Annotated in this window: 66 protein-coding genes, 5 tRNA genes and 7 pseudogenes; 26 read left to right on the top strand and 52 right to left on the bottom strand. The window is 37.4% G+C overall.

Features of this window, described 5'->3' with window-relative positions:
• Positions 1-173: 173 nt before the first annotated feature.
• From L2737_RS16505 to L2737_RS16490, 4 genes are all read right to left on the bottom strand, one after another.
• Complete coding sequence (locus L2737_RS16505) at positions 174-587, bottom strand: hypothetical protein (protein WP_248956437.1); 414 nt, start codon at positions 585-587, stop codon at positions 174-176.
• A 1,130-nt stretch (positions 588-1,717) separates the two neighbouring features.
• The gene (locus L2737_RS16500; RefSeq protein WP_248956436.1) at positions 1,718-4,729 is read right to left on the bottom strand and encodes an AAA family ATPase; all 3,012 of its coding nucleotides are present in this window, start codon (positions 4,727-4,729) and stop codon (positions 1,718-1,720) included.
• Between the two features lie 81 nt (positions 4,730-4,810).
• Positions 4,811-5,188, bottom strand: coding sequence for a hypothetical protein (locus L2737_RS16495; RefSeq protein WP_248956435.1), 378 nt, complete (start codon positions 5,186-5,188; stop codon positions 4,811-4,813).
• A gap of 1,141 nt (positions 5,189-6,329) precedes the next feature.
• Positions 6,330-9,323, bottom strand: a complete 2,994-nt coding sequence (locus L2737_RS16490; RefSeq protein WP_248956434.1) for an endo-1,4-beta-xylanase — start codon at positions 9,321-9,323, stop codon at positions 6,330-6,332.
• 813 nt (positions 9,324-10,136) lie between these two features.
• Here L2737_RS16490 and L2737_RS16485 point away from each other — a divergent pair.
• The 3 genes and pseudogenes from L2737_RS16485 to L2737_RS16475 form a co-directional block, all read left to right on the top strand.
• Positions 10,137-11,570, top strand: coding sequence for a DUF4397 domain-containing protein (locus L2737_RS16485; protein WP_248956433.1), 1,434 nt, complete (start codon positions 10,137-10,139; stop codon positions 11,568-11,570).
• A gap of 162 nt (positions 11,571-11,732) precedes the next feature.
• On the top strand, positions 11,733-12,590 hold the full coding sequence (locus L2737_RS16480) for a DUF1566 domain-containing protein (protein WP_248956432.1): 858 nt from the start codon (positions 11,733-11,735) through the stop codon (positions 12,588-12,590).
• 12 nt (positions 12,591-12,602) lie between these two features.
• A pseudogene (locus L2737_RS16475) lies at positions 12,603-12,947 on the top strand (Lcl C-terminal domain-containing protein); the annotation flags it as partial.
• Positions 12,948-13,117: 170 nt separating this feature from the next.
• On the opposite strand, the gene L2737_RS16470 reads toward L2737_RS16475, so the two are convergent.
• The 3 genes from L2737_RS16470 to L2737_RS16460 form a co-directional block, all read right to left on the bottom strand.
• Positions 13,118-14,920: a protein adenylyltransferase SelO gene (locus tag L2737_RS16470; protein WP_248956430.1), complete on the bottom strand. Its 1,803-nt coding sequence runs from the start codon at positions 14,918-14,920 to the stop codon at positions 13,118-13,120.
• 789 nt (positions 14,921-15,709) lie between these two features.
• Positions 15,710-15,943 carry a hypothetical protein gene (locus tag L2737_RS16465; protein WP_102527321.1) on the bottom strand — a complete coding sequence of 78 codons (234 nt, stop codon included), beginning with the start codon at positions 15,941-15,943 and terminating at the stop codon, positions 15,710-15,712.
• Between the two features lie 101 nt (positions 15,944-16,044).
• The gene (locus tag L2737_RS16460; RefSeq protein WP_248956429.1) at positions 16,045-16,494 is read right to left on the bottom strand and encodes a hypothetical protein; all 450 of its coding nucleotides are present in this window, start codon (positions 16,492-16,494) and stop codon (positions 16,045-16,047) included.
• Positions 16,495-16,765: 271 nt separating this feature from the next.
• Here L2737_RS16460 and ccoN point away from each other — a divergent pair, with 271 nt between their 5' ends.
• The 11 genes from ccoN to ttcA all read left to right on the top strand — a co-directional run bounded on the left by ccoN (position 16,766) and on the right by ttcA (position 26,757).
• Positions 16,766-18,199: a cytochrome-c oxidase, cbb3-type subunit I gene (gene ccoN, locus L2737_RS16455; RefSeq protein WP_102527319.1), complete on the top strand. Its 1,434-nt coding sequence runs from the start codon at positions 16,766-16,768 to the stop codon at positions 18,197-18,199.
• Positions 18,200-18,210: 11 nt separating this feature from the next.
• Positions 18,211-18,825, top strand: a complete 615-nt coding sequence (ccoO, locus tag L2737_RS16450; protein ID WP_229368690.1) for a cytochrome-c oxidase, cbb3-type subunit II — start codon at positions 18,211-18,213, stop codon at positions 18,823-18,825.
• Positions 18,826-18,835: 10 nt separating this feature from the next.
• Positions 18,836-19,012 carry a cbb3-type cytochrome oxidase subunit 3 gene (locus tag L2737_RS16445; protein WP_102527317.1) on the top strand — a complete coding sequence of 59 codons (177 nt, stop codon included), beginning with the start codon at positions 18,836-18,838 and terminating at the stop codon, positions 19,010-19,012.
• A complete protein-coding gene (gene ccoP, locus L2737_RS16440) occupies positions 19,012-19,980 on the top strand; it encodes a cytochrome-c oxidase, cbb3-type subunit III (protein WP_102527316.1) in 969 nt (322 codons plus the stop codon). Before L2737_RS16445 ends, ccoP begins: the two co-directional genes overlap by 1 nt.
• Before the next feature lie 116 nt (positions 19,981-20,096).
• Complete coding sequence (locus L2737_RS16435) at positions 20,097-20,576, top strand: FixH family protein (protein ID WP_102527315.1); 480 nt, start codon at positions 20,097-20,099, stop codon at positions 20,574-20,576.
• Positions 20,577-20,581: 5 nt separating this feature from the next.
• Entirely contained in the window at positions 20,582-22,984 is a 2,403-nt protein-coding gene (locus L2737_RS16430) for a heavy metal translocating P-type ATPase (protein WP_283108378.1), read from the top strand.
• Complete coding sequence (gene ccoS / locus L2737_RS16425; RefSeq protein ID WP_248956428.1) at positions 22,981-23,244, top strand: cbb3-type cytochrome oxidase assembly protein CcoS; 264 nt, start codon at positions 22,981-22,983, stop codon at positions 23,242-23,244. The genes L2737_RS16430 and ccoS overlap by 4 nt, the downstream gene beginning before the upstream one ends.
• Complete coding sequence (locus L2737_RS16420; RefSeq protein WP_248956427.1) at positions 23,237-23,926, top strand: sulfite exporter TauE/SafE family protein; 690 nt, start codon at positions 23,237-23,239, stop codon at positions 23,924-23,926. Before ccoS ends, L2737_RS16420 begins: the two co-directional genes overlap by 8 nt.
• A 55-nt stretch (positions 23,927-23,981) precedes the next feature.
• Positions 23,982-24,734: an electron transport transcriptional regulator EtrA gene (gene etrA / locus L2737_RS16415; RefSeq protein WP_102527312.1), complete on the top strand. Its 753-nt coding sequence runs from the start codon at positions 23,982-23,984 to the stop codon at positions 24,732-24,734.
• Positions 24,735-24,819: 85 nt separating this feature from the next.
• Entirely contained in the window at positions 24,820-25,749 is a 930-nt protein-coding gene (uspE, locus tag L2737_RS16410; RefSeq protein WP_102527311.1) for a universal stress protein UspE, read from the top strand.
• A gap of 69 nt (positions 25,750-25,818) precedes the next feature.
• Complete coding sequence (ttcA, locus tag L2737_RS16405) at positions 25,819-26,757, top strand: tRNA 2-thiocytidine(32) synthetase TtcA (protein ID WP_248956426.1); 939 nt, start codon at positions 25,819-25,821, stop codon at positions 26,755-26,757.
• A 77-nt stretch (positions 26,758-26,834) separates the two neighbouring features.
• Here the strand turns inward: ttcA and L2737_RS16400 are convergent, their stop codons facing one another.
• Complete coding sequence (locus L2737_RS16400) at positions 26,835-27,467, bottom strand: DUF2987 domain-containing protein (protein WP_229368684.1); 633 nt, start codon at positions 27,465-27,467, stop codon at positions 26,835-26,837.
• Positions 27,468-27,470: 3 nt separating this feature from the next.
• Positions 27,471-28,277 carry a glucosaminidase domain-containing protein gene (locus L2737_RS16395; protein ID WP_248956425.1) on the bottom strand — a complete coding sequence of 269 codons (807 nt, stop codon included), beginning with the start codon at positions 28,275-28,277 and terminating at the stop codon, positions 27,471-27,473.
• Positions 28,278-28,457: 180 nt separating this feature from the next.
• Here L2737_RS16395 and yvcK point away from each other — a divergent pair, with 180 nt between their 5' ends.
• A complete protein-coding gene (gene yvcK, locus L2737_RS16390) occupies positions 28,458-29,354 on the top strand; it encodes a uridine diphosphate-N-acetylglucosamine-binding protein YvcK (RefSeq protein WP_248956424.1) in 897 nt (298 codons plus the stop codon).
• Between the two features lie 79 nt (positions 29,355-29,433).
• Here yvcK and L2737_RS16385 read toward each other — a convergent pair whose 3' ends face one another.
• The 5 genes from L2737_RS16385 to L2737_RS16365 all read right to left on the bottom strand — a co-directional run bounded on the left by L2737_RS16385 (position 29,434) and on the right by L2737_RS16365 (position 33,411).
• On the bottom strand, positions 29,434-30,627 hold the full coding sequence (locus L2737_RS16385; protein ID WP_248956423.1) for an amino acid aminotransferase: 1,194 nt from the start codon (positions 30,625-30,627) through the stop codon (positions 29,434-29,436).
• Positions 30,628-31,435: 808 nt separating this feature from the next.
• Positions 31,436-31,521, bottom strand: a tRNA-Leu gene (locus L2737_RS16380).
• A 54-nt stretch (positions 31,522-31,575) separates the two neighbouring features.
• Positions 31,576-31,649: transfer RNA gene (locus L2737_RS16375), tRNA-Cys, on the bottom strand.
• A 10-nt stretch (positions 31,650-31,659) separates the two neighbouring features.
• Positions 31,660-31,735, bottom strand: a tRNA-Gly gene (locus L2737_RS16370).
• Between the two features lie 239 nt (positions 31,736-31,974).
• Entirely contained in the window at positions 31,975-33,411 is a 1,437-nt protein-coding gene (locus L2737_RS16365) for a glyceraldehyde-3-phosphate dehydrogenase (RefSeq protein WP_229368680.1), read from the bottom strand.
• Between the two features lie 201 nt (positions 33,412-33,612).
• On the opposite strand from L2737_RS16365, the gene L2737_RS16360 reads away from it, so the two are divergent.
• Both L2737_RS16360 and gap read left to right on the top strand, forming a co-directional pair.
• On the top strand, positions 33,613-34,443 hold the full coding sequence (locus L2737_RS16360; RefSeq protein ID WP_248956422.1) for a DUF2989 domain-containing protein: 831 nt from the start codon (positions 33,613-33,615) through the stop codon (positions 34,441-34,443).
• A gap of 234 nt (positions 34,444-34,677) precedes the next feature.
• Positions 34,678-35,688 carry a type I glyceraldehyde-3-phosphate dehydrogenase gene (gap, locus tag L2737_RS16355; protein WP_102527304.1) on the top strand — a complete coding sequence of 337 codons (1,011 nt, stop codon included), beginning with the start codon at positions 34,678-34,680 and terminating at the stop codon, positions 35,686-35,688.
• Between the two features lie 77 nt (positions 35,689-35,765).
• Here the strand turns inward: gap and nadA are convergent, their stop codons facing one another.
• The 6 genes and pseudogenes from nadA to astE form a co-directional block, all read right to left on the bottom strand.
• A complete protein-coding gene (gene nadA, locus L2737_RS16350) occupies positions 35,766-36,833 on the bottom strand; it encodes a quinolinate synthase NadA (RefSeq protein WP_248956421.1) in 1,068 nt (355 codons plus the stop codon).
• Between the two features lie 107 nt (positions 36,834-36,940).
• Positions 36,941-38,179: pseudogene (locus tag L2737_RS16345) on the bottom strand (dihydrolipoyllysine-residue acetyltransferase); the annotation flags it as partial.
• A gap of 131 nt (positions 38,180-38,310) precedes the next feature.
• Positions 38,311-38,548: pseudogene (locus tag L2737_RS22525) on the bottom strand (biotin/lipoyl-containing protein); the annotation flags it as partial.
• A 9-nt stretch (positions 38,549-38,557) separates the two neighbouring features.
• Positions 38,558-39,535, bottom strand: coding sequence for an alpha-ketoacid dehydrogenase subunit beta (locus tag L2737_RS16340; RefSeq protein WP_248956419.1), 978 nt, complete (start codon positions 39,533-39,535; stop codon positions 38,558-38,560).
• 2 nt (positions 39,536-39,537) lie between these two features.
• Positions 39,538-40,716, bottom strand: coding sequence for a thiamine pyrophosphate-dependent dehydrogenase E1 component subunit alpha (locus L2737_RS16335; RefSeq protein ID WP_102527300.1), 1,179 nt, complete (start codon positions 40,714-40,716; stop codon positions 39,538-39,540).
• A gap of 150 nt (positions 40,717-40,866) precedes the next feature.
• Positions 40,867-41,898, bottom strand: coding sequence for a succinylglutamate desuccinylase (gene astE, locus L2737_RS16330; protein WP_248956417.1), 1,032 nt, complete (start codon positions 41,896-41,898; stop codon positions 40,867-40,869).
• Positions 41,899-42,072: 174 nt separating this feature from the next.
• On the opposite strand from astE, the gene msrA reads away from it, so the two are divergent.
• Both msrA and trxB read left to right on the top strand, forming a co-directional pair.
• Entirely contained in the window at positions 42,073-42,552 is a 480-nt protein-coding gene (gene msrA, locus L2737_RS16325) for a peptide-methionine (S)-S-oxide reductase MsrA (protein ID WP_248956416.1), read from the top strand.
• Between the two features lie 157 nt (positions 42,553-42,709).
• Positions 42,710-43,660 (top strand): thioredoxin-disulfide reductase, encoded by a 951-nt coding sequence (trxB, locus tag L2737_RS16320; RefSeq protein ID WP_248956415.1) that lies wholly within the window; start codon positions 42,710-42,712, stop codon positions 43,658-43,660.
• A gap of 42 nt (positions 43,661-43,702) precedes the next feature.
• On the opposite strand, the gene L2737_RS16315 is transcribed toward trxB, so the two are convergent.
• The 5 genes from L2737_RS16315 to thrS all read right to left on the bottom strand — a co-directional run bounded on the left by L2737_RS16315 (position 43,703) and on the right by thrS (position 47,489).
• Positions 43,703-44,245 carry a GNAT family N-acetyltransferase gene (locus L2737_RS16315; RefSeq protein ID WP_248956414.1) on the bottom strand — a complete coding sequence of 181 codons (543 nt, stop codon included), beginning with the start codon at positions 44,243-44,245 and terminating at the stop codon, positions 43,703-43,705.
• A 108-nt stretch (positions 44,246-44,353) separates the two neighbouring features.
• Positions 44,354-44,713, bottom strand: coding sequence for a 50S ribosomal protein L20 (gene rplT / locus L2737_RS16310; protein ID WP_012325107.1), 360 nt, complete (start codon positions 44,711-44,713; stop codon positions 44,354-44,356).
• A gap of 18 nt (positions 44,714-44,731) precedes the next feature.
• Positions 44,732-44,926, bottom strand: a complete 195-nt coding sequence (gene rpmI, locus L2737_RS16305; protein ID WP_055023949.1) for a 50S ribosomal protein L35 — start codon at positions 44,924-44,926, stop codon at positions 44,732-44,734.
• Between the two features lie 88 nt (positions 44,927-45,014).
• Positions 45,015-45,557 (bottom strand): translation initiation factor IF-3, encoded by a 543-nt coding sequence (gene infC, locus L2737_RS16300; RefSeq protein WP_102527295.1) that lies wholly within the window; start codon positions 45,555-45,557, stop codon positions 45,015-45,017.
• A gap of 3 nt (positions 45,558-45,560) precedes the next feature.
• Positions 45,561-47,489: a threonine--tRNA ligase gene (gene thrS / locus L2737_RS16295; RefSeq protein WP_248956413.1), complete on the bottom strand. Its 1,929-nt coding sequence runs from the start codon at positions 47,487-47,489 to the stop codon at positions 45,561-45,563.
• Between the two features lie 356 nt (positions 47,490-47,845).
• Here thrS and L2737_RS16290 point away from each other — a divergent pair, with 356 nt between their 5' ends.
• A complete protein-coding gene (locus L2737_RS16290) occupies positions 47,846-48,046 on the top strand; it encodes a CPXCG motif-containing cysteine-rich protein (RefSeq protein ID WP_102527293.1) in 201 nt (66 codons plus the stop codon).
• Positions 48,047-48,077: 31 nt separating this feature from the next.
• Here L2737_RS16290 and L2737_RS16285 read toward each other — a convergent pair whose 3' ends face one another.
• Complete coding sequence (locus L2737_RS16285; RefSeq protein ID WP_248956412.1) at positions 48,078-48,731, bottom strand: riboflavin synthase subunit alpha; 654 nt, start codon at positions 48,729-48,731, stop codon at positions 48,078-48,080.
• A 30-nt stretch (positions 48,732-48,761) separates the two neighbouring features.
• On the opposite strand from L2737_RS16285, the gene L2737_RS16280 reads away from it, so the two are divergent.
• The 4 genes from L2737_RS16280 (at position 48,762) to L2737_RS22470 (ending at position 53,455) form a co-directional block, all read left to right on the top strand.
• Entirely contained in the window at positions 48,762-50,132 is a 1,371-nt protein-coding gene (locus L2737_RS16280) for an MATE family efflux transporter (RefSeq protein ID WP_248956411.1), read from the top strand.
• Positions 50,133-50,336: 204 nt separating this feature from the next.
• A tRNA-Val gene (locus tag L2737_RS16275) sits at positions 50,337-50,413 on the top strand.
• Positions 50,414-50,439: 26 nt separating this feature from the next.
• Positions 50,440-50,516: transfer RNA gene (locus L2737_RS16270), tRNA-Val, on the top strand.
• A gap of 1,592 nt (positions 50,517-52,108) precedes the next feature.
• Complete coding sequence (locus tag L2737_RS22470; protein WP_248956410.1) at positions 52,109-53,455, top strand: tetratricopeptide repeat protein; 1,347 nt, start codon at positions 52,109-52,111, stop codon at positions 53,453-53,455.
• Between the two features lie 294 nt (positions 53,456-53,749).
• Here L2737_RS22470 and L2737_RS16260 read toward each other — a convergent pair whose 3' ends face one another.
• The 11 genes and pseudogenes from L2737_RS16260 to L2737_RS16210 form a co-directional block, all read right to left on the bottom strand.
• Positions 53,750-54,298 (bottom strand): hypothetical protein, encoded by a 549-nt coding sequence (locus L2737_RS16260; protein ID WP_248956409.1) that lies wholly within the window; start codon positions 54,296-54,298, stop codon positions 53,750-53,752.
• Positions 54,299-54,807: 509 nt separating this feature from the next.
• Positions 54,808-58,671, bottom strand: coding sequence for an AAA family ATPase (locus L2737_RS16255; RefSeq protein WP_248956408.1), 3,864 nt, complete (start codon positions 58,669-58,671; stop codon positions 54,808-54,810).
• Between the two features lie 355 nt (positions 58,672-59,026).
• A pseudogene (locus tag L2737_RS22520) lies at positions 59,027-59,342 on the bottom strand (DDE-type integrase/transposase/recombinase); the annotation flags it as partial.
• A gap of 291 nt (positions 59,343-59,633) precedes the next feature.
• Positions 59,634-59,711: pseudogene (locus L2737_RS16245) on the bottom strand (IS6 family transposase); the annotation flags it as partial.
• 41 nt (positions 59,712-59,752) lie between these two features.
• Positions 59,753-60,880 carry a serine/threonine-protein kinase gene (locus L2737_RS16240; RefSeq protein WP_248956406.1) on the bottom strand — a complete coding sequence of 376 codons (1,128 nt, stop codon included), beginning with the start codon at positions 60,878-60,880 and terminating at the stop codon, positions 59,753-59,755.
• Positions 60,877-61,464 carry an ECF-type sigma factor gene (locus L2737_RS16235; RefSeq protein ID WP_248956405.1) on the bottom strand — a complete coding sequence of 196 codons (588 nt, stop codon included), beginning with the start codon at positions 61,462-61,464 and terminating at the stop codon, positions 60,877-60,879. Before L2737_RS16235 ends, L2737_RS16240 begins: the two co-directional genes overlap by 4 nt.
• 83 nt (positions 61,465-61,547) lie before the next feature.
• Positions 61,548-62,240, bottom strand: a complete 693-nt coding sequence (locus L2737_RS16230; RefSeq protein WP_248956404.1) for a metallophosphoesterase — start codon at positions 62,238-62,240, stop codon at positions 61,548-61,550.
• A gap of 65 nt (positions 62,241-62,305) precedes the next feature.
• Positions 62,306-62,878: a hypothetical protein gene (locus L2737_RS16225; RefSeq protein ID WP_248956403.1), complete on the bottom strand. Its 573-nt coding sequence runs from the start codon at positions 62,876-62,878 to the stop codon at positions 62,306-62,308.
• 193 nt (positions 62,879-63,071) lie between these two features.
• Positions 63,072-63,392: a hypothetical protein gene (locus tag L2737_RS16220; RefSeq protein WP_248956402.1), complete on the bottom strand. Its 321-nt coding sequence runs from the start codon at positions 63,390-63,392 to the stop codon at positions 63,072-63,074.
• A 287-nt stretch (positions 63,393-63,679) separates the two neighbouring features.
• Positions 63,680-64,777, bottom strand: coding sequence for a hypothetical protein (locus tag L2737_RS16215; RefSeq protein ID WP_248956401.1), 1,098 nt, complete (start codon positions 64,775-64,777; stop codon positions 63,680-63,682).
• Between the two features lie 133 nt (positions 64,778-64,910).
• Positions 64,911-65,186, bottom strand: coding sequence for a hypothetical protein (locus tag L2737_RS16210; protein WP_248956400.1), 276 nt, complete (start codon positions 65,184-65,186; stop codon positions 64,911-64,913).
• Positions 65,187-65,525: 339 nt separating this feature from the next.
• Here L2737_RS16210 and L2737_RS16205 point away from each other — a divergent pair, with 339 nt between their 5' ends.
• A complete protein-coding gene (locus tag L2737_RS16205) occupies positions 65,526-65,810 on the top strand; it encodes a toll/interleukin-1 receptor domain-containing protein (protein WP_248956399.1) in 285 nt (94 codons plus the stop codon).
• A gap of 132 nt (positions 65,811-65,942) precedes the next feature.
• Here L2737_RS16205 and L2737_RS16200 read toward each other — a convergent pair whose 3' ends face one another.
• From L2737_RS16200 to L2737_RS16170, 6 genes and pseudogenes are all read right to left on the bottom strand, one after another.
• A complete protein-coding gene (locus L2737_RS16200; RefSeq protein ID WP_248956398.1) occupies positions 65,943-67,829 on the bottom strand; it encodes a hypothetical protein in 1,887 nt (628 codons plus the stop codon).
• A gap of 128 nt (positions 67,830-67,957) precedes the next feature.
• Positions 67,958-68,924 (bottom strand): annotated as a pseudogene (locus L2737_RS16195) (ISAs1 family transposase).
• Positions 68,925-69,042: 118 nt separating this feature from the next.
• Complete coding sequence (locus tag L2737_RS16190) at positions 69,043-72,579, bottom strand: DUF4062 domain-containing protein (RefSeq protein WP_248956397.1); 3,537 nt, start codon at positions 72,577-72,579, stop codon at positions 69,043-69,045.
• Between the two features lie 349 nt (positions 72,580-72,928).
• Positions 72,929-73,655: pseudogene (locus L2737_RS22515) on the bottom strand (ISAs1 family transposase); the annotation flags it as partial.
• Between the two features lie 70 nt (positions 73,656-73,725).
• A complete protein-coding gene (locus L2737_RS16175) occupies positions 73,726-74,892 on the bottom strand; it encodes an endo-1,4-beta-xylanase (protein ID WP_248956395.1) in 1,167 nt (388 codons plus the stop codon).
• Positions 74,893-75,450: 558 nt separating this feature from the next.
• On the bottom strand, positions 75,451-76,653 hold the full coding sequence (locus L2737_RS16170; RefSeq protein ID WP_248956394.1) for an endo-1,4-beta-xylanase: 1,203 nt from the start codon (positions 76,651-76,653) through the stop codon (positions 75,451-75,453).
• 185 nt (positions 76,654-76,838) lie between these two features.
• Between L2737_RS16170 and L2737_RS16165 the strand changes: the two genes are divergently transcribed.
• The gene (locus tag L2737_RS16165) at positions 76,839-77,849 is read left to right on the top strand and encodes an SMP-30/gluconolactonase/LRE family protein (protein WP_248956393.1); all 1,011 of its coding nucleotides are present in this window, start codon (positions 76,839-76,841) and stop codon (positions 77,847-77,849) included.
• On the opposite strand, the gene L2737_RS16160 is transcribed toward L2737_RS16165, so the two are convergent.
• The 9 genes from L2737_RS16160 to L2737_RS16120 all read right to left on the bottom strand — a co-directional run bounded on the left by L2737_RS16160 (position 77,846) and on the right by L2737_RS16120 (position 90,057).
• Positions 77,846-78,700 carry a ThuA domain-containing protein gene (locus L2737_RS16160; protein ID WP_248956392.1) on the bottom strand — a complete coding sequence of 285 codons (855 nt, stop codon included), beginning with the start codon at positions 78,698-78,700 and terminating at the stop codon, positions 77,846-77,848. The two genes, L2737_RS16165 and L2737_RS16160, sit on opposite strands and share 4 nt — an antisense overlap.
• A 13-nt stretch (positions 78,701-78,713) precedes the next feature.
• Positions 78,714-79,397 (bottom strand): DUF6445 family protein, encoded by a 684-nt coding sequence (locus tag L2737_RS16155; RefSeq protein ID WP_248956391.1) that lies wholly within the window; start codon positions 79,395-79,397, stop codon positions 78,714-78,716.
• A gap of 6 nt (positions 79,398-79,403) precedes the next feature.
• Positions 79,404-80,891, bottom strand: a complete 1,488-nt coding sequence (locus L2737_RS16150) for a tryptophan halogenase family protein (RefSeq protein ID WP_248956390.1) — start codon at positions 80,889-80,891, stop codon at positions 79,404-79,406.
• A 129-nt stretch (positions 80,892-81,020) separates the two neighbouring features.
• Positions 81,021-81,749 carry a SapC family protein gene (locus tag L2737_RS16145; RefSeq protein ID WP_248956389.1) on the bottom strand — a complete coding sequence of 243 codons (729 nt, stop codon included), beginning with the start codon at positions 81,747-81,749 and terminating at the stop codon, positions 81,021-81,023.
• A gap of 199 nt (positions 81,750-81,948) precedes the next feature.
• Positions 81,949-84,972 carry a TonB-dependent receptor gene (locus L2737_RS16140; RefSeq protein ID WP_428848397.1) on the bottom strand — a complete coding sequence of 1,008 codons (3,024 nt, stop codon included), beginning with the start codon at positions 84,970-84,972 and terminating at the stop codon, positions 81,949-81,951.
• Positions 84,973-85,294: 322 nt separating this feature from the next.
• Positions 85,295-86,362 (bottom strand): glycoside hydrolase family 43 protein, encoded by a 1,068-nt coding sequence (locus L2737_RS16135; protein ID WP_248956388.1) that lies wholly within the window; start codon positions 86,360-86,362, stop codon positions 85,295-85,297.
• Between the two features lie 90 nt (positions 86,363-86,452).
• Positions 86,453-87,808, bottom strand: a complete 1,356-nt coding sequence (locus L2737_RS16130; RefSeq protein ID WP_248956387.1) for a glycoside-pentoside-hexuronide (GPH):cation symporter — start codon at positions 87,806-87,808, stop codon at positions 86,453-86,455.
• Between the two features lie 134 nt (positions 87,809-87,942).
• Complete coding sequence (locus L2737_RS16125) at positions 87,943-88,659, bottom strand: NUDIX hydrolase (RefSeq protein ID WP_102527392.1); 717 nt, start codon at positions 88,657-88,659, stop codon at positions 87,943-87,945.
• A gap of 363 nt (positions 88,660-89,022) precedes the next feature.
• Complete coding sequence (locus L2737_RS16120) at positions 89,023-90,057, bottom strand: LacI family DNA-binding transcriptional regulator (RefSeq protein ID WP_248956386.1); 1,035 nt, start codon at positions 90,055-90,057, stop codon at positions 89,023-89,025.
• Positions 90,058-90,263: the final 206 nt, after the last annotated feature.

The following is a 90,263-nucleotide window of genomic DNA, read 5'->3' as shown; positions in this document are numbered from 1 at the left end:
TTCATCTACTGTGTTAGCTCAATCCCAAATGAGTGAAAGAACAAAAACAGGCTTAAATCTTTAGGCCGAAACAGTTATGTTCTGCTTGACGTGGGGAGTCATACCAACGCCCAAATAACAGGCTAAGTAATGGTTGGCTAAAATTGTGTAGCGAAGCGAAACGTAGCCAACTGTTACGTGTCCTTGTTGATTTGCTTGTTAGGCATACTTTCATTAAGAAGGCCAAATAGGAAACCCACAACAATAAATGCGGAATGTATATTCACTGGAAAGACAAAATACCTATGAAAACTAAATTCAAATTGAGTGAATATACCCATGTATAGAATAACTGTTATAAGACCTGAAAAACCAGTAACAAATTTAGCGTATTTAGTAATACCAAATTTAGAAGAAAGCCAAAGTATAGGGTGACAAATAAAGGCTAAAAACAAACTTATAATAAACAAAGCAAAGAGCCAAACTTGCAATGTATCACTTGCCCAAAACCAACCATGTTTAGCCCAAGCGAAAGATAAAAAAATGAAACAACCAATAGTGCCTAACAATATGACTTGAATGATAAATGATGAGGCTATGGATTTCATGTGTATGCCTAACAGCTTATTAGCGAGAATTCCGATAAACACCCCTAGGCGACTTACCAAAACTCAATCACTTTTAAGCATGATTTATTAATAATTTTAATAACTTAACAGCCATCATAATTTAAATCAATCGACTAAATAGTGGATAAAACCGAGAATTGAGATAACCGAGAATTAACTTGGGTCGTTATGTAAACTTCTTTTAAGCCAAAACGCTAACTTTTCAATGATATAGGATTGTTTGATTGGTAAACCCGAGAATTTTTGCTTTGTACATAACGAGAAGCAAATGCTCTCAATTGCAGCGTTTCAATTATAACTGTATATCCATACAGCTATATGTACAAGGTTAACAAGCTTTGGGGAATAACGTTTTAAAACCACCCATTCTATACTTCATTTATATTGACTCAGTTACAGCAGACCATTACTTCTATCTAACCCATTGCCTGCCGCAGGCTATCGTGCAAGCACGACTGTGACACGCTGCATTCTTTATATAAATCAAAAGGTCCCTGAAAGCTCGGCCATGACAAATAACATCCATGTTAAACAGCCAGTTCGGCATCCATGCCTCTCGCTCAGAGCGTTTCACACAGTGAAACTTCGCCATGTCATGGACGGTCACAGCCGTGCTTACACCGGAATTTTCATCTCTTCGAATTAACTGTATTTGTGTAAATTTAAAGAACTAGAAATATCTAGTTCTAATTAGCTAGAAGATTCAATTTGAATTGAGGACGCAGAGAAAATAGCGTGAGCCTGACAGGACGTCAGGCTAGCTTTCGAGGTGCAGGGATGCACCATAGGAAGCGCTAGCATTTTCGAATAAGTCAGAAGTTAGCATCAAACGAAGTTAAAAGCTGGATGATTCTCCGTTGGAAATTTTGCTGTTTAAATTTCGCCGGAGCTGCGGGGTGTTCTAAGAGGGAGTCGCAGTTCACTCCCTTTTAGTCTGGTGTGGGCGAAGCGCCACAACTTTGATTTTTTCAAATGATAACTTCAAAATTTGAAACAAGCTTTGGGGCAGAAATGTGTTGGCCACGCTAAATTGAAAATGGACATAAACGAGTTACGCCCCTAACCTATTATTGCTTGTTTAAAATGACCTTACCTTGTTTAGTAACCCTCTAAACTCTGACATCATCACAAGTAATGGTTTGTAGATAACTATCATTTACATTACTAAAACAGCTATTTTCATTACACACCCTAGTTTCTTGTTTTTGGAGAACTTCTTCAAATAAATTTCTAACTTCTCTTGCATTAGCGAAGTTATTAACCTTCACCTGTTTTAAATTTTCAAGCCTCTCTATCAACAAACTTGAAAAGTTACTTTCTAAGCTAAAACCATCATCAATACATAATTTCTCAAAAATTTGAAACAGTTCCTGTATAGAATAGTCATCGAAATGAATGGTTCGAGTAAAACGAGACTCCAAGCCAGGATTTGTCTCCATCAGCTCTTGCATCTCATTCGTATAACCAGCTGCAATTACAACTAAATTGTCACGTTCATCTTCCATCCGCTTTAATAGCGCTTCTATTGCTTCTTTTCCATAGTCATTACCATCACCTTTAAGCGAGTATGCTTCGTCTATAAACAAAACGCCTCCCAAGGCCTGGTCTATAATTTCGTTTGTTTTAGGGGCTGTATGACCAATATACTCACCAACTAGCTTTGAACGATCGCACTCAACAAGTTTGTTTTCTTTGGTAATTCCGAGTTCAAATAAAATGTTAGCAACAATCCTCGCTACAATAGTTTTACCCGTTCCAGGGTTACCAGAAAAAACCATGTGATATGACCTGTCTTTCCCTACCGACAAGCCACGTTTACTTCTCTCTTTTCGTAAACGAACTTCATTAATTAATGATTGCACTCTTGTTTTAACGGTATCTAAACCAATAAGCGTCATCAGCTCTTCTTGACCGTCATTACAGATATCGGCAACATCATTGTTGAATTTATCTGCGGTACTATTTGATTTATTATGAAGGTTATTTTCTCGGATAAAGTCTATAGCAGATTCAAAATCTAATTCAGCAGCTGAGTTTATCAACGTGATAGCTTTTTCAGAATCGATGTCCTTGCCATGCCCATAATAATAGTGAACACCCAACATAAACTTAGCCTCAGCACTTTTAGCGACTATTGGCTCAAGAAGGTCAAAAACTTTAATAAGGTTACTTTCTGTTGGACTAGAACTATAGATAAGAGCAAGTTTAACTCTAGCTTCAACATGTCCTTTACTCACAGATAGGCTCAAGAACTTAATTGCTTCTATTTGATTCTTTTTAACACCAATTCCATCACAAAAACAGAGTCCTAACATATACTCAGCTTCAACATGCCCGTTATCTGCTGCATCATAAAAATGGTTGAAAGCAATATTTTCATCTTCAGGAACGGCATCTCCTCTGAAGTAACACAACCCTAGACGATATTGCGCTTCTTGATGTTCATTTCGAGCAGCGTCCTTCAAGAAAGTAACAGCTTGAGCTTTATCCTCAATGACTCCTTCACCATGAAAGTAGCAATTCGCTAGCATAAAGCAGGCATCAGCAGAAAAACGAGACACATCTTTACAAATGGAAACAGCTAACGCTCTATTTATACATACTCCATATCCATAGTAAAAACACTCTGCGACTTTATACTTCGAGTCAGTGTCATTTACATCAGAACCTTTTGTAAAAGATTCAAAAGCAAGGGCATTATTACCTAGTTGTAAATAACAACAACCAAGTTGATAATAAGCCTCACCTTTAAATATAAATTCCACACCATCAACAGCTTCTTTATAATAAGTTAGAGCCTTAGCTCTATCTTCTTGAACACCACGGCCATGATAGTAACACTCAGCCAACTTGAAGGAAGCTTCATGGTTAATAGAATCGGCAGATTTCTTATAAAAGTGAGCAGCTTTTTCTTCATTTTTATCAACACCTTGGCCGCCATAGTAATAACAATCACCGAGTAAGAGGTAGGAATTGTAAATTTCCATTTCTGAAGCCTTTGTTAGATACTCCAGAGCATACTTTAAATTTTGTCCTTCAGTTTTAGCATAATAATAATATTCACCAAGATAGTAATTTACCCTTGTTGGATTATATTGTTCAACCAGTTTAAGTATATTTAAACCTGCAGGTTTCCATTTATACAAAGAGTCTTCTGCTAACTTAATCAAAGCATCACAGTAATCTACCGCAACTTGAGGTTTATAAGAAATACCTTCAGGAGTATCCGGAGCAATCACAATTGAATGGGCTCTAAGAATACTTGTTAGTAGATAACTACTATTTCTGTGGCCATTTAGGCAAGCATAATGGAGCCATTTTAATGATGAGGAAATACATGAAGAAACTCCTTCACCAAAGTGATATATTTTTCCTAAATAGAATTGTGATATAACGTGCCCCGCTTGTGCACTAACGACAAACCATCGAATAGCATCAACGAGCTTTTCGTCTCGGTAATACTGCAGGCCCAACTGGAATTGAGATTCAATATCACCAATTGCTGCACGCTCTAAAACTGACTTCTTTATTATTTTAGATGGAGGTAAATGTTTTACTTCCTTTTCAACAGTAGAGCTATTTTTTAAATGCGCTATTTCTGCAAATATCAGTGCAATTTCGTTCAATTTCTCATCACGACAAAGTGGATTTTTTTCAGCATCATGTAGAGCGTTAGCAAGATAAGATGGCAGGTTATATGCTGCATTGGCTGAGAAATCAAAAGTTTCATAAAAATAATCTGACATAGATTTAATCTTTATCAGTCTTCGCGCAGACAACTCTTTATGTAAAGTTTTTCTAGAAAAATCGCTCAGAAGTATAAATATTGCATCAATAAACTCTATTGTCTCATATTCGGTGAGTGAGCAATCAACTACTTGTGATTTTGCATCACTTTTAGCCAAAAGTATTGAGTATACAAGCACAAGGGTATGTAATTCCCATTTGTCGTTATGCTCTTCAAGTAAAGACTGTTCACTACCATTTTTAAGAATATTTATAGCCATATGTGCTGCAATAAATATATTGGCTACATGAGGAAAACATAATAACTCATCAGCAAGCAATCTCCTTTCTGAGAACCCTTCCCGTGAATAACGTAAAGCTGACAATGTTTGCATACACATTTCCTAAAACTATTGAACAAAAAAGCACTGAATATACTTAGAGTCATTGTAGTGACTTTAAGGCTGGCCACTAGATTATGAGTTACTAGCTGTAGGCATGTTACATAAGGTCTTATTCATCTCATCCTGAGTTACTTGAGTCTTGTAACCTTTTTTCAATCTAGCAAGCACTAAAGTATCTTCAACACCTGTATTTGCTGCTAACGCCTGAGTATCTAGTGATACAGTGTAAGTAAGCTCCCTTCTGAGCCGCATTACTGTTTCGATCTCTTCAAAATAAGATAGCTTTTGAGGAAATGATTCAATTATCTCAGTAGCCATAGCTTTAGCAATCGCAACAACTCCATCTTCATTAACCCATTGTTCAATTTCTTCCTGAGTTAATTCAGCATTTACAGAGCTTGATAAAAGTGACAATACTAATAAAATTTTTTCATTTTTACCTACTACCAAATAATGTTTACTGAGTAAGTCAGCAAGTTATGTAGACAGATAATACGTGAAGTAAGAAGTAAATTTGGAATATCACATATTCCATACAGCTTTTTTAGGGGGAATGTTAAATGCAGTTTCTATTATAGTGGCAAAGTGAATATTAACCTTTGTCCGTTACTGTAGTGGCTAACTAAAACTGGCCACTACATTAGAGCTTACCTAGCTTATTTTTGGACAATTCCGAGTTACGATGAACAAATGCAGCTGAATTTTCTGATAACTTATTCTATGCCAAACACATCAATTGACTTCAAAGTAGTGGCCAGTTTTGCTAAACCACTACATGACGACATAAGTCAAGATTTAGGCGTCCCTACGTGAATTTTAAGTCGATGTTGTTAGTATATATACTTGAAATACAAATGTGAGCACCTACAAAACAGCTTAAATGCTTAAAATAGCTATATAAAGCAATGCCTTAAGTTAAATTTCACTAACCATGTACATTAAATGTATTCTTAGTCACTACACGCTAAATTTACCTTATCAAGTTTTTATTTATTAGTACGTAAATAAATCTGAATATAAAGGCATAATGAGAATCTCAACATAGGTGCCAAAAGCTAAATAAATCTCACTTTAGATGGCCCATAGAATTTAAGCTGATTTTGCAACTAATTGAAAATAGGTAGAAGTATTAGGGCGAGATTCTCGACTTAAAAGTCCGTAGCCAAGTGCTCTATTCGATATGAACTTCGGTTAAAGCCAACTGCTGTTGTAAAAGTGTTTGTGGTTTTTAAATTATCTAAAACCAAATAAGAGATTTTCAATCGCAATATTCAAATGTCATAAATCTATTAGAAGAACTTGTTTGTAGCGATAATCGAGCTGGTTTGTTGTGATATTAACAAACAATCTAATGATGCTAGTATAAAAAAAGAATGTTGATAATTAATTATCAACATTCCTTATAGATAGATTGTTAAATAAACATATAACGATATTGTAGATTAAAAAATATTGTTTAATTTAATTAATCTACAAACAATGCTTGTGTTCAGAACTTGATGTCACGCCCCTCTGTTCGATATAAATCTATGCTTATTTGGGCACTATTTACTAAACGAGCTTACTTATTGAGTAAATAAACAGAGTCTATTTATTCTACAGAAGCCAACTTAACTACTGCGTCGTCTAAATAAATATCAACACCTACTGCGGCATTAGAAAAATACACCGAGAGCTCAGTTAATTCACAATCAGGGGGTGTAAATGTGCCACTCACTAAGGTCCAATCACTGTTTGATACAGTAACGGCTGGGCTTGCCTCGGTGTAAATCGGCTCTGAACCTTCACAGGTTTGCTTGATGTTAATGCTAACGTTTTCACTGTCAGAACCTGCAACTCTTATCCAACCGCTGATATCATAAGGGGTGTTTGCAACTCCTCGACCCAAAAAGTCGTAAACAGGTCCTTGCCAATCATTGGTACGAGAATTAACTAATGCTGATTTTTCACCTGTATGCGCAAAATCAGTACTTTCTTCAATGTTTGCCCCCCAAGTTGCCCAGCCATTTATACCCGATTCAAAGGTTGAATTGGTCAATAAGTTATCAGCGTCCACAGTAATGTCACTGGTAATAGACACGCTATCGATATAAATATCGACACCAATTGCGGGGCCATCAAAATATACAACGGCACTAGTTAGCGCACAATTTGGTAACACTAAACTACCGGTTAACTTTGTCCACTCGCCATTGGTAACCGTTATAGCACCATGTTGAGTGTAAGATGCATCAGCTTCTTCATCACCTTCACATAAGGTTTTTAAGGTAATGTTAAGCAGATCTTCATTAGTATTTTCAATGCGGGCATATGTGGTAATTTCATAGGTCTTACCGGTTTCAGCAAAAGGTTGTAAATTAAATATCGGGCCTTGCCAAGTCCCTGTTCTATCACTATGTAAAGCACTGCTATTACCTGTGTTGGCATAGTTTGTTGAGCTGGCTAATGTGCCGCCCCAAACTGACCAGCCATCAGTGTTTATTTCAAAGTCGCTGTTTGTTACTAAGTTAGGACCTAGATCTTTCTTTTCTTGATGAAAAGTAACGTCATCGACATAGATATCAATACCCACTGCAGGGCCTTCAAAATAAAGAATGGCATCGCTCATCGAACAGGTAGGTAACGTTACCTGCCCCGCAATTAAAGACCAATCAGTTGAGTTAGCCTCCGTAGCACCAGTGCCTAAGTACTTAACACCATCTGAACAGGTTGCACTAATTGTCGCTTTAACTTGAGCTAAACCTTCACTAATTGCCGTTCGAGCAAACAATTGGTAAGTTTGGCCTGACTCAACAAGACTCAAAATATTCGTTGATGGCCCTTGGTATTCTTGGGTACGCGCAGTACCGACTAGACTTTGGCTTCCAGCAAATACTTTGCTTGTGGTGATTGCAACTACTGATGTGTCGTAACCTTCCCACCCTGAAGCATCAATTTCAAAATCACTGTTAGCTAACAGGTTATCGCCAAATCCATCAGTGTTAGGCATTAAAGCTTGTGGTCTAAGGCTTACTGTATCTAAGTAAAAATCTTCACTTACATCAGCGCCTTCAACTGATAAAGTGGCGTTGACAAGCTCACAATTAGGTACGGAAAATGAACCTGATAATTGGCTAAACTCAGTGTTGCTGGCAACGGCTGAATTAACAACGATAGTGTTCGCTTCTTCAGTGACACATTCGAGCATTACATTTACAGAGTTTGCTAATGTTGTTTCGTTAGCATTCATAACCCAAGCTTCAAGGTCATAAACGCTGTTTACCTTAAGTAAGCTGGTGATATCAATGCTAGCTGTCGCTTTAGCATCTTCACTTGCTGAAGATAACAGCGATGTTATTCCATTTTGTTGATATTCAGTGGTTCTTGTCGTTGTTTCGCCTAAGGTTGTCCATCCGTCTGTGCCTATTTCAAAGTTTCCATTGGCAATTAAGTTTGGCATCACACCTGATTCATCAGCTTCAATACGCATAAAGGCATCAGCTATCGCAAAATAAGCCGGTTTTCTTTGGTAGTCAGCAGTGTATAAAAGTGGATCATCGGGTCCAAACTCGCCATCAATCCAACTATATTTGTCTGTGAACCCCCAAACCGTGACAGCGTCACAACGGTCAACATTCATACATGCATTGACTGCACGATGGTATACCTGTTGTTGAATAGCCAGTTTAGTCACTTGGTCCCATGGTAAAGCAGATAAACGCACATCAATTTCACTGATGTTAACGTCTAAGTCTAAATCAGCAAAACGTTGCAGGTTATCGGTCATTTGCTTGGTTGATGGTGCATTTGATGCATCTAAATGCATTTGAAAACCCACCCCGTGAATCGGGACTTCAGCATTGATTAATTCTGTTACCATGGTAAATACAGCATCAGACTTAGCATTGATGTTATCGATACTGTAATCGTTATAAAACAACTTCGTCTCAGGATCAGCAACATGTGCTCTAGTGAACGCATCAGCGATGTATTTTTTATCTAGCTTTTCAAAGAATACAGAGTCACGATAATTAGCATCATCACCCATTACTTCGTTTGCCACATCCCACGCATATATTTGTCCGCTATAACGCGCTGCCGTAGCATCGATATGCGCATTAATTAATATGGTTAAATCTTCAGCTGTTACATCACCATTAACAAAAGATGGTGCTTGGCGATGCCATACTAAAGCGTGGCCTTTAAACGCTATGTCATTTTCTTCGACAAAATCGATCATGCTATCTAAAGCGTCATAATCCCAAACGTCAGAGCTAGTATTTTGAATAGATCCCCATTTACCTATATTTTCAGGAGTCACATAGTTAAATTCTTTTTTTACAATGTCGATATAGTCAGTCTCGTTATTGCTTAAAACACCATGACTTAACGCAGTACCAATGCGTTTATTTGCTTTGTTTGCCGCTTCCACTAAATTAGTTACTAACGGATCGGGATCGACTTCCACGACTGGAGGCACTACTGGTATTGGAGGCTCAACGGGTGTTTTTTTGTCATCATCTGAACATGCCGACAATAATAGTAATAAAGGTGAAACGAGTAAGCTTGTCCTGGATAATTTAAATCTATCGTTTTGTATATTCATTTATATTTCCTGAAGAGTATTGTATTTTTAATTAGTCATTTTATAAAATCGCTTTTTATATTTTTACTATGAGGTAGCTATAAGTCTTTTTGACCATAAGCTTATGGTAAAGTAGACCAATTGAATGTTATTAACAATGAAAATAATCTCAAGTTAAGTTGGTTAATGGTGTTTTTTTGTTGGTTATCTTGGTGGGTTCTGTGACTTTTAGTATCTATTTGGTTGTTTTTCAGGCGTTTATTGGTGTTTGTTGAGGTCTAAACACTTAGAAGGTTTTATTTTAAATAATGTTATTTGAGGTCTTAACTTATTACTTTGACTAGAGCCGTTTGGTTTGTCGTTCGCTTTGACATTGTGAATTTATATAGAAATATTTTAAGGTTTTCCTGGTGATTCCCCCAAAGTTACCGTTTGCAAGTTTGACAATTTAACGAGATGACAAAGCTGCCTTTTATAGATTGAGCAAGGTGTAATTACCCTTTACTCGTTTTAATTACCCTAACCTATTTAGAATAAAACAACTCAACTATTACGGCTTTTTAGTCTTACTATTGTCTTTAAGTAATGATGTTCAACATGACTCCTTATAGATAGCCACATAAAAACCAGTAATAATGGATTTATCTTAAACATTGCAACCCTCTGTGTTGCAACGAGTTAAATACTAACTCTTTATGGGGCAAAATAATTTAGGCATAGGCTTTATTGACTTACTTATACTAAAGCTCCACATTTTTTCCTTAATACTGACGAAACTATACACTTTGCAAAAGTATAATTGATGCATCAAATTCATTTGGGTATACATTGATTATGTTTAAGGGAAAAAAGCAAAAAACAATTATTACAAGTTTAATTGTCGGCATATCGTTAACCTTAACAGCTTGTGAATGGGCTGAGGATCTGCTTGATGAAGTTAGCGATTCTACGAGTTCAACTGGCTATTACCAGTTTGTAAATTTAGTTCCCCAGTCTCCTATCATCGAATTTCTGGTCGATGATCAATCTATCGCTGAATTAGCATTCGGAGATGCTAGCACTATTGAGTCTGTAGCGAAGGACAGCTACGACTTAGGATTTAATCAAATTTTACCTAACTCCTCAAACGACGAATTCACTAGCAATGATGGTGTTAGTGTGTCCAACGATATAATTAGTACATATATAATTTATGGTGATACTGATGTGCCATCTTCGCTTACATTAACGACTGATATTTCAGAATTATTCGATGAAGATTTTGATGAAAACTATGATGCAATAATTCAGTTTATTCATTTATCAAACTCAGCATTTGATATCGATGTTTATTGGTTAAACGAAGGAGAAGATTTATTAAACAAAGTCGCCGATCACACTTTATCATATGAAAATTCGAGTGATGAAGTCGAAATACAATCAGGTATTTATAAATTGGTTTTAACTGAATCTGGTACAGATAATATTATTGCATCGAGTGACAGTATTACAGTATCAACTGGTGATGCTCAAATATTTGCGTTGACTAACTACCTAACTGCAGGTTCAGACGATCCTGTATATAGCATTATAAACATTGAAACAGACAGTGCTCGAGAACTCACAAATGAAGCGCAAGCAGCAAAAATACGTTTCTCACATGGTATCTCTGCTCCTGATTACTCAGACATTTTTCTCGACATTTACTTAACCGATTCAGATATCGATAACGAAGCCAACTTGATAGCTAATACATTAGAATTTGGTGCTTTGTCTAATCTAGTTGATATTGAAATTGAAAATGTAGATACGAGCGATACGCGCAGCTTTTACATAATGGATAGTATTAAAGAAGAAAAAATTGATACATTCAGCGTTGATTTACAGCCTAGTAGTCGCATGCTTATCTTAACATCGGGTGATACATCATCATCCATTACAGTAAATGATTACGAAGAAGAGCTTCGAATTATAGACACTCACGCGAAAGTTTTAATAAGCCACAGTATTGATGATATAAAAAGTGATGCTATTGATGTTTTGATTATAAATGATGGCAGTAACCCAGATACTTATTCTGCACAAATTGAACTCAGTTATATGGGCAATGCTGATTATGAATTAGAAAGTGGTGACTACGATGTTTATATTTATAACGCCTCAACTGGTGAATTAATTATTGAAACATCACTACGTGGTATTGAAAAAGGAGAAGTTGTGAATTTAATTGCAACTGACTACACCTACGGTGGTACACCTTATCAGCTACACACCTATTACAACGAATAAAAGCAATATAGCTCAGAAATCAGAGCGGGGCCATGCGCCCTACTTTGACCTAACATCCTATAAATCAATGACCTATAGTTAAGTAATGAGTATCTTTCTGTGATTACTCTAATATATTCGTTGTCTGCATAATCCCTGTAAGTCACGACAAAGGAGCGCTAAATGTCTATTGTGTTCAACGTATCATTATTTTCAGTATTCATGTTTACCCTGTTGAATCCTGTATATGCCCAAATAGAAACCCAAAAATTACCAGATACCGGCCAAAGTGTTCAATATGATGTAAAGGGAAAGCCTTTATCCATCTCTAATAGTAGCTTGTATACTGGTCAAGACGCTTCAATTGAAGGTAACTCATTGAGTTATAAAGATAATGAAGATGGAACGGTGACAGACTTAAATACCGGGTTAATGTGGCAGAAAAGCCATGATACGACCAAAAGGAATCTAGCTGATTCAATTAAAGTGATAAACAATATGACCTTAGGTGGTTACGATGATTGGCGTTTACCTACAATTAAAGAACTGTATTCACTGGCTAATTGTGATGGGCAACTAATGAAGCCTGAAAGTGGTCAGGAGAGTCGTCCGTACCTTGATACCGCTTATTTTGATTTCAATTATGATAAACGTATTCCATTTGCTGGCGCTTTCTGGTCAAGTACTGTTTACAATAAAAGTGCAGTGCAAAACTTTACTGCACATGGCGGTCTTCAGGGAGGGTTCGGCTTTAACTTTGCTGATGGGCATATTAAATCATATGAAACAGGCTTGTTTTTCGATCAAACTACCATTCAAAAATCTGACCATATGTTTGTACCTGGCAATTTTGTACGTGCAGTTCGCAATACTACAACGCTCTATGATATGGACTATATTGATAACAATAATGGCACTATCACTGACCAATCAACTGGTTTGATGTGGGCTAAAAATGATAGTGGTCAACAAATGGATTGGGTCAAAGCTCTAGCTTTTGCAGATAACGCTTTGCTTGCAGGTTATAGCGATTGGCGATGACCCAATGCCAAAGAGCTTCAATCATTAGTTGATTATGAGAAAAAAGACTTACCAGCAATAAACACTGAGATTTTTAACGTGACCCAGACTGAATTTAAATCACAAAAGGACGCCTATTATGTTTGGACGAGTACGACTCAAGGCGACTTTAAACACACTGCTGTTTATATTTCGTTTGCGCAAGCTTGGAGCAAGAAAGACTCAAATGCTACAGAATATTTTGATTGGCACGGGGCTGGTGCGCAACGAAGCGATCCGAAAAGTGGTAAACCATCGGATTATGAACTTGCTTCTGTAATGGCAAGTGATTACATTTCCATAAATAATTGGGTCCGCTTGGTTCGTGACGCTAAATAATTAGCATTGAAATTTAACCGCCGCATAGGCCAGTTTGTTCTACTGGCCAATTAAAATTATCTTGTTAAGCGGCTAGATACATTTGTTCCTTTCTAATTATCTATTTACTCGTCTTGATACTGTTGATTAAGCTTTGCATATCTACAATGGGCTTATGTATTTTATTATCATCACGATGAACAACTAAGATGTGACAAACCCCCGACTTCAAATAATTGAGTCGGTTTTAATCGATAGTATTTTGCTTCTATATCCTTTGATAATTCCGCATAAGGTTGTGTCATTACGTCCTGCAGTTCGTGCAGCAATTCATAATTTCCTTCAACGGCTTGTTGATAAGCAGGTACAACAAACCACTCACGCAAAATATATTTGGGATTTACAAGTTTCATATGTGCAGATATTTCTTTGGTCGATTGTGGTCCAGAAACATTGTTATTAGTACTGTTAGCAATACTATTATCACCACTGATATCACTAATGCTAATGTTGATTAGTACTTTCCAATCATCAAGCCACACTTTCCAGCGATGATTCAATGTTTGTTCATCTGCCCCGCCTGCTAAATCGGAATAAAAACTTTTTTGCAAAGGGGTTATATCGTCTGGAATAGAGGAGAGCTCTCGGAAGAAAATAGTATAATCAACCTTCGTTTGCTTCATCAGCTTGTCTAGCTCACTGAGCATCGAGTTGTAAAGTTGCTGATGATTATTCATGTTTAAATGTTCAAAGCCGAGCTTTTTTGCCCACATGGTATTCATTTGTGTATGCATGACATTTGAAAAACCTTCTTGAATTTCATCAAATTGTCTTAAAAAATCATGCTCAGCAGATAACAACGGACGTAAAGCTGAACAAAAACTATCAAAGTTTTTTTGTGCTGCGTTAGGTTGGTTCATCAAAGCAAAATGTAGTCCTCCACCTGTCCAAGGCGAGTATTGAGGATCAAAAACATCACAAAAACCAAAGGGGCCATAGTCAAGTGTGTAACCACCTGCTGCACAATTATCACTATTGAAATTACCTTGGCAAAAACCAACTCGGATCCATTGTCCGATGAGCGATGTTAGCCGACTTCTAAACTCTTTTGCCAATAAAATTATTTGTGCAGCTAAAGGAAGCTCCTTATCGATTACATCAGCGTATTCACGCTGTATTAAATGTAACACTATCTTTTCGAGTTCTTGCAATGCATTTGCGTGTTCTTGATGACGGACACGTCGAGCAAAAAGCTCAAGTTGTCCAACACGAATAAAGGACGGTGCGACGCGCGTTGTAATCGCAACAGATTCGGATATTAATATATCAGGATTTTCCGAGCGTGAATCTTCTGAGTACCATGGACGTTGTACTTTATCCGTTGAAACATACAAACTTAAAGAACGCGATGTAGGTACACCTAGAGCGTGCATATGCTCTTGAGCTAAAAACTCACGAATACTTGAGCGTAATACAGCTCGACCGTCAGCACCTCTACAGTATGGTGTTCGCCCGCCTCCTTTTAATTGCATTTCCCAACGCTGGTCGTTGATAACGGCCTCAAATACTGAGATCGCGCGACCATCGCCATAGCCATTACCCGTTTGAAATGGGCATTGCTGAATATATTCAGTACCGTAAATAGAAAGCGCATAACCAGTTGACCACCCTACTTGACGCATAGGCTCAGGAACCTGAGACAAGTCTCCCGAAAATAGACGTACAAAATCAGGGGACGTCGCCAAACTGTCGTCAAAACCAAGTTCTAAAAACAAGTTTTTACTGTGTGCAACGTATTTGGGATTTGTAATTGGAGTCGGTCTAACTGGGACATAATGGCCTGAGAATACTTGTCGAGGTTGGTAATCAATACCGCTACTTGTAGCATCTGGATCTCTATGTAAGCTATCCAAAAGTGAATAACTTGCTGAACTAGCGAGTTGAGTTAATGTTGTTATTTTCACGCTGTTTTGTTGAGACTGACGATTGGACATATATAGTTATACCAAGATTGATAAGAAAATTTTCAATGCATTGTTTATCCTAACGGTTCAGTTGATAAGTTAATAGTTTTAACCAGTAACAAAAAAATAATCATCTTAAAAAATGATGTGCGTTAAGGATGTCTCTTTAGTAGTAATGCTTTAGGATGCGTGACTAAAATCAAGTGACAGTAAAATAATTTCCAATAAACATGTGTAAGTTTGAATAACGATTAACGATTTGAAGCATGCAGTATGACTAAACAATCAATTAAACAAGCAATGAAACAAGCAATAGCAACATTGATAGAACGTAGAATGTTGCTGACTGATAACCTTGTTAAGGTAGAAATCTAAACACTTAATGGGATACCCATTATGTCATTGATGCAGACGATATAATTACAATATGAGATAAAGCATATCGATGACATGATCAAAACTAGAACGACTTATCCAGCTAAATCAGAATCTATATAAGCTTGAGAATAATCTAGAAGTAGAATGTGATATTTGTGGAGAATCGATTCTAAAGCACTTAGCTATTCTAGGTGTATTGAAGCATTAAATTGAATGCTAAAAACAAACACAAACACAAAGCCTACAGAAATGGCTTGGATTTTTATGTAAGTTTAAAATTTAAACAATGTTTGATGAGGCACAAGCGGATGATAGTTGCTTATAAGCTTTAGGTTATATCAAATTGCGTTTTTATAGATTGTGCGAAACGAATTATGAGTATGCTATAAAGAAGCTAACCCTTTTAAGTCTAATCCCTAATATTTTAGTCCTAAATAGTGTCTAATCGTTACGAAACATTGAAATAAGCTGCTCATCTATCAGTTCAGGTGATTGATGGTTAGCTGTCACAGCCTCGTCACAATACACGCGTTTCTTACAAGACATCAAACATAGCTGCCACAGCTGCTTTTTTGTTTCTATATCTAAACTTTTAATATCTGCAACGCAGATGTGTCCACTTTGGATAAGCGAAGCCATTTTATCAAGTGGAATAGAAATATTAAGTTGTGTCATTGTGTTGTCCTCAAAAATTCAATATAGCAATTATATATTAATGAGAATGATTATCAACACGATTTAAGCTGTTAACTAATATTTTTATGTTAATTGCCTTATTATTGGTTATCAGCTAAAAAATCGAACCAGGTAGACTTGCTGACCCCATCTTGTTTATAGCTCACTATTGTTCGCCAAACCATATAATTACTGCTGCAAGATCCATAAATTGCAGTTCCCTTGAATGATTTTTGATCATCGGTTTCTAGTCTGACTGGAATAACGCCCATAAACATATCGCGACCTTCAATTCTAATCTGTACATCGCTCACAGGTACTGAAAACGTAAGTTGGATGTCTAATGGTTTTTCACTTGGTGTGAAAACAGGGTTTATCATGAGAGACACGGTTTGGTTGTTTACACTTTGTTCACAAACTTCTTTAGCAAATTGACATAACGTTTGATCAACAACTTCACTTTTGCTTACTTCGATTGGAGGTTGAGAATCGCATCCTACTAAATTAGCAATAAAAAATAACAAGAAAGCACACTTTGTTAAAAATCGCACAAATAATAACCTCATGATTCAAATTGATAACATTATCTTTAGGAAATTGATCTGGATCAAGTTTCCTCAGGTTCTCTGAGTATCTTTTTTGACGCAGCTCAAGTATCATTGCATTGCCTCATGATAGATACAAAAAACATGAGGTAACACCTTGACAGCGCGTTAAAAAGCAACTTCATTTTAGGTTGTTTTTTCAGCGAATGTCAGCCTAAACAGGTAAAGTTCTTCTTTACTATAATTAAAAGTAAAAGTAATAAGCCGTGGAAGCATTATGATGAATCATTCCCAGCCTACAGGCGCTGATTACAACTACACTATTGTTCGCCAATTCGCATTAACCACAGTTTTGTGGGGAATCGTTGGTATGGCAGTTGGTGTATTGATTGCGGCCCAGTTAATCTGGCCACAACTAAACTTTGAAACATCATGGTTAACGTATAGTCGTCTTAGACCGCTACATACGAATGCTGTGATTTTCGCGTTTGGTACTTCAGCCCTTTTCGCAACATCCTACTATATCGTACAACGCACCTGTCAAACCCGATTATTTGCACCTAAATTAGCTGCATTTACATTCTGGGGTTGGCAAGCCATTATCCTCTCAGCTGCAATCACCTTACCAATGGGTTTCACCTCAGGTAAAGAGTATGCAGAACTAGAGTGGCCTATTGATATCGCAATAACCATTGTCTGGGTTGCTTATGCAGTAGTGTTCTTTGGCACAATCATTAAACGAACTACGTCGCACATTTATGTTGCTAACTGGTTCTTTGGTGCTTTCATTATCACGGTAGCAGTACTGCACATTGTTAACTCAATGGCGGTTCCTGTGAGCTTATTCAAATCATATTCCATGTACTCAGGCGCAGTCGATGCGATGGTACAGTGGTGGTATGGACATAATGCGGTTGGTTTCCTACTAACTGCAGGCTTCTTAGGGATGATGTATTACTTCGTACCTAAACAAGCTGGTCGCCCTGTTTACTCTTACCGTCTTTCTATCGTCCATTTCTGGGCATTGATTGCATTGTATATTTGGGCTGGTCCACATCACCTTCATTATACTGCGTTACCTGACTGGACTCAGACTCTAGGTATGGTGATGTCGTTAATCTTATTTGCTCCATCTTGGGGTGGCATGATTAATGGTATTATGACGTTATCAGGTGCTTGGCATAAGTTACGTACCGACCCAGTTTTACGATTCTTAGTTGTTTCATTATCTTTCTATGGTATGTCTACCTTCGAAGGACCAATGATGGCGATTAAAACAGTAAACGCCCTTTCGCATTACACAGATTGGACTGTTGGTCACGTTCACTCTGGTGCATTAGGTTGGGTTGCGATGGTTTCTATCGGTTCGCTATATCACTTAATACCTGTGTTATTCGGTCACGGCCGTATGTACAGTACTAACCTAGTGAATGTGCATTTCTGGTTAGCGACGATTGGTACCGTATTATACATCGTAGCAATGTGGATTTCTGGTGTGATGCAAGGTCTAATGTGGCGTGCAGTTAACTCTGACGGTACATTAACTTATAGCTTTGTTGAAAGCTTAGAAGCTTCTTACCCATTCTACTTTGTCCGCTTTATTGGTGGTGTGTTCTTCTTAACTGGTATGTTCATTATGGCGTACAACGTCATTCGTACCGTTAATGCACCTAAAGATACTTTGCCAGCATTAGCTGAAGAAAAAGCATAAGGAGCAGAACGATGAAATTTAATCATGAAATTATCGAAAAAAACATCGGTCTGCTAGGTATCTTTACTGTTATTGCCATCAGTTTTGGTGGTTTAGTTCAGATCACTCCGTTGCTATTTTCTAAGGATACAACTGAACCAGTTGAAGGGTTAATTCCGTATACTGCCTTACAGACTGAAGGTCGTGATATTTATGTCCGTGAAGGTTGTTATAACTGTCACAGCCAAATGATCCGCCCTTTACGTGCTGAAACAGAACGTTATGGCCATTACTCTGTAGCTGGTGAGTCAGTTTGGGACCACCCATTCCAGTGGGGTTCTAAGCGAACTGGACCTGACTTAGCTCGAGTTGGCGGTCGTTACAGTGACAAATGGCATGAAGTGCATTTGATTAACCCTCGTGATGTCGTTCCACAGTCTAATATGCCAGCTTACCCTTGGTTAGCTGAAAATAAACTAGACGGAAAACTCACTGGTAAGAAGATGCAAATCTTAAGTAATTTCCATCCGGATCATAACCTGTATACCGAAGAAGAAATTGCTGGCGCTCAAGCGGCTGTTGAAGGCAAAACTGAATTAGAAGCGTTAATCGCTTACCTTCAGTCTTTAGGCCACGCGCTGAAATAAGGAGGCAATTATGGATTACGGAACGTTACAAGGTATTCTTACCATTATTGTTATGGTCGTATTTGCTGGCATCTTTTATTGGGCGTATAGCTCTAAAAGCAAAGCTGGTTTTGATGAAGCCGCTAACCTGATTTTTTCTGACGAAGAAATTAAGAGCCAAACTAATCATTCAGGAGATAATAAGTAATGAGTATCTTTTGGAATGTGTGGATTATTTTTCCGACGCTATTAGTTATTGCTGGTTGTTTCTTTCTTTTACGTGCTTGTTCAAAGAACAAGACCGGAATTGAAGAAGGCGAATCAATGGGTCATACCTTTGACGGTATTGAAGAACTAAACAACCCACTACCAAAGTGGTGGGCATACATGTTCTATCTCAGTATTGTTTTTGGCCTGATTTACCTAGCGTTATACCCAGGTCTTGGTAGTTACCAAGGTTTATTTGGTTGGACGAGTTCTAACCAAAGTGTGGGTTACGAAGAAGGTATTAAAGCTGACTCGAAAGCTGCTGTTGAACTCGCTAAAGCTGAAAATCGTTTATCACAATATGACCGTGAAGTTGCGGCTGCTGATGAAAAATATGGTCCTATCTTTGCTGCATATCTAGCGACGCCGTTAGAAGATTTAGTTAAAGATGAAGAAGCATTAAAAGTTGGTGGACGTTTGTTCCTGCAAAATTGTGCTCAATGCCATGGTTCAACAGGTAGTGGTGGTATTGGTTTCCCTGATTTAACTGATGGTAATTGGTTATACGGTGGTGAACTAGCCACAATTAAGACTTCTATCATGAACGGTCGTAACGGTATGATGCCTCCAAAAGGCGGTTTACCGATTGAAGACAGTGAAATACAAGGCTTAGCTGAATACGTGTTCAAACTATCTGGTCGTGACCATGACGCTACGTTAGCAGCGCAAGGTCAAGGTTCATTTATGAAAGGCTGTTTTGCTTGTCATGGAATGGACGGCACTGGTAATAAGTTTATGGGCGCACCTGATTTGACTGACAATGCTTGGTTATACGGTGGCAGTCGCTTGCAAGTGATGCAATCAATTGCAAACGGTCGTGCTGGTGTTATGCCGGCGTGGAACGACATCTTAGGTGAAGAAAAAGTTCACGTAATATCTGCTTACGTTTATAGCTTATCAAACAAATAGTTACACCTCGGTAACATCAAAGGCTTCGTGAAAACGAAGCCTTTTTTTTAAGTGATTCTTAAGCCTTTTCAAGGTAAAATAACACAATAATAATTCTTAATATTTAGGACCTTTTTATGTCTGATGTTCAACCCTGGTATAAGCATTTTTGGCCTTGGTTTATTGTTGTTCTACTTCTTGTCGTTGTCATTAAAAGTATGGTGGCAATGAGCATTGCAATTGATAATGCAGACTCGCTGGTTTCTGATGATTATTATAAAGAAGGTAAAGCCATCAATATGGATTTACGTAAAATTAAGCAAGCTAAAAACTTAGGTATGCAGTTTTTAATTGAAGTTCATGACCATGAATTAAAAATTTCCCAGCACGGCGGCCCTGAATACCGCGCCGCACTTCAAGTCAGTTTCATTCACCCGACTCTTGAAGACAAAGATTTTAGAATCAATGCGACTGCAGATGGTAACGGTGATTTCAGAATCGGATTATCTGAAGCAATTTCAGGTCCGTGGAATGTAAGATTACAAGGCTTTGATAATAGCTGGCGTATCCAGCAACGTATTGATATACAAGATGATGTAGAATACTGGTTGAATTAATCTTCATGCAAAATTGCTTTCACTGTAATGAACCTGTTTTAACTGGTAGCGAATTTACAACCGTTATTGATAATCAGGCACAACCTATGTGTTGTCCTGGTTGTCAGGCTGTATCGCAAGCCATCATCGACTCTGGGTTAAGTAGCTATTATCAATTTAGAAGTGAACCAGGCAGTAAGCAAACTGCGCTTGTTCCATCTGAGTTGGCTCAATTTTCTGCGTATGATCTTCCTGAAATCCAACAAGACTTAGTCCATTCAAAAGATAACCAAAATACGCTTTCAGTTTCTATCGAAGGGATAACTTGTGCAGCTTGTGCTTGGCTAATTGAACATAAATTAAAACAGCTTCCTGGCATAATTAGCATTGCGGTCAACTCTACTACCCAAAGAGCATTAGTCTGTTGGGATGACTCTCGTGTAAAACTCAGTGAAATACTATCAGAAATCAGCCGTATTGGTTATCAAGCTGCACCCTATCAAATAGATGAACAAGAAAAACTCAGTAAACAAGAATCGCGAAAGTTTCTACTTCGTCTTGGACTAGCTGCATTTGTCACCATGCAAGTGATGATGTTTGCACTGGCTTTATATTCTGACTACTTCATTTTAGAAGATACTGAAATGAGGGATTACTTTCGCTGGGTCAGTATGACGCTTGCCGCTCCTGTGGTCTTTTATTCTGCTCAACCTTTTTACTTCAGTGCCGTTAGAAGTTTGCTCGGCGGTAAGGTCAATATGGATTTGTCCGTTTCTTTAGCTATCGCTGGCGCTTATATAGCCAGTTGTATCGCGACAATAAACGGCACTGGTGAAGTGTATTTTGAGTCTGTCACCATGTTCACTTTCTTTTTGCTATTGGGGCGTTTTTTCGAACAAAAAGCAAAACAAACCGCATCCGTCAGTTCGAGTAATCTACACAAACTCGTACCGTTAACAGCTAATTTAATATCTGATTCAATTAATAACTCCTCTACTAGTGAAGCAACTGAAATTCCAGCTAAACGATTAAAAGTTGGAGATACCATTTTAATCAAGCCTGGTGAAGTCGTTGCTGCTGATGGGATCATATTATCAGGTAAATCAGGCTTAAATGAATCAATGTTAACTGGCGAACAAATGCCATTTATCAAAAGTGAGCGAGATACCGTGTATGCTGGCACTATTAATGTAGACCAACCTATTACTGTTCAAGTAACCGCATTAGGTCAAGATCAATTAGTCGCTGAAATTATCCGTTTACAAGAGGTAGCCTCAAATACGAAACCTAAAATTGCCTTGCTCGTTGATAAATCTGCCAGCTATTTTTCAACGGCCATCATTGCTATAGCGGGGATCACCTATTTTAGTTGGCTATTTATTTCACCAGATGATGCTTTCTGGGTCATGTTATCGGTATTAGTCGCTACCTGCCCTTGTGCACTTGCGTTAGCAACACCAACAGCAATCACATGTTCTACGGCAATATTTACCAAACTGGGGATTATTGTTCAAAAAGCGGGCGTATTTGAGAAACTACCATTAATCGAACATGTCGTATTTGATAAGACCGGCACATTAACGTGCGGAACTGTCTCTATTCAAAAAACAATCATTACAGATGACCTTGTTAATGAGTATTCAGCTCTTAATTATGCTGCAGCGCTTGAAATGGGTTCTATTCATCCAATCGCAAAAGCATTTGCACCATTTGTTAACTCAGAGATTACCGCAACAGAGATTATCCACCATGTTGGGCTAGGAATATCTGCCAAGGTTAATGAACATACCGTCAAATTGGGTAATGCTCAGTTTGTCGGCCTCGATGCGTCACATTGTAAAGGCCAATTACTTTGGTTATCTATTGATGACATAATAGCTTCCTGCTTTATTTTGCAAGATGCTATCCGTATTGATAGTGCACAAGCTGTAACAGAACTTCAGGCGTTAGGTATTCAAGTCAGTATAGCAAGTGGCGACAGCAGTAAACATGTCACTGAAATAGCCCGCCAATTAAATATTCAACAAGCTTATGCAGGCTTAAGCCCACAAGACAAACTTGAATTGATAAATAATTTACAACAAAAACAGCATGTTGCTATGTTTGGTGATGGTATCAATGATGCACCAGTACTCGCTGGTGCCAACTTGTCTGTGGCAATGGGAAGTGGCAGCGCAATAGCTAAAAATAGCGCTGATTTAATTTTACTTGGCGATCATCTTTCTAAATTTATTCAAGCAATAAAACTTGCTAAACTAACCAATAGAATAATAAAACAAAATCTAATTTGGGCGTTTGCTTACAACATCATTATATTGCCGTTAGCCGTAACTGGTCATGTCGTACCGTATATAGCGGCGATTGGTATGTCGATAAGCTCAATCATTGTTGTTTCTAACAGTCTGCGCCTGCTAAGGGTAAAACTATGAGTATCATCTACGTATTAATTCCCATTGCCATGCTTTTCGTCGTGGTCGCTGTAGCCGTATTTTTTTGGGCGGTAAAATCAGAACAATTCGATGATCTTGATAGGCAAAGTGTGTCGATATTATTTGATGAAGATAAGCCTACTGTGACTACAGATAATACTAAGACGCTCAATGATGACGTGGTAACTGCTAACTCTTTTGATGATGAGCTAATTAATTCGGATAAATCTGCAACCCAAAAGACTCCGCAAATTGATTGAATATAATGTATGGGGAGCATTCCTGGTCGGATTAATGGGCGCTGCACATTGTTTTGGAATGTGTGGTGGTTTAATTGGCGCTTTTGCTACTAATTTACCAGCAACATCTTCAAATCGTTTAGCAAACCAATTAAGTTTTTTACTCAGTTATAATTTTGGCCGTATTGCGAGTTACACGATTGCAGGTGCGTTGGCTGGAGCAAGTAGTGCCGCATTAGGCTACATGTTCGATGTTGACAGTTATCTCATTGGTTTAAGAATACTTGCCGGCATTATGATGATAATAACTGGACTTTATATTGCCCAAATATGGTTCGGAGTCGTCCATATTGAAAAACTTGGTAAAGGTTTATGGTCGTTACTCAAACCTATTGCTAATAAATTGTTGCCGATTAAAACCCGGTTTCAAGCAACGATTGCAGGGATGATTTGGGGATGGTTACCCTGTGGTTTAGTTTACAGTACCTTAACCTGGTCAGTTGCATCAGGTGATGCATTGAACGGAGCTTTGGTGATGTTTGCTTTTGGCCTTGGAACACTGCCTGCATTGTTAAGTGCTGGATTAACCGCTAAAAAATTAGCTGGATGGGTTCAAAAAAAGCAAGTACGACTTTTAAGTGGGATCTTGATTGTAGTATTTGGCTTACAAACTATTTATATCGCCATCATGCAGCTAAACTAGCTCAAGCTTTGTTATTAGTTTAACATGGTATTGTAGTAATTAATTGAGAGTATATATGCCTACAGATCAAACTAAACAGCTTCGTGCATCTACTGGTGGTTGTGCAATTCATTGTCATGATTGCAGCATGGAGTCACTTTGCATTCCTTTCACGTTAGATAATAACGAACTAGATAAACTAGACGAAATTATTGAACGTAAAAAACCAGTACAAAAAGGCGACCAGATATTCAAGTCAGGTGATCCTCTCAAATCCTTATTTGCTATTCGCTCTGGTACAATCAAAAGCTTCACTATCACTGAGCAAGGTGATGAACAAATTACCGGATTCCATTTAGCTGGTGACGTTATAGGCTTTGATGGCATTCATTCTCAAATTCACCAAAGTTTTGCGCAAGCTTTAGAAACTGCAATGGTGTGTGAAATCCCATATGACACATTAGATACTCTCTCTGGCACAATGCCAAAGCTTAGACAGCAAATAATGCGTTTAATGAGTAATGAGATCATGGGCGACCAAGAAATGATTTTGTTATTGTCGAAGAAAAATGCAGAAGAACGTCTTGCTGCATTCATCAATAATCTTGCAAATCGTTTCGGCAGTCGAGGCTTCTCACCTCATGAATTCAGGTTAACGATGACCCGTGGTGATATTGGTAACTATCTTGGTTTGACGGTTGAAACAATTAGTCGATTACTGGGCAGGTTTCAAAAAGCAGGTTTGATTGAAGTCAAAGGCAAATACATCACTATTATTGATCATGTTGCACTCAGCCAATTAGCTGGAAACTCAAGAATTGCCACTTAATTGAGTTAATTTTCATTTTATGATCTAACGCAACGACATCACCGCAGTTAAGAGTGATAGTAATATAAAATAGCTTGGAGGTTTTATGAAGGATTATAATAAGATTTTGGTAGTCATTAACCCAATGACTGACCATCAACCTGCTCTGGCTAGAGCCGTTGAACTTGCTTCTAAGTCCAATGCATCTATCACTGCATTTCTCACCATTTTTGATTTTTCTTATGAAATGACTTCAATTCTTTCAAGCCACGAAAGAGAAGCGATGCGTCAGGGTGTTATTGACCAACGCGAAAGCTGGTTAGCTGAAGCTATTTTGCCTTACGCAAAATCAGGCTTAACGATTGATACTAAAGTGGTTTGGCATAACAGACCTTTCGAAAGCGTTATAAAATACGCCATCGAACAAGATGTCGATTTATTAGTAAAAAGCACCCATGAACACGACAAACTAAAGTCTATTATTTTTACTCCAACTGATTGGCATTTATTACGTAAAGCCCCTATTCCAGTATTAATGGTAAAAGATCATGATTGGCCAGTGGCTGGTAAAATCTTATGTGCAGTAAATGTGGCTTCAGAAGATGATGAGCATTCAACACTCAATACCAAAATAATTGAAAATGCGTTGAATCTTGCAGCTAAATTCTCAGCCCAAATCCATTTAGTGAATGGTTACCCTGGTACGCCGGTTAATTTGGCCATTGAGTTACCTGAATTCGATGCAGCAAGTTATAACGATACCGTCAGAATGCAGCATGAACAGCGAATTCAATATTTGGCCAACAGTTTTAATATCCCTTTAGAAAACTGCCATGTAGAAGAAGGTTTACCTGAAGATGTCATTCCTGAGCTTGCCTTAAAACTCGATGCAGAATTAGTCATCTTGGGGACTGTGGGCAGAACTGGTTTTTCAGCAGCTTTAATTGGTAATACCGCTGAACATGTCATCGATAGTATCAATTGTGACTTACTTGCAGTTAAGCCTGAGGGTTATAAATCACCTCTTGAAGACTAAAGTCTTTACCATCGGCTTGAATGCTGGAATAATACGCGCCCTGAAACGATAGTTACTGGGCGCTTTTTAATGTCTGAAATGCAACAACAAGAAAAACACTTGGCAGATCGCCAAGCTAAATTAGAAAAGAAATTACGTCATGATGTTGGTCGTGCGATAGGAGACTATCAAATGATTGAAGATGGTGACGTTATCATGTGTTGCCTTTCTGGCGGTAAGGACAGCTATGCAATGCTCGACATCTTGTTGAACTTGCAAAAGCGTGCACCAATTAAATTTGAAATTGTTGCAGTTAACTTAGATCAAAAGCAGCCTGGATTTCCTGAAGATATTTTGCCTGCGTACTTAGATACGTTAGCAGTGCCATATCATATTCTTGAAAAAGACACTTACTCAATCGTTAAAGATAAAATCCCTGAAGGCAAGACAACATGCTCTTTATGTTCTCGTCTGCGTCGCGGAACTTTATATGGATTTGCACAACGTATTGGTGCGACAAAAATTGCTCTAGGTCATCATAGAGACGACATCATTGAAACATTATTTTTAAATATGTTCTTCGGTGGAAAAATGAAAGCAATGCCACCTAAATTGTTATCAGATGACGGTGCTAACATGGTTATTAGACCTTTAGCCTACAGCAAAGAGAAAGACATTGCAGAGTATGCAGAGCTGAAAAAATTCCCTATCATCCCTTGCAATCTGTGTGGTTCACAAGAGAACTTAAAACGTGGCGCTGTAAAGGATATGTTGAATCAATGGGATCGTGACTTTCCAGGTCGTATTGAAACAATTTTTACTGCGATGCAGAACACGTCACCGTCTCAAGGTGTTGATAGAAACGCTTTTGATTTTATCAGTTTGCAGCGCGATGCAGATGCTCCTTTATCCGGCGATGTAGCCGAATCTGATTTACCTGCTTTTGATTTTCTAGATACCACGAATAATGGTCATATCAATTTAGATGAAGCAGCTAAAATAAATATAGTGACAACTTACAAACCGTAAATGGTTGATCTGTTCTTGCAAAAAAGAAGCCCTCAACTGAGGGCTTTGTTTTTTCTATGCTTTGCTATTTCAACGGTTCAAATGACATAAGGGCTGACAACAAAGGGCATGGCATTAAAACTTAAGGCTTTTAGGTTTGCTAATTGTTCAGAAGTGAGTTGTAACTGGTTTGAAATTGATTGTGCTTTACCATCAATTGTTGCGATAACAGGTAAGTCGGAATCCGAAAAGCTAAATGTAAGTCCAGTAATTGGTTTACGGAAATACTTCATTGGGAAACCTTGCTGACCATCTAACAATGCATCCATATCATCCTTAACTGCCATAAGTTCCGCTTGAACATACTCTTGTTGAGTTGACTTAGCACGTACTTGCATTGCAACACCACAAAGTGAAGAGTCCCCTTCTACTTCAATATTTAACAAACCTCGGTCTGACTTTAATTGTGCATCAAATGGCAAATATAAACGCTGGTGTTTATCGTAAGTCAGTGGGAATTCATCTTTTTCAGTGGTGATGTTACCTGAAAGCATTTTACAGTTATCATTTTTAGGTACGCTAAAAGCAATTTCAACCAACTGATAATTATGTTTATTAACTTGTTTTAGTCTTTCATAAAAACCTGCATATGGAATAGAAACAGAATCAGCGATCGATGTTGGACTTAACAACACGAAAGCGACTAACATTGGTATCTTTACTAACTTCATTTTCTATAATCCTGCTAAATACGCTTTGTTTTGGCGTAACATCTCTAGTAGTTCATCAATATAAGCATCTTTACGTTCTGAGTAATGAATGAGTCCGAAAACTAATTTCTCAGCTGAAGGTTCGATATTTTGTGAACGTAAGTCAGCTCTCATTGATCTTAATAAACGGTATGCTGAATTGGTGTTTAAATTTAACATGTAAGCTGCTATTGAATCTTCAGGTGTATCAAACGACGCTACTTCATGGTTCATTCCTGCTTTTCTGGATAAAGGCACTAAACCGCAACCTTTAGAAAAACACCATTGTCCGAAGTAATTGTTGCCTTCTTTAGCAAACCTAGAGCTGCCCCAGCCTGTTTCGTTTGCTGCTTGTATTAATACCATTCTTGCTGGCACGGTATCGACTCTAATTAACAAGGGCGTTAAGGTTGTGTCGTCAAACTTTTTTACAGAGTAATTATATTTCTGTGTTAATTGTTTTAGTTTAAAGATTTCGGCATCGGTTAATGTTTTTTCATTGGCTAGGTTTGCCAGGATGACTTTTAAAAAATTTCGTTCTTTTAAAATAAGCGCATTTTGATGATTTACAGCTGGCGTCATATAATCAAAAAACACTTGTTTTTTAGTTGGAATATCACTGATCTCAGTAAAATTAGGAATTGTTTCTTGTTCTTTCTCATTTTGCTGAATTTCTGGTGTTGATACTAAAATTTTCTCCAGTGTAGGAACAAGCCAAACACGGATCAAAATAATGCTAATTATAACAACCCCTAACCCAAGGGTGAACTTACCCACTCTACCTGTTCTCAAAAACAATCCTTCCTAAATAATTTTCATTGATTATACCGAGAATCATAACTAAAAGCAGTCTTGTGTTTGTGCTATTATTTTAAGTATGCATTTTTAGCATCAGACGATAGCTAGAAATGTAGAAATGACATTATCCATGGTCGCATTAAAAGTCATCAAGAGTATGAAAGGAATCAAAAAATGATGAACCAACCATTACAGCAATATGATCACGTCATCGCATTGGGCGGAGGTCATGGTTTAGGCAGAGTCCTTGCTGCATTATCCTTTTTAGGACCCAAGTTAACTGGAATTGTAACAACAACTGACAATGGCGGTTCTACTGGTCGTATCCGCCAAGATCAAACAACTATTGCATGGGGGGATTTACGCAACTGTTTATCACAGCTCGCCAATCGTCCTTCTATCGGCACCATGTTATTTGATCATCGATTTAATGGCGATAATGAGCTAAATGGCCATAATCTTGGCAATATTATTTTGTATGCACTAGAACAACTCTGCGTCAGACCTCTTGAAGCGATTAAATTAATCAGAACCATTCTGAAAATTGATACTCGTATTATTCCCATGTCTGAAGAACCCACACATTTAACTGCACTAAATGTCGAAGGTCAGATGATATTTGGTGAAACGAACGTTGATGAAATGAGTGAGGTGCCTAGTTCACTAAATCTCGAACCTCAGGTAACAGCAACTTGTGAAGCCATTCAAGCTATTAATAAAGCAGAGCTGATAATCATTGGCCCAGGAAGCTTTCTCACTAGTGTATTACCTCCTCTTTTACTTCCAGCAATTGCTACTGCCATTTCCAATTCAAATGCTCAAATTATTTTCATCGATAATTTAACAAACGAAGTTTGTGCAGCAAATAAACTGTTGTTAGAAGATAAATTAAACTGGATAAACCAATTGTTGGGAAGAAATGCTGTCAATAATGTCATCAGTCACGCAGAACATATTGATGTTGGTGAATTTGTAAGTTTTTTTCCGCTTGTCAGTGATCACCATGCGGGTTTACATAACAAAGAAGCTTTAGCTACTGCATTATCAACAGTCATGAACAAATCAACTTAAATTAAGCTTATAAAAAAGCCTATAAGTATTTGCTTATAGGCTTAGACAGTAATCACAATGTGTTTGTTATCTGACGGATTTAAATAACCTGCGCAATCGCTTTACAGATAACCGGAATATTTTGTTTTGTCATACCCGCAACGCTGATACGTCCTGAACCCACAATATAGACAGCAAACTCATCTTTAAGTCGATTGACTTGATCTTTATTCAGTCCAGAAAAACTAAACATACCATTTTGACGAGAGATGAAACTGAAATCTTGGTCAACGCCTTCTGATTTTAATGTCTCAACAAACAAAGTACGCATTTCGGCGATGCGTTGACGCATTTCGGTCAATTCAGATTCCCATTCTTGACGAAGAGAATCATCTGATAGGATAGTACTCACAATCAAACCGCCATGTGCTGGTGGATTTGAGTATGTTGCCCGAATAGTTTTCTTGATCTGGCTAAAGCTTTTTTGGGCTGCGTCTTCATCAGCAGCAACAATAGTAACTGCGCCAATACGTTCATTGTATAAGCCAAAGTTTTTAGAAAATGAATTGGCAATTAATAGCTCTGGTACTTTTGCAGCAACAATGCGTAAACCTTGAGCATCTTCTTCAATTCCCGCGCCGAAACCTTGATAGGCAAAATCAAATAAAGGTACAAGTTCTTTATCTGCACAAAGTTGACCAACAATTTCCCATTGTGCAGCATCTAAGTCGATACCAGTCGGGTTGTGGCAGCAACCGTGTAATAAAATAAGATCACCAGCTTGAGCACTTTGTAAATCAGTAATCATCGCATCAAAATCCATATCATGGGTTTCTGCTTTGTAATAGCCATACTCTTTTATTGATAAGCCAGCAGTTTGAAATATGTTTTGATGATTAGCCCATGTTGGGTTACTTACCCATAAGGTCTTAGATTCAGTATTCCTAACAAGAAATTCAGCGGCAACTCTTAATGAGCCTGTTCCGCCTGGTGCTTGTGCAGTGAAGGCTCGCTTGTCATTAATGATGTCGCTGCCTTGTCCAAATAGTAAAGTTTGAACGACTGCATTGTATTGCTCTACACCTTCGATCCCTAAGTAATTTTTCGTTTTCTCAGCTTCTAATAAAATTGCTTCAGCTTTTTTAACAGATTTAAGTACAGGGGTTTGCCCTGCTTCATCTTTATAAATACCAACACCTAAATTGACCTTTTCACTACGTGTGTCTTTTTTAAATGCATCTGTTAAACCTAAGATAGGATCGGCTGGAGCTTGAGGGACCTGAGAAAATATCATTACTTCTTTCCTTCGTATGAAGTGAACCACTATTTTTAGTATTTATACCATTGAATAGGTTTTTGAAATAGTGACTTTTGGTCATGAACAAAGAATTAGTTCACAGTTTGAACATTTGACATTTTAATTAGGTTTTAAATGGATATTTAATAACGTATTGATGATTTTTCATATTCATAAATGACTATTTATAGATATGGCTAACAATTCGACTAAGCGTCTTAGTTTGAAAATCCTATGGAATTTGATGTTAAACATCTCACTTTAACGACATAAGAAGCCATCGTTAGCGTAAAGCATGTTGATGCCTTCGTATCTTGCTTATGTATCATATTCTTGTATTAAGAATATGGTACCCGAGGCAAGAGATGAACTGTCACGCCCGAATTTAAAACGACGAGGGATTTTATCCTTCTTCAATTACTCAAATGTCAGATACAAAAAAGCCCTGTTAACATCAAAAATGTTGAGGCTTTTTGCATCTTATTTACGTATGCAAGCTCTTTAAAAGAGAATATGGTACCCGAGGCCTGAGATGAACTGGCACGCCCGATTTTAAAACGAAGAGGGATTTTACCTTTCTTCAATTACTCAAATTTCAGATACAAAAAAGCCCTGTTAAAATCAAGAATGTTGAGGCTTTTTGCATCTTATTTACGTATGTAAGCTCTTTAAAAGAGAATATGGCACCGGAGGCCTGAGATGAACTGGCACGTCTGGTTTTAAAACGATGAGGGTTTTATCCTTCTTCAATTACTCAAATGTCAGACATAAAAAAGCCCCGACTAATGTCGAGGCTTATTTATAATGGTACCCGAGGCCAGACTTGAACTGGCACGCCTATTAAGCGAGGGATTTTAAATCCCTTGTGTCTACCGATTCCACCACTCGGGCAAAAGTGTTGTTTTAACCGTCTAGTTTAAAGCACTAAACAATTAAACAAAATTGTGGAGGCGCGACCCGGAGTCGAACCGAGGTCGACGGATTTGCAATCCGCAGCATAGCCATTCTGCCATCGCGCCGTTGTTTGATTGGAGCGACATATCGGGTTCGAACCGATGACCTATACCTTGGCAAGGTATCGCTCTACCAACTGAGCTAATGTCGCATATCAAACAAAACACTTAGTTAAAACGATAAATCAATTTGTCCCTGAGTGCGGAATGGAATTCTACCGTTTTACGCAAATGTGTCAATGCAGAATTACTATATTTTAGGGCTTTTATAACCGTTTGATGTATAAATCAACGTATTGAACAATTATTGTCTATTAAACCATGACAGCCAACAAAAAAGGCACTTCTACTAAGAAGTGCCTTTTAAATGATGGTTCTTAACTGAGTAAGTTTACGCTTCTGGTAAAGAAAGCGTTGTAAGTCCAAGCATCTTTTGCATGACGCCGACTACTTGACAGCTATAACCGAACTCATTGTCATACCACACGTATAAAATAGCACGTTTGCCATCAGCAATAGTTGCTTGAGAGTCAACAACACCAGCATAGCGAGAACCCACTAAGTCGCTTGATACAATTTCAGTAGAATCAGTGTAATCAACTTGATTTTTCAACTCAGAAGTCAATGCGATATCTTTTAGGTATTCATTTAACTCATCGCGATTAGTTTCGCCGTTTAAGTTAACACTGATAATGGCCATTGAAACATTTGGTGTCGGTACACGGATAGCGTTACCTGTTAACTTACCTTCCATTACAGGTAATGCTTTTGCAACCGCTTTCGCTGCACCTGTTTCAGTAATAACCATGTTTAATGGCGCACTTCGACCACGACGGTCAGCACTATGATAGTTATCAATTAAGTTTTGGTCATTCGTATACGAATGGATTGTTTCAACATGTCCGTTTTCAATGCCATACTTATCATTCACTGCTTTTAATACAGGTGTAATAGCATTGGTTGTACAACTTGCTGCCGAAACAATCATATCCTCAGGAAGAATATCATTTTCATTCACACCGTAAACGACGTTCTTAATTGCACCCTTAGCAGGAGCGGTTAACAGTACTTTACTTGCACCTTTACTCTTAAGGTGAAGACCAAGACCATCTTCATCTTTCCAAATACCGGTATTATCCACAACAAGCGCATTATTGATGCCGTATTGTGTGTAATCTACTTGATCAGGTGAATTAGCGTAAATGATTTGAATATATGTACCATTAGCAATAATGGCGTTATTTTCTTCGTCTACTTCAACAGAGCCATTGAATGGACCATGAACTGAGTCACGACGTAATAAACTAGCACGCTTTTCTAAATCACCTTTTTTACCGCCACGTAAGACGATTGCGCGTAAACAAAGCTTATTACTTTTACCCGTTTTTTCAATCATTAAGCGGGCTAATAGACGGCCGATACGTCCAAAACCGTATAAGACAACATCTTTAGATTCTACATCGTCACCAAAGTTTAAGCCTTGCTCTAACTCTTTAGTCATGTAGGCTTGAATTTGAGAAGCATCAGCATTATCACGCCAGTAATTAATAGCTAACTTGCCAATATCCACTTTACAGTGCTTTACTGATAACTTGCTTAATGCTTCAACGAATGGAAAGCTTTCACGAAGGCGTAATTTTTCGCCAATATGACGACGAACTAGGCGATGCGCTTTAATAATTTCAATTGTAGATGCGTTTAAAAGTGGTTTACCATAAACTAAGACTTCAACGCCTTGATTACGATATAGTTTACCAAGTAAAGGCTGCATAGCCTCTGCCATTTCGAAACGTTCTTGCCAACTTTGTAGGTGTTTATCAGCGCTCATTAAAAAGATCCTTTATCTCACATTTCAGCGTAGGGTGCAGAAAGCATTGAGTAACAAAAAGAAAAGACCAATAGTCATTATTTGATAGGGTTATCCCCGTTTGGTCGGCGACATTGTAATGAAATTTACGCTTTTTCGCCAGTAAGAAATTTTTAGTAAACGTGTAATTTTATTAGAGAAATTCCACTTTTGGAGCCTGTTTTGAGTAAAAGTTTAGTAATAATTACATCATTTTCAATATTTGCTGCTTTATTCGGCTTATTTGGTTGTGATGTTGGCCGAAATAGTGGCAGCATTTGTAAAAATAATCCTGAACTTTGTGCGGATTTACACCGAGATAGTTGGTGTTTAGTAGAAAAAGGCGACTTAATTCGTAGTAGATACCAATTAAAGATAACCACTGAGCCTACAGGAAAACAACTATACGACCAATTAATAAAGCTTGAGTCTTATAGCAAGTGCATAGAATTAGCTGCTGGTGTTATCCATATACAAAACACCGACCGGACTTTAGATAGAGAAAGAGCATATGCTGTTAGCACACAAAATTTAATCCAGTTAAGAGAATATACCAAGGACAACCCAGACAATTACCTTGTGTATTATCGTTGGACAACGTTTAACGATATACCTTCGCGTGATACGTTAATTAAAGCTGAGAAAAATGGTGAAATAACAGAACCATTTATACTTGCTCAACTTGCGTCACATTATATTAAAACGGATATGAATAGAGCAAAGATGCTTTATTTACACCTATTGTCCCACGTTAAGCCTAAAACAATTGACCCTGATTGGTTACTCGCTCTCGCTACAATTTATCGTTGGGAGCAAAATGTTGATAATGAATACTTATTGACTAAGGCGAATACATTAATGAGTGACAACATTGCCTCACAAGAAAAATTATTAGCGCTTATAGCTAATGACAGTAACCGAGCTCAGCAATTAGATTTAGAAGCGATTGAGCTCGTTAGACTATTAAAAACAGCTCAGTTCGATACAAGTGAAATTAAATCAAAATTTGAATAAACAAAGACTAGCTTGTTAGCTACACTGAGTACAATTAATTAACAGTTAACGCTGTATTACACTTTCAAAAAAATCGCCAACAGCAGCTTATTTCTGTAATTTGTAAATTAAATACAGATATTTTGCACTTTATTAGCGTTTTGAGGCTTTTTTACTTGACGAAAATCGTTAATTTGGTAATTTTACTACCATATGATTTACGTAACAGATTTATAATCACTTGAGGGATATGCAATGACTATCCGTGTAGCAATTAACGGCTATGGCCGTATCGGTAGAAATGTTTTACGTGCGCTTTATGAAAGCGAAAAGGATTACCCAATTGAAATCGTAGCTTTAAACGATTTGGGTGATGCTTCAATCAATGCTCACCTTACCAAATATGATTCAGTACATGGTCGTTTCAACGCTAAAGTTGATCATGATGATGAAGCCATCTACGTTAATGGCGATAAAATCTTGACTTTTCAAGAACGAGACCCTTCTAAATTACCTTGGGCAGAATTAAACGTTGATGTTGTTTATGAATGTACTGGTATTTTCACATCTAAAGAAGCAGTACAACCGCATTTAACAGCTGGCGCTAAGAAAGTTATTATTTCTGCTCCAGGCAAGAATGTTGATGCAACTGTTGTTTACGGCGTAAACAATGAAGTGTTAACCAGTGATATGACTGTGATTTCAAATGCTTCATGTACAACCAACTGTTTAGCTCCTTTTGCGAAACCGTTGAATGACTCTGTTGGTATTGAATCTGGTTTAATGACTACTATTCATGCTTACACCAATGATCAACGCTTATCAGATGTTTACCACACTGATTTACGTCGTGCTCGTGCAGCAGCAATGTCTATGATCCCAACGCAAACTGGAGCTGCAGCAGCTGTAGGTTTAGTGGTTCCTGAGCTTCAAGGTAAGTTTGACGGTTTAGCTGTACGTGTACCGACAGTTAACGTATCTCTTGTGGATCTAACTTTCCAAGCGTCTCGTGACACCACAGTTGAAGAAATTAACCAGATAGTGGCAGATGCAGCAAAAACTTCACCATTGAATGAAGCGCTTGCTATTAATGTTGAACCTTTAGTCTCTATCGATTTCAACCATAATGCATTTTCTTCTAACTTTGACGCGACTCAAACACGTGTTAATGGTCGACTTGTTAAAGTAATGGCTTGGTATGATAACGAATGGGGTTTCAGTAACCGCATGTTAGATAATACTGTTGCATTAATGACAGCTAAATAATTTGTTTTAATTTGTAAAATTGGAACATTAAAAAGCCCTGCACTTGCAGGGCTTTTTGTTATTATCCATCGATTAGATTAAGCGTTACCCTTCACTTTCATGTTTAAGGTTTTCGCAAAATTAAGCATTCTGTTTAATGGTACTAGTGCATCATCACGTAATGCATCATCAACGAACACTTCATGTTCAGTTTTATTTGTTGCTGTCAGTGACGCTTCAATAGCTTGTAAACCATTCATTGCCATCCAAGGACAATGAGCGCAGCTTTTACATGTAGCGCCATTACCACCAGTTGGTGCTTCAATGAGTGTTTTACCTGGTGCTGCTTGTTGCATTTTATAAAAAATGCCTCGGTCAGTCGCCACAATAAACTCTTGGTTGTCCATGGTTTGTGCAGCTTTAATTAGCTGACTCGTAGAGCCCACAGCATCCGCTAAAGCAACGACATTTGCCGGTGACTCAGGGTGAACCAAGATAGCAGCATCAGGATGCTGTATCTTAAGTTCCTTTAATGCTTTAGATTTGAATTCGTCATGAACAATACAATCGCCCTGCCACATCAACATATCAGCGCCAGTTTCTTTAGCAATGTAACTACCCAAGTGACGATCAGGTCCCCAAATAATCTTTTTGCCTTCGCTATCCAAATGTTCAACAATCTCTAGCGCGATACTAGAGGTTACTACCCAATCTGCACGGGCTTTTACTGCCGCTGAGGTGTTCGCATAAACAACTACGGTATGTTCTGGATGGGCATCACAAAATGCTGAAAACTTATCAATTGGGCAACCAATGTCTAAAGAACAAGTGGCTTCTAACGTAGGCATCAAGACAGTTTTTTCGGGGCTTAAAATTTTAGAGGTTTCCCCCATAAACTTTACACCAGCAACAATCAGTTTCTTTGCTGGGTGATCACGGCCAAAGCGTGCCATTTCAAGGGAGTCAGAAACACAACCACCGGTTTCTTCAGCCAGTGCTTGAATTTCAGGATCTGTATAATAGTGTGCAACTAAAACAGCATCTTGGTCGATCAATAGCTGTTTTATTCTTGCTTTAGCTGCAGCTTTTTCAGCATGAGACAATAAAGCAGGTTTCGCAGGAAAAGGATACTCGATAGATTCGATATTCGGTGCCGAGGTGATCATTATGGTTCCGAGAAGTTACAACGTCCGGAGATTATACAAAATCAGTTAACAAAATTAAAGGACGCAATAGCGCCCTTTAATGAGTTAATTAGATTGCCATTATAGAATTAGCGCATTGCGAGTAACATTTCTTGTGGCTGCTCTAAGTACTGCTTCCAAAGATTACAGAAACGAGCAATGGTTCCACCATCGATTACACGATGATCGCCAGACCAACTGACTTGCATAATCTTACGCGCTTCTACCTCGCCATTGGCATTGAAACGAGGGAGTGTTTGTAATTTACCTAGGGCAACAATCGCAACTTCCGGTTTATTGATAATAGGCGTAGCAACCGTCCCACCTAAAGCACCAATATTTGAAATTGATATTGTTCCACCTTTTAAATCAGCAGGACTTACACGGCCACTTCTAGCAGCAGTTGTGAGTCGTGTAATTTCAGCGGCAACTTCTAAAATAGTTTTACTTTGTACATCTTTAACATTCGGTACTAACAAACCCACTTTTGAATCAACAGCCATACCAATGTTATGACTCATTTTATAGGTTAACTCAGTGCAATCAGGGTTGACTTGACTGTTTAATACTGGAAATTCATTAATGGCTAATGACATTGCTTTCATGAAGAAAGGCATCATAGTCAATTTAACTTCGTCAGTTGAATAACGTTGTTTCATCTCGGCGCGTAATGCAACTAAATCTGTTAAATCAAATTCTTCACAATATGTAAAATGAGGAATCGTAGAAACAGACTCAACCATCATCTTAGCCATGACAGCTTTAACACCTTTAATTGGCTCAACTCTGTCTGCATTTGTAGTTTGAATATTAGCTGGTATTGCAGCGCTATTAGAAACGGTAGTCGTTTTAGAGGCTGAGGTTTGGTTTGCTGTGGAGCCATTAGCAAACGCTTCAACATCTTCTTTATACACACGACCATTTTTACCCGTACCTGGCACGTTAGCAATATTGATATCCAAACTTCTAGCTAATCGGCGAACTGCAGGACTTGCTAACGCTTTACCTTGAGCAACTGGTTCACTAGTAACGATTTCGCTAACGGCAGCTGAATGCGTGACTGTTTGAGCCGCTTCAACTTGAGTGCCTGTAGATTCAACCTCGATTGCGAATAACGGCTCATGAACTTTAGCTAATTGGCCTTTTCTGTAATGTAATTTTACAATCTTGCCATTTTTAATCGCTGGTATTTGAACTAAAGCTTTATCTGTCATCACATCAGCAATCGGCTGATCCTCTGTGACAATATCACCTTCAGCGACAAGCCATTCAACAAGTTCACATTCAACAATACCTTCACCGATATCAGGGAGTAAGAACTCTTCAACATCACGTGCGGTAGTTTGACTTATTTGTTCAACATTTCTTGCAACTTCATTGCTGGTTTCTTCATTAGCTTCTGTTGCCGTTTCTTGAGTAGAAGGTGCTCTAGATTCATCAGCAGTGTTAACACCTGTTGCCTCAAGTTCTACTGCATAAAGCGGCGCATGAACTTTTGCAATGTCACCCTTCGCGTAATATAGCTTGGTAATGACGCCCGCATGAGGTGCAGGTATTTGAACTAAGGCTTTGTCTGTCATCACATCAGCAATTGGTTGATCTTCAACAACAACATCACCTTCTTTAACCATCCAATCAACAAGCTCACACTCTACGACGCCTTCACCAATATCAGGCAAAATAAAATCTTTAATCATATCTTGCTCCTAGAAATTGACTGAAGCTTTAATGGCTTCGTAAGTTTTTAGTTCATCTGGCATGTATTCTTTTTCCAGAATCAACGGATATGGTGTATCTAAGCCACATATACGGCTTATAGGTGACTCTAAATGTAAGAAACACTCTTCTTGAATTGTCGCTGCGATTTCACCGGCGAAACCACCCGTTAACGGTGCTTCATGGTTAATGAGCAAACGACCTGTTTTCTTGACAGATGCAGCAACGGTATCAATATCCCAAGGTGACAAGGTTCTTAAATCGACAATTTCACAAGAAATGCCGTCCTTTTCAGCCATTTTTGCCGCTTTTTCAAGAATTTCCATCTGAGCGCCCCAACCAAGTAAGGTAATATCCGTACCCGTTTTAACGACATCAGCTTTACCAAGCTCAATTACGAAGTCACCGGCAGGGACTTCACCAACAGATGCACGGTACAATCTTTTTGGTTCAAAGAAAATGACCGGATTTGGATCGCGAATTGAAGCTAATAACAAACCTTTGGCTTGTTCTGGATTCCGTGGAATGACCACTTTTAAACCAGGGGTTTGGGTAAAATACGCTTCTGGCGATTGCGAGTGATAATGACCACCTGCAATACCACCGCCGTACGGGGTTCTAAAAGTTAACCCACCAACGTTAAACTGGTTACCACTGCGGTATCTGAACTTTGCTGTTTCATTCACTATTTGATCGAATGCAGGAAAAATATAATCAGCAAATTGAATTTCAGCAACGGCCGTCATACCATTTGAAGCCAAGCCATTAGCAAAACCTGCAATGCCTTGTTCAGTTAACGGAGTATTAAAACAACGATCTCTACCAAACTTTTCTTGTAATCCAGATGTTGCACGGAAAACGCCACCAAAATGACCCACATCTTCGCCAAACACAACCATTCGTTCATCAGCAGTCATTGCAATTGCCAATGCATCATTGATGGCGTGTAACATATTCATTTCAGCCACAATTAAATTCTCCCTGCGCTTTTAGGATACGACTTTGGATATTTCTTAATATGTTGTTTGAGCTCTGCAAGCTGCTTTTCTAAAACAGGTGTAGGCTTATCCAGTACGTCTGTAATCAAACCATCAATGTGTGGTAAAGGCACTTTTTCAGCCACTTTAACGGCGCTAAGTACTTCCTCACGATATTTCTCATAACGTGCTGCATCATCAGCTTCATTAAGCCAATCTTTATTGATCATCCAAAGCTTGAAGCGTTTAACTGGGTCATGTTGTTCCCATTTCGCTTCTTCTTCTTTCGAACGATAACCAGAAGGATCATCCGATGATGAATGCGCACCTAAGCGATATGTCATTGCTTCGATTAATACAGGTGCATTGTGTTCAAGCGCGTGCGCGCGAGCTTGTTGAGTTGCAGCAAGCACAGCTAACATGTCATTACCATCAACACGAATGGTATGCATACCGTAACCCACACCACGACTAGCAATGCCATTACCGGCAAACTGTTCTTCAGTAGGCGTTGAAATGGCATAACCATTATTACGACAGAAAAATATCGTTGGAGATTTTAACACTGCAGCCATATTCAAACCTGCATGAAAGTCCCCTTCTGATGCTGCGCCTTCACCAAAGTAACAAATGGCTACGTTACGTTTACCTTGTAATTTGAAAGCATGTGCAACGCCAGTTGCCTGTGGAATTTGTGTTGCAAGTGGAGATGAAATCGTTTGGTAATTTAGCTCGTTACTACCGTAATGAATCGGCATTTGACGACCTTTACCTAAATCTTTTTCATTACTGAACATCTGATTCATAAATTGTTCAGTAGTAAAACCACGGTACCGTAATGAGGCATGTTCGCGATACTGAGCAAGAATTACATCGCCATCATCTAACGCGGCTGTACTTCCGATAATTGATGCTTCCTCACCAGTACATGTCATATAAAAACTGATACGACCTTGTCTTTGCGCACTTAGCATACGTTCATCTAATACTCGGGTAAAAACACAAGTATCATGAATTCGCTCAGCGAGTGCTTTATCTATCACTGGCATGACGGCATTTTCGTATGTCGTACCATCAGCTTGAAGAATTTTTAAAATAGGAATGTGCAATGAAGCTTTGTCTAAGAAGCTGACACGATGCACTGTTTCATTATTCAGTGGTGCGTTGCTCATATTGTGCTCTTATTATGTGAGGCCTTATAAAATAAAGCTTAATTTATACTATGCGAACGAACATTACGTTAACGTAAACTAGCGATCAACTAATGTTCATCCCATCTAGTGAATAACTTCTCATTTAATTTGTATATCTAGCTTTACAAATTACTGAATATCTTCGTTAGGAGCTGGTATTAAGCATAATACCGTGCGCTGACCAACAGGTACATTTTCATTTGGAAAAACGATAGCTTCATACGGATATTCAATTAAAATTTCTTTTCCGCCTTCAGTTGCTAATACTTCACCTTGCTTAAAGCCGGTAAAATTAACCGTGGCTTTTGGAAATGCGAATGTAAAATCGTCGAAGTGCTTATTTACTGAACGAGACACTTTATACAAGTTAAGCCGGTCGCTGTTGAATTCAGCAACTGATACTTGCTGCTTGGTTATCAAGTGATTTAGCATTTTGCGCGTATTAGCAAACTTACTCATTTCATTTTGACCAAACGGCATCACCTTTCCAAGCTCTACGGTGAAAGCGTCGGCTTTAAATTGTTCTGACGAATAATAGCTAAATGTCGTTGTCGGTTCGTGATGAAATAAAATGGTGTCCACATCGCAACCAGCAAGAAACATAATTTGTTCAGCACTAAAACTACGTCCTGGTCGATAAGGATATATCGCAAATTTTTCGTGTTTTGAAGGCTTAATCGCTGTGTGCAAGTCATAATGAATACGTTGTGATACGTGATTATCGAGGAAAAAATTGCTTACATAACCCTCCAATGCTTTAGCGCGAACTCTTTCCTTGTTGCAAAGCCCTTCACCTTTTGAATGCGCGCCGCTAAATAACCTGTTCATGTTTTCTTCTACAAAACGGGTTTCAGTTAAAATGGAATCTGGGTTGCCAATTAAAAATAATACTCTGTGTTCTGTCTGTATTTGTTCATTAAGTAACGCTTGGATTAAGTCATTACAAATCTCAATAGGCGCAGTTTCGTTCCCATGAATGGCACACGATAAAACAATATCCTTAGTAGAACCTGTTGCAGGAGTAAAGCTGATGACACCGTTATCATGTATTTTGACTATTGTTTGATTAGATAAGGTGAAACTGTGTGAGGTAATGACTTTATCGATGTTAGCTAAAGTGAACGCTAAAAAATCTTTTTCTTCCATTAATTGTTGAAACACGAAGACTCCTTGAAAAACGGTAAAACGAAATTGGTTTCAATAACAGATGTTGATTCTAACACAACAAGTGGAAGCTGACGTTAAGGGACAATTAACATAGTGTAAAACTTTACTTGCATTCTCATTCAGAACAAATATAATTTTAGCCATCTAGACTTCTTTATGGATGTGAGTATGACTTTAGCAACATTTGGTGCAGGCTGTTTTTGGGGTGTTGAATATTTTTTCAAACAAGTAGATGGTGTTACCAATGCACAATGCGGCTACATGGGCGGAAGAGATCAGTTTCAGAGTTATGAAGAAGTCAAAACAGGCACAACAGGTCATGCTGAAGTCGTTCAAGTAGAGTTTGATGAATCAATTGTTTCATACCAAGAGCTTTTGGAAGTGTTCTGGCAAAATCACAACCCAACCACTCTGAATAGACAAGGTGGCGATATTGGTAATCAGTATCGCAGTGCTGTATTTTTTCATGGTAAAATTCAAAAAGACGCTGCTGAAAAATCCAAACTTGATCTAGCACGCAGTGGTAAATGGGGAACTAAGCATATTGTAACTGAAATTGTCCCAATTCAGCAGTTCCACCCTGCTGAAGAATATCATCAAAATTACATAGAGAAGAATGAGTTACCAAGCTGTCATATTAGTTATTAGTTTATGAAATGACTTAAGGCACTTGTATTGGTGCCTTTTTTATACAAAAGCGATTAATACAATCTATATCTTAGACAGTTCTGCACTTTACCCCATCCGTTAAATTCCCTACAATCCATGCAAATTGCTTAAGGCATGAATACGGAGAAATACAAAAATGAGTCAAGCTCGTCATATTAACCTACTTATCTTAGGTTCAGGTCCTGCTGGTTATACTGCTGCAGTTTATGCCGCTCGTGCGAATTTAAAACCAGTCATGATCACTGGTATGCAGCAAGGCGGTCAATTGACCACAACAACAGAAGTTGAAAACTGGCCAGGTGATGCTGAAGGTTTAACCGGTCCTGTTTTAATGGAAAGAATGCAACAGCACGCAGAAAAATTTGAAACTGAAATCATTTTTGATCACATTAATGAAGTCGATTTTAGTGAGCGCCCTTTTAAATTAAAAGGTGACAACGGCGAATTTACTTGTGATGCACTAATTATCGCAACTGGAGCCTCTGCTAAATATTTAGGTTTGCCTTCTGAAGAAGCATTTATGGGGCGAGGTGTATCAGCATGTGCAACTTGTGACGGTTTCTTTTATCGTAACCAGAAAGTAGCCGTTGTTGGCGGCGGTAATACCGCTGTTGAAGAAGCACTTTACTTAAGTAACATCGCATCAGAAGTTCATTTAATTCATCGCCGTGACACTTTCCGCTCAGAAAAGATTCTAATTAATCGACTGATGGACAAAGTGGCAAACGGAAATATTATCCTTCACTTAGATCAAACGCTTGATGAAGTGACTGGTGATAATATGGGCGTTACTGGTTTGAATATGAAGAGCACTAAAGACGGGTCTATTTCGTCTCTAGAAGTTGCAGGTGTATTCATTGCAATTGGTCATAGCCCTAATACTGGTATTTTTAATGATCAACTGAATATGAATCACGGCTACATTACGGTTAATAGTGGTTTACAAGGTAATGCAACACAAACCAGCATTGAAGGTATTTATGCCTGTGGTGATGTTATGGATCAACATTACCGTCAAGCGATTACATCAGCAGGTTCAGGTTGTATGGCAGCTTTGGATGCTGAACGATTCCTTGATGCTCAATAAGCGCGTTATGTATTAAGATAAAGCCAGCGAATGCTGGCTTTTTTATTGTGTCGAATCCATTGAGTATAAAACTACATCTACTTCGCCATCGACATCTGGGTGCACAATTGTCTTTTGGTATGTCATACCTAATTTAACCATTATGTTTATTGAAGCGCTATTGTGTTTATCAGCGATAGCGGAAAACTTTTTCACATTTTGTTGATGAGATACAATGTGTTTAATGACCGCTGTGGCACTTTCGGTTGCAACTCCTTTACCCCAAGTTTCTTGTTTAAATCGCCAACCAATTTCGATATTGTTAAACTCAGGCGACTCTGTAAAAAAGCCCATTGGTCTAATCAAAATCCAACCTGCAAATTGTTTATCATTTAAAAATACTTTCCAAAGCCCCCAATCTTTAACAGGGTTAAGGTAACTGGCTAAGCGTGGAATAAAAACCTCATCAATTTCTTGTTGAGTTGTTTTTTTACCGCCATTGATATATTTCATCACAACAGGGTTTTGATCCAATTCAAATAATAAATCCGCATCATTAAGTGTCATAAGTGAGATAGTAAGGCGTTCTGTAGTAATTACAGTCATCGTGGTATTCCGTTAATAATGATTGTTTAAGGCTAACAATAAGATACCGTAAATTATAGGCATAAAAAAAGGAACCCGAAGGCTCCTTTTTTAAAGCATTTTAACTAATTACTTAGCTAAAGCTTCTTTTGCTTTTTCAACTAAAGTTGTAAATACAACTTTGTCGAATACAGCGATGTCAGCCAAAATCTTACGATCGATTTCGATTGATGCTTTTTTAAGGCCGTTAATGAAACGACTATAAGAAAGACCATTTTGACGAGAAGCCGCATTGATACGTGCAATCCAAAGTTGACGGAATTGACGTTTCTTTTGACGACGGTCACGGTAAGCATATTGACCAGCTTTAGTTACTGCTTGAACAGCAACACGGTAAGTACGTGAGCGAGCTCCGTAATAACCTTTGGCTAATTTAAGTACTTTCTTGTGACGAGCACGAGCGGTTACACCACGCTTAACTCTAGGCATTGTTCATATCTCCTTTAATTAAGCGTATGGTAGTTGACGTGCGATTGCTGGCACATCAGACTTTGCAACTAAACATTTAGCACGTAAGTGACGTTTACGCTTAGTGCTCTTCTTTGTCAAAATATGACGTAAGTGTGCTTGTTTACGCTTGAAACCATTAGCGGTTTTTCTGAAGCGCTTTTGAACACCCTTATCTGTTTTCATTTTAGGCATTGCTAAAACTCCGCATTGGGACATTAATAAAACGTAAGGCGAGCAAAATCCTCAAAAGGACTTTGCTACTTTTTAGTGGGTTGCCCTACTATTTCTTTTTAGGTGCGAGGACCATAACTGCTTGTCGACCTTCCATTTTCGGGAAAGATTCAACAACAGCATATGTTTCCAAATCTGCTTTGATACGGTTCAAAAGATCCATACCTAAGCTTTGGTGTGCCATTTCGCGACCACGGAAACGCAGCGTAATCTTCGCTTTGTCCCCATCTTCAAGAAAACGAATCAGGTTGCGTAGTTTTACCTGATAGTCGTTTTCATCAGTGCCAGGACGGAATTTTATTTCCTTCAGCTGGACCTGTTTCTGCTTCTTTTTTTGTTCCTTTTGGGCTTTAGCCTTATCAAAAAGGAACTTACCGTAGTCCATTATGCGACAGACAGGTGGCTCAGCATTAGGACTGATTTCAACCAGGTCTACACCTGCTTCATCAGCTAATTCCTGTGCCTGTGAAATACTAACGATTCCAACTGCCTCACCATCAATATCCGATAAACGAACTTCTGGTACGCCAGTGATTTCATCGTTAATACGATTAGGGGCTGGCTGTCGCCCTGCTGCTCTCTTGATCTTTATGACCTATTCCTCCAACAATAATAGACTACGGCTAGAAATTTGTTCTTGTATCTTGGCATTGAAATCATTGATTTTCATTTTGCCTAAATCGATACCATCACGTGTTCTTACCGCAACTTCCTTATTTTCCATTTCTTGATCGCCGACGACCAATAAATAAGGTACACGCTTTAACGTATGTTCACGTATTTTAAAGCCTATTTTCTCATTCCTCAAGTCTTTAGATGCACGAATGCCACTTTCTTTGAAAGATTTAACAATTTCGTCAACATAATCAGACTGTTTGTCTGTAATATTCATAACAATTACTTGCACAGGTGCAAGCCATGTTGGGAATTTACCTGCGTATTCTTCAATTAGAATACCTAAGAAACGTTCAAGAGACCCTAAAATAGCTCTATGGATCATAACTGGCGTTTGACGCGTGTTGTCTTCAGCAACATAAGTTGCCCCAAGACGAGATGGTAATGCGTAATCTAATTGCACAGTACCACACTGCCATGCACGGTCTAAACAGTCATGAAGTGTAAATTCGATTTTTGGACCATAGAAGGCACCTTCACCTGTTAAAATCTCGAATTCAATTTCGTTAGCAACAAGTGCTTGCTTTAATGCTTCTTCAGCTCTATCCCACATATCGTCATCACCAATTCGTTTTTCAGGACGAGTTGATAATTTAACGACGATATTGCTAAAGCCGAAACTGCCGTAAGTGTCGTATACCATTTGGATACATTCACTCACTTGTTCTTGAACTTGTGCGTCAGTACAGAATACGTGGGCATCATCTTGGGTGAATCCACGAACACGCATTAGTCCATGCAATGATCCTGATGGCTCATTACGATGACAACAACCAAACTCTGCCATTTTAAGTGGTAAATCACGGTATGATTTAAGACCTTGGTTAAAGATCTGAACATGACCAGGACAATTCATAGGTTTAATTGCATATTCACGGTTTTCACTGTTAGTCGTGAACATCGCATCTGCATACTTATCCCAATGGCCTGAACGTTCCCATAAGTTACGATCCATCATTAATGGACCTTTAACTTCTTGGTAAGTGTATTGACCTAGTTTTTGTCGAATGAACTTCTCTAACTCTAGGTACAAACTCCAACCATCGTTATGCCAGAATACCATTCCTGGCGCTTCTTCTTGCATATGGTAAAGATCTAGCTGTTTACCAATTTTACGGTGGTCACGTTTTGCCGCTTCTTCAAGACGGTTTAAATGTACTTTTAATGCTTTTTTATCAGCCCATGCTGTTCCGTATACACGTTGCAGCATCTTATTATCTGAATTACCACGCCAGTATGCACCTGCAACACTCATTAACTTAAAGTGTTGGCAGAATTTCATATTAGGTACGTGTGGGCCACGACACATATCAACATATTCTTCATGGTGATATAAAGCCGGTGTTGCATCTTTACTGATGTTTTCATCTAAGATGGCAATTTTGTACTCTTCACCACGTGATTCGAAAGTATCGCGGGCTTCTTGCCAAGAAACAACGTTCTTAACAACACTGTAATTTGTCTTTGCTAACGCAGTCATGCGTTTCTCAAGAGCATCAATATCTTCTTGAGTTAATTTATGGTCTAAATCGATGTCATAGTAAAAACCATTATCGATAACTGGACCAATAGCCATTTTTGTTTCTGGCCACATTTGCTTAATTGCATGGCCAAGTAAATGTGCACAAGAATGGCGAAGGATTTCAACACCCTCTTCATCTTTAGCCGTAATGATTGAAAGCTCTGAATCTGTGGTTATTAAGTCACAAGCATCGACTAACTCGCCGTTTACGCGACCAGCAATACATGCTTTAGCTAAACCAGGACCGATGTCTGCAGCGACATCTAACGTTGAAACAGAATCTGCAAACTCGCGTTTGCTGCCATCAGGCAATGTAATAATTGGCATTAAATTTCCTTATCCAGTGGTGACCCACACGTAGGGCCACTTGGTAATAAATAATAAATAAAAGAAATGCCACCAAACTACAGACATTACAGGAGCCTGAGCTGATAGTGGCATGAAGTTGCATTGTATGTGAAAAGCACTTTTGCAAGCAAGTGATGCGCTAGTGTTAATCTACAATATTGACACTTTTTTTGTTATTTAAGGTATTGATTAAAATATTCCTTCTTAAATGGAATTAAATTGACTGAAGCTTTAGTCATTAAAGTCAATTGACATTGACTAGAGTCAACTATAATTACTGACGAAAGAAACGGATTTATCAGATACACACTTATTCAAGTCATCAAGGAGTTTGTATGAATTTAGTGAGTAAAATAATTAGCTGTCCACACTGCGGACATAACCAACATGTGCATATCGACACCAGTTTAGGGGATCAGGAATATTATGATGATTGCCGTATTTGCTGTAATTCAATCCACATGCGACTACAAGTGAATGATTCTAATCGAACAATTCAACTCTTTATAGATTCTGACGATGAACAGCTTTATTAATAATTAAAGCTATTCATCTTAATGTCTTGGGTTAAGTGTTATTTGATTTGATTAGATTAGCTAGGTCGATATTCGTTAATGCTTTTTTGGCAAGAATACGCTCAACAGTATCGACTATTACTTGTGTTTGGCTGTCAATTTCGATGTTAATTTTATCACCAATGATACAGTCACTTAAATTAGTCAATTTAAGTGTTTCAGGAATAAGGTGCAGTTTAAATTGATTATTCTTCAATTCTCCAACGGTTAAACTGCAACCATTAACACCCACAAAGCCTTTATAAAAAATATAATCCATCCACTTTTCAGGAACACTTAGGGTGAGATTATAATGTGAGTCTGTTTCACTTACTTCGGTTATGGTTGCCATAGCATGAATATGGCCAGATAAAATGTGACCGCCTATCTCTTTACCGAAGGTTAATGACCGCTCTATATTAACTTTGCTACCTGGCTCAACAAAATTTAGGTTTGTAACCTGTAACGTCTCTTCCATTACATCAAAATAAACTCTATCATTCTCGAGTTTAGTGACAGTTAAACATACGCCATTATTTGCAACACTCGCACCGGTTTCTAAACCTTGTTGCAGCTCTTCTGGAATTTTGACTTCAAACGTTTTTAAACCGCTTTGCTCTTTAATCGAAACCACATCACATGTGGCTTGCACGATACCAGTAAACATATTTTCACTCGTTAGTTAAAAGGTTTTCTAATGAATCACACAGGCTTTCAGGCCAAAAAATTAATACAACTGGCATTGCCAGTATTAATTGCACAACTTACCCAAACAATGATGGGGTTTATCGATACTGTAATGGCTGGCAGAGTCAGTGCTGTCGATATGGCTGCTGTCGCAATTGGAACCAGTTTATGGTTACCAGCATTACTTTTTGTACAAGGTCTTATTCTCGCATTTACACCTGTATTTGCCCACCACCATGGTGCGAATAACCCGAAAGCAATACAGCCATTAATGTCGCAAGCTTTTTATATTGCCATAATAGGTACTATAGGTGTTTTGCTGTTCCTCTCATTTTCTAAAACCATTTTTACAATGATGGAGCTGGACCCTGAATTAGCAGACTTAAGTGCAGGATACCTACATGGTTTTATGTGGGGTGTACCTGCGTTCATCTTTTATCAAATTTTAAGAGGTTGCTCTGAAGGCATATCCTATACATTACCTACCATGGTGATTGGTTTTGTGGGTTTAGCTGTCAACATTCCCGCTAACTATATATTTATATATGGACACTTTGGCGTTCCAGCCATGGGCGGCGCAGGTTGTGGTATTGCAACAGCTTTAGTGTTCTGGGCAATGCTCATTGCTATGATGATTTACATGCAGTTTCATCAAAAGTTTAAACAAATCGCGCCTTTTAGTACATTGAACAAGCCAAACTGGAAAACCATTTGGGAAATGACTAAACATGGTATGCCGATTGCGATGGCATTGTTTTTTGAAGTTAGCTTATTTGCAGTAATTGCCCTTCTGTTAGCCCCTTTAGGCGCAACAGTGGTAGCAGGTCATCAAATTGCACTTAACTTTTCTTCTATCGTATTTATGTTGCCATTATCAATAGGTATTGCCGTTTCAATTCGCGTGGGCTACTACCTTGGTCAAGATAAGCTTGAGATCAGTAACTTGGTAACAAAAATTGGCCTATTTATCGCGTTTTCATTAGCTGTATTCACTGCAGTAATTACCGTCTTGTTCAAAACCCAAATTGCGCTGCTTTATAATAATAATCCTGAGGTTGTCGCCTTAGCGGGTAGTTTGATGTTCTTAGCTGCCTTGTATCAGTTGTCTGACTCTATTCAAGTCGTCGCAGCGGGGGCATTAAGAGGATATAAAGATACTCAGAGTGCGTTCTATATTACCTTGGTTTCCTATTGGGCTATAGGAATGACATTAGGCTATACCTTGGCAAGAACAGATTTGATTGTCCCTGCGATGGGCGCTCATGGTTTCTGGATTGGCTTAATCGCAGGATTAACCAGTGCTGCAATCCTTTTTGCCATAAGACTGCGATACATACAAACTTCAGGAAAATTAAAAGCGGTTATTTCTGATCACAGCTGATAAAGGTTAAGAGTTAAAAACCAATAAATTAATTTTCAGCATATAAGCTACGAATATTTAAGCTTATATGCTGTTATTAAGTTCAATGTGAACAGCAAATCACCACTCGAACACTTTTTTAGTTTTTTTACTTGCATCAGTCTCTGTATACCGTAATATATCGCTCGTTCCAAAGATTACATGAATTTGTTTTCTTGAAACAATACAACTGTAGCTCAGCTGGTTAGAGCACCACCTTGACATGGTGGGGGTCGGTGGTTCGAATCCACTCAGTTGTACCATCTCTTTTAAGATTGCTAAACATAATACAACCGTAGCTCAGTTGGTTAGAGCACTACCTTGACATGGTAGGGGTCGGTGGTTCGAATCCACTCGGTTGTACCATTTCTATTCTAAACTCTTGTATATACCCCAAAGTTAAATCCCATAACATACCTCCTTTGTGCCTTGTTTAAATATTGTTGTGTCACCATCCTCTAATTTTATCTTCTAAATTCAAATAATGAAAACAAGTGAATATCTATATTAGTTAGTTTGTTTGATACAAAACCTCTAACTAAAACACTAAAAATAAACTTGTGCCCACTTTGTGCCAGGATAATTTTTAACAGCTTTTATTTCTCAACAGAGAAATGACCACCACCGAATCCTGTGCTAAAGAAAAACTAAGAAGTAAGTTTTATGATAATTTAAAATAACCACTTAATTCTTCAAGACGTACTGAACCGGCATCTTCATATTTATTAATTTTGTTAATCGGTTAATAGGCGACAATTAGCTTGTCCGGTTTTAGTAATCTTTAGGCAAACATAATTCTTGAGAGATTTTTTAGCCTGAAAAATTCATAAGCCAACCACAGCTAATCTATAAATGTCTTTTCGTAAAAACCTAAACAGACCTAATACTCTGCCGCGGATAAGGCGGATTTTCTTCCCTTACAGCAAGACGAATTTATGCTGGCCAATACGACATAACCAAACTACTGAGCCAATACGCGACTAAAAAGTATCCTCTTAATGTTCTTTTGAAACAGCATGTGGTGCCATTGCTTGAAAAAGAACCTTCAGTACAGACCATTACATTAATCAAAAACTAGAAGCTATTGCACCTAGGCAAGAGATTAATCATCTCGCGTAAAAAAGATTTAATCAAAGGCGAATATCTCGTTGACGATTATGACTAGGGAAAGGACAAAAGTTTTCAATGGGAATTTAATTCATTTCAGTACCCTCGATTTTCCAAACTAGCTAAACGTTAAATTATTTTCAAAGTTATAGAAATAAAAAATTGAAAGTGAATTTATAATCTCATACATGGAGCGCATCATGACAATTAACAAAAAAAGCTCAACCACAACTCAAGCCATTTCGACTACCTGATGTTATTTTCCCGTTGTTAACCCATCAGGTCTTCCAGATGATTACTTTAAAAAATTCTATGAATACATGAGTTGCTCATCAGTACCGCATCCAGTCTATGTTTACGAACATGATTATTTCTGCTTTCTGAGCCTGCTAAACAATGGCTCATTAAAAATCACTTAATGTTTTTTAGACCATTACAAATTAAACCAGTTAGTCATATGGATAACTTCTCACATCACTTGGATTGTTAGCTATTTAGCTAACAGAAGGAAGAACTATGGCTAATCGTGAAGATATTGGACTTGAAATCAATAAATATAGAAAGGCAAAACAGCTAACTCAATTATAGCTTTCTAAATTGAGTCATATCAATAAAACAACAATTTCATAAATAGAAAATGGACGATTTACTGGCTCATTCTACAATTTGGAAATCATACTAGATATCGTTGGCCTCCAATTTGCTGTTGTTGAGAAAGTACACGTTTACCAGATTGGGATGAGATTGAAGATTTGTTCTCGGAGGATGAAGATTAATATCATTGTTGTAACTAACAGAAACTTGTTAATATATTGAAAGTGTTGCGATTAACAATAATGAGAGCAAGTGACGTGATAAGAAATAAACCATCAGAGCCTACAGACAATTGGGTTGGGCGTTCTATTTCACCTAGGTTCAATGACGAACTTAATCTTTGGTTTTCCACGATACCTGTTCTTTGCGGTATCATTCAATGTCTCTTTTTCTGCTTTTACTTTTTATATTTTGCAGGTCTAGTCTTTGTAGGCGGAGGTAGTAGTAAAGGAGGCGGACCCTTTGGGATATTATTAGTTTTGCTTTCTTTAGCTGTCTCTCTCGCACTATTAGCGGCTTTTGCAATGGGGCTTCTTTATGGTCTGGGTTCGGTAGTACTAATATTTGAATATTCACCTTGGCCCGTGTTCGCTTGGTTAGCGCTTATATTGATGGGCTCGGTTTTTAAAAATATAGCTAAAGTGAAAGAAATAGGCGATGACGAAAAACAGTATGCACTGCCCCAAACCTACTTTTGGGGAATGGGAATAACTGCTATGTTAATTGTAGGTTTAGCTAACTATGACGCTTCAATTGCAAATGCTGAGATACAGAGTGCAGATAAGTTTCTGATCCCATTTGCTGTTTTTGCGTGTTTTATTTCACTTTTTCACTGCATTGTTAAACCAGCAGTCACTTCCATTATTATTGTTTATATTTTTTTCTTCGTTAAAACAGATGCAGCTAAGTACTCCATAGAAAACAAGCCATCAGCCTCCCCCAAAAGAGCCTTACTTTACACTGCTATTGGAATGTTCATTATTTTACTTGTAGCCTTCTTCATATCAGAAAAAAATACTGGAGCGAATCACGATCAACTCGTAAATTCACCTGTTACTAAAAATAAAACAGAATCAATATCTAAGGCCATCAATAATACCTCCACAACAAAAAAAGTAACAAGGGCAACAACAAGCAATAAACCGTATGTGCAAAAGGTGCCCAAAATCGACTGGGACAGAGTTTATATGATACCAGGTGAGCATTTCTCTTATAAAAAATTAAATATTGGATTGCCTTATCAACAACTCATTAAGGCAGCAAGAAAAGGCGATAAAGAAGCAAAAATTCAGGTTGCCCTACTCTATATGCATGGCGTCGGGGTCACACGAGATTTTGATAAAGCAGAGTATTGGTTCCAGCAATCAGCAAGAGATAACCACCCTCAAGGTCAAAAAATGCTGGCTTACACCTATTATGGAAGCCAAAACCAAAAAGCATTTCGGTATTTTAAGAAGTCAGCCCTACAAGGTGATATGGAAGCACAATATTGGACATCACGTTTATATTACAGAGGCGAAGGGGTAAATATGAGTAAGAGCAAAGCAGAGTATTGGAATAAAAAAGCCGTGGCGCAAGATATGCAGAGTATATGGACAAAATAGTGACTGATACACTGTGTTCTTTGAAGGCGGAGAATGAAATATGATCAACGGTGCTAAATATTGTATAGATTATATGTTGTCATACACATCACTGCTTAAGAAACACCATAATTGTTTATGAAGATGTCACTAGATATGTTTGCTAAGTAAGAATTTAACTAACGATGTTTACAAAAAAACTAACAGCTCGAATAAAGCTGTTAGTTTATAAAACAACTTAGACAATCTAACCATTGCTTTAGGTTTATGTCTACTATAGGGAAAATGTCAGCTTGGGCATTTTCATAAAAACGTTTATACGCTTGCACTCCACCATTTTATTCCCAACAAAATTGTACTTTCTGAACAAGCATCACGGTAAAAACTTGAACAGAAAAAACCATGTTCAGAAATGTAGCTCAACAATTCTTTATTGGTAGCTTCAAATTCACTTAACTCTGTTTGACCATGAGCAAGATGGATCCCGCCAATAACCTCTCCTAGTGCCTGAACAACCAAAAAATCTAATGCTGATTGTTTGCTATTAAAAGCGAAGAGAACATCTGAGCGTTGATTTAAATCACGAATATCAGCAAAGTCGATATTATTTGGCATTTCATGTGAATAAAGCTTACCTGCAATATTCGCGACTACATCGCTAATAATAGCAACATCATTTGAAGGGTGTTCAAAAACAATAAATTCAGTGCCTATTTTTTTGCAGAGCTCAAATAGCTTTTTATTATCCTCAGGAAGGAGCCCTGATACCAACAAAGCATCAAAAGAAGGACTTGATAAGATATTGTCACAAAGAGAATTCAGCGGAATAAACTGTCCATGTTTCGCAGAATCAAGTTTTGGCAATGATATGGCTAACCTAAGTTCATCCATATCATCATTAAGTAGTTCAAACATCATATCTCCTGATAAAGCGATATGTATAACGCCCATTAAAAGTCAGATAATAGATGATTAAAATGAGCATAGAAGCAAAAAAAGAAAATTGTTAACTGTTCCACTTTGAGCCACTAATGAACTAAACCGTTCTCAGCAGAATCAATCATTAATTCGGTCATAACTATTTCAACTTACCATGGTGTTTTAATGTTGCTAGGTTTGACTTCGAAGTTATCATCTCTGCCAAAACTATACTTTTGAGCCTAGATAAATTGACTAAAAAATAGTTTGTAGGCATAAGGCATTACTCTTAATAAGCAGTAAGCCTCACAGCGCTGATCAACTTAGGATTAAGAGGCATGCCACTACACAAAAAAGCCCTCGTCATGTGGAATGAACGATTCAATCATGTCACTCCTTTCCTATTCCACATATCTGAATATAAGAGAAAATCAAACAACTTCTCTTTTATTAAATTATAAAAATAAAGCTTCTATTTCGTCGCTAATCAACGACTCTTTATCAACCAGTGTATTAGCGATATGATCAAGTTGGTCACGATGCTCAATTAACCTTGCTTCCGCAGATGCCTCAGCATCTAGCAACCATTGTCGAACCGCTGTTTGCGCTTTCAGTAGGAGATCACTCTCTTCAAATTTTGTTAATAAACCCACATTAACTGGCCCAACAGCAGCATCGAGGCCACCTTCATAAATGACATGCATAGCTAATTTTGTTGCTTTTTCTATATCACTTGTGGCGCCAGAGCTAATCTCATCTACGGAGCCGGTATATATTTTCTCAGCGACACGTCCAGCGAGTAATACCTCTAAGCGATGTTTAACCCTGATGCTAGATAAACTTTCATATTCATTCGCAGCTCGTGTTGAAACAAAGCCCAAAGCATTATTACGTGGCTCAATAGTCACAAAATCAATTGGTTGCTTAGGGAATAACATTTTTGTTAATAGTAAATGCCCCGCTTCATGATAGGCCGTGCGTTGCTTCTCTTGTGCGCTTAAAATTATATGTTCTGATGGTAAACCATAGCTAACTCGTAGCATGGTTTGTTTAATATCTTCACTTGTTAAAGCTTTGTTTTCACCCACAGCTTGATAAATCGCTTCACGAAATACCTGCTCTATTTCTGCTGATGACATACCTTGAGATGAAGAAGTAAGTTGCTTCAACTCCTGTTCTGAAAACACTATTTGGTGCTTATCTGAAAAACGTGCGAAGAATTCCTTTCTCGCATTGACGTTTGGTAAATCACAAAAAATAGTTTCATCAAAGCGCCCAGGCCTTAATATCGCACTATCAAGCAATTGTGGATGATTAGTTGCTGCTATTATAAATATTGGATCACTTTGTGGCGTAAAACCATCCATTTCAGTGAGTAAAGCATTCACCGTTAAGTTTCTATCTCTGTCTGCACCTTGAGTTGAACGACTCCTTTGACCCGCAATCGCATCAATTTCATCAATGAAAATAATCGAAGGGGCATATTTACGTGCAGTGGCAAAAAGTTTCTTAATGTTTTGCGTGGTGCCACCAGAATGGCTTTCTGATAATTCAGAAGATGATACGCTAAAAAATGGTAATCCACTCTCTCCAGCAAGTGCCTTTGCTAAAAATGTTTTACCTGTACCTGGCGGGCCAGCAAATAAAAAACCACTCGGGACTTTAACGCCAAAGTTAGCTAACTTTTCTGGTAATTTCAACCAATTAACAACATCTACTAATCGTTTTTTAGCCCGTTCCAAGCCTATAACATCATCAAGTTTAAAATTAGGTAAGCTATGTTTAAACAGTTCTCCCTCTTTTAAATCATTACTCTGAACCAACTGATTGACTGAGAGCCGCTTATAGTTTGCTTGGAAAATATCCCCCACTTGAGTCACTTCACATTGATACTGTAACTGTTGATTTCTACGCGTCATATTGAATATATTATTTTCTGTAGAAAGGTAATAGTTAACACGATTTAGCATGTTAGAGAATAAAACTGAAAAATCACTAAGATTGAGTCTAAAGTGTTCACGCACCTCATGTGCTGAGTGTTGTTCTATTTGTTCATCATCTAATTTTACAAGTTGATATGTAAAGATAGGCGTTTTACTGTTAAGGGCATACAAACCTGAGATGACATCAACCAACTGAATATCATGATTATTAATAGTATCAACATCTATTAGCAATGCATCAGGATGAGAAGACTCAATAGCATGACGCAAACCAGCTAAATCCGTACATAATGAAATATTACAGGCTGATTGTTGCTCTTTCACCAGTTCAAATACTTTGGAATCATCGTCCAGCAATAACAATTGGACTGGCTTATCGTTACTTTTTTCAAGTTGCTCTATGCTAACCTTAAATTTAATTTGTTTATTATCGTCTGAGAAATAAGGAATAGCCTTAGTGAGGATCATTGATTTATGTTTAGCGAAACAACTTTTGAGAGCACGTACTGAAATATCTGGTGACATACTTTTTAGCATTAAACTAGCAAATTCCTGTGGCCAATCATAAGAAATTTGTGCCGTAGATGATTCAAGCTTATTCACTTCCACTTCAGCAAGGCGTATTAAATGATTTACTTTCAATTCAGAAAATAAAATCGGAAAACCTTTTGCTAAACGGTTAACGAACTCTGGCGATAGTTTTGTTTTATTGGAAGGATTTTCAGACTGACGTAATAGTTCAAAAATGCTTAACTCTGCATTTTGAGGGTTATTTTGAAGTACATCCTGTCCTAGGTTTGTGGTAAATATGATAACGCATTGGCTAAAGTCAACTTCTTCCTGACTAGTTTGATCTTTTGCTTTAGCACTATCCAAAACAGACAGTAATGATTGTATAACAGTGCTATGTGCTTTTTCAATTTCATCAAACAGTAATACTTGCCTAGGTTGTGATCGCACAGCCACTGTCAACATGCCTAAACTTGAATCAACATATTGAATACCAGAGCCAAATAACTTCATGGCATCCCGTTCATCAGAATACTGCTCCATATTGAAAGTATTAAACGCATAGCCCGTTTTTTCAAACTCATTGACTTGTGATTGTAGCTGTGATGCTAGGTAAGTTTTACCAACGCCTGATGGCCCTGCAAACGTATAAATTAAACGTGGTCCATTGGAGGACTCAATACAAGACGTTAAGTACCCTTGACAGAGTTTCGTTACTGCCGCCTCTTGACCTATCACTTTATCATTAAGGGCCTGCTGTATCTTGCTACTCGCAATAGCAGTCTTTATCGTATTATTACCATGTTGATTCATCTCCAAAAATGCCTTCATTCTTGGAGATTGTAACTCAACTAGACTCGTGACAAAATCATCTATATTGAAGCTATCATTTTGAATTGAGGCTGCAAAACATGCTGTAATTGAAGTATTAAATTGCAGATTTACAGCATACTTTTTAGCACACATAAACCAAGTCGTTGTCGTACCATTCACATCAAAACTGCGTGTTGTTGCTGTTAATTGTAATTTTTCACGTAAGGCGTAAACCTCTTTATCAAAAACAACTTGATAGCTTTGGCAATTAAAATAATCTGCAATTTTATCGAGTATGACACTATGGTTAACAATGGCAGAAAACAGCAGTAACTCATCAACAGGCAATGTTACATCTTTTTCCATATCGGCAATGTTAGTTACTTTCAAGTTATCAGAAAGATAACTTGCACATGCCAGTACAGCCAATTCCTGGAAAATCTTTTTATCTACTCCGTTTAATTTTGGGTAAGCCTCGGTAATCGAAAACGAACCTTTAGCATAAGTTTCTGATTTAACTTTAGAGGCTTCAATCGCATCCGCTATGACCGAACTTAGAAAATATTCATTTTGCTTATCGATAAACGTTGTAGATAACGACGGTATAGTAATGTGATTAAAAAGGAATTCAAAGTGTATATTACTATCAAAGACTTGATTTTTTTCTGAGCCAGATAACTTGCCTCTGACATACTCAGCCATTCGATTAAAGTCGTATCCTTTGTTCTGTGCATCATTACCATCGACTATGTCAAACAGGTGTAAAATACATTCAACCCCTTTCATCTCCTTAAGTAGGTGAGTGATTGCTTCAACATTCTTAATATTTACATTCTTTGCTTCAATATAAAATAATGAATTTTGATTGAAAATCAATTCAAAGGTTACCATCTTATCCAATAGAGTTTTGTCTGCTAATACTTTTTCGATTAACAACAAAAGTATTGGTAAAAACATATCTGGCTGACTTATTTTTGTATCGGATATCAAAATATCCCCACAATATATATTTGCGTTATTGAATGCTGTACGGGTGATGTTTAGTTGACTCATTTCTAAGTTCCATTACTAGTGAAATAAATTGCTAATTTAAGTTGTAAACTTTTACCGATTAGAAGCGCTCAACAAACATCATAGCCTGTGGGAGATGGTGTATTATCTGCAAACAAAAATTATTACAAGGTATTGTAATAAAATAATTTATTACTACAACGATTATATTTACACAAGTACATTATAGAGAAAATTAAGGAAACCTAAAAGCTAACAGGAATATATAAAAACAACAGAATGACTCTAATAAATTACCAGTTTCCAATAAAATTATTCGAACTAAATCCTTTTCTAGTTGTTAGATGGGTACTATCAACTTATCTGAGTTCGACGAATAATAGCCGCAAAATTAACCTTAAGTTAAATTTTGGACATGACTAACCTGCATCCATTCAGAAAAGGAGCGTTCACGTAGGGTTCGATAATGTTTAGCTTGCAGTAAATGACGACCAAAACGGAACAGGTTGTTTACCACCCCATGACAAATAATAAACCGTTGAGCATGACCTTGAGATTTAAAGTTACGCATCTGCCTTTTACTGCTGTCGCATCGGTTGGTGTGATAACTCACATCGATTATTCTCATATAAAATTATAAAGTGCTCAACACTTGGGGGGAATTCATTTCTTGCTGCTAAATAACTCGCTAATTTATCCGTAACGACATTTAGCAGTATCCCATTCATACTGAAGTGTTCAATGAATACTGGCTACAACATTAGAGCCTGCCTAGCTTATTTCTGTCGGATAGGCGGCGCCTGTTACCAAGTGTCGCCCTCCTAATAATCGGGCCTGCAACTTTCACTGCATACGGCCAAGTTTCCACTATGCCGAGTTCTGTTAACCTGCCCCCCTAAATCGCAGCCAAGTAAGTTCGAGCCTAGAGTTTCTGCTTTTAATCGGGTGACACTTAATAGCCTAACGCCCTAACGCCCTAACGCCCTAACGCCCTAACAGCCTTAGACTGGACGTTTTTTATTCCTGAATATGGCATCGAATTGCGGTGCGTATTTAATCACCCAACGGTTCAGCGTTGAGTTTATTTCATCAACGTTGTGACAGTAGCATCGTTTGATCGTTATTACAGATTAGCAAATAACAATACACTACTAATAATTGAATACAGTGTTAGAAAACAAGCAAGACAAGTAAATGGTTTCCTAAATATCAGTTTTTTTAACTGATAAACGGGGGTCATAGAATATTCATCGATGGGAAAGCCAGTCTGATATTGTTGCAATACACGGCGGAATTGCAGAGCATCTTGGTATCGATTTTCAGGCTTAACAGAAAGTGCTTTACTTAACACTGCATGTAACTCTTTATCGCTAATTTTGTGCAAATCTCTTTGCTCAAGCTGATCGCTGGTTAAAAGGTAAAACAGAATCGCTCCCAATGAATAAACATCCGACATCGCTTCACAGTGTTCACCTGCTATTTGCTCAGGTGCACTCCAATTCTTTGAGAATGCTTTAATGGTTTCCCTGTTATCAGCTTTAGCAGTGGTTTTAAACTTCTTAGCCAGGCCAAGGTCTATCAACACCAAATTTCCTTGGTTGTTGATAATAATATTTTGTGGTTTTAAATCACCATGATAAATATCTCGATAATGCAAATAGCACACAGCTTCGAGGAGTTGCATAAAAACATCTATTTTTTGTTTCTGATTGCACTTACTATTAGCTAGCCATAAATCTAAGGATTCACCATCGATATAATCCATGACAATACAAGCATGATCTAATACTTCAGATACACCATAAATACTGCAAATATTGGGATGATCTAATGCCATTAAACTTGATGCTTCACTAAAAAACATCGCTGTTTGTTGGTGACTATTTAACTTGTCACGACGCAGGATTTTAACCGCCGCTTTATGAATTTCATTTTCTGTTTGATCCGAATTAGAAATAGTTTGTTCTGCATGGAAAACCAAACCCATACCACCAGTGTCAGAAAGTAAACGTTTAATCCTAAACCCCATCACCTCCTGAGCGATGAATGATTGCCATGGCGTGTGCGCTGGGCTTGTTACCTGCTGTGATATTAATTCACTACTAGAGAGAGGTATATCATCAACCTGTAACATCCTTTCTAACTCATCAGCTATAGCTGAGTCGATGTTTTTAAGCTTAGATAATTGTAACTGCTGCTCAGCGGAGCTTAAACTAGAAAGCTCTGTATACAAAGTGACGATATCTATCATTCGACTAACTTTGCTCTTAACCAAGTAACGGCAAACTTTAAATCGTTATCCGCCGTTCGAGTCGATATCAACAGCATATCTGCAATCTGTTGATGTGAGATCATAGCAAAGTTTTTGAGTTCAAAAACCTCAGACTGCCTAGGATGATTTTCGCGCAGAAGATCTAATGCATTGACAAGATCAATACTCTCATCCCAATTAGGTTGATGTCCCGTGACCTGTGTTATTTCAGATGCTAAAAATGCTCGTTTTGACTGTTGTTTATTAACGAAGGATTGGTGAGGTTTACCAAACAAAAGGTGCCAAACAGACACGCGAATATAATCAAAAAAATCGTGACGACTTTCAAAAGGTAACTCATCATTTCGCCAGCGATGTAATTTGATGATCGATTCACTCGCAAGCTCAGTAATAGAGGCATCGTGTAAAATAGTTTCGTTAGGTTGTTTTTTTTGCAGATATTTAGCCACAATTGCACGAATATCTTGATAAGCGTACTCAAGAAACTCCTTACTTTTGCTTTCATCCCTATTCTGCCAACCAATCAATAATTCAGTTGCATTATCTAACTCTTTTATTGACACCTAACACCCCTTGATATTCATCTTTAATAAAATGAATCATCATCTATTTTTCTGATTATTTCTAGTCATTTCAGCTATTAATGTTAACTAATCTCGTTAATACTCAATTCATTAAGGTTAAGTATGCAGAGTTCATTAACTGATGAGTAAGTATCTATCCAAAAGCGGTTATTCACGTTAACAACAGATTGCACCGGTGTATGCCCATGTACAACATAATCAACAGAATCAATGCTTAAACAACCCCCTTTTTCTTCCAACGGACGACTCCATAATGTTTGCCAAATATCATCGTCCGATAAGGTCCCGCTTTGTAATGTCGACCAATCACGCGTTGCAGATGCATGTGACACTCCGACTGTTAAGCCATTCACCTCAATGGTACGCGTTAATGGCATCGCTATTTCAATCAGCGTTTTCCAACGTATCAGCAGATCAAAGCGATCTAAATTATCGGTTAACCATTGCCCATGGCCTGATTTTAAATGGTCCCAAAATATAGATGATTTAAATCCCAGTATAAAAAGTTGCTCATGATTTCCCATTACCGAGTAAAACCACTTCTCAGTTAATAAATTTAAACAACCAATGCTGTCGTTTCCTTTACCAATTAAATCACCAGTGCAAAATAACCTATCTAATTTAAAATCAAATTTAAGCGAAGCCAATTGCTTAAAAAGTTGCTTCAACTGGCCGTGAATATCCCCGACAATATAATCTTTACCGACACGGTTTAGGGCACTATAAACATGTTGCTTGCGTGGTTTAAATTGCATGAAAGTCTCCATAAATAGAAAGTAAATCACCATCCATCGATGACAACTCACATCAGAGTCTCAATTTATTTTTGTATGAGCTTTCCCCAAAACTGAGTGTTAGCTTGGTAACCTGGTTTCAGCATAGAAATAATAACCATCAGTAGGCTCCCCATGAATAGATAAAAGCCAAAACCAACGTCATCGATAGGTAAACTATAATTGTCGCGACTAAGACTGGAAGTATGAATAACCGATTCTGAAATCACTTCATAAAAACGCCAGCCAATTGCCACTAACAACACGAAGTTCAAACTGCGTGAGACAGCTTGCTTTGCACCAAGCAAGTAGCTACAAAGTGTCACTATTGCAATGATATAGAGCCAAGCGGGTGTTGATTCACTCAATGAAAATGAATATCCCCAATATTCACCGAATGTAAATAGACTACTAAACATCAAGCTACATAAGCTACACACAGCGAAGAGGTTCATTAACTTAATACCTGATTTGTCTACTTTTAATACCCTTTCTGCTGTTTCATCAAAAGCTGCTTTTGCCTTATCCAACGACTGTGATTGCTTAAATTCTGTTGATAGATTCTCTGCTCGTTTTTGTGCTTTATTCGCCATTTCAACCGCTCTGTTTTTAATGGTCATAATAGGGTTTCCTTTTAATCTTAAATCGTCATTAATATTATTTTGAATCGCGAGCCTAATGTCTTACTTAACGTTAGCTTGCGATTTAATGTGAATATGCTTAGGTGACGTAAACAAATTAGATTTACGCAACCTACTTATCATTTTGTTTAAAAAGCCATCACAGGGATCGACTGGCTCTTGATAACATTACTTAGAACTGAATCACGTTATTTTTTAAGGTTTCTAACTCCAGTGAAATACCATCTTTATCAGCCTGCTCTGTGATATAGGCAAACTCACACTTATTAATTACCTCTTGTTGGCTTTTAGAGATACGTTTCGTGCCCTTATGTACCCCCGCTTCTTTATAACAAACATTCACCATTTTTATTTTTGCTTCATATTGGCTTTCCCATCCGCTTAGCCAAGTAAGTTGTTCCTCTTGAGTTGATGAACCACAGCCTATTAACATCACTGCAACAAAGCCAGTAGATAGGATTAATTTACACTTGTTGTATAAAAAATTTTTCATCATTTTTCCTTAATAATTTTAGGTTTAAAATTACTTAGCAAGTTTGCTAATGGAATAATAATGTAGGAAAGGGGCATTGAAGCGTAGTGACGTAACTGTGAATTGTTTACGCAATTTATTATCTAAGAAATGAGATTAAAGAGAAAACAGTAGCTTAACTAAAATTGAATTTTTTAAGTCGAATAATATCAATCCATCCCAAAGTAGCCTAGTAGCGTAAAAACCATCAAAAACAGTCGTTTTTAATGGTTTTTTATGATCTATAGTAGTTAACTCAATATAAATTATTATCTTGAAATAAGCGCTTTGTATGCGATTGCTTTGTAATTGTTTAAGTCTTTGTTGCTACTTTTCTTGATGGTTCTTACAGAGCTAACGCCACGAAGTTTATTCAGGGAAATTTCACTATCAAGACCTTTTTTGTTGATACTCTTAACTATTCTAGCGGTTTCTAAAAGTATAACTTGTGAGGCATCAGCCGTTTGATCTACGATTAAAGTAAAAGGATAACTTTCGTCGTAATCTAACTCGATAGTAGAATAATCAACGCCGCTTATTAACTCAGCATCAATTTTATCATCTACGTAGTTTAATAAGTATTCAGAAATTGCATTTTCATAGCTTTGAATATCTTGGTTATAAGTTGGATAAAGGGTTTTAGCTTCTTTTTCGAAGTTTGATTCAAACGTATATTTACTACTTTTAATCGTTCTTAAAACTTTATCATGACCTTTTTTCTTCATTTTAAGATGAAAATTAATATTATTAACAGGGAACTTCATTTCAGCGCGAAAAGCCTTTGCTTGTTCCGTTTTACGCTCGTAAAGTGCTTTTTTCTGTAGTTTCAGAGCATTCTTTGCATCGATAGAAGATGCTGAGCGGATCTCTTTTTGTATATTTGCCAGAAGCAGCTTGGTTTCGTTGTAAGGCTTAATTTTTTGATTAACTGTTAACACTTTCAGTTCATATTTTTTATTCTCCTCATCAATACGAACATCTACATCTTTTACTACAGAATCGTAAGTTTTTTGAGCAGTGACTCTAGATGTACTTATATTAGCGAGGTAGACTTTATAGGCATCAAGAACTTCAGCGTTATCTCCATGTTTTAACAACTCAGTTAATTTATCTAAAGACGGCACTTTTGCATTTATTAAAAATGGATTGGCGGAAACTAGCTTCGATGCATGGTCAATTTCCCGCCTTACTTCCTTAAATTCGTTAATAAGATCGGAATTGACTTCGATAATTACCCGCGAAGTATCTTGCTCAGCAGCAGCCTCACTTACATTATCTTTTATAATAGTTAAATCTGATCCACAACCCGTTAAAAATAGCGCAGATGAAGCAAGCCCGATTAGGGACAATTTTTTTAATTTTTTCATTAATAAGTATCTCTTTTTATGAATTTATCATTTATCGGCGGATGGTTTGGCTGATAACCTGCATCAATATTTGAATTTTTCATCAGCAAGTTATCGTATAATCAGTAGAGAAGTGGTTAAATTGACAGTACCGTTAATTGGCATCACTGGCAGCTTGCAATATTTTTTCATTGACCTTTTTAGTGCCCGAGTAACCACAAAACATACTCACAAGCCAAACCACAAAGGCAAGTGGCGATGCCACTATCGTTATAGCCAGTACAATCGTTAAAATTAATGAAATCACTCCCCACATGATCGACCCCGCATACATTTGCCCAGCACCAGGAATAAAAAATCCAAGCACCAAGGCCACAATTGGGTTCTTTAAGTTATTTTGTAAACGTGCAGCTTCTATCACATCATTCATTATTAACACTCCTTAAATTTTTAGCCGTACCTAGCAGTAATTGCTAATAACGTAAAAGTAACAATTAAATCCTATTTAATGGAGTGACATAAAATAAATAATTTTACGAAAAAATTTTCAATTTTATTTTAATAAAAATAAAGAACATTAAAATTAGTACTCATTTAAGAATATTTTTCATTAAAGGTTTTTTGATTTAAGCTGATAGCATCATTTTTGATAAAGTATTATGAAAGAACCTTTTTATCGGTTTTTAATAACGGCGCACAAATGGATGTGAAGTAAATATGTTTGATTGTTTTATTAGTTACAAAATAGGAGCTGATGATGCATTAGCGCATGATTTTTTCTCAGTTTTTGAAAAACGATGATTTTTCTGTTTTTCTCGATAAAAAAGCGCAGTTACCTGGCACAAATTGGTCAAATGAATTACAGCAATCAATGAAAAGTTCTAATCATGTACTCGCTTTTTTTACAGAAGATTATGTAGCAAGAATGGAACAGGGAAATGCTAATGGTCAGAATTGTATTATTGAAGAGCTGAAACTGGCACTAAAAGACAAAAAAGCTAATCCTAAGATTCTTGCAATAAATCTCAAGCTTTATAAAATTACCTGCATATAATTCAGCCAACTGCTCAGTGGTCATTTTTATATTACGCTTCATACGACGGGTTATAATCTTCTCGCTGAGCAATTAAAAGGGCATAGTCTTCGTTCGTCTTGGTCATTGACTGTTTACTTCCTTGTTAAATCGTTATTTGAGCAATTTAATTTCATAACCAGCATTGGCTAAATAATTTGGGATATACAGAATCGCGTAGAGATCGTATATAACCGTTAACTGATGCTCTAATTTTAAAAAATCAGATAATGGCATCAAACAATTATGCTGTTTTTTAGGTTTGGATTTAATCTCGTTATATTGCCAACCATTTAAATAATGAAAGGCATTCCAACGATTATGCTCACTGCGAATTAGTTTTTCTAACATACAGCTATATTCATTTGGGAAATAACGAATCTTAATAGGCTCCCGCCCCTCTTCCCACAACTTAGGAAGCTCTAATGAATAAACTTGAATAAACTCATCACTTAAGCCAAGTAACTCTCTATCAGATTTTAAAGTACCATGGAACAGCGCTAAATTTAATGTCAGCAGGTCATTCGCGGTTTTGTCAGACTCAACTTTCTGTAATCCCAACGCTTTTAATTTCATATCGATATGTAAGCTTTGTGCTTTGTTAGATAACTTGTCACTCAGCTTTAATGTGTTGTACCACTTGTTATTGATTGCTTCTAAAGTGCTGGGGTCGCTTAAATTATATTGTGCAGTAGGTAAGTATTCCTCTGCGTATTGATGGTTCACAAGCTTTGCGATTAGCTCATGTTGTTCATCTAACACATTCTCACGCGTACAAATATTTTTTACATCCGCAAAGGTGAAAAACTGTTTAAAACTACCTTTATCAGCATCTATAATTTTGCTCATATTATAATTATTGAAACTGGCAAAACTGATACGTGTCGTTAATTCACCGTCCGTTGCTTTTGCCAAATATGTTTTATTAAATAAATCAGCGGTAATACTCAGGTTTAGCCCTTCATCGTCATAACAAACAACAACATGGGTTAAGTTATCTTTAAACCATAAGTCATCATTCTGAAAATAGGAAAGCGTATGACAATTACAATTAACGGCCTCTAGAGCAAGCACATTTAAAATTCCAGGATAACGCTTAATGACTCTCTCTTTAAAAGCGGATGCCTGATTATCCACTAAGTGAATAGTCAGTTTATTTTCGTTAGGTAAATGAGCGAGTTTAGCTGTGAGGTAAATTATATTTAGCGCAAGTTCACCATCACCTGCAACAACGATGTTGTAATCATCATCACTGTCAATGATCTCACGCCCTTCTCCATCGATAAAGTTCCCTTTTAAAAATGCTTCTGCAGCTTCTTCATAAAAGGAAAAGGTTTGGATATCTAATTGAAGAGTCTCATTTTCAGCGTTATTGGGGTTAATAAAGTTCTGATGGAAAAGTGCATTCAGGTCTTGGTTAATAATGTGCACAACCAACTTTAGTGGAGTTGATCTTTTATCCTGTTTATATTGCTCAATAATAAGAGTTGCTAATTCAACATTTAAACGGTCATTACCTAAAGCGATAACGCCACTCTGCATCGTTACAAAATTCAATATCTCTAATTTTTTATCGTTAAAAACATCACCTTCAACCACTCCCATGCCAAACTTTTTGAATAGATCTAGTTTGTCATTTTGTTTGTTTTTTTCAAAAATAACATAAGCACTGCTGTTGGCCGCCATTTCATTATTTAATAACGCGCTATTAAATTCGCCAAGGCCAAACACAGTAATATGTTCTTTTTGTAATATGGCTTTAACTATTCTCTGGTTTACCGAATCTTTAAAATAGATCAAAATTGCAATTACAGAAGCAGAAACTATTGATGCAAATTCTAGTGCGCTGCCAACCGAATTTGTCATTCCTTTAGGAAATGGGGAGTCCATTACAAAGCGTAATATAAATGCCAGTATACAAACGGTAGCAATGGTTATAGCTTTATTTTCTAGCAAGTAATAAACAATGCTTGGGTATTTTTTGTTGTGATTTACATTCATATTAATTTTTCACTATTGTTTTTATAACGTTATCTGAGCGTTCCGATAGGTTCATCTATACACATAAATCTGATAGTGAAACAACCTCATCACTGACAAGCACAAGGCAACCGCATGAGTCCTTAAAATTAATCCAGCGTATCATTTAGACCTGCTATGAGTATTGCTTCGAGGTAAGATGTTTCATCAAAGCTCCCTTTTACTTTGCTGGAATGCTTCCTTTTGTTGGCTCAACTCTTAACATATTAAGTGACATTTGCCGTAACATCGCCCAATTCACCGCTCCATGATTCTGATATATTTGTCATTTATTTTCTTCCATGGACTCATCTTGAACCCAATGCAAGGCATTATCAAGTCCCCAGTGTGCACGTATTGACTTTGCAAACCTTTGTGAACTTATGTAATACCGATAATTTAGCTGTGGTTCTTTGCCCTTTTCCTGGCGTTAGCTTAGGCACATGCCCAATGTGGTTAACTTTGGTTAAATTTTTATCCGAGGTAAGTTGTCCATGACATTTTTCATATAGTGAGCTCTCGCTTCCAGTGGTCCTCTATTTTTCTCAACGATTAGCCCTAGCCCATCTATTAGGCTAATCTTGATGTATGAGAAGGCTCATATAACTGCTTTGTGTATCGTACCTTGATTACCTTTAACCGCTAATAGATAGTCACCGCCATTCCTAATAATTTTCTCAGGTATCCCTCTATTTTAATTTCTTTTAGTGGCTGATTTACTTGGCCAAGTACGAGCTTATTTACACAGGAGAAAGCCTTTACCATGAAGATGGTTGATTGTCGAGAATTTCGATCATATGAACCTCTTAAGGTTTTTCCATCGATAGCGATAACCTTACCGTTAGCCGACTGTTGTACAGCTTTGATCCAACTGGAACACATTCTTTTAAAAAGCCTTTATCTTTAAACCAATCCTGATGACCAATGACATAGTCATGAATTTTAGACCAACCTTCAGCCAGCGATAACACCACACAAAGTGATAAAAATGACATCCAGCAATGGATAGGTCACTTTAGCTGATTGCCGTGCATCTGTGACCTCATCAAAGTGAGTAATAAAGGCTTCTAGGTACATCTGTTAGCTCTGATTTCATTAAAAAGGAGTATAAGTTCATACCTCGCCTCTTTGGTCAAACCGCTATTACAAATTGTTCAATAAACGTTCAGGATCTTGCTCCGTAAATATAGTGTTACTAGATTGAGCCCGTTGTCGCTAATGAGTCCCTTATCATATATATAGCTTTTAAATTTTCGATAGTTGAAGGATGATATTCACCGAAGTAGGTTCTCGATGCATCATAAGCCAAGTTAAAATATTTTAGGGACATTCCCAACTCTTTAATTTGCGTGTAGTGAACCCCAATGTTATAGGAAATATTCGCTACATCCTCTTCATTATGTGGGAATTTACTCACTAGATTTAGTAACTCCGTATATATAGTTAAAATATCATTTGCTTCAAATCGCTCGTCACCAACATTATCTATTAAATCTCTAACCTGATTTGAAAGATCAATAATCCGGCCTTGCTTTACTGGTGATGTTAAAATTTGATAACTTGAATTTAACGATTTTAATGTTTCAACTATGCATATACTTGCTAGATTTAATTGGGTAGTTTTAATATAAAGCATTGAAAGATTAAAAAATGTTGATGGAAAGCTAAATTTATTATTAAGGCTGTGTTCCTTATGGCAGTTAATACTCTTGATGTAACAGTTTTCACTTTCTTTTAGTAAACATAGCCTTTTAAAGGTTACAGCTAAATTATTATAAATAGTAACTAAAAAATGTGGAGATATGCTTAATAGCTCCACTTGCTCTAATGAGTAAATGGAATATTGCTTAGCTAAATCATGGTAATAGTCATCATCCCAGTCTATATATAAATTTGCTAAATTAATCAGTACATCGAGGCTATAAAATTTATTAATACCGGCTGTATTATCTTTATTATATTCCCTTAATGATTTTTGAAATGATGATTCTGCTAGTTTAAAAAAAACGCTTCCTCTAGCACTTATTCCTATCGAATTGTATATTTTAGCTAGCTTAGAAGGGTTAATTTCTTTTACTTTTAATGCTTGTTCTAAGGATTTCTCCATATATGGCATGCGCTGATATCCGGTTAAGCCAATTGCGTACTTTTGGTATATACCACTTAGCATTTCAGGATTATCGTTAAATAATTGCTCTCCATAACTTAAAAACGATTGAAGTATGTTGCTTTTATTACTGTTCAGCAGAAGAGTCGTAATTAAGTTGTAGACATCAGGGATTACCTCATTTAATTGTTTATATTTTTCGACAATTTTTATAAAAAAGACATCATCCTTTGCTAAATAATTAAGATATACAATGATATCTTCTTGTTGATTGCTTTTAACAAAGGCTAAGTAGTTATCAATACTTGATAGAAAATCAGCGAGCCCTTCATTGTTATTAATTTTAAATAAGTTCCATGGCAGCTCGACATAACTTCGCTCTGTTTGGTTACTGGTAAAATATTTTATTAACGCTGAGTGAATGGCCAGTTTATCACCGTCATACACTTTTTGTTTTAATGTTTCTGTAATTGCTTCATTGGATAATGTTAATAATAAATGTCCGTTGGATTCATACTCATGTAAAAAAGGTCTTATCTGTTCGAATATTCGCAACCATACTGAAGTAGGAAATCGCCTCGCGCTAACTCCCTCTATAATAACTTCAAGGCTATTAAATCCTTCTATTTCATCTAAAAGGAAAGAATTATCACTTAATAAATCGATGATTTCTTTTTCAGTTAAACCTGATTTGGAAGAGATAATTAAACCAATAATATATTTGACGACGTTATGATTATGGTAATGTTTTGACGTTAAATTTTCACGAAACCAATCAATTGCAGTAAATAAGTTATTTGGCAAATTTAATTGCCAATGATTACTTTGCCAATGCCTAACTTCTTCAAAGATAAACCGTAAATAAAGTGGTGAGCCATCGCTTTTGGCAAAGACCTTAATAACGTATTCAGATTGCTCTTTACTTAATGTTCTTTGGATAGTTTTAAGCCATAGTTTTAAACAGCTCAAAGCCTCTTCTACATAAAAAGCAGTTAAATTAATGTGGTTATTATCGTCTATTTTACTCGATAACAGTGCTGAATAATGTGTGATGCGGTTTGTAGTCATTAAAGATATTACTACCTTTAATGTTTTTGGAAGTTGAATAGGTAACCACTGAAGAAAATTTTCATTGTGGAGCTTATCTAAACCATCAATAAATATGATGGTTGGAATGCTGATTTGTTTCAGTAGCGTTTGAATTTGGCTATAAAAATTATCATTTTCAGTTTCGTATTGTTCCGGTACTTGCAAACAGTTATTTAAAGCAAGATCTTGTATTAAGGATTCGAGCATTCTTCTTGTATGAGAAGAAGTAGAGCTAACCCCTATAAATTTATAGCAAGTGATATAAGATGAGCACTTTTCAGCTTCAGATGCTGCTTTTGCAATTAATGCTGTTTTTCCTTGCCCAGCAGTACCATTAATGATGAGTGGTTGTTCCGAGCTTCCTTCGATATAAGTAGCAATTTTAGCTAATTCAGCTGTTCGGCCAACAAATGAATCCGTGAATGTACTCTTAAATCTAGCCTGTCGATCCCTTTCTTGACTCAATGAATCAATATTTTTTACGTCATTAATATGTTGATTAACTGCTTCAGTAAGCTTTTTAACCATAAAGTGTTCAAATTCAAGCAAATAGTGTTTATTTGACAAATCAGCACTATTTATTTCTGCAAAATCAATAGTGCTACTTAGCCAGTTAACTGGTGGAATAGCTTGCTTAAGTCGTTGGTTAAATGAGGTTGAATCATCGATATTTTCATCTACAAATGAACTTGAGGTAACTTCTGATTGAGATTCGCTATGACTTATTCCTTCAATCTTATTGATATTTCTATTGAAGGCGTAAACGTACCCGCAGTCTAAATTAGAAGAATTATTATCTTTGGTTGAGTCTATTAAATCTTGCTGATTTTTGGCTAATTTAACATATTGAAATACACCTTCTAATACTTCAGACTCTGTTGCTGAAACGAAGTACTTATTACGTTGATTTTCAGTTACTTCTCCTCGTGTAAACAAATGTCCAATAGCATATTGCAAAGCATTACGAAGAATAGATTCATGCAAGGTCCAATGAATATTGCTTTCTTGTTTTTCATCATTCAGTGATATAAAATCTTTGCTAAAAAGCTGGCCTGTTAAAATATCATTATATGCTGTGTTGTCACGACGCCTAAGAATATAGGCATGATTATCTAGCTTGTTAGAGAGGTGATTTTTGTCTTCAACATACCAATATTCCAAATATTTAAGTGCTTCTATTTGTTTCTTGTCGTGAGTTTGTGCAATAAAGCTTATTATTTTATCAAACTCAATTTTATCAATCGCGTCTGGAAGTGGTATCCAGCCATACCTGTTACCATTTAAAATAATGAAGTTAGGGTATGGGTATTGCTTGCAGCTTCTTACTTCGTTTAAACATAACTCAAGTGTCTTTTGGTTTGCTTGAGCTTCGGCATTAATTCCCCAGCGCAAATCTATTGGATGAAATTGAAAACCTTTTTTCTTACAGTGTTCGTCAATTCTTGGAAAAACTCTTTCTTGTAGAATTTGTCGTTCAACTTTAAAGTCTGCGAATGTTGAAGATACAAATAACCTAAATGTCCTTAAATGATGCAAGTTAAACTTCCCTAAAAGTAAATTTTTATATTTAAATACAGCTTTTGTTACGTATATTATCTCGAGCTTAAAATAATTTTAACATTGATTGCAAATATTTTCATTTCAACTTTGCTATAATTGTATTTTTTAATATCGGCATAAAAAGTACCTTGTTATTATCAGATTAAGTCGCCAAATATAAACTAATCACAAGTCTAAAAATTATCACTATAATTGTCTTAAGCCAACACCTAAGACAACTGTTTAATATAAAATTGTTAAATAAAACGTCCAAGCGACAGGGTTTCTGCAAATTCATGAGTGTCATTATCGTATTACTAAATATGTAGAGCATCCGCATGAGTACTTAAAATTCACCCCGCGTATCATTTAGACATACTATGAGTATTGCTTCGAGGTAAGATGTTTTCATCCAATCTCTCTTTTGCTTTGCTGGAATGCTTCCTTTTGATGACTCAACTCCCCAGTGCACACGTAATGACTCTGCAAACCCTTGCTCACCGAGTTGGGTTGAACTTATGTAATACCGATAATTTAGCTGTGATTCTTTACCCTTTTCTGGCGATAGATTAGGCACATGCCCAATGTGGTTAACTTCGGCCAATTTTCTTCCCCAGGTAAGGTGTCCATAGCATTTTTCACATATTAAGCCCTCGCTTCCTGCCGTCATAAATTTTTCGCAACGATTAGCCCATCTTATGGGCTGCTCTTGATATCTTAGAAGGCCGTTATAACTTCATTGTGTAGTGTAGCGTACCATGATTACTTTTAACCGCTAATAGATAGTCACTGCCATTACTAACAATTTTATTAGGTATCGCACTAATTTCATTGCTTTTAGCGGCTGTTTTTACTTGGCCAAGAACGAGCTTATTTGCACAAGAGAAAACATTAACCATGTGAATGGTTTATTGTCGAGAATTTTGATCATATGAACCTCGAAAGGTTTTTCCATCGATGGCGATAACCTTACCATTAGTTGACTGCTGTACAGCTTTCATCCAACTGATAATGCAGTCTCTAAGCTGCTCAGGATCTATTCTAAAAACAATACGATCGATAGTGTCATCAACCACCTTTAAATATAAAAAAAACCACTCAGTGATTGTTCAAAGAGTGGCTGTTTTGTCGTTTGTATAAAACTTATAAAGAATTCACGAAAGCTTTTAACTTCATATCTCTATCAATGAGTAACGGATAATCTGTTCGCCCCTCCATTGGCCAACCATTGCGCCAAGTTTGCTTGTCACTCACGCCCCAAAACGTAATACGACCTATGCTGTCGCTGTGTTTTTTATAGAGAGCAAACAAGTTTTGATAGCGGGATGCTAATTGCTGTTCTACTTCAATAGGTAAACCTGCAGCGTACGGGTTATATTGTTGTTGCAGTGCGACATCTAATGAGATGTCGGCGCCTGCAGCTAAGTTTTCAGGAAATGGCAATACTGAAATATCAAGCTCTGTGACCATGACATCAACGCCTGCTGCTGCAAACGCAACAATTGAATCTTCAACTTGATTGAAGTCAGGATAATCTAGTGAATAATGCGCTTGCATGCCAACACCATCAATTTGAATGCCTTTTTGTTTAAGGCGATTTATCAACTTAATTGCACCTGCTCTTTTCTCAGGTTTAAACATGTTGTAATCGTTGTAATATAGTTTGGCATTAGGCGCCGATTGATGTGCATATATAAAGGCTTGTTCAATAAAGTCATCACCAATAATTTGCTGCCATTTTGATTCACGCAAACTGCCATCTTCATTAAGCGCCTCATTCACTACATCCCAAGCAAATATTTGATCAGCATAACGCCCGGCAACAGTTTTAATATGTGTTTCCATAACCTTTAATAGTTGCTCACGATTTATAGGGGTTCCAGCATCATCTTCGAACACCCAATCTGGCGTTTGCGAGTGCCAAACAAGAGTGTGCCCAACCAATTGTTGATTGTTGTTCATAGCAAAGTTTACTAATGCATCAGCAACGTCAAATTGATATTCATTAGGTAGCGGATTCACTGACTCCCATTTCATCGAATTTTCAGGCGTGAAGGTATTGAAGTGTTTAGCCGCTAACAATAGCTCTGGATCGGTAGGGTTCAATACTTGAGATTTACTGATTGCTGTACCCATTTTAAAGTTTTCAGCAAATTGATTTTTTAAAATAATATCTTGAGTCAATGTTGCTGGTGCTTCAGGTTTTGCTTGCTGAGTGACACCTTGGCCACTATTACAGCCTGACAGCCCTAAAACTACCGTGGCACAACCTGCAATTAACGATTTATTGAATTTATTAATTATTTTCATTACTTTCCATGTCCAGCTATTTGTAAGTAATCTGGCCGAATATTAATGCAATACATCGACCAAACAAGGTTTATAGTTGTCGTTTAATCGGATCTAATTAGTGACTGACAGTCTCTCATCCGAATAAATATTGGCTTTAATTACAGGCTCTCAATTATGCCTGCAACTAATAGCCTGCTAATACCAAGGTTAGAAATGCCTAACTGATGAGTAAAGTTTTCAGTTGGTCTCCCCTTTTTGTAAATCAAGTCCAAAGCACTCATTATGATTATTCCTATACTGCTAGGTTTTAATGAGAAACCATCAAATAGTCTTTTGGACAACAAGCTATTCTAAAATAGACTATTTGGCTGCTTAATAAAACATTTATGTAACAATAATTTTATATTCACTGACGATTTAACTTCACCATCAAACGAATAATTACAGTCGTTATCACCATTAGCCGTTAAAGCCAGTACCAAATGGCTATAAGGTTTATCAACCATTAAGATCAGGAATATGAAATAACAACAATGTCTATCAGCGGCGCTAAGCATTCAGCTTGAAATCGAATGTCTAGTTAAACAGTGCATTTAATGCAGGCTTAGGTTGGTGTTTTCTATCCCATAGCAGCGGATAATTGGTGCGGTTCGGAATTGGATAGTCATTTTTCCACGACATTCCATCATGTAATCCCCAAAATGTGACTCTATCGATCTTTTCACGCTTTGCTTTGAATATATCAAATAGCTCTGTATATCGTGCTGCTAATTTTGCTTCAATGTCAGCGGGTAAATGATCTGAATATGGATCTAAGTAAGTTTTAAATTCTTGCTCTTGAAACTGCGGGTGCATAAACCCTTGCCCAATAACTTGCCCTTCTTTGGTAAATGGCAACACATCAATATCGAGTTCAGTTATCATCACCTTCACCCCCAATGCTGCGTATACATCTATTGCGTCTTCGATGAGATGACGTTTAGGAAAGTTGAGCCCCCAATGGGCTTGAATCCCTATTCCATCGATCTTAATGCCCTCACGTTGGAGCATTTTAATCATTTTAACAATGCCATCACGCTTGGCCGGTTTCCAGGCATTAAAATCGTTATAGTAAAGTTCAGTATTGGGCGCATACTTGGCGGCAAAGGTAAAAGCGGCTTTTGCCACTTCATCACCATTGCCGATGACACTAGTCCACACGGTTTGACGATAGTTGCCATCATCACCAATGACTTCGTTGAGAACATCCCAAGCATCCACTCTGCCACGATACCTTCCTGCAACTAACTTAATGTGTTGCTCCATACGTTCAATTTGTTGTTCTGGAGAATTTTGTTCACCATTTTTTTGTTTGAAAAACCAATCAGGGGTTTGGTTATGCCACACAAGCGTATGCCCAACGACGAACATATCGTTATTTTTACCAAAATCAATAAATTGATCCGCTGCCGTAAAGTTGAATTGATCTGGAAGTGGGTTAACGATTTCTGCCTTCATGGCATTTTCAACGGTGATGGTATTGAACTGTTTGGTGATAATTTTTGCACTAACGGGATCAAGCCCTGAGACTATTTCATAATTTACAGCGACACCAATTTTAAAATCATTTTTAAAATGTTGCTGTAAAATATTTTTATTATTTGAGTCATTTAACGTTGCCTTTTCTTCTGCTGAGCTATGAGCTGAAAACATTATCGGAAATATTGTGACACCTAACATTGCCACCAATTGTTTTAAGCCCTGATGTTTTAAAAATAACGTTTTTAAGATTTGTCTCATTCTTACATCCTTTGTATAAAATAGTGTTAACCATCTTATTAGGATCCTTAACTAATAGTCAATTTGACTACTGCATTTATGTTTGTTAACTTGGTGTTGCAACGCTGTTCTAGGTCGTTAACTTTATTGCTCAAACAGATCCAAGAAATTGCATTAATGACAATACTCACAGAGACATTTTTATAATGAATACAATAAGTAATATAATGATAAAAAGATTTTTTACATTTGGAGTATTGGCAGCTTTTTCATCACATTCCATAGCAGTTGATAAGCTACACAGTATGGATATAAAAGATACAATCCCTGAAATAATAGAAAGTTGTCCTAAAAACATACTGCCTCTTGCAAGTGACTTATCACCCCTGTTAATTACTTCTGAGCTAAAATTCTTAGAAGGGCCAACTTGGTCTAGGTTGACAGGTAAATTTTATTTTTCAGAAATGGATTTTAATAGCCCTCAAACAAATGGACCAGAAGCCACTATTTATTCATGGAGCGAGCAAGACGGTATTGAACTTTTTATTGAAAATAGCGGTACCAATGGACTACTAGCTGAGAATAAACAGTTAATCAGCATGAATCATGATACGCGTTCAGTGAATACATTTTCACTAACGACCAAAGAACGAATGTTAATGGTTAATGACTATAACAGTGCAAAATTTAATTCTCCCAATGACCTTATCAAGCATCCTTCAGGAGAATTATTCTTTACCGATCCCGACTGGCAACTAAGTGAACGACCACAACAAACCCCCTTCACTGGCGTGTACAAAGTCAGTGAAGATAATAAAGTTACTTTACTATCAACAAAGTTCATTAAACCCAATGGGATTAGCTTGTCTTCTGACAATAAAACCATATACATCGGAGATTACAGTCATCAAATATTTGCACATCAACTTACCAAAAATAATGAGCTTGGGGAGTTGTTGTTCAAAATAAACATTGATACACCGGATGGAATTAATGTGGATTGCGCAGGAAACATCTATGCAGCCAGTCATAATGAAGGTAATTTATATGTTTATAACCCACAGGGCGAATTACTTCAAAGCGTTTATATCGCCCCTAAAATTACTAACTTGGCTTTTGGTGGACAAGACTTAAAAACCATTCTAGTCACTACTGGCAATGGTTTATTTACCTTTAGATCTAATATCCCAGGTATAACTCCAACTCATTCAAATTAATCTAATGTCTTAATAGTGGTGTCAATACCTTTTCCAGTTGCAGCCCAATATATTCCGCCATATAAATGAGCTAAGAACAGGTCATTTTGATAAACAGGTTTGATGTGACCTAGTGATGTATAAAATGAGCGGCCGCCATCATAGTTCTGGTACCAAGCAATGGGATGAAAGCTTCCCATACCTTTGCCCTGCTTAGTGCCCCAATCAGCGTTAGGGTTATAACTGGTTTCATCGACAGTCAAAAGATAATTCAGCCCCGTTGAATTAGCTTCACCAAACTCATACCATTCGTCAGTCCACAGCATCTTTTCAGGCATTGACTCTAGACCAGGAAATTCACTAGACACTTTAGACAGCCTAGCTGTTTGCACCACCGGGTGTATAACGAAAGTATGCCCAACGAGTTGTTGATACCATTGCCAGTCGTATTCTGTATCAGATGCACTGTGAATACCGACAAACCCTTTGCCCGACTGTATATAGCGTTTCAACGCTTGTTGTTGCTCATTAGACAGAATATCACCTGTCGTCGACAGAAATACCACTACATCAACATTGCTGAGATATTCGTCGTTAAAGTAATGGCTTTCTTCATGCCAAATCAAATTAAAATAATGTTTGTCTGCTAGCAGTTCTAATGCCGTAACACCTGCTGGAATTGACTTATGATGCCAGCCATTTGTTTTAGTAAACAACAGTACGTTGAATTGTTTGTCAGGCAGAGAGTCAAAGCTCGTTGCATGAGCTGATTTATTAATAGGCAGACAAAAGACGACAAGCAAAAAAACAAACAACAAATGACTAATGGTCAAATTGGATTGAGGTACTTCGCGCTTAAAAAACTTATTCATTATCATTAGTATCCTAGTTAAATTTAATGAATAGATTGGCTGTTAACCTTCCAGTCATTGGATTGGTATTGATGTCTGATTCTGGTATTACCAGACTAGAATGCAGTAACTGACCAGGGAAAATAATCAGCCTATTTTCTTGGTATGGGATCACTTTATAACATTCAAAATCTGGATGATGCTCACCACAATAACCACTGTGTGATATCGTATTTACTGTCGCTTGGTATTCAGGTAAACGCCCTTCATTAATAAATTCATAGCCACTGCTTCTATGTCGATAAAATGCTGTACCACCATGTTGATATTTAGATAAGTAATGAATACAGGCAATCAGGTTTGGTTGATAAGTATCAAAATGCGGAATGGTTTGTATTAATGACAAATCAGTTTCCTGTGTTGTCAGTAACGAATAGTAGTTATCACGTGGGCTTGGAGTAAGCTCCCGAGGCAAGTTAAAAACGCTATATAAAGGCTGCATCAAAGGTTTGAGATAGGAAACCACATCAGCTTTAGACATGGCAGATCTTATTCCCGGATATTGAGTATGCTTGTCCTGTGTAAAAAATGCGCCAGCAATAATGACATCACGAACAAGTGCTATATCTGCAATATAATCATCAATAATAACAATAGGTATTCTACTGTTACCAATATACTCAACGCAGGGTTTTATATTAGAATTAATACTGAACATAGCGCTTTACAGTATATTAGATTTACAGTAATTATTAATGAAATCAATATGGTTAGGCCAGCTATTAACTCGACGCTTGATAGACTGTTTAATTGTCCCTAAAAATTGTGCCAATTCTTGATCTGACATGTTATCGACAATGGGGTGATATTGTTCAGGTAACAACCCTTGGCCTAACATCACTTGTAACCATGATGCTTCGCCAAACAACTCTTGATCTGTTTTATACACTTGGCCACTTTGTTTAAACATATCAATTCGTTTTTGTAAGCTCTTTGGTATATCCATTTGCTTGCAGTAACGCCAAAATTCACTGTCTTGACGTTCAGTTACATGGTAATGAAGTACAATAAAATCACGAATATTTTCTATTTCTACTCGCATTTTCTGATTAAAATCATCAACAACACCGCTTTCCATGGCTGTTGTTGGTAAATTTTGCATTAATCTTACTATGCTCTGTTGGATCAAATGAATACTGGTTGATTCTAGCGGCTCAATAAAGCCACTGGATAACCCAATAGCCACACAATTTTTGTTCCAATGCTTGCGTCGTGTACCGGTGCGAAACTTTAATACCCGAGGTTCATTAAGTTGTTCACCTTCAATATTTTCCACTAACAAGGCTTTGGCTTGATCATCAGTTAAGTACTTACTACAAAATACCAATCCGTTACCCATTCTATTTTGTAGTGGAATTTGCCATTGCCAACCTGACTCTCGCGCAATAGAACGAGTATAGGGTACTAATGGTTTTGTTTGTTTAGTTTGTACTGCCACAGCACTGTCACAAGGTAACCAGTGGCGCCAGTCGTCATAACCAGTATGAAGCGCATCTTCAATCAACAGGCCTTTAAAGCCAGTGCAGTCAATGAATAAGTCACCAGCAATACATTCACCATTAGCTAACGTTAATGAATCAATAAAGCCATTCTCGTTATTCAAATTTACCTTGGCTATTGTTCCTTCGATACGATTTGCGCCGTGCTTTTCAGCAAAGGCTCTTAAAAAGCGGGCATATAAGCCTGCATCAGTATGAAAAGCATGGTTTCTATCTTGGTTAGGTAGCACTGCAAATTTACCGACACGACTTGCTACATGCTCCGGGCAATAGTCGCCGATGTCGCTAGCAACGCCTTGATTAAAGCCTTTAAGCCAAAAATGCTGAAACCCCGCAGCCCAACAACTTTGACCAATATAGCCAAATGAATGCATATAGTCTTGGTTAACATCTCGCCAATTCTCAAATGAGATACCTAACTTAAACGTGGCATTGGTAGCCGCCATAAAGTCGGCTTCTTTAATTTTTAATAAGTCATGAAACACATGCAAGGTGGGTATTGTGGCCTCGCCCACGCCTACGGTGGGGATCAAGTCCGATTCAACTAACGTCACATTAATATTTTTACCTAATAACTTTGAGAAAGCCGCTGCGGCCATCCACCCTGCAGTGCCGCCGCCAGCGATTACTACATTGGTTATTTTTTTTGTCATGTGAGTCGCCTACAAAATTTATTAGTACTAATGGAATTTGTTTTTCTAACTTATGATAAATTTTAAATAAAATCTATATAAAACAGTTTGATAAACTTGTTTAAAACGCTTTAAAGAATATGAAAATTACTAGTGTGTTTGCTGCTTATTTCTAAGTTCAACCAACTTTCTTATATGGGCTTGTGAAGCAATGATCATATATATTGCTTCTAGATAACCCTCTTTGTGCAGATGCAGTACTTTTTCTGCTGATAATTGACCCAATATATCTTCGTTAATGGAATAAAAGCCGATCAGTTGATGTTTGCTGGCATTGTTTAACTCAACGTCGATAGTGACCGCTTCCAATAACTCATATCTTGTAAGGACTTCGATAAACATTTTATTTTCATCAACACCTTGGTGAAGCAACTCCAACATATTGGCAATGTTTTCTAAATATTCACTGTTACCACCATAGGGTAGAAATAGCTCAATACCTGTTTCTTCATTCACTCTTGGGGAGTCAATATCAAGCGTAATTACACGTTGAGGTTCAGTGTTACTGCTTAGCGTTGATTGCTGCATTCCAATATAAAAAGGCATTCTTTGCATTGAGATAGGGATATAACTGGCATCCCAATGACCATCGTTTAAGAATAGATTCTCATTATTAGTAAAGCCAAATAAAGTCACTGGGGTAAATTCTCCCGTATCAGCATTCTTTTGGAACATAATCGGATAATGAGCTTGCACGGTTTTAAATTCCGCCACAAATGTTTGGGAAAACCACTGGTCATCGCCGTATTTTGCAGAACGCTCGGTAATGATTTTAAGGTCTTTATGTTCAATGTTATTGAGCAGTACATGCTTGGCCATGGGTATACCCTTTGATAATAATTGATTACTGTTGAGTCATGCGTGAATGAAGAACTAACCATACAATTTGATGATTTTTGTGAAGACAATATGCATATTTAACAGCGAGTTGTGATTAGCTTTAAATTCAGTTTTTGTACTAGATTTAGATAAAGGGTGATAGCGACTGGGGGCAGCCGCTATCATTTACAGCTCGCTACTAGAACGTATAGCGAACCCCTAAACCATATCTTGCGCCAGTTTGTGTTGTTTCAAACACTAATTGGTTTTGACGACCATGTTTTCTTACGGCTTCTTCAGTGATGTTAATACCTTCAGCAAAGACGGTTAGGCCCTCAACAGCAGGAATATCATAACTAACATTAAAGTCTATTTGATAATATTCTTCAGTATAAATAGGCGTAGTTAAATCACCGTTAACTCTTTTGTCTGATAAGAATTGATCGCGCCAGTTATAAGCTATACGAGCTTGAAAACCGTAGTTATCATAGAACAAGACTAAATTTGCGGTATCACTTAAGCCAACCAATGCTTCAGTATCTTCCAGCGAACTATCATCATATTGCAGGTCAGAATCAACCATGGTGTAGTTAGCTATCCCCCCAAAACCTGAGTCCCAAAATAGATGTTGAACGTTGAATTCAAAACCATCGATAGTATGTTCTGTATCGCCATTCACAGGGACATTAAGGTTAAATACTACACCTTCATCTGTTAATGGGTCGCCAACAATACTACCGCCATCAAGCAGTCCATCTTCATCAAAATTTGGTGTTACATTTGGATCATCTGCATAATTTTCAAAGATATAAGTTCTAATTTGTTCATTTGACGCATTAGCACCTAAAGCAGTAACTGCCGCATTAAATTTATCGCCATTAAGTGGATCTGACAAATTGAAAATATCAGATTGTTTCGATCCATAACTAATCCAGTTCGACACGTCTTTTTTGAAGTAGCCGATAGATGCATAGCTTCCTTCGTCGTAATACCACTCTGTCGATAAGTCGTAATTGATTGACTCTAATGGCTCAAGGCCAGGGTTACCTGAACTACCGGTATAACCGCTTAAGTTACCGCCGGTATTAATTGTGGTTCCACCTAGTAATGAGTTATAACCCGCACGAGAAATCGTCTTACCCGCAGCAGCACGGACACGTAATTCGTCAGTTACATCAAGATTGAAGTTAATGTTAGGTAAGAACAAATCATAATCTGCACTTTGACTTAAGGTTTCAATACCTGTTTGCCCTGTAACTGAAGTCGATGTATCTTCATTCCACTCAACACGGCTATAACCTGGTGCTGATGCTGTTGATACCACATCTGTTTGCTCATAACGTAAGCCAACATGCACACTAAATGGCATATCAAACATGTCACCTAAGTAATTGGCTTGAATGTAAGCAGCGGTGGTTTCTTCTTCAGTAAAGCGGTTAGTATCAGCATCCCACTGGGTTGAAGCACAGAACTGGCCTTCACCATTAGGTCCAGCTGCTGCGCCTGATGCGGCCTGACAGTCACCATATAAACCATCAACATTAGCTACGGGATCTGCGTATTCTGCAGCATTAATAATTTCGTCAAAATCAGCAAAGAAAATACGATTGAATAAATCATAATCACTTTGAGTCGCTGTTCCTTCAAAATTGCCAGTGCTGTCATCAAACTTGTCTAAGATGGTGTCTTCAGTCCAATTAATATCTTCGAAATCACCTTCTTCACCCACTCCGCCCCAATCAGGACGTTGTACTTGAGTATGGCGATAGCGGTTATTAACTGTATTAACTGACACACCAAAATCGATACTTAAATCACTGTTTAAATGATACTTACCATCCAACTGAGTTTGATCAATTTCTGAAGTATATTTATCATTGGCAAACCAACTACCCGATAAACGCATGGTACTTGGATTAAAGTTCTCAATATCACCGATAGCAATACCAGGTAGGCTTCCTGTTAAATCAAGACCAGAACGAGTACGAGTATATGAAGGCAGTTGAACATTGTTTCGCGTACCATGGCGCGGATCAGTTGCTTCCATATTGGCTTTAGAGCTGTGATGATCCAGTGTTAACACTAAATCCTCAGTTACTTGCCAATCAATATTTAACCCTATTGAATCTGTGATTTCTTCACGGCCCCAAGCACCTACTGTTAATGAAGTATCTCGCAAATCTGCAGGGCTATTAATGTCATAAATTTCAGAGTAAATAAGGGGTACAGCATTGGGCTCGCCAGTCCATACTGATTCACTTCGATCACCTGCATAGTTAAACCAAACTGATGCATCAGTGTGTTGCTCTTCAATAGTATTTCTAAAAGTCGTGTAATCCGCTGTAATAGTTAACGTTTCTATAGGACGGTATTGCAGCGTTAATTGACCATTAATACGTTCACGTTGACGTTCTTCAATAACATAACGTGGCTGTTGAGGGTTTGAGTAAATTCCAGATGTTGGACGGTTTGAACCACCGGCTTCACCAGCAGGAACACCACCCCAACCTGTATTGGTGTAATCACTTGCGCGATACCCCTGATCTTGAAGGAATTGTTTCATACCACTTTCGCGTTCTTGATAACTACCCGATATAGCGATACCGAATGTGTCATCAGCAAAAGTCTGTGAATATAAACCACTCAGTTCAGGCGTGACACCACCAGTCTCAGTTGATTGATCATCAACAGCTTTACCTGAAATCGTTGCTGTTAAACCGGGCGCGCTTAGTGGTTTAAAACTGGTTAAATTAATTGTCGCACCGATACCGCCAGAAGTAACACTGGCATCTGAAGTTTTATAAACTTCAACACCTGATACACTTTCTGCAGCTATATTTGCGAAATCAAAGGTACGGCTACCTGTAGTGTTCGGTAGTTGGCGACCATTTAAAGTAATTAAATTTTGCTCTGACCCAAAACCACGTACAGTGACAGTACTCCCTTCACCGTTTGAACGATCAATCGAAACACCAGTGATACGTTGTAATGATTCAGCTAAGTTAGTATCAGGGAATTTTCCGATATCTTCAGCAGAAATAGCATCGACTACGCCATTTGCTTCTCGCTTTAAATCCATTGAACGGACTAAACTGCTACGAATACCTGTAACTTGAATCACTTCTACTTCATCAGTTGCTTCATCAGCAAAACTGTTCTGTGTTGCAGCCATAGAACCTAGTGCTGCTAGAATTGAAGTGGTTATTATCTTTTTATTAAACATTTCACTCTCCCCTCGCTTCGTTATTGCCAATATGGCAATGACTCCTTTTTAAATTAGTGACTTCCCCAGAAGTCACTAATTTCTTGATTTAAAAATCCAATAAAGAGTACTAACAAAGACGGCAATCGATTTCGTATGTTATTAAATCGTTAAATTCAATATAAAGCTATAGTTTGTCGATTCTCTGCTCATTTATTGCTTTATTAAATGTGTAAACTTTTCTGCGTTATTAGGCTTAAAACCTAATTGGTTACCAGTAGTTAGTCTTTATGACTATTACTTATTTGGGCAAATAAAAATCACAACCTAAACTATGATTTCTTTATTCATAAGCCGTTATTGTGATTATCTTTCCATTTTCATCGTGAAGTAATTCTGTTTTTTTAACGCATCGTAAATGTGTCTGACCCTTTGATAAAGTAGAGTCATGGTAAAATAAAAACCATTTGCCTTGATGGGATACAATTGAATGATGATTTGTCCAGCCTAACACTGGGTTTAATATCACTCCTTGGTAAAAAAAAGGCCCATAAGGGTTATCACCAATACCATATGCGATATTATGGGTATCGCCTGTTGAGTATGAAAAATAGTATTTACCATTATATTTATGAACCCATGACGCTTCAAAAAAGCGGCGTTCATTGTCTTCAGTTGTGATGGCGTTTCCATCTTCATCAAGGATCACAATATCTTTCACAGGTTCGGCAAGTGACAACATATCGTCTGATAGTTTAGCCATCTTTGCTGGTAATGAAGCTTGATCATCAGCTGGATATTGATCTTCAGATGAAAATTGTCCTTGATGCCAGTTTTGTAATTGACCGCCCCATAAACCACCGAAATATAAGTAATAACTACCATCATCATCTTCAAAAATAGCAGGGTCGATACTAAAAGATCCTTCGATGTAACTGTCTTCAGCGATAAATGGCCCTGCTGGAGATAAACTTGTCGCAACGCCTATTCTGAAAATCCCTTCTAAATCTCGTGCGGGAAAATAGAAATAATAAGTACCATTTTTATGCGCTGCATCTGGCGCCCAAAGTTGTTTGCTAGCCCACTTAACATTCTCAAGACTTAATGCGACACCATGATCAATAACTTCATTTGTGTCATTCTCAATAGACAAGACATGATAATCATTCATTGCAAAGTGGTCGCCATCATCATTAATAGCATTATCTGTTTCAATATCATGAGAAGGATAAATATATATTTTATTATTGAAAACATGAGCAGATGGATCTGCTGTATAAATGCTAGTAATTAATGCTTCATCCTTTTGTTTAAAAGAATTGGCTTTTTTAATATCTAATGCTTGCTTCCTTTCAGCATCACTCACTTCATTATTAATCATGATTTCCCTTTTATTTACGGCAGAAGCCATAACAATTCCTCAAAAATATTTATAATATGTTTAATTCACCAGCACATAAGTAAGTTAAACCTTAATTATTATGAATAAGGTTTCTTAACTTCACTTAATTTCAGCCAGGTTTAATTGAATCTTTTTAACTTCTAATTCTGTTAATCGATATTTACTAATAACAACTAGACAAACAACCGTGCAAATAATAGGTATACCAGCGAAGGCAAGTAAAATACCTGATAGTGTATGATCTGTTTGCACTTGATTAGGAATATAATCATAAGCTGATAATATCCAACCAGCTAACGCCCCACCAATTGCAAAACCAAATTTAATTGCCAGTAAATGTCCAGAAAATGTAATTGCAGTCAGTCTTTTGCCGATTTTCTCAACACCATAATCAACAGTGTCAGCAACCATAGAAAACATGATGGGCGTTATGATCATATGTGCAAAGTTAGCAATGAAATAAGTCACAAATATAAGTGCGATTTGATTACTATCAATGACGTAAAATAATGAATGAGAAATGATCACAACCACTAAAGCCACTTGAAACAAAATCTTTTTCTCAATGAATTTAGAGAGGAAGTTAGTCGAGATTGCCCCCAAGACTGAACCAACTGCCGCCAAGGTTAAGAAGTTTGATAGTAAGTCCTCATCACCGATGTAATATTTAATATAGTGCGGTGCAACAGATGCTCGAATTCCGATAAGGATCAACGTAGCAAGACTAATAATCGCGATAACAAGCCATTGGTCATTTTTAAATAGCTGAAAAAAGTCTTTAAAAATACTCTGAGTTGAGCGCTCATGTTTATCAGTTTCGTTGGTTAATGTTTCCTTTGTCATTGCAAAACACAATAAAAAACAAACTGCAGCTAATGAGCCCATGAATATCATCGCTAGCGGATAACCAACAGCATCTTCGCCTTGACCGAAATATTCAACTAAACGCGGTATTGCCCAAACGATAACCACTAATGCAGCCATTGCCATGGCAAATCGATATGATTGTAATGATGTACGTTCTTTAGGATCTGACGCCATCACTCCGCCTAATGCACCATAAGGAATATTAATTGCGGTGTAACATGTCATTAACAGTCCATAAGTAACGTAGGCATATATGAGTTTGCCTGTGCTATCAAAATCAGGAGTTATAAACGCTAAACAGGCTAATAGACCGTAAGGTAATGCTAAAAATAGAATGTAAGGTCTATATGAGCCCCAACGTGTACGGGTTCTGTCGGCGATTCCGCCCATAATTGGATCAGTGAATCCATCAAACAATCGTACTGATAGAAGTAATGTGCCAGCTGCAGCTGCCGACAAGCCATAAACATCGGTATAGAAAATCAGCATGAAATTAGCGACCATTTGAAACACGATATTACTTGCAGTGTCCCCAAGGCCATATCCAAGCTTTTCTTTAATGCTGAGTTTATTAATAAAAGTGTCCATTACTGTTCCAACTAAAGGTTATAGTCACAAACACTATATCAAACCATTAACATTGTAAACAATTTTGATTAACTTTTAACAGGATGTAAAAAAAGACAGCGAATGCTGTCTTTGTGATATTTTTAAATTTGATTTTAGTATTCGAATGTATAACCGAATTGTGCTAATTTTTCATAGACTTCCACATCAAACCGATACAATGCAGCGGCACGATGCGCTACATTGCGTTGCTTTTCTTTACAGTCGATGAGTAAATCCATTTTTAATATTTTTCTGCGGAAGTTGGGTTTATCTAGCGTTACGCCCAATATAGATTCATATAAATCTTGCAGTTGTAACAGAGTGAACTTTTCAGGTAATAAACTGAAACCAATAGGTTCATGCCTTACTTTGTATTTCAGATGATTTAAACAACTGGCCAAAATATTATCATGATCAAACATCAGTGTTGGTACTTGTCTAACATCGAACCATTCACACTCAATCGCATTAGCACCATGAGTTAAGTTGGTGTCATCAAAACGGACTAAGGAATAAAAAGCAATGGTAATAATGCGTCTAGCAGGATAGCGGTCAACATCGCCAAATGCACCAAGTTGGTCTAAGTACAAGTTTTCAACACCTGTAGTATTTTTTACAACTCGAGATGCTGCCGTTTCAAGGTTTTCATTACTACGAACCCAGTGACCTACTAGTCCCCACTTATTTGTTGCAAGCCCTTGATTATATTTAACCAGCAACACTTTCAGTTTGCCTTCATGTAGGGTAAAAATAAGATTATCGACGGTTAAGTTACTAATACAATCAGTTGGGATGGTTTCTTCATCAATAACTTCATTTATAAAATTCACAGGAGGTTTCCAATTATTAAAGCAAGCTTTGATATAAAACATTAAGACGCACGGCAGTTAAGTCACCACTACCAAATGTTCTAACAGTTAAACACAACAGAATTGATAATCACTTTACTCATCAAAAACATAATTGTAAATGACTGTTACAGAATCCATTTATCGCTTTTAGGATGAAGAGTTGAATAAAAAGGAAGAAATACCTGGTGTGATAAGCGTCTGTATAGCTGCGGTTTTGGCCAATTGATAAACAGACACTTTGTGTTTACAAAATAAATTGAATATTTATCTGTAAATATTCATTCAGCGACTAACTCGAAACAGCAGTCCTGCTTACAATGTACAAAAATTTACCACAAAAGCTTATTCAATTGGCTTACTGGACTCTCTTTGAATTATTTTAAAATCTAAAATATTGCGTAATTGATTGCTTTTTAAATCGGTAAAATCTTTAACCTTATTAGTTGTAAACAAACTCACAGCTAACTTTGCCATTTCATCAATAGGTTGTCTTACTGTCGTAATATTTGGCCATACAACCGTTGCAAGGGTTGTATCATCAAACCCGACAACGGATAAATCATTTGGGACATTGATCCCTTGATTTTGTGCAATTGAGATTACCGCTGCCGCCATATCGTCATTGGCAGCAAATATGGCACTAGGTTTGTCTTTTAAAGCTAACATTTTTTTCGCTGCAATCATGCCAGATTGATAAGTAAAGCAACCTTGTTCAATGTATTCTGGTGGCGTGTTGATTTTATTTGAGCGTAAAGCATCTAAATAACCCTGATAGCGTAAGCGACTAACACCTTGATTAGCATCACCGATAATATGGCCAATTTTGTTATGGCCTTGCTTAATAAGCATTTCAGTTAAATCAAACGCAGCTTGATAATCATCCATACAAATATACGGAGAGATGGTTAACTGACTGTCGGGAGCCACTCTCACAAATGGAACATTAGCATCTTGTAAGCAATCAATAATTTCTTTTTGCTCACACACAGGCGGCAATAATATCATCCCATCGACTTTGGTTTCATTGATCAAATCTTTTACAGATTGCAGTGTTTTTTCAATGTTCTTATCCGCCTCATCAACGACTAAATGAAACCCTTTAGTTCGGCAACTTTTTAACGCGCTTAACAAAAACTGACTTATATAGGCATCACTAGGATTATCATAAAGTAATCCAATTAAATAAGATTTATTACTGGCTAAACGACGAGCAGATTCATTAGGTCGATATTGTAACTGTTCGGCAACGGCTAGCACTTTACTGCGAGTGCTATCACTGACTTTAGGATCTTGATTTAACACTCTTGATACAGTCATCATTGACACACCCGCTTCTAGCGCTACATCTTGTATGCGGGCTTTTTTTACTTTGACCATTGCTTACCTACTAATAAAACTACATCGAGAAATTAAACAGTTAATAACTGTATGAAGATAGACAGCTATTTTGATACGTTACATTCTGAATAATAACATTTTTAAAATCATAAATGTAAAAACGTACTTTCCTAAGAAGCGACCATTAGTCATATTTAAATAATGAAATCAAACTCACGCTACACGTTCTACGTAATTGCTAGTAA

The sequence above is a fragment of the Shewanella electrodiphila genome, assembly GCF_023283985.1.
Classification (GTDB): domain Bacteria; phylum Pseudomonadota; class Gammaproteobacteria; order Enterobacterales; family Shewanellaceae; genus Shewanella; species Shewanella electrodiphila.
The sequence above is the reverse complement of the archived record's forward strand: the minus strand, read 5'-3'. Positions and strand labels throughout refer to the sequence as shown.

Excerpts from the sequence above, each read along its gene's own strand:
- L2737_RS16290 (WP_102527293.1), top strand. The coding sequence starts at position 47,846 with ATGAATTTAGTGAGTAAAATAATTAGCTGTCCACACTGCGGACATAAC.
- etrA (WP_102527312.1), top strand. The coding sequence starts at position 23,982 with ATGCCTACAGATCAAACTAAACAGCTTCGTGCATCTACTGGTGGTTGT.
- L2737_RS16505 (WP_248956437.1), bottom strand. The coding sequence starts at position 587 with ATGAAATCCATAGCCTCATCATTTATCATTCAAGTCATATTGTTAGGC.
- L2737_RS16365 (WP_229368680.1), bottom strand. The coding sequence starts at position 33,411 with ATGAGCGCTGATAAACACCTACAAAGTTGGCAAGAACGTTTCGAAATG.
- L2737_RS16285 (WP_248956412.1), bottom strand. The coding sequence starts at position 48,731 with ATGTTTACTGGTATCGTGCAAGCCACATGTGATGTGGTTTCGATTAAA.
- L2737_RS16130 (WP_248956387.1), bottom strand. The coding sequence starts at position 87,808 with ATGGACACTTTTATTAATAAACTCAGCATTAAAGAAAAGCTTGGATAT.
- rplT (WP_012325107.1), bottom strand. The coding sequence starts at position 44,713 with ATGCCTAGAGTTAAGCGTGGTGTAACCGCTCGTGCTCGTCACAAGAAA.
- L2737_RS16255 (WP_248956408.1), bottom strand. The coding sequence starts at position 58,671 with ATGAGTCAACTAAACATCACCCGTACAGCATTCAATAACGCAAATATA.
- L2737_RS16490 (WP_248956434.1), bottom strand. The coding sequence starts at position 9,323 with ATGAATATACAAAACGATAGATTTAAATTATCCAGGACAAGCTTACTC.
- L2737_RS16160 (WP_248956392.1), bottom strand. The coding sequence starts at position 78,700 with ATGAATAAGTTTTTTAAGCGCGAAGTACCTCAATCCAATTTGACCATT.
- thrS (WP_248956413.1), bottom strand. The coding sequence starts at position 47,489 with ATGCCAATTATTACATTGCCTGATGGCAGCAAACGCGAGTTTGCAGAT.
- msrA (WP_248956416.1), top strand. The coding sequence starts at position 42,073 with ATGACTTTAGCAACATTTGGTGCAGGCTGTTTTTGGGGTGTTGAATAT.
- L2737_RS16445 (WP_102527317.1), top strand. The coding sequence starts at position 18,836 with ATGGATTACGGAACGTTACAAGGTATTCTTACCATTATTGTTATGGTC.
- L2737_RS16170 (WP_248956394.1), bottom strand. The coding sequence starts at position 76,653 with ATGAGACAAATCTTAAAAACGTTATTTTTAAAACATCAGGGCTTAAAA.
- L2737_RS16480 (WP_248956432.1), top strand. The coding sequence starts at position 11,733 with ATGTCTATTGTGTTCAACGTATCATTATTTTCAGTATTCATGTTTACC.
- L2737_RS16165 (WP_248956393.1), top strand. The coding sequence starts at position 76,839 with ATGAATACAATAAGTAATATAATGATAAAAAGATTTTTTACATTTGGA.
- trxB (WP_248956415.1), top strand. The coding sequence starts at position 42,710 with ATGAGTCAAGCTCGTCATATTAACCTACTTATCTTAGGTTCAGGTCCT.
- L2737_RS16210 (WP_248956400.1), bottom strand. The coding sequence starts at position 65,186 with ATGAATGATGTGATAGAAGCTGCACGTTTACAAAATAACTTAAAGAAC.
- ccoS (WP_248956428.1), top strand. The coding sequence starts at position 22,981 with ATGAGTATCATCTACGTATTAATTCCCATTGCCATGCTTTTCGTCGTG.
- L2737_RS16280 (WP_248956411.1), top strand. The coding sequence starts at position 48,762 with ATGAATCACACAGGCTTTCAGGCCAAAAAATTAATACAACTGGCATTG.
- L2737_RS16500 (WP_248956436.1), bottom strand. The coding sequence starts at position 4,729 with ATGCAAACATTGTCAGCTTTACGTTATTCACGGGAAGGGTTCTCAGAA.
- gap (WP_102527304.1), top strand. The coding sequence starts at position 34,678 with ATGACTATCCGTGTAGCAATTAACGGCTATGGCCGTATCGGTAGAAAT.
- L2737_RS16145 (WP_248956389.1), bottom strand. The coding sequence starts at position 81,749 with ATGGCCAAGCATGTACTGCTCAATAACATTGAACATAAAGACCTTAAA.
- L2737_RS16140 (WP_428848397.1), bottom strand. The coding sequence starts at position 84,972 with ATGTTTAATAAAAAGATAATAACCACTTCAATTCTAGCAGCACTAGGT.
- L2737_RS16175 (WP_248956395.1), bottom strand. The coding sequence starts at position 74,892 with ATGAAAATAATTAATAAATTCAATAAATCGTTAATTGCAGGTTGTGCC.
- L2737_RS16215 (WP_248956401.1), bottom strand. The coding sequence starts at position 64,777 with ATGAAAAAATTAAAAAAATTGTCCCTAATCGGGCTTGCTTCATCTGCG.
- L2737_RS16135 (WP_248956388.1), bottom strand. The coding sequence starts at position 86,362 with ATGGCTTCTGCCGTAAATAAAAGGGAAATCATGATTAATAATGAAGTG.
- ccoP (WP_102527316.1), top strand. The coding sequence starts at position 19,012 with ATGAGTATCTTTTGGAATGTGTGGATTATTTTTCCGACGCTATTAGTT.
- L2737_RS16230 (WP_248956404.1), bottom strand. The coding sequence starts at position 62,240 with ATGCAATTTAAACCACGCAAGCAACATGTTTATAGTGCCCTAAACCGT.
- L2737_RS16225 (WP_248956403.1), bottom strand. The coding sequence starts at position 62,878 with ATGACCATTAAAAACAGAGCGGTTGAAATGGCGAATAAAGCACAAAAA.
- L2737_RS16220 (WP_248956402.1), bottom strand. The coding sequence starts at position 63,392 with ATGAAAAATTTTTTATACAACAAGTGTAAATTAATCCTATCTACTGGC.
- L2737_RS16120 (WP_248956386.1), bottom strand. The coding sequence starts at position 90,057 with ATGGTCAAAGTAAAAAAAGCCCGCATACAAGATGTAGCGCTAGAAGCG.
- L2737_RS16205 (WP_248956399.1), top strand. The coding sequence starts at position 65,526 with ATGATTTTTTCTCAGTTTTTGAAAAACGATGATTTTTCTGTTTTTCTC.
- uspE (WP_102527311.1), top strand. The coding sequence starts at position 24,820 with ATGAAGGATTATAATAAGATTTTGGTAGTCATTAACCCAATGACTGAC.
- L2737_RS16385 (WP_248956423.1), bottom strand. The coding sequence starts at position 30,627 with ATGATATTTTCTCAGGTCCCTCAAGCTCCAGCCGATCCTATCTTAGGT.
- yvcK (WP_248956424.1), top strand. The coding sequence starts at position 28,458 with ATGATGAACCAACCATTACAGCAATATGATCACGTCATCGCATTGGGC.
- L2737_RS16435 (WP_102527315.1), top strand. The coding sequence starts at position 20,097 with ATGTCTGATGTTCAACCCTGGTATAAGCATTTTTGGCCTTGGTTTATT.
- L2737_RS16470 (WP_248956430.1), bottom strand. The coding sequence starts at position 14,920 with ATGTCCAATCGTCAGTCTCAACAAAACAGCGTGAAAATAACAACATTA.
- L2737_RS16430 (WP_283108378.1), top strand. The coding sequence starts at position 20,582 with ATGCAAAATTGCTTTCACTGTAATGAACCTGTTTTAACTGGTAGCGAA.
- nadA (WP_248956421.1), bottom strand. The coding sequence starts at position 36,833 with ATGATCACCTCGGCACCGAATATCGAATCTATCGAGTATCCTTTTCCT.
- L2737_RS16485 (WP_248956433.1), top strand. The coding sequence starts at position 10,137 with ATGTTTAAGGGAAAAAAGCAAAAAACAATTATTACAAGTTTAATTGTC.
- rpmI (WP_055023949.1), bottom strand. The coding sequence starts at position 44,926 with ATGCCTAAAATGAAAACAGATAAGGGTGTTCAAAAGCGCTTCAGAAAA.
- ccoN (WP_102527319.1), top strand. The coding sequence starts at position 16,766 with ATGATGAATCATTCCCAGCCTACAGGCGCTGATTACAACTACACTATT.
- L2737_RS16335 (WP_102527300.1), bottom strand. The coding sequence starts at position 40,716 with ATGAGCAACGCACCACTGAATAATGAAACAGTGCATCGTGTCAGCTTC.
- L2737_RS16150 (WP_248956390.1), bottom strand. The coding sequence starts at position 80,891 with ATGACAAAAAAAATAACCAATGTAGTAATCGCTGGCGGCGGCACTGCA.
- L2737_RS16315 (WP_248956414.1), bottom strand. The coding sequence starts at position 44,245 with ATGACTGTAATTACTACAGAACGCCTTACTATCTCACTTATGACACTT.
- L2737_RS16240 (WP_248956406.1), bottom strand. The coding sequence starts at position 60,880 with ATGATAGATATCGTCACTTTGTATACAGAGCTTTCTAGTTTAAGCTCC.
- ttcA (WP_248956426.1), top strand. The coding sequence starts at position 25,819 with ATGTCTGAAATGCAACAACAAGAAAAACACTTGGCAGATCGCCAAGCT.
- L2737_RS16200 (WP_248956398.1), bottom strand. The coding sequence starts at position 67,829 with ATGAATGTAAATCACAACAAAAAATACCCAAGCATTGTTTATTACTTG.
- L2737_RS16155 (WP_248956391.1), bottom strand. The coding sequence starts at position 79,397 with ATGTTCAGTATTAATTCTAATATAAAACCCTGCGTTGAGTATATTGGT.
- L2737_RS16465 (WP_102527321.1), bottom strand. The coding sequence starts at position 15,943 with ATGACACAACTTAATATTTCTATTCCACTTGATAAAATGGCTTCGCTT.
- L2737_RS16400 (WP_229368684.1), bottom strand. The coding sequence starts at position 27,467 with ATGAAGTTAGTAAAGATACCAATGTTAGTCGCTTTCGTGTTGTTAAGT.
- ccoO (WP_229368690.1), top strand. The coding sequence starts at position 18,211 with ATGAAATTTAATCATGAAATTATCGAAAAAAACATCGGTCTGCTAGGT.